Here is a 91,924-nt window from a genome sequence, read left to right on the forward strand (position 1 = left end):
CTTCACCTGCAGAAATGCAGCGGTATTTAAGCAAAATATCGGGACCGTTATTAGATCGTATAGATATTCATATTGAGGTAACTCCAGTACCGTTCGAAAAACTATCCGAAGAACGAAAAGGGGAAAGTAGTGTAGATATCAGAAAACGAGTTACAGTGGCTCGCGAAATTCAAACAAAGCGTTTTAATGAGCTGGAGAATGTACATTACAATGCTCAAATGAATACCAAACAAATTCGTGAATATTGTAAACTTGATGATAAATCTAAGGCATTATTGAAAAATGCCATGGAAAGGTTAAACTTATCGGCAAGAGCGTATGATAGGATTTTAAAGGTGGCAAGAACTATAGCCGACTTAGCCGGTGAGCAGGCATTGAACGGAAATCATATTTCAGAGGCCATTCAATACCGTTCACTCGACAGAGAGGGTTGGTTGGGGTAAAATTGTAAATGATAAAAATGTTTAGCTAAGAGTATAGCTCTTCATTATTTATGTCGTCCTTGTTCTTTTTTGGTGCAGTAAAAATATCCCTAAGGATATAACTTGTTACAATGGTAAGACCTAAGGTCAGCGTTGGTATCGAGTATTCCCAGTTTAGTAAGTGCATAAGACCACCGCATATAAGGGTTAACACGCCAATAACCATTACAAAATTCCAAATGATTTCTGTTATGCTATTTTTTGCGTCACCTTCTTTTGACATAAAATACGACGTGCCCTCCATGGCGAACCAAGCAATAAATGTAAAAGCTGTGCCAATTTGAAAAAATAGGGTATGGGTAAAATCTAAAATCGTTAAAAGACCGTTTGTTGTCCAAAAAAGAACTAAGGCCATTTTAATTAGATCCACTGACTTTTTTTCTTCCTTTTTAAAAAAGCGAAGGGCGTAAAGTATTAGAATGGCAGCAAAGGAAATAAATATTATTCCTTTTGAAAAGGGCCAGTGAAGTATGCGCATTACCATACCGATCAATAGGGAGGCTATTGCCGCCCTGATCGGATTTTTATATGCTTTTTTAGAATTTTCCATATTCCGTTTTTTTAATTGATCACTTTGATGTTGGCTTTTAGACCTTCCATTATTCCAATGATATTGTTTACGGTCTCACTTAGATAATACCTTACAACAATATGGGGAATTCTAATGGTTGTAAATCCATTTTTAAAGGAGTGCATTGCTTCTTCTAAATTGTTGATAGCTTCATGTTCGGTCAGCTTATCATATTCAGAATCAATTTCAATATTTAGTTTTACACGTGAGATGGCTATATCTATAGATTTTTTACCGTCCCACCATTCTAACATAGAGTTTACACCAGCTTCTTTTAAAGCATAATAAAGTTGTATGGCCTCTAAAGGTGTATTGTGTTTGTTGATTAGTAATTTAATACGTTCATGGTGCTTTGAGCAAAGCTCTACACCTGCGCTCTCCATGGCATTTTTATGATCTAAGTAACCAAGTTCTTTTTTACATTCTAAGCAAATCATTAATAGGTTAAGTTTAAGGTTTGGGGATAGCTATAACCCTGTTATTTTAGGATTATTATGTAAACTCGATGAAAGGCGCCCAAGTTTTAGACGAACTGCAATTTTTTAGATTAACGGTATTTTAAAATGTTAAAATTGTGGTGAAAATGATTTTAAGTATGGTGAGCAAAGTCAATTTTACCAATTATATTTACAGGAATGAAAAATTGACATATGTTTAAAAAATTAGGTCCAGGGGTTCTGGTAGCGGCTGCTTTTATTGGTCCAGGTACAGTTACGGCTTGTACCTTGGCAGGGGTAGATTTTGGTTTTAATTTGCTGTGGGCTATGCTGTTATCTATAATAGCAACCTTTATTTTGCAAGAAATGTCTGCCCGCTTAGGTATTGTAACTCAAAAAGGTTTGGCAGATGTCATTAAGCAAGAACTCCATAATCCAATTATTAGAAATAGTGTCATTGCCTTAATATTTTCAGCAATTATTATAGGTAATGCATCATATGAAGCAGGTAATATTGGGGGTGCAACTTTAGGAATGGAAGCCTTGTTTGGTACTAACTATAGTAGTTTATACCCTTTTGTTCTTGGTGGATTGGCTTTTGTACTATTGTATTTAGGTAGTTATAAAGCCCTGGAAAAAGTATTTATAGTGCTGGTATTGATCATGAGTTTATCATTTGTAATGACCGCAATTTTGACTAAGCCCAATATGTGGGAGCTGTTAAAAGGCTTATTGGTGCCTTCCGTTCCTAAAAACGGTATTCTTACCATCATTGCATTGGTCGGTACTACTGTTGTACCGTATAATCTTTTTTTACATGCAGCTCTGGTCAGTGAAAAATGGAAATCAAAAGATGATCTCAATTTAGCTAAAAGAGATACTATGGTCTCTATTATATTGGGCGGTCTTGTTTCAATTAGTATTATAATATCTGCCTCGGCCATTAATTCTTTAGAGGTTAATAACGTTATGGGTATGGCTAAAGCACTTGAGCCTTTATACGGTTCTGCTGCTTTGTATTTTTTAGGTATAGGTATGTTTGCTGCAGGTATTACTTCATCAATAACCGCACCTTTGGCTGCCGCATATGTTGCTAATAGTTGCTTTGGATGGAACGCTGGTCTTAAGGATTTTAAATTTAGAATGATTTGGATGGTGATTTTATACCTTGGAGTTTTCTTTCTATCTTTTGGAATTAAGCCCATTGAGATTATAAAATTTGCACAAATTACGAACGGACTTTTATTACCCATCATTGCAGTGTTTTTGTTGTGGGTAGTGAACAGAGTTGGTGTAATGGGGAAATATAAAAACACCTGGTCGCAAAATGTGTTTGGCTTACTTATTATTCTTCTTTCTGTTGTATTGGGTGCAAAAAGTATTTTAACGGTAATAGGTATAATGTAATATGAACAATACCATAGATATTAACTGTGATGTTGGTGAAGGTGTAGGTAATGAAAGTGAATTGTTTCCCCTTATTAGTTCTTGTAATATTTCTTGTGGAGCTCATGCGGGTTCTATAGATACCATTAAAAAGTGTCTAGATTTGTCTAAATCATATAACGTTAAGGTAGGTGCGCATCCTTCATATCCCGATAGAAAGAATTTTGGTCGTGTTTCATTGCAAATTTCAAGGGCAGATTTAATTGTAAGTATCAGATCTCAAATGGAGGTATTCAATAACGCCCGGGAACAGGTTGGTGTTGATTTGCATCACATAAAACCACACGGAGCTTTATATAATGATATAGCTAAAAATGAAACCTTGGCTGAAATTTTTTTAGAGGCTATTGCCGCTTTTAGGAACTCAACCTTTTTATATGTTCCTTACAATAGTGTGATTCAAAGGTTGGCTGAAAAAAATGGGTTTAGGGTGTTAATAGAAGCCTTTGCTGATAGAAATTATAATGATGATTTGAGCCTAGTAGCGAGGAAAGAAAAAAACGCCCTGTTGAATAATGGGGAAGAAGTACTGGCTCATATTCTATATATGCACAAAAATAAGAAAGTGAAAACTGTTTCAGGTAAAAGCTTGCCTATGTATGCAGATACCTTTTGTATTCATGGTGACACACCTTCTGCATTACAAATTTTAACGTATATTACAGAGCATTTATCAGAACATAATCTATAAGTAAAGCCGTGAATTCCCCTAAAATCGATATAAAACCTTTTGGTAAACATTCTTTATTAATTGAATGGCCAAATGAAGTTAGTGAGCTCATACTTGAAAAAATACTACAATTTCAAACATTTCTTAATAGTGAGGCTTTAAAGGAGATGGACTGGGAATTGGTGCCAGCTTACAATTCACTTTTGATATTGAATAGAAAGAAGGAAATAGACTTTGAAAAAATGTCTGTGGATATACACAATTGGTACGCCAATTTGAAGGAATCTGTTAAACCGGATAGATTTTTATGGAGACTGCCTGTAACCTACGATCTTGAGTTTGGTTTAGACTTGGAAGACGTTGCAGGGCAATTAAATAAAACCAAACGTGAAATAATAGACTTGCATACTGGTAGTACTTATACGGTATACGGTATTGGGTTTTTGCCTGGCTTCATGTATTTGGGAGGAATAAATAGTGAGCTTGAGCTACCCCGAAAGGCTATACCAAGACCAAAAGTTATTAAAGGAGCAGTTGGAGTTGCAGGTAAACAAGCTGGCATTTATCCGCAAGAATCACCAGGTGGGTGGAATATTATTGGTAATTGTCCAGTGCCAATTTTTGATGCATCAAAAGATAACCCATGTTTTGTGAGCGTTGGGGATAAAGTTGAATTTTTTGAGATATCCAAGGCAGAACATGAGCTTCATAAAATAGAAGTAGAGGTGGGTATTTATAAACCTGAAAAAATTAAATTGGATGCTTAAAGTTTTAAAAGCGGGTTTTTATACAACCATACAAGACTCAGGTAGATTTGGCTTAAGGGATAAGGGTGTGCCAGTGTCTGGTATAATGGATGATATGTCTGTGTTTAAGATAAATTCTTTATTGGAGAATAAAGCATCTGCAGCAGTGTTGGAAATTACGATGACAGGACCAACCCTTATTTTTGAAGAAGATACCTATATGGTTATCGGTGGTGCAGAAATGTCCGCCACTCTTAATAATTTGCCCATAAAAAATTATAAAGTCTACCAGATAGCTGTAGGGGATATTCTATCCTTTGGAAAACTGGAAAAAGGTTTTAGGTCTTATTTGGGAGTAAAGGAAGGTTTTTCTGTTAAAGAAGTTTTAGGTAGTAGATCGTTTTATAAGCCCCTTACAAAGTTCGCTAGATTAATAGATAATGACATTGTTCCTTTTAATGCCCAACAGTTGTTTGAGCCAAAAATATCAGAGATAAAAGTTGATTGCTTTTTGGATGTTGATGTTTTAGAAGTCACTAAAGGACCCGAGTTTGATATTTTGAACGATAGACAATTGGAAGAAATTTTTTCTAAAACCTTTACAGTGGCCCATGAGAACAATAGAATGGCTTATCAGTTAACAGAAACAATTACTCCACATGCTATATCCATGTTAACTTCTGCTACATTACCTGGTACGGTTCAGTTAACTCCTGCGGGTAAATTGATCGTGTTAATGAAAGATGGTCAAACAACGGGTGGTTATCCTAGAGTTATTCAGTTAACAGATAGATCTATTTGTATATTGGCACAAAAGAAAGGTGGAGATCGTATTAGTATTAAATTAGTTTAATTTAATACTTTTCATGCCTTTTTTGTTAAGCAGGTATTTATTGAAGTATTTTTTATTACTATTGTAATATGAATTTATTGAAATCAATTTTTGAAGTAGTCATCGTCATTCCTAAACAGGGATGATATAGCTTTTCATAATTTTAGAAAACCTGTATCAGATTTATTTGATGCAGGTTTTTTTTTGTGGTTTACTATGAATATGGAACAGTTTTAAAGTATTGAATATGATATATAATGATTGTTTAAATGCTTGATTATAAATTGTTTAAGTGGTTTTTTGTTAAAATGAATTTGTATTGACCATTATTGTTAAAAACTGAAATTTTTATAAACTTTTATCTTTGGTTTAACGGTATTAGAAAATCAAGATAAGCATACGAGATTTATATTATGGAATTAAATAAATACAGTAAAAACGTTACTCAAGATCCAACACAACCAGCAGCACAAGCAATGCTATATGCAATAGGTTTTAAAGATGAGGATTTTAATAAGCCATTAGTTGGTATTGCAAGTACAGGTTATGAAGGTAACCCTTGTAATATGCACTTAAATGATTTGGCAAAGTTGGTTAAAGAGGGAGTTAACTCTAAAGAAACTGTAGGTTTAATTTTTAATACTATTGGTGTTAGTGATGGTATTTCTATGGGTACACCAGGAATGCGTTTTTCATTACCGTCAAGGGATATTATCGCAGATTCTATGGAAACCGTTGTACAAGGCATGTCTTATGATGCATTGGTAACGGTTGTAGGTTGTGATAAGAACATGCCAGGTGCATTAATGGCAATGTTACGTTTAAACCGTCCTGCAATTTTAGTGTATGGGGGTACAATAGCATCTGGATGTCATGAGGATAGAAAGTTGGATATCGTTTCTGCGTTCGAGGCATGGGGAGAGAAAGTAGCTGGTACCATGGACGAGAAAAATTATAAATCCATCATTAAAAAATCCATACCGGGAGCTGGTGCTTGTGGTGGTATGTATACGGCAAATACAATGGCTTCCGCTATAGAAGCGCTAGGAATGTCTATGCCATATAATTCTTCTAACCCTGCAATCAGCAACAATAAAGAAGAAGAGTGTATTGCGGCAGGAAAACAAATGCGAATTCTCATTGAAAAAGATATTAAACCTCTGGATATTGTTACCCGTAAGTCATTGGAGAATGCTATACGTCTAGTAACCATAATGGGAGGTTCTACCAATGCAGTTTTACATTTCTTGGCTATTGCAAGAGCTGCAGACATAGATTTTACGCTAAAAGATTTTCAGCATATTAGTGATACTACACCATTTATTGCAGATTTAAAACCTAGTGGTAAGTATTTAATGGAAGATGTTCATAGAATAGGTGGTATACCAGCTGTATTAAAGTACTTATTGAAAAATGGTCTTTTACATGGAGATTGTTTAACGGTAACAGGAATGACTTTAGCGGAAAATTTAGAAAGTGTTCCAGATTTGGAAGAAGGTCAGGATGTTATTATGCCTTTAGATAAACCAATTAAAGCAACAGGGCATTTAAGAATGTTATATGGTAATTTGGCAGAGAATGGTTCTGTAGCAAAAATTACAGGAAAAGAAGGTTTGTTGTTTAAAGGAACTGCAAAAGTATTTAATAGTGAGTATGATGCCAATGATGCTATACGCGGAGGTAAAGTGGAAAAAGGGAATGTAGTCGTCATTAGATATGAAGGTCCTAAAGGAGGTCCAGGAATGCCTGAAATGTTAAAACCTACAGCAGCCATTATGGGTGCAGGCTTAGGTAAAGATGTGGCCTTAATTACAGACGGTCGTTTCTCAGGAGGTACACACGGTTTTGTAGTAGGGCATATTTCGCCAGAAGCACAAGAAGGTGGTACTATTGCCTTAGTTAAGGATGGAGATACAATTACGATAGACGCAGAAACAAATTCTATTAATTTAGAAGTGTCGGCTGAGGAATTGGCAAAGCGTAAAGAAGCATGGGTAGAGCCAGCTTTAAAGTTTAAAAAAGGAGTATTATACAAATATGCTCGTTCCGTATCCTCTGCTGCACAAGGTTGTGTAACCGATGAGTTTTAAAAAAAATATTGGCTAGAATTTAATGAGTTCTAGTAAGTACGTAATATCGGGTAATTGTGGCTGTAATGCGCATACTTGAATTTGATTATTAATTATGGAAACAGTAAAAGAGAAGAAAAAAGGTACAGGTTCCAAGAATACCATTAGAGTTTCTGGGGCAGAGGCAATAATCCATTGTTTATTAGCAGAAGGTGTTGAAACAATGTATGGTTACCCTGGTGGGGCTATTATGCCCGTCTATGATGAGTTATATAAATTTCAAGATAAGCTCGATCATATTTTAACAAGACATGAGCAAGGTGCTACACACGCTGCTCAAGGTTATGCTCGTGTTTCCGGTAAAGTAGGTGTTGCTATTGCCACCTCTGGTCCTGGAGCAACTAATTTGGTTACCGGTCTTGCAGATGCGCAGATAGATTCTACACCAATGGTATGTATCACTGGTCAGGTAACAAGACATTTATTGGGTACCGATGCTTTTCAAGAAACTGATATTATAGGTATTTCTACCCCTGTAACTAAATGGAACTATCAGGTGACCGAAGCTTCTGAAATTCCAGAAGTTATGGCTAAGGCTTTTTATATTGCCAAATCTGGCAGACCCGGTCCGGTTTTAGTAGATATTACAAAAAATGCTCAAATAGATGAGCTGGACTTCTCCTATGAGAAATGTGTTGGAGTAAGAAGTTATAAGCCAGTACCTAAGCCAAAAATGAGTGCAATTGAGGCAGCGGCAGAATTAATAAACAATGCTAAAAAACCATTTATAGTATGGGGGCAAGGTGTTATTCTTGGTAAAGCGGAAAACGAGTTGAAAACCTTGGTTGAGAAAACAGGGATTCCTGCCGCTTGGACCATTATGGGTGCCTCTGCATTAGATACTGCACATCCATTAAATGTGGGTATGGTTGGTATGCACGGTAATTATGGACCTAATTTACTGACCAATGAGTGCGATTTGTTAATTGCCATTGGTATGCGTTTTGACGATCGTGTAACGGGTAGATTAGAAGATTACGCCAAACAAGCAAAAGTTATTCACTTTGAAATTGATCCTGCAGAGGTAAACAAAAATGTACATGCAGATGTTGCAGTGTTGGGTAACTCAAAAGAGACTTTAGGCTTGATTTTGCCATTGCTTAATGAAAATAAGCATGAGGCTTGGCATAATATGTTTAAGGAGAAATACAAAATTGAGTTCGATACCATTATAAAAAATGACATTCATCCTACCAAAGAAGGGTTGACTATGGGTGAAGTTATAGAGGAAATTAATTTAGCTTCAAATAATAAGGCGGTGATAGTATCAGACGTAGGTCAGCATCAAATGATTGCGTGTAGATATGCTAAGTTTTCACAGTCTAAAAGTAATATTACTTCTGGTGGATTAGGTACCATGGGCTTTGCTTTACCGGCTGCAATTGGAGCTAAAATGGGTGCTATGGATAGGGAAGTAGTAGCTATTATTGGTGATGGTGGTTATCAAATGACCATTCAAGAATTAGGTGTTATATTTCAGCATAACCTTCCAGTTAAGATTGTAGTGCTTAATAATGAGCACTTAGGTATGGTACGTCAATGGCAAGAGTTATTTTTTGATAAGAGATATGCATCTACCGTAATGGTAAATCCAGATTTCGTTAAAATAGCCGAAGGATATAGTATTGAGGCAAAGCGCATATCTGAACGTATAGATTTAAAATCTACGATACAGGAAATGATGGCTTCGGATAAACCATACTTTTTAGAGGTAAAGGTAGAGCAAGAAGATAATGTTTTTCCAATGATTCCTTCTGGAGCTTCTGTGTCTGAAGTGCGTTTAAAGTAAATTAGAACAATCAATAACCTCATGAACGATAGCATCATACTTGATATTCCAAAAGTACATAGCTCTATTGTGCGTAAATCTGAAGAAATTGGATTTACAATGCCTTCTGATCTATATATAGGAAGTTTTCTTAAGACCTTGATTGCTTCAAAACCTAATGGTAGATTTTTAGAAATAGGAACTGGTATTGGGTTAAGCCTTTCTTGGATGATTGACGGTATGGATACTGATTCTTTTTTGATTTCTATAGATAATGATCAACAGTTGACAACCATTGCCGAAAATTACTTTGGTGATGACCAGAGAGTTGAACTTATTTGTGAAAATGGGACAGAGTGGATAAAAGGTTACACCGGTGAAAAATTCGATTTAATTTTTGCCGATGCCTGGCCAGGAAAGTATAGTGAGATAGATGAGGTTCTGGATTTGATCAAGGTTGGCGGGTTTTATATCGTGGATGATATGACCAAACAACCTAACTGGCCAGAAGGGCATGAGGAGAATGTAAAGTCATTGGTTGCGTATTTGGAGAAACGCGAAGACTTGACATTGACCAAATTAAATTGGTCAACAGGTGTAATAATGGCTGTAAAAAATTAGTAAAGATTAATAATAACAATACCATAAAATCCTTTTTTAAGGAGTAGGTAATGAAAGCTTATGGAAAATAAATGGTTTACAATCTCAGTATACTCAGAGAATAACGTTGGGTTGTTAAATAGAATATCGGGTATATTCTTAAAGAGACATATTAATATTGAGAGCTTAAATGTATCTAAATCGGAAATTGACGATGTTTCTAAATTTACTATTGTAGCACATACAACAGAAAAATGGGTTCACAATATTGTTGGACAGATCGAAAAACAAATCGAAGTTATTAAGGCGTATTATCATACGGATGACGAGACTATTTATCAGGAGTCTGCATTGTTCAAAATAGCATCGGGACTGTTGTTTGACGAGCGTCAAATTCAAAATATTATTAAGGATAATAATGCACAGATTGTCACGGTTTCAAGAGATTTCTTTGTCATTGCAAAAAGCGGGAGAAGAAATGAAATTGATCAAATGCATGACCAACTAAAACCATATGGCATTATGCAATTTGTACGCTCTGGGCGTATTTCAGTGACAAAAGATGAAATGAAGATTTCCGCTTTGCTAAAAGAGTTTAAATAAAAGAATTATAACATAAATCAAATAAAGTAAATATAAAATGGCCAATTATTTTAATACGCTATCATTAAGAGATCAGTTAACGCAACTTGGAAAATGTCGCTTCATGGATTCGTCTGAGTTCGCTGATGGTGTAAATGCTTTAAAAGGCAAAAAAATTGTTATCGTAGGTTGTGGTGCTCAGGGGCTTAACCAAGGGTTGAACATGAGAGATTCTGGTTTGGATATTGCTTATACACTACGTGATGCTGCAATAAAAGAGAAAAGACAATCTTTTATCAATGCAACTGAGAACGGTTTTACGGTAGGTACATATGAAGAATTGATTCCTACTGCTGACGTCGTTATAAACCTTACACCAGATAAGCAGCATACAGCTGTAGTAGGTGCGGTTATGCCATTAATGAAAAAAGGAGCTACCCTTTCTTATTCTCATGGTTTCAATATCGTGGAAGAAGGTACTCAAGTTCGTAAAGATTTAACCGTAATCATGGTAGCGCCAAAAAGTCCTGGTTCTGAAGTAAGGGAAGAGTATAAGAGAGGATTCGGTGTACCAACATTAATTGCGGTTCATCCAGAAAATGATCCGGAAGGTAAAGGTTTGGCACAGGCAAAAGCTTATGCTGCGGGTACTGGTGGACATAGAGCCGGTGTTCTGGAGTCTTCTTTTGTTGCTGAGGTAAAATCAGATTTAATGGGTGAGCAAACTATTCTTTGTGGTCTGCTACAAACTGGTTCTATACTTTGTTTTGATAAAATGGTTGAGAAAGGTATTGATGCCGGTTATGCATCTAAATTGATACAATTCGGTTGGGAAACTATTACCGAAGGTATGAAGTACGGCGGTATTACCCATATGATGGACCGTCTTTCAAATCCTGCTAAGATTAAGGCTTTTGAACTTTCAGAAGAATTGAAGGATATTATGCGTCCATTGTTCCAAAAACATATGGATGATATTATGACCGGTCATTTCTCTAAAACTATGATGGAAGACTGGGCAAATGATGATAAGAATTTATTGACTTGGAGAGCTGCAACTGGTGAAACTGCTTTTGAAAAAACTCCTGCAGGTAGTCAAGAGATTACAGAACAAGAATTTTATGATAACGGTGTACTAATGGTTGCTATGGTAAGAGCAGGTGTAGAGCTGGCTTTTGAGGCAATGACAGAGTCTGGTATTATTGCTGAGTCTGCTTATTATGAGTCTTTACATGAAACGCCATTAATTGCAAATACTATTGCACGTAAGAAATTGTTCGAGATGAACCGTGTTATTTCAGATACTGCAGAATATGGTTGTTACTTGTTCGATCATGCTTGTAAGCCATTGTTGACTGACTTTATGAAGAATATAGATACTGATGTTATCGGTAAAAATTTCTCTGCGGATATAGATAATGATGTAGATAACGCCCAATTGATTGCAGTGAACAAAGCATTGCGTGAGCATCCGGTAGAAATAGTTGGAGCACGTTTGCGTGAGTCTATGACAGCAATGAAGCCTATAGTTTAGGTATCAATAACTTAAGGTAATCTTACTGATTGTCCGGTTGGGTATGTTCAAATCTGCAAGCACTTTTGCTCTTGCAGATTTAATGGGCACTACTTAAGCGGACAATTTCGGTTTTATGCATTAATGATAAATTATTAATAGCAAAGAAAAAAATATGAAAGGGAACAAACCGGAGTATTTTCCAGTTTTAGAAGATGTTTTACAAGCGGCACAGATTATTTCTGAAATTTCAGAAATTACACCGTTAACAGATAGTATTAGATTGTCTAAAGAGTTTAATTGTCAAATTCGTTTAAAACGAGAAGATCTACAAAGGGTAAGGTCGTATAAAATTAGAGGAGCTTTTAATAAAATTAGTTCGTTAACAGAGGAAGAAAGGGGTAAAGGGGTTATATGTGCCAGTGCTGGCAATCATGCCCAAGGTGTAGCTTTTGCTTGTTGTCATTTAAAGATCAAGGGTACCATTTACATGCCATCGGTTACACCCAAACAAAAGGTGGAACAAACCAAACTTTTTGGTGGTGAATGGGTAGAAATAGTGTTGCAAGGTGATACGTTTGACGATTCATCATTGGCAGCTAAAATACATGGTGATCAAACCGGTAAAATATTTGTCCATCCTTTTGATGACCCTAAGATTATTGAAGGTCAGGCTACTGTTGGTTTAGAACTTATAGAGCAGGCAAAAAAGCCAATTGATTACCTGTTCGTATGTATAGGTGGTGGTGGATTGGCATCTGGTCTTATTAGTGTATTTAGTCAACTATCTCCTAATACCAAAATTATAGGGGTAGAACCCAAAGGGGCTCCTTCTATGAAATCGGCAATCGATTCTGGTGCAGTGATTACCGTAGATAATATTGATAAATTTATTGATGGGGCTGCTGTTAAAAGGGTTGGTGACCTCACATTTCCTATCTGTAATTATTATTTGGATGATATGATTACGGTTGATGAAGGTAAAGTTTGTCAGACTATTTTAGATCTGTATAATAGAGATGCTATTGTAGTAGAGCCTGCGGGGGCATTATCTATTGCCGCGTTGGTAAAATACAAAGAAGAAATAGTTGGCAAGAATGTGGTTTGCATTATTGGGGGTAGTAATAATGATATTACGAGAACAGCGGAGATTAAGGAGAGAGCCTTATTATATGCCAAGTTGAAGCATTATTTTATTATTAGATTTCCTCAAAGACCGGGAGCTTTAAAAGAATTTGTGGTAGATATTTTAGGGGAAACTGATGATATTACCCATTTTGAATACTCTAAAAAATCCAGCAGGGAGAATGCACCGGCAGTCGTAGGTATAGAATTAAAGCACCCAGATGATTTACAACCATTGATCGAGCGTATGAAAAATAACAATTTCTATGGCGATTATATAAATGATAAACCGGATTTGTTTGAGTATTTGGTTTAAACTACTTTTAATATGTTAGATTCGGTTTTCTGTAATTTTGGAGTGCCGTTTTATAATACATTTATCAATCATAGTGCAAAATATAAAAAGAAATGAGCGATATTAAAATTCCAGAAGAATTTCAAATTACATCAACTATAGATCAAAAACAATATTTGGTCAACGGAGAACTAAAAGAATGGAAAGGAGATACCACAAATGTATACTCTACAATCTCTTCAACTAAAGAATATAAGCCAACATTATTGGGCAGTATTCCAGACCTGCAAGAAGCGGAAGCGCTCGAAGCTTTAGACGGAGCTTTAAAGGCGTATGACAAAGGTCAAGGGGTTTGGCCCACCATGCATGTAAAAGATCGTATTGAATGTATGGAGGTTTTCGTTTCAAAGATGAAAACGAAAAGAGAAGAGGTAGTAAAACTTTTAATGTGGGAAATTGGTAAATCATTGCCAGATTCTCAAAAAGAGTTTGATAGAACGGTAGAGTATATTGAAGATACCATTGAAGATTATAAACAGTTAGATAGAGACGCAGCAAAGTTTACAAAGCATGATGGCGTGTATGCCCATATTAAGAGAGGACCTTTAGGGGTTGTTTTATGTTTGGGGCCTTATAATTATCCATTGAACGAAACATTTGCATTACTTATTCCTGCAATTATAATGGGCAATACCACCATTTTCAAACCTGCTAAACACGGTGTTCTGTTGATAACACCACTTTTAGAGGCTTTTCAAACAAGCTTTCCTAAAGGAGTAGTAAATGTATTGTTCGGTCGTGGTAGAACGGTTGCCGCGCCCATTATGCAAACCGGTAAGGTAGATGTACTAGCATTAATTGGTAATAGTAAATCTGCCAATGCTTTACAGGATCAGCATCCAAAAAGCAATAGATTACGATTAGTTCTTGGGTTAGAAGCAAAAAATCCTGCTATTATATTACCTGACGCTGATTTGGACCTAACTATTAATGAATGTTTAGCCGGAACATTGTCATTTAATGGGCAGCGTTGTACCGCTTTAAAAGTGGTTTATGTTCATGAAGATATCAGGGCAGATTTCAATAAAAACTTTGCAAAGAAAGTAGACGAGCTAAAGTTCGGAAATCCTTGGGAAGATGGTGTCAAACTTACTCCCTTGCCTGAACCTGATAAAGCAGCTTACATACAAGGACTTATTGATGATGCGCTTTCTAAAGGTGCTAAGATCATTAATAAAAAAGGCGGTCAACATTTTGATAATTACATTTGGCCAGCGGTGCTATATCCTGTGACCAAAGAAATGCGTGTATATCAAGAAGAGCAATTTGGTCCTATTATTCCTATAGTACCTTTTACGGATATTGAAGAACCTTTAGATGATATGGCAGAAAGTAATTATGGTCAACAAGTAAGCTTGTTCGGTAAAGATGTGTATGCACTTTCACCGCTGATAGATACCTTGGTGAACTTGGTATGTCGTGTCAACTTGAACAGCTCTTGCCAAAGGGGACCAGATGTTTATCCGTTTACCGGAAGAAAAGACTCGGCCCAGGCAACTTTAAGTGTGCATGATGCCTTACGCTCATTTTCAATAAGAACATTCGTTGCATTTAAGGATAACGAATTAAATACCGATATTATTGAAAATTTATTAGAGGCTAAACTGTCCAATTTTGTAAGTACAGACTATATCTTATAAGTTACCTTAATTGATTTATTTTAAGGAAAACCTCTTCTAATTTTTAGGAGAGGTTTCTTTTTTGCATTCTGTGGAAATGGCTTTTGCTCTTTCTAAACCAGAATATGGGTAGTAAGGTGTGGTTTGTTCTTCTGCTTCAAATAATGTGATGGCGCGTTCAATATCTTTACAAAATGGAATTGTTGATTTGCCAAAGAACTTAGCTGCGCCCATGTCCCATTCGGTTTTGCTTAAGACCACTCTTGGATTGTTTGGTGCAATACTTAAAGCTTTTTGATAAATTGCTGCATTCTCTCCAGACAAGGTCATGCCATACTTAGCACCGTCAAAAGCTATATATGCTGTATTTAAGAGCGCATAGGATATCATGATTTCTGGATTGTTTTCCGAAATTGCCGATGCTGTATCTAAAAACTCCTTAGCCCTTGTGAGTTTTGTGGTCAATACCGTTTCATCTTTTAGCCCAAAGCTACTTACAATTTCAATTAAACCTGCATAATATGGTGGCAACCAATTATCGGTTTCTGCAGCTGAAATTCTTTCAAAAAGTTGAGATGCTTCGGTATTCTTTTGTTGGTCCCATAAAGCAAAAGCTTTGTTCATACCTTTTTCGTATGACGTTTGTGCGGTAATGTTCATTGTGAAAATAAAGGTGATGACTAGTAGTAAGGTTCTCATGGTATAATTTTTATATGTTATTTATTGTTTTCAAATATCTTTCTATTTAAATGTTATTAATAAAATAGATGACCCAGTTGTAGGTTATGGGTATTGAGTTGTAAGTATTAAAGGTTGTCTAGCTGGTTGTAATTTTTATTTTTACTGATTGTCCAGAAGAAACCAATGAAAAAGAAGCGGTCTGCGGCGGGTGTAATTGTTCTTCGGTCGAATATACCATCAGTATTTGGCTGATCCGCATATTGGTAACCATTTATGTTTTTTGTTCCCAGTACATTACTAACGGATAAGTACAATATTTTCTGCGGACTTATCAAATAGGCGTAGTTGAAGTTTAGTGAGTTGAAACTTTTGGCTTGTTCCGTTAAAAAACGGCCTGTGCTTGGGTCTGTATAACTACGACCGGATGCATAGTTGTAGCTGAATCCGATCTGACTTTTCCAATCCTCAACCCATCGTTTTACCACTAATGATGCATTATGCTTGCTGGCAAAATCTGGTGTAGCTTTGGTTGGGTAATTTCGATAATTTCTTTTCGTATCTAAATAAGAATAAGACATCCAATATTCTGTATTTTTTAATGTTTTGTTGTCTCTCCAGAAAATGTCCAATCCTTTTGCAAAACCATTGCCAGTATTATCGTAGGTAGAAGTGGACAGTGTAAAAGCTGTATTGTATTTGACTAAATTATTATAGTCTTTATAATATGCTTCGGCTCTAAAAATCTGTTTGTTTTTTACAAATTGATAGTTGGCAATATAATGTGTGGTTTTTTCAGCCGTAAAATCGGTATTGAACTTTAGGTACTCATTTCTAGGGTTTTGAAAGAACTCTCCGTATGCCAGAGAAAATTGTGCATTTTGCCCAGCTTTATAGGCTAGAGAGAGTCTTGGAGATAGATTAAATTCTTGTAATAATTGTGAATATTCACCTCTAAGACCCACTTTTGTCGCTAGATTTTTTGAGAAGAAAATATCTGCCTCGGCAAAGCCGCCTAAAAGGTTGTTGTTAAATTTGTATTCATTTTCAATAGTATTCGCACTGTAATCTTCTTTGAAGTCGGTTATAAAATATTCAGCACCAAAGTTTAATTTGTAACTACTGGAAAAGTATTTCTTCAGTGCTAATTTAAAATGGGCAGAATTTTCGGTGTCCGTAATATCTGCTGTGTCTAACTTTAATTTCGTTTGATCGCTAGCAAAGCTTATTCCAGTTGAAATACTCCAATCCTTTTCCATAAAATCTTGATAAGAAGTATTTAGATAAAGGTTGTTATTGTTCAACCCAAATCTAACACCATTAACTTCATTGATGTCTTCTTGTGTTAAGTCAAAGTCAACAGCGCTGTAGGCACCATATACTTTTAGAAGTCCGTCATTATTGAATTTATATCTGTATACTGCTTCGCCTCCAAAAGATGCTACAGGTTTATGCCATTCATTGTTATCTGGATATAATTCCTGATACGGTGCAAGATTTATATAATTGGCATTGACGCTTAGCGAACTTTTATCCCATATTTGGGTATTTCCAAGTCCTAGGCCAACCGTCATTATTGAAATATCCGTTTTTTCTTCTTGTGGTTCGTTTACACTGTTCAATAGTAAAACACTTGATAGTGCTTGACCGTATTCTGCGGAATAACCTCCCGTTGAGAAGGTAATTCCTTTAAATAAGAAAGGAGATAACCGGCCCCTTGACGGTATGTTGTTTGCCGAAGGAGAATACGGAGTAAACACACGCATACCATCAACGAATATTTGAGTTTCCTCTGCATCGCCACCTCTAACGAATAATCTGCCATCCTCGGCAACATTAGAAGTACCGGGTAATGTCTGTAATGCGCCTACAAAGTCTCCTAAGGCTCCTGCTGTGGTTACAATATCAAGTGGTTTTAAAGCGGTAACCTTTGCATTGTCGCCTGCATTAAATGTACCGGCGTTAACGGTAACGGCATCCAATGTGTTTACATCATCTCTTAATTTGATGGTGATATTTTGAAAATGATTGATTTTGTCTGATTTTGAATAGGTTTCAAACGAAATGGATGAAGCAATTAAAGTATGTATTCCAGTAGCATCGGTTTCAAAGGAAAATACCCCTTGATCATTGGTTGCAGTACCATCATACGTTCCTTTTAAATATACATTTGCCCCAATAATTGGTAAGCCTTGTTGGTCAATTATCTTACCGGAGATAGTTGATTGCGCGTATGTATGCACGTAGAGTAGTGTAAGTAAAGCAATTAGTAGCGTCTTCATTATTGATTGTATTTTTTGATTGATGCCACAAATATGAATTGTTCGTAATGGTTTGAACAAAATGGTTTTCTCAATTGTAGATTTTCTGTACTGAATTGGGTCAATTTATAATTGTGAGGAATTACGTGGGGTTAATTTTTCACAGAAATATGGTAATTAATTTGAGTTGAAACCGACATATGCGTTCTAACTTTGCCTTTTTAATTGCTTGTGTTATATAGATTGATGCAGAAAGATTTAAAGTTTGAATTATGGAAAAATTAAAAACAAATAAAAAAGCATTATTTGCTTTAGCTATAGGAGGTTTTGGAATAGGGCTTACCGAGTTCGTTATCATGGGAATTTTAACGGAAGTATCTGGTTCTTTAGGAATAACAATTCCACAGGCAGGGCATTTTATTGCTGCTTATGCTTTAGGGGTAGTTGTGGGCGCGCCGTTGTTGACAGGTTTTGGGTCTAAGCTTAGTCCTAAAAAAATGTTGTTCTTGTTAATGATTTGGTTTACGGTTTTTAACACCCTGTCTGGTTTGGCAACTGGGTATACCAGTTTGTTATTTTTAAGATTTTTATCAGGAATACCACATGGTGCCTTTTTTGGTATTGGTGCGGTAGTGGCCACTAAGCTTGCGAAAAAAGGAAAAGGTGCTCAGGCTATTTCCATTATGTTCTCTGGCTTAACCGTAGCCAATGTAATAGGAGTGCCAATTGGTACGTATTTAGGTCAGCAATTTAGTTGGAGTGTTTCTTTTTACCTAGTGGGTCTTGTTGGTTTATTGGCACTTGGCAGTATTTATTTATGGATGCCGCAAATTAAGGTTGAAGAGCGGGAAGAAAAGGTTACGGTGTCCCAAGGTTTAAAAAATAGCGAACTATGGGCATTGATTGCGCTGACCACTATAGGTACAGGCGGATTTTTTGCATGGTACAGTTATGTTGCTCCTTTAATTACGGATGTAGCAGGTCTGCCAAATCATTTTGTTGGTTACGCTATGATGTTGGCCGGTTTGGGTATGGTTGCAGGAAATTTTTTAGGGGCTAAAATGGCAGAGTGGTTTTCTCCTTTAAAAGCGGTTATAATTAGTCTATCGGTAATGTGTGGTATTTTGTTATTGAATATGATGGTAGCGACCAACCCTTATCTGTTAATGGTACTTACTTTTGTAATTGGAGCAATATCATTTACTGTGGCAACGCCTATTCAAATGGCTATCATAAATACCTCTAAGGGTTCAGAAATGCTAGGTTCTTCCATGAACCAAAGTGCTTTTAATATGGGTAATGCATCTGGAGCGTATTTGGCTGGCTTACCAATTGCCTTTGGGTACGGTATTGTGTATTCTAGCTTAGTGGGTGCTATACTTGCTTTTTCTGGTGTAGCAATAGCTGTAGGTATTTTAATCGTAAGAAAAAGAAAGGAAAGTAAATATAGAAAAATGGCTATGGGCTGTTAATTAATTATTGTAATAAAATAGTAAAAAGCAACCTTGTTCAAGGTTGCTTTTTTTTGTTATTCTGTTTGGTTTATGGTTATATCAAAATGCTTGTAATCAATACCTTTTATTGTTAAATTTTTTATTTTGTGCAGTTCATCGGTAATTTTATACATTTTAACGCGTTATAAGGGTCTAAACCTACAATGCTTTGTCACGTACCAAACTATTCTTTGGAACCATAATTATGGTTCTCTTACTTTTTGTTCTAACGGCTTCATCTTTTAAGCCTGAACATTCAGAGGCAATTATTGCAAATCCTAACGCTGTTAAAACGCTTGCGGAGAAAAGGGAAATCAAACTGTATAATATACGGCAGAAAGCTTTGAACAAAGCATTATCGGAATATTTTGATAAGGCTATAAAATCTGGCGATATTGTAGGAGCAGGTGTAAGTATTGTAAATGGCGATTCTGTAATTCTTTCTAATGGATACGGAAAAAGAAGTTATAATGGTAAAGAGTCGGTAGATGCAGAAACATTGTTTAGACTAGGATCAATATCTAAGGGATTTACCGGTATATTGGCTGCAAGTTTGGAGAGTGATGGTAAGCTTCGTTTAGAAGATAAGGTTTCAAGTTATTTGCCCAATTTTCATTTTGGTAGTCAACAGAATACAGAGCGTATAAAACTTTCACATCTTCTTTCGCATACCTCTGGTACGCCATATCATAGTTATACAGATTTGGTTGAGGCTGGGTTATCTATGTCCTCTATAAGTGAAAAATTCAATAATGTGGATCCTATCAGTGAACCTGGTATACAATACAGTTATCAGAATGCCATGTTTTCTGTTTCACAGGAAGTAATGTTGAAAGCCACAGGAAAAGATATAAAGGCCTTATTGACCGATAGATTTTTTGACCCTCTTGGTATGAGTTCGGTTTCTATGGATCATGAGTCTTTAATGAATACAGATAATATTGCATTGCCTCATATTAAGAGGCGTAATGGGTGGAAACAGGTATTGCCTAGGGACAATTATTACAACGCAATTGCTGCAGGTGGTATAAACGCAAATTCATTGGATATGGCCAAGTGGATGCGATTTTTATTGGGACATAATCCAGAAGTGATGTCAAAAGATGAAATGGCACCGGCTTTTAAACCATTTATAGAATTAAAAGGTCATCGTAAATATTATCAAAAGTGGCCTGGTCATGTAAAATCATCGTACGGTTTTGGTTGGAGAATTCATACTTTAAAAGAGAATGAAAGTGGGGCAGAAGAAACCATTTGGCATCATGGTGGGAGTGTAAACAACTATAGAAATGAAATTGCACTTTTTCCTGAATCTGATTTAGGAATCTGTGTATTGATCAATGGACCATCAAAGTTGGTAAAAACCGTAATCCCGGATTTACGGGCAATAGTTAAAAGTATTTATGATAAGGATATTGCTGTTGCAACTAGTATTTAAAATTGAAATAGGAATTTAACTAAAAAGTCCCTTTAATCAGTGATTAAAGGGACTTTTTTATTTAAAAATTGGTCTAGATATTGTTAGCCAACCAATCTCCAACTTCACTGGTTTTATAGCTTTTGCCACCTTCGGATAAATCCTCTGTAACATAACCTTCGGCCAATGACTTATTAACTACTCGTCTAATTTCTTCAGCTTCTTCAGTTAAATCTAAATCTTCAAAAAGCATGGCTGCAGAAAGTACAGTTGCTAAAGGGTTTGCAATGTCCTTACCTGCCGCTTGCGGATAAGAACCATGTATAGGCTCGTATAAAGAGACATCACTACCAACAGATGAAGAAGGCATTAGTCCCATAGATCCTGCAATTACAGATGCTTCGTCTGTTAGAATATCACCAAATAGGTTTGCTGTAATGATTACATCATATCCTTTTGGCCACTGAATTAAACGCATTGCTACGGCATCTATAAACTCATATGTAACCTCTACTTCCGGATAATCTTTTTCCATGGCCTGTACGGTCTCTCTCCAAAGTCTAGATGATTCCAATACGTTGGCCTTGTCTACACAACATAATTTTTTAGAACGTTTCATAGCAAATTCAAAGCCTTTTTTAGCTAATCTTTCTATTTCAAAACGTTGGTAGGTCATGGTGTCAAATGCAGTATTTCCATCATCTTTTCTACCACGTTCCCCAAAATAAACCCCTCCTGTTAATTCTCTTAGAATAATTAAATCCGTTCCTTCTATACGATCTCTTTTCAAAGGAGATTTGTCTATCAATGAAGGAAATGTAAATGTTGGTCTAACGTTAGCAAATAAGCCTAATTTTTGTCTCATTTTCAACAATCCCTGTTCTGGACGAACTTTTGCTGACGGGTCATTGTCAAAACGGGGGTGACCTATAGCACCGAATAAAACAGCATCTGCATTTGCACAAATTTCATGTGTTTCGTCTGGGTAAGGCTCTCCAACGGCATCAATAGCTGCCGCACCGGTAAGCGCTGGCTGCCAAGTGATATGGTGCTCATATTTTTTAGCAATGGCATCACATACCTTTACTGCTTGATCAATAACTTCAGGACCGATACCATCACCGGCCAATAAGGCAATATTTAATTTCATGGTTAATCGCTTTTTCGCTTTTCGCTGTACGCTAAACGTTATACTTTAATCGTATATAGTTTAGGCTATTTATAATTATATCTTATTAATTAAACTATTTAAACTTCTTCTCACTTTATTTACTTTATCATGAATGCTTAAAAACTCTTTATTCATAATATAGTCAAGGTCTTTTGCTAATATTGTAAAATACTCTAATTCACTTGCCGAGCCTTGAGCTATAATTAAAAATCTTTTGAATTCAGCATCAGATTCCCTTCCGCACCCTTCAGCTATATTTGCTGGTATGGATGAAGAAGCTCTTCTCATTTGACTTGTTAATCCAAAATTTTCATCGTTTGGGAAGTTCTTGGTCAATTTATACGTTTCTAAAGTAATTTCATGACCTAATTCCCAAACTGTATATTTTTTATAATCCCTCATTTTTGGCATTTAGCGCTTAACGAACAGCGTCAAGCGCTTTGCGCTATATTATATTCAACATTTTCTCGGTAGCTTTAATAGCACTAACCGTTTGGTCTGAATCCAATCCTCTTGATGTGAATTCTTTTCCGTTCAATTCCCAAGTAATTACTGTTTCGCATAATGCATCAGAAGTACTACCAGGAGGAATTCTTACCGCATAATCCGTTAGTTTAGGTAAGGCAATTTTTTTGGCAATGTACACCTTTTTAAGGGCATTCATAAAAGCATCATACTGTCCGTCTCCTTGAGCATGCGCTTCAATTACTTTTCCATCGATTTCAACAGATAGGGTAGTAGAAGGCATTAATCCCTTGGCGTGTGTAAGTACGTAAGATTTTATAAAAACCTTTTGCTTATAATCTGCAGTATCTAAAACATCGGATATTATAAAAGGAAGGTCATCTTTGGTTACACGTTCTTTCTTGTCTCCTAATTCTATAATTCTGGCAGTAACTTTTTTTAATTCTTCATTATTTAGGGTTAATCCAAGCTCCTGTAGATTTTTCTGTATGTTGGCTTTGCCAGACATTTTTCCTAATGCATATTTGCGCTTTCTACCAAAACGTTCTGGCATTAAGTCACTGAAGTAGAGATTGTTTTTACTGTCTCCATCTGCGTGAATACCAGCGGTTTGGGTAAATACATTATCGCCTACTATAGGTTTATTCGCTGGTATGGTAAAACCTGTAAAAGCAGATACCAGTTTACTTACTTTATATAAAGAGGTTTCATTTACATTAATTTTTACTTCTGGTAAAAAGTCATTGATTACCGCAATGGCACTTGCCATTGGAGCATTACCAGCGCGTTCTCCCATACCATTTACGGTTAGGTGTAGACCATGACAACCGGCTTTTACGGCTTCCATAATATTGGCAACACCTAAATCGTAATCGTTATGCCCATGAAAATCAAAATGTAAATTCGGAAATTTTTGAATGATTTCAGTTAAATAAGCATAGGTTTCTGTGTGCGTAAGAATACCTAATGTATCTGGTAATAAAATCCTTTTTACATTTTGTGTTGAAAGGAATTCTAAAAATTCAAAAACATACTCTTTTGAATTTCGCATTCCATTACTCCAATCCTCTAAATAAATATTATTGATAATGCCTCTTTCTGTGGCTTGTTCAAAAATAGCTGCTATTTCATTGAAGTGTTGCTCAGGGATTTTCTTTAACTGATATTTTAAATGGTTAAGAGAGCCCTTGGTCAACAAATTTTGTGAAACGGCACCAGAAGTTTTCATCCAATCCAAAGAAACCCCACCGTCCACAAAAGTTAGAACCTCTACACGTTCTAAAAAACCATTTTCAGCGGCCCATTCGGTAATTTTTTGAACAGCTTCAAGCTCACCATCGGAAACTCGTGCCGAAGCTACTTCAATACGGTCTACTTTTAGCTCTTCTAAAAGTAGTTTCGCCAAGGTCAATTTTTCCGATGCAGAAAAGGATACGCCTGAGGTCTGTTCACCATCCCTAAGGGTGGTATCCATTATTTCTAACTTTCTTTTTTTCATGTGATCTAATTGCCGTTTCATCTTATATTAGGAAACGGCAAATGGTTAGTTAACGTAAATGATGTTGGTACTTTGAAAATTGAGTTTATAACGGAGTGTTTTCCGCAAATGTCTCAATATCCTTTTTGATGTTCAATAAGTAATCAATATCATCAAAACCGTTCAACATATTGTTTTTCTTGTAATCATTGATGTCAAAAGATTCACTTTCACCTGTAGCCAACAATGTTATTTTTTGCTCAGGAAGATTAATTTCCAATTCTGCAGAAGGGTCTGCCTCCACGGCATCAAAAATTTTCTGTAAAAACTCTGCACTTACCTGTACGGGTAAAACACCGATGTTTAAACAGTTGTTTCTGAAAATATCTGCAAAGAAACTAGAAACTACACATCTAAATCCGTAATCATAAACTGCCCATGCAGCGTGCTCACGGGATGAACCAGAACCAAAGTTTTTTCCACCTACTAAAATTTTTCCACTGAATTTATCTTGGTTTAAAACAAAATCTTCTTTCAGGGTGTTGTCCTGATTGTATCTCCAGTCTCTAAAAAGATTATCACCGAAACCTACACGCTCTGTTGCTTTTAAGAATCTAGCCGGTATTATTTGATCGGTATCTACATTTTCAATTGGCAACGGTACTGCCGTTGATGTCAATATATTGAATTTATCGTATGCCATTTTTTATAGCTTTTTGCCTCTGGTTATTGACCATTGGCCTGTATTATTATCATTGTTTTTTCACTAAAAGCCTTAGGCTAATAGTTAAGGACAAAATTGTTATACTAATTCTGCCATTAATTCCCTTGGGTCTGTTACTTTACCGGTTACGGCAGCCGCAGCAGCAACTAAAGGACTAGCCAACAAAGTTCTTGATCCAGGACCTTGTCTTCCTTCAAAGTTTCTGTTAGATGTACTTACGGCCAGTTTACCAGCAGGTATCTTATCATCGTTCATTGCTAAACAAGCAGAACAACCAGGCTCACGAAGTTCAAAACCGGCTTCGGTTAAAATATCCAATATGCCTTCTTCTTTAATGGCAGTTTCTACTTTGTGAGATCCAGGAACCAACCATGCGGTTACATTATCGGCTTTTTTCTTTCCTTTTACTATTGATGCAAAAGCACGGAAATCTTCTATACGACCATTGGTACAACTTCCAAGGAAAACAAAGTCAATAGGCTTGCCCATCATACTTTCACCTTCATTGAAATCCATATATTTCAATGATTTTTGATATGTTGATGCACCACCTTGAACGGCATTTGCCATAGGTATATCATTTGATATTCCCATTCCCATACCCGGGTTGGTACCGTAGGTAATCATTGGTTCTATTAACGAACCGTCAAAAGTCAATTCTTTATCGAAAATGGCATCTTCATCGGTATACAATGTTTCCCAATAAGCCATTGCCTTATCCCAGTCGGCACCTTTTGGTGTAAACTCACGACCTTTTATATATTCAAACGTTTTTTCATCTGGCGCGATCATACCACCACGGGCACCCATTTCAATACTCAGGTTACACACGGTCATACGACCTTCCATACTCATGTCCCTGAAAATTTCACCTGCATATTCTACAAAGTATCCAGTAGCACCAGAAGTAGTTAATTGAGAGATAATGAATAAGGCAACATCTTTAGGAGTAACACCTTTGCTCATTTTTCCGTTGATATTGATACGCATTCTCTTTGGTTTAGGCTGCATAATACATTGCGTAGCCAATACCATTTCAACTTCAGATGTTCCAATACCAAAGGCAATAGCACCAAATGCACCATGTGTAGAGGTGTGTGAATCTCCACATACTATAGTAGCACCAGGTTGTGTAATACCGTATTCAGGACCAACAACGTGTACAATACCATTTTTTGCGTGACCTAATCCCCAATAAGAAATACCATATTCATTAGCATTTTCCTCTAACATTTTTAATTGGTTCGCAGAAAGTGGATCGGCAACCGGCAAATGTTGGTTTATTGTAGGCGTATTATGGTCAGCCGTTGCAAAAGTTTTCTCCGGATGCATTACAGGAATATTTCTATTCTTAATACCAAGGAAAGCAACAGGACTGGTTACCTCATGTACCATGTGTCTGTCAATGAACAGTACATCTGGACCATCTTGTATTTTATGTACTACGTGGGAATCCCACACTTTGTCAAATAATGTTTTTGTTGCGCTCATATTCTATATAATCTAAGTTCACAAATCTATTAAAACCAAGGGTTTTTTCGAAATTAACACCCTTCTAAATTACGATGTTCAACGATAAAGTTGTTATATTTTAATGAATTCCTAAGTACAATATAAATTTATAAGAGTCACTTGGTTTATTGTTTAAAAATTTAGGAAAACACATATATTCTTTAGAAAAATTCAATTTTTTCCTTCCCATGAACACATTCTTAATTTTTTTGAACATTGTCTAGTTTATGTATAGTAGTTAATTCAATTGTTCTATTGTTTTCTATAAGTATAAATAGCAGTTCAATTTTATATGTGGTAATTTTTGGATGTTCTTTTAAGGTCTGTTTTTGATAGACTTATTGTTTGATTATCGGCACGTAGTTTAAAGATTGATAATGAAATATTGTCAAAGGTGTAGCGTCGTTAAATTCAAGGATAAAAATTACGATAATAATTTTAGGATACATGTTAGAAAAATCTACTAAAAAGCGTTACAACATATTGGCAATGGTATTTTTTACTGTTGTGATCAATTACTTAGATCGTAGTAATATTTCGGTTGCTGCGTTTGCTTTAAGTGATGAATTAGAATTAAGTACCGTACAAATGGGATATATTTTTTCGGCCTTTGCGTGGACCTATGCTATTTTGCAAATACCAGGGGGTATTATGGCCGATAAGATAAAAACAAGATTCTTATACCCTATTCTTATGGCATTTTGGTCAATTGCTACATTAATACAAGGTGTCGCCAATTCTTTTTTATTATTAATAGGGTTAAGGGCTAGCATTGGAATTTTTGAAGCACCATCTTATCCCATTAATAACTTAATAGTTACTCGTTGGTTTCCTGATAATGAAAGGGCTTCCGCAATTGCTGTTTATACCTCTGGACAATACTTGGGTTTGGCATTTTTAACTCCAGTCTTAACTTGGATACAATCTCAAATGGGGTGGAGGGGCTTGTTCATTGTAAGTGGTATTATTGGTTTGGTTTGGGCTTTGGTGTGGTATATTTTTTATCGAGATCCAAAAGAACACAAAAGCATAAGCCAAAATGAATTGAAACATATTGCCGATGGTGGCGGACTTATTGACTTAAAATCGAATGTAAAAGGGCAACCGAAAGAGAAATTTGAGATGTCAGATTTAATTCAGGTTTTCAAATATAGGAAGCTTTGGGGTATTTACATAGGTCAGTTCTGTTTAGGTGCTACAGCAATATTCTTTCTTACATGGTTTCCAACATATTTAGTGAAATATAGGGGGTTAGACTTTTTGCAATCTGGTTTTTTGGCGTCTATACCATTTTTGGCGGCATTCGCAGGTATTTTATTGTCTGGGTTTAGTTCAGATTATTTAGTAAAAAAAGGATATAGTAATGAAATTGCCAGAAAAGGACCTATTGTTATAGGTATGTTACTATCTACGGCAATCATTGGTGCCAATTATACAGATGACAATACTTTGGTTATTCTGTTTTTGGCAATTGCTTTCTTTGGTAATGGGCTGGCAAGTATAGCATGGGTTTTTGTTTCGCTTATGGCACCTAAGAACTTAATTGGCTTAACCGGAGGGGCCTTTAATTTTATTGGAGGCTTGTCTGCTGTGGTCGTACCAGTTATTATAGGGTATTTAGTAGAGGATGGAGATTTTAAACCAGCTTTGTTCTTTATTGGAGGAGTTGCCTTTCTAGGGTTCTTCTGCTACACCTTTGTTATTGGTAAGGTTAAAAGAATAGTGTCAAAATCTTAAATAAACTTATGAAATGAGAATTACGGATATTAAAACATTTCCTATTAACATAGGCAAAGGTATTCAGTTGGTGGTAAAAATAGAGACCGATGAGAATATTCATGGATGGGGAGCATCTGGTCTTTCAGGTAGAGAGTTAGCCGTAGTAGGTGCTATTCAACATTTTAAAATTTTCTTAATAGGTAGGGACCCAAGGCAAATTGGTGCACTTTGGCAAGAAATGTATCGTGGTCAATATTTTGAAGGAGGTCGTGTATTAACAGCCGCTATCTCTGCAATTGATATTGCCTTGCATGATGTTAAAAGTAAAGTTCTTGAAATTCCCATATATGATCTTTTAGGGGGTAAGCAACGAGATTATGTAGAGTGTTTTGCTTCCGTGCGTTTCACGACAAAAGAAGAGTTGTTGCATTATTCAAGAATTTTGGTAAAAGATGGATGGAATATGCTACGATTGGCTCCCGCAGAGTTTGAATCTCAGAAAGACCCGGGTGTTTTTGAGCCAAGAACTTCTATTGCACTTTTGGCAGATTGGGTTACGGAATTGCGCAAAGAAATTGGTTCTAAAATAACAATGGGCATAGATTATCATACTAGGCTGTCTATACCAGAAACTTATTCGTTCATACAAAGAATGCCTAAAGGAACTTTAGATTTTATTGAGGAACCTATTAGAGATGAAAACCCTGAAGCTTATAAAAGTTTGCGTCAAATGGTTGATGTGCCTTTTGCTATTGGTGAGGAATTTGCAAGTAAATGGCAGTTTATGCCTTTTATTGAACAGAATATAACTCAATTTGCACGCATAGACGTATGTAATGTGGGCGGTTTGACCGAGGCTAAAAAAGTAGCGGCAATGGCAGAAACACATTACATAGATTTAATGCCGCACAATCCATTAGGACCTATATGTACAGCAGCAACTATACAATTGGCGGCTTCTTGCCCAAATTTTAGTTGGTTAGAAGAAATAAATACACCTGCCCAATATATGGGTACAAATGCACCAGAGTTTTACCCAGAGCAACCCATTCTTGAAGGTCCCCGGTATAAAGTATCGGATTTGCCTGGTCTGGGTGTAGCGTTTAACGAGCAATTGGCGCTTTCTAAAGATTTCAAGCCTATTGAAATTCCTAGATTAAGAAAAAATGATGGATCATTAACAAATTGGTAATCAAATGAGCTTTGTAACTTTTGGAGAAATAATGTTGCGGTTAACGCCGAACGATCACGGACAGAAAATAAATTCTAGCAATACTTTTAATGTTAATTATGCTGGTTCAGAATCTAATGTGGCAAGTGCATTGGGCGTTTTGAACAATGATATTTCTTTTGTTACCAAATTACCGTCCAATCAGTTGGGTGATGCAGCTGTTAGAAACTTACAGGGGTTTGGTGTTCAAACTAATTTTGTGGTCCGTGGTGGCAGCAGAATTGGCACATACTTTATAGAGATAGGTGACTCCATTAGGCCATCAAGTGTTATTTATGATAGGGCAAATTCTGCAATTAGTACTATAAAAGAAGGTGAGTTTCCGTGGGAAGAAATCCTTAGAAATAAAAAATGGATCTTTCTTTCTGGTATTACACCTGTACTTAGTGAACAATGTGCCAAAGAGACTATAAATGTTGCAAAAATAGCCAAGGAATTAGGGGTTAAGGTTGCTTTTGATATGAATTATAGAAGGACCTTATGGAAATCCAATAAAGATGCACAGCTTATTTTTAACAAGATACTTGGTTATACTGATTTGCTTTTTGGTAATGCAGGTGTATTAAAAGATGTTTATGAGATGGATTTTGAAGGTGATTGTCCTGAAGAAAAGACTATAAACGCTGTTCTAAAGGCAAAGAAAAAGTTTGGCATTGAGCAACTGGCATTTACGATTAGAAAGCATAGCTCTGCCAGTGAGAATGAGCTATCTGGTGTGTTGCTGTCCAATAATAACTTATCGGTAGCAAAAATTATAAAGGTGAACATAACAGATCGTTTTGGCACAGGAGATGCCTTCGCCGCTGCTTGTTTACATAGTATTAATAAAGGTGATGCGGATCAAGAAATTATAGATTTTTCTACGGCGGCTTTTGCATTAAAGCACACTATAAAGGGAGATCAGCATACCAGTTCAGAAAATGAAATTAAATCAATAATGGAAGGTAATATCTCCGGACATGTTTTAAGATGAATAGAAAAGAAATAGTTGCTAGAATCAAAAATGAAAAAATTGTGGCCATTCTTCGTACAAAGAGTCAAAATGATGTGCCCCAGTTGGTGAAAATTGTCTTGGAAACCGGGGTAGATGTTCTTGAGATTACATCTAATACGCCTGGTTATTTAGAAGAAATTACGAATGCTCGTGCCTTGTATCCAAATAAAATTATTGGAGTTGGCACAGCTATTAATGTCAAAATTGCGGAGCAAGCCATAGCAGCTGGAGCACAGTTTCTGGTTACTCCAAATACTAATGTGGATGTCGTTGCACTGAGCCATAAATATGATGTGCCCGTTTTAATGGGCGCTATGACGCCTTCAGAGGTTTGTGTGGCTAGCGAAAATGGAGCAGATGTTGTAAAACTTTTTCCTGCCGGTGCAATGGGTCTTCAATATTTTAAAGCGTTAAAAGCACCTTTGGATCATATTGAATATTTTGCGGTGGGTGGTATTAATCCGAATTACGTTGGCGATTGGTTTAAAGCTGGTGCATCGGGTATAGGTTACGGTTGTGTGGTCAATGATGCCAAGACCGGTAAAATCGATTTTGAGGCCAGTAAAAAATTATCTGAAGATTTTGTAATTCAGGCAAAATCCAATTAACATGATTAAAAAAGTTCTATACCTACTAGTATTCATTGTTACAGCTTCCTGTAAAATGTCTAGGACTAAAGAAATATTGGGGGATGGATCCATAACATCAAACTTTTCAATTGAGATACTAGATGATGAAGCTTTACAGGTTTTAGACTCAAAAAGTACATTGAAAATAATAGCTAGTGGTTTTGATTGGGTAGAGGGACCATTGTGGATAGAAGATGGTCAATACCTTTTGTTTTCTGATATTCCTAAAAATAAAGTCTATAAACTGAATGCCCAGAATGATACGGTAACTTATTTAAACCCTTCTGGTTTTGATGTTGAAAATTATACAGGTTTTGGACCGGGTTCAAACGGTTTGCTGTTAAGTCCACAGGGGCAGCTGGTACTTATGCAGCATGGAGAGCGGCGTGTTGGGGTGATGAAATCAGATTTGGATAATCCAAGTCCTACGTATGCTTCTTTAATAAACAGCTTTGAAGGTAAAAGGCTGAATAGTCCCAACGACGGTGTTTTTGACAAAAATGGAAATTTGTATTTCACCGATCCACCATACGGACTTCGAAACTTAATGGAAGATGAGGATAAGGAATTGGATTTTCAGGGAGTTTATTGTCTTTTAAGATCTGGTGAACTAATTCTAATAGATAAAGAATTGAGTTTTCCGAACGGAATTACACTTTCTAGTGATAACAAATTACTTTATGTAGCAGTGTCAGATGATAAGGTTGGTGGTGCTTGGTTTCAATATAGTCTAGAAGCACCAGGTAAAGCTGTTGACAAGAAGTTATTTTATGATGTTAAGCACTTGTTGGGCAAACCTGATCAACAAGGACTTCCAGATGGTTTGAAAGCAAATAGTAAAGGCTATATTTTTGCCACGGGTCCAGGTGGGTTGTGGATTTTTAATAAAGAAGCTAAACCTATAGCTAGAGTATACACGGGTTTATTGACTTCTAACTGTGCCTTAACAACTAATGAAAAGCGATTATTTTTAACTGCAGATAGTTATATATTGGCTTTGGCTTTAAAATAAAACTAACTAATATACGTCCAGATATTCTTGTGTTTTACCAGCTGTGCATACATATGTCTAATAATTAGATTTTCTGGCTTGCTTAAAGATGGGTCTTCTTTTAGTAATTGTAGGGCATAGTAGCGAGCCGATTTTAAGATGTCGTTATCTTTAACTATATCCGCAATTTTGAGATTTAACAGACCACTTTGTTGGGTGCCCATAATGTCACCTGGCCCTCGGAGTTTTAGATCTACTTCTGCAATTTCAAAGCCGTCATTTGTGGCCACCATAGTTTCTAGTCTGGTTTTGGAGTCGTTAGATAGCTTATGGCCGGTCATTAAAATACAAAAACTTTGATCGGCACCACGGCCAACACGACCACGTAATTGGTGTAGTTGCGATAAGCCAAACCGTTCTGCGCTTTCAATGATCATAACCGATGCATTAGGCACGTTGACCCCAACTTCAATAACTGTAGTGGCTACCATTATTTGTGTTTCTCCCTTTACAAAGCGCACCATTTCAAAATCTTTGTCCGCCGGTTTCATTTGTCCATGAACTATGGAAATCTGATATTTTGGTTGTGGAAAATCGCGCACAATACTTTCATAGCCATCCATAAGATCTTTGTAATCCATGGCTTCAGATTCCTGTATTAATGGGTATACCACATAAACCTGGCGTCCTTTTTCAATTTCATCTCGTATAAAACGAAATACCTTTAATCTGTTACCGTCATAGCGATGCACTGTTTTAATGGGTTTTCTACCAGGTGGTAATTCATCTATTACAGAAATATCCAGATCACCATACAGGCTCATAGCCAATGTTCTTGGTATGGGTGTTGCTGTCATGACCAATATATGGGGCGGAAATTCATTTTTATGCCATAATTTAGAACGTTGCGCTACGCCAAACCGATGTTGCTCATCGATAATAGCCATTCCTAAATTCTTGTATTTAACCTTGTCCTCTAAAAGGGCATGGGTTCCTATAAGTATATTCAATTCCCCATTTTCCAATTGCTCATGTATAGGCTTTCTAGCCGATTTTTTTACTGAGCCCGTAAGTAACGCGCAGGTAATTTCAGTACCTGCCAGTAACTCTGATATGCCTTGAAAATGTTGGTTGGCCAGAATTTCCGTAGGCGCCATTAAACAGGCTTGAAATCCGTTGTCAATAGCCAACAACATGGTCATTACCGCAACTATGGTTTTTCCCGATCCTACATCACCCTGCAGCAATCTATTCATTTGTGCATTACTGCCAAGGTCTGCCCGTATTTCTTTTATAACCCTTTTTTGTGCTCCCGTTAATTCAAAGGGTAGTTTGTTGTTGTAGAAGTCTTTAAAATATTCACCAACTTCAAGAAATGGAAACCCTTTTATCTTTTTCTTCCGAGATACATTTTTTCCTATCAGTTGCAATTGTATATAAAAGAGCTCTTCAAATTTTAATCGCCACTGGGCTTTTGCAAGCAATTCTTGGTTTTTTGGAAAATGTATATTGAACATTGCCTCACTTTTGTCCAATAGCTTTAACTCGTACAGTAATTTGTCCGAAAGGCTTTCGGTGAACTTCCCGTTGATTTCCATGAAAAGCTGCTGCATCAATTTGCTTATGACCTTGTTGGTTATACCTTTATTACCTAATTTCTCCGTAGATGGGTACACGGGTTGCATGTACACTTTTGTGCCTTGCTCGTGCTCTTTTAATGGCTCCATCTCTGGGTGGGGCATTGAGAAAGTACCATTAAACCAATTGCATTTACCGAATATCACGTACGGTACGTTTAATTTTAGATTTTCACGAATCCATTTTTGACCTCTAAACCAGACTAATTCTATTTCTCCTGTGTCATCTTTAAAACGAGCTACCAACCGTGTACCTTTTTTTTGTTCAACGGTTTTAATATTGATGATTTTTCCAATAATCTGCACATCGGCATTGCTACGTTGCAATTGACCAATTTTATAATATTGGGTTTTATCAATGTAGCGGTTAGGAAAAAGGTTCAGCAAATCTTGGTAGGTGCTTACTCCTAATTCTGACTTTAAGGTTTCGGCCCTATTGGGACCAACACCTTTTAAGTATACTACGGGAGTTTGCAAGAAGTTTGCGTTCATGGTACTAAAATAGGGATAAGCCCCTTAATCCCCAAAGGGGATAATGTCATTACTGCTCTTGTAAATATGGTTCTAATGGTAACTGGCGAAATAAGTGTTGTTTAGCATCACATTCAATTCAGGTAAAGGTTAGGGAAGTGCTCCCCAAAACATTAAATTTGAAATGTTATTTGTTTGGTATGCTGTATGAAGAAATTAATTTTCACCCTTTTTTTATTCTTATCCCTCTATGCTTTTGGGCAACATCAAGATAAAGTAGATTTTATTAAAGCCAAGGTTTACTTAGGTTTTTTACCTAAAGAGAAAAAGATTAAAGGCGGAGTGATCTATCGTTTTCATGTGTTACAAAATGTTGATTCCGTATTTTTTGATGCAAAGAATATGGATTTTTCAAAAGTAGAACTGGATGGGGAAAATATAGACTTCACTGCCACAGAAAAGACAATTTCCATTACACAAAAATTCAAAGCGGGTGAATCACATAAACTGATGATCCAGTATATAGCCAAGCCTAAACAAACGGTTTATTTTATTGGTTGGGATGATGAATTAGAAGGTAATGAACAAATATGGACGCAAGGCCAAGGAAAGTATACCAGTTATTGGCTTCCTAGTTTTGATGACATGGAAGAAAAGGTAGAATTTGATCTTACCATTGAAGCCGATAAAAAATATCAAGTAATTGCAAATGGTAAACTACTTCTAAAAACTGATAATGATGAGGAAGATGCTATTTGGTTATTTGATATGAAAAAACCTATGAGCAGTTATTTGTTGGCATTCGCTATAGGTATATATCAAAAGCAGGTATTAACATCTGAAAGTGGGATAACTATCGAAAACTATTACTACCCAAATGATAGTCTAAAAGTGGAACCTACTTACAGGAACACTAAAGAGATATTTAATTTTTTAGAAAATGAATTAGGTGTGCCGTATCCATGGCAAGATTATAAACAGGTTCCTGTTCATGATTTTTTATATGCAGGCATGGAAAATCCGAGCGCTACTTTTTTCTCTGATGCATATGTTATTGATTCCACTTCGTTTATAGATAGAAATTATGTAAACATCAATGCGCATGAATTAGCGCACCAATGGTTTGGTAATTTGGTAACGGAAAAGAATAGTGAACACCACTGGTTACATGAAGGTTTTGCTACCTATTATGCCTATTTGGCCGAAAAGGAAATTTTTGGTGACGATTATTTCTATTGGAAGCTATTTGATACAGCTAAAACGCTAAGTGATATTTCTGAAAAAGGAGAGGGGCAGAGTTTATTGAACCCTAAGGCTAGTAGTCTTACCTTTTATGAAAAAGGGGCATGGGCTTTAGCTATTTTGAGAGAAGAAATTGGGGACTCCGCATTTAAAACAGGAATTAAAGCTTACTTAGATAAATATAAGTTTAAAAATGTGACTGTTACTGATTTTATTAATGAAATGGAGGAAGTAAGTAATCAAGATTTAGACAGTTTCCGGAGGAATTGGTTAGAAGCTGATTTATTCCTGATTGAAGAAGCAAAAGAGTACCTTATAAGAAATAGTGCTACCCATAAAAAATATTATGATTTAATTTCAGGTAATTCAAAAGAGTTTTCGCCTTCTGAAATTTTATCAAATCCTAAGTTTTCATTACAATTAAAGCTGGCCTTACTTAGCCTAAGAAATGACTTTTCTGCATTGGAATTACCTGTTTTGATTACGAGTGACAATGTAAAAGTTAGGCAATTTGCCGCTGAGAAAATGGGTAAAATACATGAGTCTCTTAAAGAGGATGCAGAAGCGCTATTATTAGATGATAGTTACGTAACCAACGAAATAATGTTATATAATTTGTGGTCTAGTTTTGAGCAGGATAGGGTTATGTATTTAGAAGAAACAAAGGATTTTGTTGGTTTGCCTAATAAAAGCTTTCGGCAACTTTGGTTGACATTGGCATTGTTTACACCCGAATATAAACCTACGGAGAAGGTATACTTTCACCGAGAACTTGTGGGATATACAAGCGCTGTATACAATCCGGAAGTAAGACAAACGGCCTTTCAATATCTGTCCGAAATTAATGCTCTAAATGATGAAGCCTTGGTCAATTTAATTAAAGCTACCAACCATCATTCTTGGCAATTTAGAAATTATGCCAGGCTATTGTTAGATAGGTTATGGGAAAACGACGAACAGAAAAAGGAAATTGAAAAGGTGGCAAATCAACTAAATTCAGCAGATTTGCGTTATCTTAAAACGAAATTAAAATAATAATGAAAGCATTGGTTATTTCTGGTGGTGGTAGTAAAGGTGCCTTTGCAGGTGGTGTTGCTCAATACCTTATTCAAGAAGAGGGTAGAAAATATGATATTTTCGTAGGTACTTCTACTGGTAGTCTTCTAATCTCTCATTTGGCATTAGGTAAGCTAGATAAGATTAAGGAAATCTATTCTAATGTGAATCAAAAGAGTATTTTTAACAACTGCCCTTTTCTAGTGAAGAACATTCGTGGTAATGAAGAAATTTCAATTAACCATTGGAATGTTTTACGAAATTTTCTAACCGGTAAAAAGACCTTTGGTGAGAGTGAAAATCTTAGAAAGCTTATTGAAAATAGTTTAACCATTGAAGAATTTGAAACTTTAAAAAATGGAGATTCTGATGTAGTTATAACAGTTTCTAACCTCTCATTAAATCAAGTGGAGTATAAGTCAATTAAAGATTGCACTTATGAAGATTATTGTGACTGGGTATGGATTTCGGCAAACTACACTCCCTTTATGAGTTTGGTGCGCAAAAACTATTGTGAATATGCAGATGGTGGTCTAGGTAGTATTGTGCCAATTGAGGAAGCAATAAAAAGAGGTGCTACTGAAGTAGATGTTGTTGTTTTACATACAGAAGTAAATTATATGAACAGGGTAGCTTCTCGAAATCCGTTTGAGTTAATTACTACGATGATGAGTTTTATTCTTGACCGTATTGAAAATCAGAATATAAGAATTGGAAAATTGGTCGCTAATCAAAAGAATGCCATTATAAACCTGTTTTATACCCCCACGATATTAACGACTAATTCTTTAATTTTTGATAAGGCAAAAATGACACTTTGGTGGAAAAGAGGATACTTGTATGCCAAAAATAAAAATGAAGAGACAAACCCCATAGAGCCAAACGAACACGAATAAAGATTGGTTATTTATCTATAGTTTTTTGGTTTTTTAATGCAAGAAATATTCCAACACAGCCATTACCCAAGCATAAAGGGGAAAAGAGCAAAGTGTCCATTTGAGCAAATTCAGTTGTGGTTACTTCTTTGAAAAAACCAACATATTTAAATTCTCCTATAGCTCTTATTAAAAATATGATAGGAATTATCCATTGCCCAAATTTAAAGAAGTACTTGAAAACTTTAAAGTTCAAATTGCTTGGGTTTTGCGTATAAACAATTGCGAATAAGAGCAAAACTACTCCCACAAGTATACAATCTACTGTAGTTGGGGCAAGTAAAATATTTCCGTTTTCATCGGCTGGTAATGAGCTGCTATAGCCAATTGACCCACCTGCACTCCAATAAAAGTGAATTATGGATAAGGCGAGAAATGTTGTTATCAAACAATATTTTAAAACATTCCTCATTTTCAAAAGATTACCATAAGTCACCAATCTCCTTTTTAACAAAGGATAGGGCAGTGGCAGATGGTGAAGTTTTATCCATGGTTTCGTTTAAGATGTCTTCTCGTAATTTATCTGCTGTCTCAGTATTGCTCATCGCAGCTTTTCTGATCATTTGAATTGTTGCGCTCTTAGCCGCTTTGATGACATTCCAACATTCATCTGTCATATATATTTGTTGGGAAAGGTTGTGGTCAAATTCGGTTTCTATGCTTTTGATCAATAAGTTTTCATAAGCATTTTTATCATCGGATTGTGGAGAAACACGAACAACCAAACTTGGTATGGCAATACGTTCTAAAAATAAGGCCATTCTTTCATAAGCCTGTAAACGTACTGGTAATGTATCTTTTTGAGAGTCTTTGTGCAATAGAAAACGTCGTCTTCCTTCTTCATTATTGGTGTGCATTCTAAAGAAATAGAAAGCAATTGCACCAGTTACTACTGATGGTATTAAATAAGCGAAAAGTTGAAAAATTTGGTCGGAGTTCATTTTTTAATCAGTTATTATTTACGAAACAAGAACGTCCAAATTTTTCAATTAGTATAGTACTTCATCGATGAAATACAAGTATTTTAATTTTTAACGTCTCCCTTGGCCATATCATAAAAAGCTTTATAATCTGGTTGAAACTTAATTTGTAACGATTCTCTTAGCCCTCCATCTTGGCCAACGGCAATAACTCGCTCTCCATTAACACCAAAATCTTTGATCAATATACTAGCGATAGCTGCGGCTTGTTGCAGCGCTATGTTCATTTCACCGGTAATATTTAAGCTTGCTACCGTTATGGTGCTTTTTGGGTTTGCATTGACAACCTTAGCTACATTTTCAAGCCAGCCTTTAGATTCGTTAGATGGATTTAAGCCTACACCATCGGCAAAGAAAAAATCTAATTTTTCTGAAATGATCACAGATCCATCTGTAACACCAACTTTAGCGTTTTCCCCTAAGACTTGCTTTGCATTCGTCAATACAACAACAGCGGTAGAGTCATTACTTGCCACAGCATCGGTAATTCCTTTTAATTGTTTTTCCTTACGTTCTAATGTTGCTAAGGTTTTGTTGATATTCTCTGAATTTTGGCTAGATAATGCAGCAAAACTATTGAGGTTCTTCATTAAGGTGGCATTGGCATCTTGCAGTTCTGTAACTTGAGACTGGTATTCGTCTGAGCGTTGATTTGCTAATTTCTCATTGCGTTGAGAGGTGCTTACCATTTTTGAAATGGAATCCAACTTAAATTTTAAATCTTGATTTTGTTCTATCAATTCACTTTTTTTCTGAGCTTGAATTGTACTTAATCCCAATAAGAATATAGCTGAACATATAAAAAATCGTTTCATAGTAATATGCATTGAATAGGTTAATCTAATTTTTGCCGCCAAGATACGAACAGTCTTTTAAATCTTGTACACAGGTAAAAGGTACTTTGGCTTTATTGTAACCATATGTAGAAGCCAAGCTCCTATTAAGGTCGTTATCATCTACATTTACCTGTACATCATCCATGGTAAATTGACTTGGGTGTTCATAGCCGGCAGCATGGGTAATTTCTAAAAATTCTTTTCTGAACGTGCTAAAATATTGTGCCAAACGATCAGATTTTAAAGGAATGTTTATTCCCTTCTGTAACCATTTACTTTGTGTTGCAATACCGGTTGGGCAAGTATTGTTATGGCAAGCTTGCGCTTGTATGCAGCCAATACTCATCATAGCCTCTCTTGCTACATTAATACAGTCTACACCCATTGCAAATGCCATTGCCGCTTTTGCCGGAAATCCTAATTTTCCTGAACCTATAAATACGATTCTATCGGTTAGGTTTCTGTTCAAGAAAACACGGTATAAACTAGAAAAGCCGTACACCCATGGTAATGAAACATGGTCTGCAAATGATGGGGGAGCGGCACCTGTACCACCTTCACCACCATCTACGGTAATAAAGTCAGGACCTTTTCCCGTCTCCAGCATTAAATCTGCCAACTCTTCCCATTGATCCAATTTTCCTATTGCTCCTTTGATACCTACAGGTAAACCAGTTTCATTTGCAATATCTTCAATTAGGGCCATAAGCTCTGTTACATTGGAAAATGCCTTGTGTGTTGCGGGTGATAAGACATCTTTGCCCACTTCCACACCTCTGATCTCTGCGAGTTCAGGAGTAATTTTTGCACCAGGTAATACTCCACCTTTTCCTGGTTTTGCGCCTTGTGACAGTTTTATCTCTATGGCTTTAATACACGGATTGTCTTCAACCAGTTTTTTCATTTTCTCCATAGAGAAATTACCATCTGGGGTTCTTACGCCAAAATATCCGGTACCAAAATGAAATACAATGTCCCCGCCATGTTTGTGGTATGGTGACAAACCACCTTCACCTGTGTTATGATATGCTCCCGCCTTTTTTACGCCTTTATTCATGGCCTCGACCGCTGCGGCAGATAAAGAGCCAAAACTCATAGCCGATACGTTTACAATACTACTGGGCCTAAAGGGTTTTCTACGATTATTATGTTGTCCCATAACTTTTGCACATGGTAAAAAGTAAGGGTCAATAGCATTTGGATGTCCTTCAGGAACCACAAAGCCCATCATTCTATTTTTCACGAAAATGTGCTGATGAGCGTAAAGGTCACGGTCAGAACCAAAGCCCTCATAATTATTCTCTTTTTTTGCCGATGCATAGATCCATCCTCTTTCAATTCTATTAAAAGGAAGTTCCTCTCTATTGTTAGCCACAAAATATTGCCTCATTTCAGGACCTATACTTTCTAACCAATAGCGTAAATGCCCTACTATAGGAAAGTTATGTTTAATAGTGTGCTTTTTTTGAATAAAAATATCATAGATAGCAACTATTAGAAGAAACAAAAAAATCCAAGTCCACCATGGTGGACTTGGAATTGAATTAAAAAAATCGTTCATCAAAATTATCCTTTTGGTTTAATATCTAAACGAGGCGTTTGATCACTATTTAGGTAATCCAAACTCATTTCGGTTAGTGTTCTAACCCCTAAAAGTAAGCCACTATCATCAATTAGAAAGTCTGGCGTATGATGTGGGTAAGATTCTGTCGTACCCGGTGTCATTCCTCCTAAGAAAAAGAAAAAGCCTGGAGCCTCACGTTGAAAATAAGAAAAATCTTCTGCTCCGGTTACCGCTTTTTGAAAAAGAACATTGTTTTCACCTGCAACCCTTTTCATGGTCGGTAGCATTTGTTCTACTAATTCTGGGTTGTTATACGTAATATCGGTAGCATCTGTAATTACACAAGTAGCTTCACCACCGTAGGCTTTGGCAATATCGCTCACCATTTCTACCATACGCTTGTTAAGCTTGTCTTTCATGTCATAGTCCAACGTTCTAATAGTACCGATCATTTCTGCAGATTCTGGTATAATATTAAAACGTACGCCACTCTTTATTTTACCTACGGTAATAACAGCGGCTTCATTGGTTAGTTCTGTCTCTCTACTGATTATTGTCTGTAGACCATCAATAATTTTTGCACTAATTAAAATAGGGTCTATTCCTGACCATGGCTGCGATCCGTGGGATTGTTTACCTTTTACATTGATCACAAATTGCTGTGCCGCGGCCATAGTACCACCAGATTTGTAGCGTATGGTACCCACAGGTGTTTGAGAATTGATGTGAAGTCCAAAAATGGCATCAACTTTAGGACTGTCCATTACGCCTTCTTTAACCATTAAAAGTGCACCACCTTCTTCACCCTGTGGCGGACCTTCTTCTGCAGGTTGAAAAATGAACTTTACGGTTCCTTTGATCTTATCTTTGTTCTTGGACATAACTTCCGCAACACCCATAAGAATTGCCGTATGTGTATCATGACCACAAGCATGCATTACGCCTACTTTTTCACCCATAAATTCTGTAGTAACGTTCGATTTGTATGGCAAATCATTTCTTTCTGTAACAGGTAAGGCATCAATGTCTGCTCTTAGTGCCACTACTTTTCCAGGTAAATCTCCTTTCAATAGACCTACAACACCGGTATGTGCCACTCCTGTTTGTACTTCTATGCCAAGTGATTTTAAATGTTTGGCTATTTTTTCGGCAGTCTTAAACTCACGGTTTCCCAATTCAGGATTTTGGTGAATTTCTCTTCTCCAATCAATTACTTTGCTTTCAATAGCTTTGTAATCCTTTTCAAGATTGGGACCTTGTGCTTGTACGGAAACCCCAAAAAGTACAATGGCCATTAACCATAATTTTCTCATAATGTATATTTAAAGTTAGTTAAAGTAGTCGTTCAACAAATATATTGATCAAACATACATAATACTAAGATTATGATAGTGATTTTGTATTTATTATCAATTTCAAAAAAATACCCGTATTTGTTTATAAAACTAGCGGACTTCACTTTTACTATCCCTCAATAATAGCTAAATTCACGGCTCTAAAAAAAAGAAAATTTGAGCTCATTTATAGATGAATTGAACGATGCCCAAAAAGCTCCTGTTTTGCATAAAGACGGACCTTTAATGGTTATTGCCGGGGCAGGGTCTGGAAAAACACGTGTATTAACGTATAGAATTGCGTATCTAATGGCGCAAGGTGTAGATTCCTTTAATATTTTGGCGTTAACCTTTACCAATAAAGCGGCACGTGAAATGAAAGAACGTATTGCGCATATTGTTGGTGCCAGTGAAGCTAAAAACTTATGGATGGGTACCTTTCACTCGGTTTTTGCAAAGTTATTGCGTATAGATGGAGACAAGTTGGGTTACCCAGCCAACTTTACAATTTATGACACACAAGATTCCCAAAGGCTAATTGCCTCTATCATCAAGGAAATGGGACTTGACAAGGATATCTACAAGTATAAGCAGATTCAAAATAGAATTTCATCATTTAAAAATAGTTTGATCACGGTTAAGGCCTACCGAAATGACCCAGATCTTGTTGAACAAGATGCTATGGCCAAAAAGCCAAGAACTGGAGATATTTATGAGAATTATGTTGACCGTTGCTTTAAGGCAGGGGCAATGGATTTTGATGATCTCTTATTACGAACCAATGAACTCTTGACACGTTACCCAGATGTGTTGATGAAATATCAGAATAGATTTAGATATATTTTGGTAGATGAGTATCAGGATACCAACCATTCACAGTACTTGATCGTAAAAGCATTGGCCGATCGTTTTCAGAATATATGTGTGGTAGGAGATGATGCTCAAAGTATATATTCTTTTAGAGGTGCGAACATCAGCAATATTCTGAACTTTCAAAAAGATTATGATAATGTAGGTATGTATCGCCTAGAGCAGAATTACCGTTCTACCAGAAATATCGTAAATGCGGCCAATTCCATCATCGGGAAAAACCAAAATCAAATTGAGAAAGTGGTTTGGACAGATAATGATGATGGGCCTTCAATTAAAATTCATAGAAGTACCACCGATGCTGAAGAAGGTAGATTTGTAGCAAATTCTATTTGGGAACATAGAATGCAGCAACAAATGACAAATGGTCAATTTTGTGTATTATATAGAACAAACTCCCAATCAAGGGCAATTGAAGATGCCTTGCGTAAAAGAGATATTCCATATCGTATTTATGGCGGACTGTCATTCTACCAACGTAAAGAGATCAAAGATGTTTTGTCATATCTACGTTTGGTCATCAACCCAAAAGATGAAGAAGCTTTAAAAAGGGTAATCAATTTTCCGGCAAGGGGTATTGGTGGTACAACATTGGATAAATTGGTGGTAGCCGCCAACCATTACAATCGTTCCATTTTTGAGGTCATGGAGAATATTGATAGAATTGATTTAAAAATTAATTCTGGTACCAAACGAAAGCTACAGGACTTTGTAACTATGATCAAAAGTTTTCAGGTAATGAACGAAACTACCGATGCTTTTGCGTTGTCTGAACATGTTGCCAAGAAAACAGGTATTCTTTTAGAGTTTAAAAAGGATGGAACTCCAGAGGGTATTGGTAAAATGGAGAACATTGAAGAACTTTTAAACGGTATTAAGGATTTTGTTGAAGGGCAACAGGAAATTGATGAAGCTACCGGTAATATTAGTGAATTTTTAGAAGATGTAGCTTTGGCTACTGATTTGGACAATGATACTGGTGATGATGATAGGGTTGCCTTAATGACTATTCACTTGGCAAAAGGATTGGAATTCCCTTACGTTTACATTGTTGGTATGGAAGAAGATCTTTTTCCTTCAGGAATGAGTATGAATACCAGAAGCGAATTAGAAGAAGAAAGAAGATTGTTCTATGTTGCTTTGACCAGGGCAGAGAAACAGGCGTATCTTACATATACACAAAATAGATATCGTTGGGGTAAGTTGATCGATGCCGAACCTAGTAGGTTTTTGGAAGAAATAGATGAAAAATATGTTGAGAACCTTACTCCTGTAGATGGTGGCTATCGTTATAAATCATTGATTAATGCAGATATTTTCGGTGAGGTAGATAAAAGTAAATTACGACAACAAAAACCGGTTAGGGGAACTCCACCATCTATAAGTCAACCAAATTCTGGTCAACTTAAAAAGCTGCGTAAAATTAAACCACAATTATCAGAACCAGTAGGTAATACCAATAAGATAGACCCTAATTTACAAGAAGGTTCTCTAATCAATCACACTCGTTTTGGGCGAGGTAAAGTGGTGAAGATTGAAGGCGCCGGAAACGATAGAAAGGCAGAGATAATGTTTGATAAAGGTGATATTAAGAAACTACTGCTTCGTTTCGCAAAGTTAGAAGTGATCGGATAGTTTTGGTATATTTAATATCAATATGGTTTAAAACCTAAAGCTATGGCAGAGTTCATCAGAATATACGAAGAGAATCCTAACCCCAAGGAAATAAAAAAGGTGGTGGATGTATTACGTAAAGGTGGTTTGGTCATTTACCCCACAGATACCGTATACGGTTTAGGTTGTGATATTACCAATACCAAAGCTTTGGAGAAAATAGCACGTATAAAAGGTATTAAACTGGCAAAAGCAAATTGGTCATTTATTTGTACAGATTTGAGTAACCTGTCAGATTACGTTAGACAAATAGATACCGCAACATTTAAAATTTTGAAAAGGGCATTGCCGGGTCCTTATACCTTTATTCTTCCTGGTAATAACAATCTACCTAAAGAATTTAAAAAAAAGAAAACCGTTGGTATTCGTGTTCCTGATAATAGTATTGTCAAAGCTTTGGTAGAAGAACTGGGCAATCCTATTGTCTCTACATCTATAAGAGATGATGATGATGTTTTGGAGTATACGACCGATCCTGAATTAATCTATGAAAAATGGGATAATCTTGTTGATGTCGTAATTGATGGTGGTTATGGGGGTAATGTAGGTTCTACTATAATAGATGTGTCTACCGGTTATCCAGAGGTAATAAGAGAAGGTAAGGGGAGTTTAGATATTATTTAAGTTAGATCCTTATTCCACAATTTCAATCATAAAAAAAGCGGCTCAATTGAGCCGCTTTAATTTTATATGTAACAATCAATTATTATTTGTTGATTGCAGGATCTTTCATTCCTTCTTCGATCATGCTGTAGAACTGATCAATTTTTGGAAGAACTACGATACGGGTTCTTCTGTTTTTAGATTTTTCAGTTGTAGATACCGGTACATATTCTGATCTACCAGCGGCAGTCATACGCTTAGGGTCTACATTGAAATCGTTCTGTAAAATACGAACAACAGCTGTAGCACGTTTAACACTTAAATCCCAGTTATCCAATAGAGAACCGTTACCTCTGTAAGGAACGTTGTCTGTATGACCTTCTACCATAAATTCAAAATCAGGCTTGTTATTTACAACTTTAGCTACTTTTCCTAAAACTTCTTTAGCTCTACTTGTAACATTATAGCTACCGCTGCTAAATAAAAGCTTGTCTGATATAGATACGAAAACAACACCTTTTTCTACGCTGATTTCAATATCCTCGTCATCCATGTTTCCTAACACACCTTTTAAGCTCTGTACCAATGAAAGGTTTACAGAATCTCTACGGGTAATAGCGTCATTTAACTTACGAATAGTTAAATCTTTTTCTTGTAAGCTTTCTAAAGACTTCTCTAAGTTCTCAGCACCTTTGGTAGTCAAAGTTGTTAGGTTGCCCATATTGTTGATCAACTCTTGGTTGTTTGCCTTTAAAAACGCATTTTGATCTTCTAAAGTTTGAAGTCTAGATGAAGCTGTTGCTTTCTCTTCTAAACAGTCATTTAACTTTACAGTTGCAGAGTTTAATAAATCTTGGGCATTTTTGTGTTTTGCTTCAAGATCGGCATACTTCTTTGATGATACACAAGAAGAAAGTAAAAGCGTTACTCCAAGACATCCTAATAATACTTTTTTCATAATTTGATTCTATTATAATAATTTAGTTATTTACTCAATTTCGCATCTAAGCGACTCCAAAATTATATAATTACAAAGTCACTTATATGTGTTGTTAGTTAATCTTTTACTAAAATGTTAAAATTACTTATTCTATGTACGAAGTAAGACCATACAATGGACTTCGTAACATAGTATTTTCTCAGGAATTGAGTTTTTTCCCGTTTTTTATACATTTTTCTAAATTGTCTGTAAAAGCTTAAATGTGCCCTAAAAATAGCGAAAAAGTGTTTGAATCTTAACTGAAAAAGAAATCGTATTGCTGCAATACCATCTAACAGTAATCTTAAGAAGATAATTATAAAGGCTTTTCGTCTGGGCAGGTTCTTTGTAATGGAGAATAGTGTATTTCTGAAATTTAAATACGTCTTTTTAGGATTCATGTTACTTAAGGTAGAACCTCCTAAATGAAATATATGCGATGTACCCACATATAATATTTTATACCCATGGTTTTTTGCTCTCCAACAGAGATCTACTTCTTCCTGGTGGGCAAAGTAATCTTCATCAAAACCATTGAGTTCATGAAAAACAGATTTCTTAATGAACATGCAGGCTCCGGTTGCCCAAAAAATTTCTCTAACATCATTATACTGCCCGTTGTCTTTTTCTAAAGTTTGAAAAAGCCTACCCCTACAAAAAGGATATCCTAATTGGTCTATAAAACCACCGGCTGCACCTGCATATTCAAAGTGGTCTTTTTTAAGAAGGTCCAGTATTTTTGGTTGTATAATGGCAGCGTCTGGCACATTATTGAAAGTTTCCTTAATAGGTATTAACCAGTTGGGCGATACTTCTACATCTGAGTTTAACAAGCAGAAAATATCGGCATCTACATGAACAAGTGCATCATTATACCCTTTTGTAAACCCTCCGTTAACGGCATTTTGAATGATTTTTACCGTAGGGTAATTTTCAGTGATAAATGCTACCGAACCATCTGTAGAAGCATTATCGGCAACATATATATCCGCTCCTTGAGAATATGAGATAACAGAAGGTAGGTACCTCTCTAAAAGCACTTCACCATTCCAGTTTAATATGACTACGGCTATCTTCAAAACGATCGCAAATTAACGGCTAAAATCAGGAATTTCCTGCATGAATTGATATTTTTCCGCAACAAAGTCCATTTGACAGTAATAATGTGCGAGTCCGTTAGTGACCATTAGGTAGTTGGCGTTAAGTTTAAAATTGTATTGTGCAATCTGATCAAATGTATTTTGGGAAATGGTAATTTCCGGTGCTTTACACTCTACAAGTATATCTAATTTTCCATCTGGCTTAAATACTACTATATCATATCTTTTTTTTAACCCGTTCAAGGTAATCTGCTTTTCAACGTTGATATGACTGATCGGATAATTTTTTTCTTGTATCAAGAATTTTACCACATGCTGCCTTACCCATTCTTCTGGAGTAAGTACTATAAATTTTTTACGTATTTCGTCAAATATTAAGGGTCTATTTTCGCTATTTTTGACCCTGAAAGTGTAGCTGGGAAAATTTAGTGGCTGCATTATACAAAGTTGATGAATTTTTCTGAATGGATGAAGCTGTACAAATAGTCAATGCGATCAAGAAAGGACAAATAAGTCCTATTTACTTCTTATATGGCGAAGAGGCGTATTTTATTGATAAAATATCAGATTTTATTGGTGCTAAAGTGTTGACGGAAGAAGAGAAAGGCTTTAACCAAATGGTACTTTATGGAAAAGATGTTTCTATAGACGATATTGTTGGTAACGCCAAGCGCTATCCAATGATGGCAGAAAGACAAGTGGTAATAGTAAAAGAAGCCCAACACCTTTCTAGAACTATAGAGGATCTATGTGCCTATGCAGAAAATCCGCAGCGAACAACCGTCCTTGTTATGTGCTATAAATATAAAAAGCTTGATAAGCGTAAAAAGTTACACAAGATCATTAAAAAGAACGGTGTAATCTTTGAGAGTAAAAAGTTATACGAAAATCAAGTGAGTGACTGGCTTAGAAAGCATCTTTTAGGGCATGGCTATACCATTTCCCATAAAGCTTCATTGTTATTGATAGAATATCTGGGTACGGATTTAGGGAAAATCAGTAAAGAATTAGAAAAACTAAAACTGGTTCTTCCTAAGGAGACAGAAATTAATCCTCAGCATATTGAAGAACATATAGGCATAAGTAAGGATTATAATAATTTTGAATTAAAACGGGCCATTGGTGATAGGGATATAGTAAAAGCTACTAAAATCATTAATTACTTTGCTCAAAATCCTAAGGATAACCCGTTTATATTGACAATAACCTTATTACATTCATTTTTTACCCAACTGTTACAATATCATGCGCTAAGTGATCATTCTCCTAAGAATGTAGCCAGTACATTGCGTATTAATCCATATTTTGTAAAGGAAATACAGACGGCAGCTAGAAATTACCCTATGAAAAAAGTAAGTGCTATTATTTCCAGTCTACGGGAAATGGATCTTAAGGGTAAAGGTGTAGGGGCAAGCCCAATGAAAGAGGCTGATCTGCTAAAAGAACTTCTTTATAAAATAGTTTAGCATCTATCTTTTATCGATACCAAATTTTCCTGGTCCCAATAAAGAAATGGTAATAAATGCAACCAGATAGAAAACAGCCTTTTCTTTTGTACTGAAATCATCTGCACCGTGAGCAACAAAAGCTGCTACCGCCATAGTAATGGCTGGTGGAATTGCCGCTAATCGTGTTTTAAAACCGATAATGATCAAAATAGGACAAACAAATTCACCAATAACGGCTAAAAATAATGAAGGCGTAGCTCCTATACCAAATGGGTCTGCAAATTGAAAATCTCCTGAAATTAATTTTTGGAATTTTGGAAGTCCATGAGTTAGCATCATTGCAGAAACAGCAATTCTAAAAAAAGCTAAACCAATATCTTTTAATAAGGTGTTTTTCATTAGTCGGAATTATTTCCTTTAAAAGTATCATTTTTTTTTTGTTTTTTGTTTATAGGTATGACGCAAGTATGTATTTACAGAATGTGTTTTGCCCAGTAATAGGCAGGCTGACCTTTATTATCAATAGATTAGATAGTTATAAATTTTTGTTAAAATAGATGGGCTTGATCCCTAGGAAGTTTACGTCTAAGAATAATGCAATGTTTTTATAAGTTTTTTCGTACCTAATAATACAATTGTTCCATACTTTTTTAAAGATTATATTTACTTAAATCATTAAAAAAGTATTCATCATGAAAAAAACAATCTTATTTATTATGCTGTGTTTGTTTTGTTTAACAAAACAGCACGCACAAGATTTTGAATTTAAATCTGATCAAATTGATCTAAAATACGAAAGGTTCATATTACCTAATGGTTTAACCTTGTTGGTGCATGAAGACCATAAGGCACCAATTGCTGCAGTGAACGTATGGTATCATGTAGGTTCTAAGAACGAGAAACCAGGTAAAAGTGGATTTGCACATTTATTTGAGCATTTAATGTTTAACGGTAGTGAGAATTATAACGATGATTATTTTCAAGCTTTGGAGAGAATAGGGGGTACCGATCTAAATGGAACAACAAATACTGACCGTACCAACTACTTTCAAAATGTACCGGTTGCGGCCTTAGATCAAGTACTGTTTTTAGAGTCTGATAGAATGGGACACCTTTTAGGGGCAATTGACCAAGAAAGGTTAGATGAACAACGTGGTGTTGTTCAAAATGAAAAAAGACAAGGAGAAAATCAACCCTATGGTAAGCAATGGGATCTTTTAACCAAGGCGATGTACCCTAAAGGGCATCCGTATTCATGGACCGTTATTGGTGAAATGGAAGATTTAAATGCAGCTTCGCTTGAAGATGTACAAGAGTGGTTCAAGTCTTATTACGGTGCGGCTAATGCCGTAGTAGCTGTTGCAGGAGATATTAATCCTCAAGAGGTGTATAATAAAGTGTTGAATTATTTTGGCGATATACCTTCTGGGCCAACAATAGCTAGACAAGAAGTGAATATTCCTTTAAAAAGTTCAGACACCTATCAAGTTTATGAAGACAGAGTGCCAGAAGCTAGAATTTTATTTAGTTGGAATACGCCAGAATTTGGCAATAAAGAAGACATTCATTTTGATCTAATCTCTTCTATATTGACAAGTGGTAAAAACTCTAGATTGTACAAAAGATTGGTATATGATGAGCAAGTTGCTAGTTCTGTGGTTTCTTTTCAAGCTTCAAATGAAATTGCAAGTGAATTTATCACTTGGGCAAATGTAAAGCCAGAGGGAGATATTGATAGGGTTCAACAGATTATGGAAGAAGAGTTAGCCAAATTAATTGAAGAAGGACCTACCGAAAGTGAACTTAAAAGGGTAAAAGCGGCTTATTTTTCAAGTTTTATAAAAGGTTTGGAGCGTATTGGCGGCTTTGGTGGAGTATCAGATATTCTAGCATCTAATCAAACTTATTTTGATGATGCAGCTTATTATAAAACCGTGTTGCAATATGTTGAAAATGCTACTGTACTGGATATTCAGAATACAACTAAAAAGTGGCTTACTAGGGGTAAACATATTCTACTTTGTAAACCATTTCCGGAATATACCATTACTAAAAGTACTGTAGATCGCAGCAAATTGCCAGAAGTAGGAGAAGCTAAAAGTTCTCAATTTCCAGCCTTACAAAGAGATAAATTATCTAACGGTCTTAATATAGTACTTGCAAAAAGAACCGGTGTACCTACCGTTGTCATGAATTTAATGTTTAATGCAGGATATAAAACCGATTATCTTTCAAGTCCGGGTACTGCTGCTTTGGCTATGGATTTATTGGATGAAGGAACTAAAGATTTAAATTCTTTAGAAATAAACGAGAAACTTCAATTATTAGGGGCAAGTCTTTACACGTACTCCAGTCAAGATAATTCTAATATTTATCTTAATACTCTGAAACCAAGTTTAGATGCTAGTATTGATTTATTTGCCGATGTTGTTTTGAATCCTGCTTTCCCAGAAAAGGAATTTGATCGTTTAAAGGATGAACAATTAAACAGAATACAGCAAGAGAAATCTCAACCTATTTCCATGGCACTGAGGGTGATGAACAAGTATTTATATGGTGAAGGTCATCCTTATAGTAATCCATACACAGGTACAGGTTATACGGAGACGGTTTCTAAGCTCTCAAAAGATGATGTGCAAAAGTTCTACGCTACGTGGATAAGACCTAACAATGCAACTTTGGTAGTTACTGGTGATATAGAAATGAAAGATTTAAAATTGAAGTTAGAAAAGGCTTTAGGAAAATGGAAAAAGGCAGATGTACCTAATATTACGTTTACCACACCAAAAGTAAATTCGAAAAATACACTTTATTTAATGGATAGGCCAGAGTCTGAGCAATCAGTGATTTTGGCAGGACATTTAACTGAAAAATACGGAGATGTCTCTCAAATTGCATTAGAGCAGATGGTCAGTATTCTGGGTGGTGATTTCACATCTAGAATTAATATGAATTTAAGGGAAGATAAACATTGGGCTTATGGAGCTAGTGGTTTTGTTATGGGCGCTAAAGCTGAAAGACCGTTTATAATGTACGCACCTGTGCAAACTGATAAATCTGCTGAATCCGTTACAGAATTGCGAAAAGAGATATCTGAGTTTATTTCTACACGACCGGTAACAAAGGAAGAATTGGAAAAAGTGAAGACCAATCAAATTTTAAGTCTGCCCGGTCAATGGGAGACTAATAGCTCTGTAAACCAGTCTATAACAAATTTGGTCAATTATGGTTTGCCAGATGATTATTATCAAAAATATGATGCCAATGTACGTAACCTTTCATTGCAAGAAGTGAGAGATGTGAGTAAAAAAGTGGTTAAACCAGAAGCTGTAAATTGGTTTATGGTAGGCGATAGGGCAAAAATTGCGGACAAATTAGATGAATTGGGTTTTGATGCCATTATTGAAATAGATGCCGATGGTAACCCTAAAAAACCAGCTATAAAGGAGGTGAAGCCTGAGATTAAAAATTAAAGTTGAACACATAAAATATAAATAGTCCCATTTTAAATGGGACTATTTTATTTTATGATCGTATTGATTTTATCTCAATTTAGGATAATCGTCTGGGTGGACTTCATGCATAATGCTATACACCTTTTCGAAAATATCTTCTCTATTGGGTTTGGAGAAATAATCCCCATCTGAACCATATGCAGGTCTATGAGCTTTTGCGCTTAAAGTTTGTGGTGCACTGTCCAAGTATTTAAATGCCCCTTGTCTTTCTATAATTTCATTTAGCAAGTAAGCAGAGCATCCTCCAGGAACATCTTCATCTATGACCAAAAGTCTATTCGTCTTTTTAACACTTTCTAAAACCTCCATTTCAATATCAAAAGGTAATAAGGTCTGCGCATCTATAACTTCTGCATCAATACCAACCTCTATTAATTCTTTTGCTGCTTTTTCAACAATTCGTAGTGTGGAACCGTACGATACCAGTGTTATGTCTTTTCCTTCCTTTAATGTTTCAACCTTACCGATCGGGGTACAGAATTCACCTAAGTTCTTTGGTTTCTTTTCTTTTAACCTATAGCCGTTAAGACTTTCAATGACTAAGGCAGGCTCATCACTTTTTAAAAGGGTATTGTAAAAACCGGCAGCTTGTGTCATGTTTCTAGGCGCTAAAATATACATGCCTCGTAACAAATGAATCAATCCGCCCATTTCTGATCCAGAATGCCATATCCCCTCTAATCGGTGACCTCTTGTTCTTATAATTAGCGGTGCTTTTTGTTTTCCGGCAGTTCTGTAAAGTAATGAAGCCAAATCATCTGTAAGCGTTGCCAGTGCATAAAATATATAATCTAAATACTGTATTTCTGCAATGGGTCTTAGTCCTCTAAGGGCCATTCCTATTCCTTGCCCAATAATGGTGGTTTCACGTATACCGGTATCTGCAACACGTATTTTGCCATACTTTTGCTGCATTCCTTCTAGCCCCTGGTTTACATCTCCAATTGCTCCAGTATCTTCACCAAAGATTAGTGTATTTGGGTATTTTTCAAATAATTTGTCAAAATTGTCACGTAAAATTACCCTGCCGTCAACTAGCTCTGAATCGTCATTGTAACTTGGGTTTATTGCGGTAATGTTACTTGCTTTACTATCATTTTCACTGTAAAGGTGAGAACTATACTTTTCTTGAGCTTCTGCCAAGAAATTGGTAGTCCAATTAATTAAATCTTGCTTTTCGGGTGTATTCTCACCAATTAAATAACGCAGGGATTTTCTTGCGGTAATGGCTAAGTCTTTACGAACAGGTTCTTCCGTGGCAATTAAATCGTTCTTTAATTTATTCAAGAAGTTTTTGTTCGGACTTGTAGCAGCAACTTTATCAATTAAATTGACCAATATTGTTTTATTGGAAAGCAAGGTTTTTAAATACTCGTCCCAAGCTTCTTTTTTTGCTTCACGAACAGTACGCTTAATTCTTTTTTCAATAGTTGCCAGTTCTTCTGTTGTGGCAATACCAGACTCTAAAATCCATTCTTTAAAGCGTTTGTTGCAATCATGGTCACGTTCCCATTCTAATCGCTCATTGTCTTTGTAACGTTCATGGGATCCAGATGTAGAGTGTCCCTGAGGTTGTGTTAATTCTTTTACGTGAATTAAAACAGGTACGTGCTCTTGTCTGGCAATATCGGCAGCATTTTCATAAGCATGCATAAGGGCGGTATAGTCCCAGCCATTAACTTTTAAAATTTCATAACCGCTATTGTCCTCTGTTCTTTGAAATCCTGAGAGTATTTCAGATATATCTTCTTTAGTAGTATGAAACTTTGCAGGTACTGATATACCGTATTCATCATCCCATATACTTATGACCATTGGTACTTGTAATACACCTGCAGCATTTATAGTTTCAAAGAACATGCCTTCGCTTGTACTTGCATTACCTATGGTACCCCAAGCTATCTCATTTCCATTAACGGAGAATTTTGCACTATCTAGTCCCTTTTGATTTCTATAAACTTTTGATGCTTGTGCCAAACCTAATAGACGTGGCATTTGTCCAGCGGTACAAGAGATATCTGCACTACTGTTTTTTTGTTTGGTCAAATCTTTCCAACTACCATCGGCATTTAAGCTGTGGGTAAGAAAGTGTCCGCCCATCTGCCTTCCCGCGCTCATAGGTTCTTTTTCTATATCGGTAGTGGCATAAAGGGCGTGAAAAAACTCCTTGGGATGTAAAAGACCCAACGCCATCATAAACGTTTGATCTCTATAATAACCACTTCTAAAATCTCCGTTTTTAAAAGATCTGGCCATGGCAAGTTGTGGAAGTTCTTTACCGTCACCAAAAATCCCGAATTTGGCTTTACCGGTAAGCACTTCCTTTCTTCCCAATAAACTACAGGTTCTGCTTAAAAAAGCAATTTCATAGTCATTGATAATTTGTTCTTTGAAATCTTCGAAAGAAATATCATTACTGGTTTTAGAAGAAACATCCATGTATTAAACGTGTTTATACAAAATTACCGAATCAAGTACTTTCTAGCAACGCTCTTACCAGTTAATTTATTCCATATTTTTCAACAAATTTGATATTTTTTTAAAAATATCTTAATTTATTGTAAAAATTCTACGGACCGTATTAGAAATTCTTAGTTTAAAACCATTTTCTTGTGAAAAGCCCTGTTAAGGTTTTTGGACTTACGGTAATGATGAATCTTATTTTTTCACCATAATTTGGTTGAGACACTTCCCATCCGTTGTTGGAGTATACTGGTAGGTAAAGTTCAAAGTAGTCGGTAACCAAATTTAATCTGACACCAGAATCATAAACGAATTTACCGTCAAAATCCCTGTTTTTTACTAAACCGGCATCACCATAAAGCTCAATCCATTTCCAAAGATTAAAGCTTCCGTTCATGGTTGCCATCCAATCATTTGAAAAACGGTATCGTTGATCTAAGAAAGATTTAAATCCCCCTTCTGCGATAATAATTTGCTGACTATAAATACCTGAGTCCTCTGATCTTCCTAAATATCCGTAATCAAACAAGTAATCTGTTGGGCGATCTAAGGCAAAACTGAAAAAGTCCGTTTGGGTTTTATTACTTAAAAATTTACCGGCAAAAAATCTAAGATTTAACTGTCTGTTATTCTCAAATAATTTTCGGTATTCATATTCAAATGATAGTTTACTGAAATTTCCTGCTAGCTGAAAATCTAAAAACCATGATTTGTAATCCAGTATTCCATTGTCCCTATTGATGTATCTAGCATTAAACACACTATAATCTGGGTTTTCTGGATCGTTGGCCAAATTCTGTAAAGAAGGGTCAAAGTCCCTTAAAATATTTACATACCTAAATGAAAGAAACTCTCTTTTGTTCGATAAGAGATCAGCTGGTCTAAATCCAAAACTTAAAGACGGAGTTATAGATGTGTATCTGGAATTTTCATTGAAATGGGAGGTAGATGCACCAATACCGTAGTTTGCTACATATAATCCACTTTTACTTAAGTACTTTCTGTAGTTGAATTTTCCATAGCCTACAAAGGCTTTTTCCCTAAAGGAATAAGACGGGGCAAAGTCATAGACAAAGGGTCTCTCAAGCAAGGTTTTGTTATAAAGTCGCATACCCGGTACCCAGCCATCATACACGTTAAAATTTAATATGGGAACATAGAATACCTGGTTGTAATATGGATTCTCAGCATCTTTAAAAAAGGTAAACTTTAGCTTTTTGTTGCTTGATAAAAAGCCTTTAAGTGATTTCCAATTATCTCGCTGGTTAAACTCAGGAATCTTTTGGTCATAATTAAGAACAAGTCTATCTTCTTGATTATTGGGTATGCTAAAGGTTTCTTCTAATTCTATATCTTTAAACCAATATTCTGATATTACGGAATCTTTCTTTAAACCAAAAACAGAAATAGGCACGTTGGTTCCTTCCTTGTTCTTAAGGGTAATATGTAGGGAGTCTGCTTCCTTTTTTACTTTCTTGATCTTGAAATCTATCTTACGATCTGTAGAAACATAATCATTAAAAAACCAATTGATATCAACGTCGGTTGATCGTTTTAAAATAGACTCAAAATCATGAACTTTGACGTTATTTAACTTAAAATACTTGAAGAAGGTTTTTATACTTTCATCAACATGTTCTTTGCCTATATAATCCGCTAAATATGCTAATCCTAGACCTGCCTTGTATTTATTGGCAATTTTTTGATTGAATTTTATTAAAGAATCATTAGAGGTTTCTAATGCCTGATCTAAATTTTTACGAGCAGTTAAATTATAAAGAAAAGAATATTGGTCGTTAAAATCCATTTTGGCCAGTTCAAAACTTCTAAAGCCCCATATTTTAGAAAGTTTGCCCATGAGCTTTTGGTCTGGGTAATATTGCTCTACAAAGGCAATCATTAAATAGTTGGCTATGGCGCTGTTCAACCACTGTTCTTTACGTGGGTTTAAGAACATAGTCTCTTTTAAAATACTATTGATGGCCGTTTTCAAGAATTTCATTTCAAATTGAAATTGTTCTTCATACGGTCTAATGAAAGAGGGGAGTTGGTTTATACCGTAAAGCGGATTTTTGTTATAATCCAGCTCGCTAACCAATATCTTTTCATGAGGGTAGTCACCAAGATTGTTATGTATAAAATTGGCAACCTTGTTAATGGATAGCCCTTGACCTATTGGACTGTATCTTGGTGCTCTAAAATCCGTTAGGAACGTCATGTATGGCGTTCTGTGTGTTATAAAGTTTTTTTGTGGGTTTAGAATGATTTCACCACCACGTTGCAGATTACCTTTTAATTGGGCAAATTGACCATTTGGAAAAGAGGATTCTGATGTTATATCAAAGTTTGAAGCTAAAAAAAGACTATCTGGAAATTTAAAATTTATGACCGTATTGGTCACGTCCATATATAAATCCTCAATGTTCTTATTTGAGTAAAGGTGCCATTTGCCATCATAAACCGCAGGTGTTAGGTACCAATCTTTTAGATAGTAATCTCCCTTATTATCATAACCATACGGAGTGTACTTATTTGGTGGTAACTTCACTTTATAAGTGATATGGATTTTGGTAGACTCGCCAGGTGGTAGAATATCTTTTAAGGTGACCTTTACTATATCTTTACCTTCCGTACGGCTCCATTCAAGTCCATTATAGGTTTCGTCGACTACACTTGTAATTGTAGTTTTACCGCGTTCATCTGCTTTTGCCAAATGAAGCGATTTTTTGAATTCTTGAGCAAACCTCTTTGCTAATGCTGTGTTTTTATCTGAATAGGCATTTGCCCAATCGTTGAAATATATAACACCTAAATTATAGTTAGATTTATTGAAATAGGTGAATTCTTGCTTAATATCCAACTCTTTGGTATACTCGTTTAAACTAACTGTAAGGTTAGTGTTATACTGAGCATAACCAATAGTAATGTTGGTTACTAAGAGAATAATACAGTAAAGGAAAAAGGATTGAAAGTTACGTACCAAGGCTTAGATTAAAAATTAGGACTCATGCTGTGCCCTTTGTAAAAGGAATCGATTATTTCAACTACTTCTTCTTCTGTATCTACTATTTTGATAAGGTTTAAATCTTCCGGACTTATATTGCCCATCTTCAACATGGTGCCTTTAACCCAGTCCATAAGACCTGTCCAGAATTCACTGCCAACCAATATGATCGGGAACTTACCAATTTTATGTGTTTGTATTAACGTTATTGCTTCAAAAAGCTCATCTAAAGTTCCAAAGCCACCTGGCATTACCACAAAACCTTGAGAATATTTTACGAACATTACTTTCCTTACGAAGAAGTAATCAAAATCCAAGCTTTTATCATTGTCGATATAGGGATTGTCATGCTGTTCAAAAGGAAGGTCTATGTTCAGACCCACAGAAGTTCCACCGGCAAGATTTGCACCTCTGTTACCCGCTTCCATAATACCAGGGCCACCACCAGTAATTACACCATAGCCAGCTTCTGCTATACTTTTTGCAATAGAAACCGCCAATTTGTAGTAAGGGTCTTCTTCTTTGGTTCTGGCAGAACCAAAAATAGATACACATGGGCCAATCTTGCTCATACGCTCAAAACCATTTACAAACTCTCCCATTATCTTAAAAATGGCCCAAGAGTCATTGGTTTTTATTTCATTCCAGCCTTTGTGATGTTTTTCTGATCTCATTCGTTTATATATTCTTTTAGATAATTTTTTTATCTATTTATTATTTTAATTCTCTCTTTAAAAATTTAGCCGTGTAGCTTTTCTTGTTTTTAGCTACTTGCTCTGGAGTACCTTTGGCAACCAATTGCCCTCCTGAGCGACCACCTTCGTAACCAATATCAATAATGTGGTCTACCATTTTAATTACGTCCATATTATGTTCAATAACTAACACAGTATTTCCTTTATTGGCTAATTTATTCAAAACTTCCATCAAAACCCTTATATCTTCAAAATGAAGTCCGGTTGTAGGTTCATCTAAAATATAGAAGGTATTACCGGTATCTCTTTTAGAAAGTTCGGTAGCCAATTTTATACGTTGTGCTTCTCCCCCGGATAGGGTGGTGGATTGTTGCCCCAACGATATATATCCCAATCCTACATCTTGGATGGTCTTTAACTTACGATGTATTTTTGGAATAAGTTCAAAAAATGATACGGCTTCGTTAATGGTCATTTCCAGAACGTCTGATATAGATTTGCCTTTATAGCGTATTTCCAAGGTTTCCCTATTGAATCTTTTGCCGTTGCAGGTTTCACATTCCACATAAACATCGGGCAAGAAATTCATTTCTATGACCCTTAGACCTCCACCTTGACAGGTTTCACATCTACCGCCTTTTACATTAAAACTGAATCTACCTGGTTTATACCCCCTTATAGATGCTTCGGTGGTTTTTGCGAACAAAGATCTTATTTCGCTGAACACACCGGTGTATGTTGCAGGGTTTGATCTTGGTGTTCTACCAATGGGAGATTGGTTAATGTCAATTACTTTATCTATATGCTCTAGACCGGTTATCTTTTTATAAGGCATTGGTTTTTTAACGCCATTAAAGTAATGTGCGTTCATTATAGGATAAAGCGTCTCATTGATCAAGGTAGATTTTCCACTACCTGAGACACCGGTTACCCCGATCATTTTCCCCAGTGGGAATTTTACGGTAATGTTCTTTAAGTTGTTACCTGTGCAGCCAGATAACACAATCTCATTACCGTTGCCTTCTCTTCTTTTTTTAGGAACTTCAATCTCCTTAACTCCCGTCATGTAATCCGCGGTCAAGGTATGTACATGTTTTAACTCTTCCGGTGTTCCTTGAGAAATTATTTCACCACCGTTCTTACCCGCTTTTGGACCTATGTCAATGACATGGTCTGCACGCTCAATCATATCACGGTCATGTTCCACTACTATGACAGAATTTCCTATATCCCTTAAAGATTCCAACGATTTTATTAATCTTTCGTTATCTCGTTGGTGTAGCCCAATACTAGGCTCATCAAGAATATAGAGTACGCCTACCAATTGTGAACCTATCTGTGTGGCCAATCTAATACGTTGTGCTTCACCACCTGAGAGCGATTTAGAACTTCTGTTCAATGAAAGGTAATCTAAACCTACATCTAATAAAAACTGTATTCTTGTGGTAATTTCCTTAATGATTTCTTCGGCTATTTTTAGCTGGTTACCACTAAGTTTTTTGTCTAACCCTTTAAAAAATGATGCAAGTTCAACAATGTCAAAATTTGCCAATTCGGCAATATTCTTCTCTTCAATTTTGAAATAAAGTGATTCCTTTTTTAGGCGAAAACCTGTACATGTAGGACATGTAATTTTGTCCATATACTCTTTTGCCCATCTTTTGATTGAAGTAGAAGCGGCCTCCTCGAACTGATTTTTTATAAAGTTTGATATACCTTCATAATCTATCTTATAGGTGCGTTTAACACCTAAGGTTTTTGAATCTACATCAAAACTTTCTTTGCCTCCGTTCAACAGAATCTCAATAGCTTCAGCAGGAATAGTGTCTATTGGGTCCGTGATTTTAAAACTATATCGTTCGGCAATAGTTTCTATTTGTTTAAAGGCCCATGACTTTTTGTAATCTCCCAAAGGAGCAATACCACCACCTTTAATGGATAATTTTTTGTTAGGGAATATTTTCTTTTCATTCACCTCATACACATGGCCTAATCCTTTACAATTGGGACACATACCCTTAGGGGAATTAAAAGAAAATGTATTGGGCTCAGGAGTAGGATAGGAGATGCCTGTGGTGGGGCACATTAAATCCCTACTGAAATACCTAGGTATATCGGTGCCTTCTTCAATCACCATTAAGACGTTGTCACCACTATACATGGCCGTATTGATACTTTCTGATAATCGTTTATGAAAGTCCTCACTTTCTGCAACCTTTAACCTGTCTATAACGATCTCTATATCATGGGTTTTGTAACGGTCCACTTTCATGCCCTTTACAATATCCTTTATTTCACCGTCAACTCTTACCTTTAAAAAACCTTGTTTGGCTATCTGCTCAAAAAGTTCACGGTAATGCCCTTTTCTTGACTTAATTACTGGTGCAAGAATGTTGATTTTCTTGTCTAAATAAGATTCAATGATCAAGTTTTTAATTTGCTCATCGCTATAGCTTACCATCTTTTCACCAGTATTGTAACTATGCGCATCTGCAGCACGGGCGTAAAGTAGCCTTAAGAAATCATAAATTTCGGTAATGGTACCAACGGTAGATCTTGGAGATTTTGAAGTGGTTTTTTGTTCTATGGCAATTACAGGAGACAAGCCATCTATCTTATCAACATCTGGGCGTTCTAAACCTCCCAAAAATTGTCTTGCATAGGCAGAAAACGTTTCAATATATCGTCTTTGTCCTTCTGCATAAATGGTATCGAATGCCAATGATGATTTGCCACTACCAGATAGACCGGTAATAACGACCAATTTATCTCTAGGTATGGTAACATCTATATTTTTAAGGTTATGAACGCGTGCGCCCTTGACCTCTATGTTTTCTTCAAAATTAATCATGTATTCACAGCAAAGTTGCAAAAGTACGATTTTGAGTGCGAATTACATACGTTACCTTTTAGTTTGAAATGCTATAATCTCTTTAATTTTTAATGCAATACGTATATGATGTTATTTATTCATGAAGAACGAGCAAGGGTACAGATGATTGATGGTTTAATTGTGATTTGGAAGGATTGAAAAATAATTGCTGGAACAGATTTATATTTTTTGCTGCCATGGTAAGCATTTCAACACTATTGTCAGTCAGATAGGTGGTAATGGTTTCTTTAATGTTCAATCCTTGAATTTCTTTGAAGCAATGAAAACCTGTAAACATTTCCTTTAAATAATCATGCAAGTAAGCTTTGTTGGCAATTTGGGTGTTTGAGAAGTTTGTTTTTGCCTGCGTAACATGAACCACGTCTAAGGTCGCATTTGATATTTGTAAAACTTCGGTCAAAGATTTAAGAATGGGGTAGGTGTAGAAAATGTTATAATCTGTTGGAAACCCAATTTTGCTTGGTTTTTTGATAGAAACTTTGTCTGATACCACCAATACATTGCATGGTACTTTTGTAATTACATTTACTGTATTGCGGCCAAAAATAGTGTGTTCATAATTTGAAGTGCCTTTTGCACCCATAATAATAAGGTCTATTTTTTTTTCGTCCACGGTTTTTTTAATGATGTCGGTAAAGTTGCCATAATCTCTTAAAGTGATAAACTGATGTAAAAAGTTAGACTTTAATTGTGCTAATTGATCAAAAAAGAGATTCAGTTTTTTATGTATGGGTAATGATGTACCTATACTATTTTTATTGACAGATTTGTCACTTAATTCTTCAACATATAGTACATAAAAGGTGCATTGGTCATAGCCATACAGGCATGCGGCATATTTTAGCGCATTCCAAGAATTTGCCGAGAAATCAGTAGGAATTAATATGTGTTTCATTCATAAGGCTTACTCGTCAAAAGTAATCCCATATTAAATGCTGGTAAATGATATTTATCAGATTTGAATTAATTTACATATTGTAAGGCCTTTAACTCTATAATTTGAATGTTTCTACCTTCAATAACAATGAGTCCTTCTTTTTTAAAACCAGATAATGTACGTATTAAACTCTCTGTAGCTATGCCGGCAACACTTGCCAAATCATTCCTAGAAATTCGTATGGGTTCATTGGGTTTGGTATTCATTAACTCGGCAAATTGGAGTAAGGTCTGCGCCGTTTTTCTTCGAACGGAGCTATAGGCCATTTGTAATAATTGGGCTTTGATCATCGAAATGTTTTCAGACAACAACTCCATTAATTCCATAGAGATGTTCTTGTTCTCATTCAGTATTGTTTTGAGGTTATCTTTAGAAATCCCTGCAAGTTCTACCGTTTCTAAAGCCGTGGCAGTCTCTTGGTACGGTACGTTATTTAAAAAAGAGGTGAAACCTAAGAAGTCATCTGCCTTAGACAATGAGGTAATCAACTCTTTACCGTCAGTATCCATACTATGGCACTTTACAAGACCTTTTAAGATGAGATAAATCTTGTTTGATCTGGCACCCTCATCATAAATTGATTCCCCTGCTTTAAAACTGGAAACCTCACCATTGTCGTCAAAGAAGTTTTTGAGTTCATGAACCGTACGTATTTCATTATCTGTGACACCATGTTCTTTGGTGCTCTCATCTTGCATACGTTTAATCAATTCTGCTTTTGCAAGTCTACTTTCAATAGCGCTGATAAGATCTTCTTCATCAAAAGGCTTGGTAAGGTAATCATCTGCACCTAGATCCATTCCTTTCCGTATTTCTTTGTGCTCAGTTTTAGCCGATAAAAAGATAAAAGGAATTTGTTTTGTTTTTTCGTTATTAGATAATTGTTGTAGCACTCCATAGCCATCCAATTCTGGCATCATAATGTCGCAAATAATAATGTCCGGCACATCTTCAATGGCTGCATCAACACCTATTTTTCCGTTGGGTGCGGTATTTACGCTATAACCAGCTAATTCTAAAAGTTCTTCCGTGTTTTCACGTAAGGCCTTGTCATCTTCGATCAATAGAATTTGTTTCATAATGTTAGCTGGTTTTTAAATTAGGTATACTTAGTGTAAACGTAGATCCAACACTTATTTTACTGGTGAATTCTAGACTTCCTCCTAAGTTTTCCATATGTTGTTTTGCGATATTAAGACCAATACCGGTACCTTGGGTTAGTAATGCGTTTTCTGCTCTAAAATAGCGATTAAAAATATGCTTCTGTTCTTCTTGGGGAATACCAATGCCTTGGTCAATTACGCTAATGATTATGTTAGTATCGTTCAATGTCACTTTAATGGTAATAGTAGTATCTTCAGGAGAGTACTTTATGGCGTTATGTATTAAATTAGATAAGGCCAACTCTAGTGTTTTTTCATCAAAATTGATGTTTAGCTCGTCAATATTTTCTGGGTAATGAATTTGTTGACCAGATTTTAAAAGCATATTACTATTGTATACTACTTCGTTTACAATTTTGCTTAACGGAAATTCTTCTACTTTGTAATTCACTTTGCCGGACTCTAAACGCTCTACAGATAAAAAATCGGTTAGTATGGTGTCTAAATATTTTACTTTACTTTTAATTGTTGCCACATGTTTGTCCCTCTTTGGTTGCTGATCGGTCTGAGTATATTTTCCTAGCAAGGTGATAGAGGTGAGTATACTACTTAAAGGCGTTTTAAATTCGTGCGATACCAATGATAAAAACCTGGTCTTTAATTCGTTGAGTTCTTTTTCTACGGCTAGAGCTTCCGTTAATTGCTGTGTGCGTTCCTCAACTTTTTTCTCTAGATTTTCGGTGTAATTTTTTCTTTCGGTTATATCTAGTATAAATGCTACGAAAACCTTCTTTTTTCCTAATTCGGACAACTGCAAATGAACTTCTACTGGGTAAGTAGAACCATCCTTTCTACCGTGTATCGTTTCAAATTTAACTTTGGGAATTTCATTATTAAGTAATGGGGAAATCAATTTTTTAAAGTTTTCTTCATTGAACTCCGGTTTAATGTCTACCGGGGTCATTTCATACATTTCCGTTATGGTATAACCAATGTTTCTTTGCGCTTCTTTATTGACATTCAAAAACTTGAAGGTTTCTGCATCAAACACAAAAATTTCGTTGAGGGATTCGTCAAAAATTCGTGCCCAATGACTTAGTTCTTCTTCTTTGTTCTTTCTTTCGGTAATATCGATCACCAAGGCCATAACATAAGTAGATCCGTAAAATTCAAACGGATTTAAGCCGGCCTCTACCGGAAATTCTTTGCCACTTTTAGTAATGCCGTAGAGATTTCTACCGTGTCCCATTTGTCGTTTATCACTATTGGCAATAAACTTGTTTACATTTTTACTATGGTTGGCAAGATATCTTTTAGGTATTAAGATATCCAACGGTTTTCCTAATAATTCCCCCTTTTCATACCCAAACATTTGTTCTGTAGACGTATTGGTGGCCACTACATTTTGTTGGGCATCAACAACAATAATACCTTCTGAAACTCCTTCTGAAAGCAAATTGAAGATATCACTGTTCTTTTGAAAATCTTGCATAGTATCAAATATATAGATTACGACTGATTTTTATCATATATAAAGTGGGTTCTGAGCTGTATTTTCATGGTAAATTCATAGAAAAATTATAAAATGGAAAATACTGCGAAAACAATGAACGGTCTTTATGAGAGCTTAGGAAAGCTTTTTTATGCCGTGGCTATGTGCGATGGTAGCGTACATAGTAACGAATGGGATAAAGTTAAGGAGTTGGTGAAAGAAGATTGGTTGTACGTAGATGATTTTACGGATCGGTATGGTACAGACGCCGCTAACCAAATTGAAATTGTATTTGATGTTCTTATGGAAACTTCAAAAGGGAGTAAGGAGTGCTTTGGAGAATTTGTGGAATTTTACAAGGAGCATCCACATGCTTTTTCAGATGAGATAAAAGCCTTGACCCAAAAAACGGCCAAGGCTATTGCAAATTCATTTTCAGGTAACAATAAATCTGAGCTAATACTTTTGGCCAAGATCAAATTGTTACTCAACTAATGCTATTTCATTAACTTTTTTATATCTGGGTCTGCGTATATTTTCTGCACCATTTCACTGTACAAACTGGAGAATGTCGTATTCTCTGCCAAGTTGCCAAATAAAGATTCTTGTTTTATAAAGGCAAGTGGGTCTTCATTGGTTTTACTGGCGGCTTGGTGCAGTTGGTCTTGCATGGCATCTATAATTTCTATGGATTCACCATTTTTATTTACGCCCTTATCACTATAATAACACCATGCAGCTATCACTAAAGTTGCATATTTAATACTGCCACCCTTAGCCAGATTATCTTGAATGGTGGCGATTAAAAATTTAGGAAGTTTTGCCGAACTCTCTGAGCAAATTCTACTAACACTATCCTTTATGTTTGGGTTGGCAAAACGTTCTTGTAGACTGTCCTTATATGTTGTAAGATCAATTCCTTCTAGCTTATCTAATACGGGTGTTGCTTCCTTATCCATAAAAGCTCTTAAATAGGTAACAAAAAGATCATCTTCCATACAGGCATTAATGGTTGGGTGACCATGCAATGCGCCTAAAATGCCTAGCACGGAATGCCCAGCGTTTAAAAGGCGCAGTTTCATTTTTTCGTACGGTTTTACATCTGGTACAAATTGTACACCTACTTTTTCAAACGCAGGTCTTCCGTTAGAAAAGTTATCTTCAATGACCCATTGTATAAAAGGCTCACAAGTTACGGGCCACTCATCTTTTAGGTTGTAAGTTTGTTCTAAATAGTCAATGTCGGCCTGTGTGGTTACAGGGGTAATGCGATCAACCATGCTGTTAGGAAAGCTCACCTCTTCTTCAATATATGAAGCTAACTCTTCATCTTGTTTGTTGGAAAAAGTTAGCAACATTTCTTTGGCAACATCTCCGTTGTGTTGAATATTGTCACATGACATTACGGTAAAGGCCGGTAAACCGTTCTCCTTTCTTTTTCTAATGGCAGCGGTCAAAAATCCATAAATGGTTTTTGGCTCTTCTGGGTTCGCTAATTCATGTTGCACATCTTTATTCTCAAAATCGAATTCACCTGTAGCCGGATTAAAATTATACCCACCTTCCGTGATGGTCAATGATACTATTTTTGTGTCAGGATGCGCCATTTGGTCAATCACGACATTGGGAGTGTCAAATCCCAATTTAAAATCTATGATAGCACCAATAACTTTAGAATCAATTTTTCCATCCGGATGTTTGATTATTAAGGTGTACATACCGTCTTGCTGTTGCAATACATCATGTATTTTTTGATCACCTTTTCGCAAGCCTATACCACAAATTCCCCATTCAGATGCATTTTCTTTTTCCTGTAATAAATGGGTGTAATATGCTTGGTGTGCTCTGTGGAACCCACCTACGCCAACATGTACAATTCCTGATTTAAGAGTATCTCTTTGATAAGATGGTGTAGGTAATTGTCTGCTTATTTCTGCTAAATTCTTCGAGTTCAACATCGTTTCTTTTGTCATTTTTTAGCTAATATTTTTAGATTTTCCGCGTAATAATGCCGCATAGGCAGTAACAAAGTAAACTACCGTGCATATAAACGCATAATAGTAAAAGGTTTCTCTATTTTCAATGTAAATATTTTCGCTTGCACTGCTAAACAATACAATGCCCGCCAAAATTAAGGTTATGATCAAAGCAATGAGCGATACTATCTTTAAAATTTTTGTGAGTAGCGTGGTGTCCTTCACTGGTTTAGTTTCGGTTAAACTTTTTTCTTCTTGGTAGGAAATGATTTTTTCATTTCTTAACCTCTCTTTTTCTTTTTCTTCCGGATATTTGTTTTTAGCACCAAATTTACCGGCAAGAACGGTGTAAATGATTATGGTGAAAATCCATGTAGGTATAAATAAATAGAAGAAAGACATTACGTTTAAGGCATTTAAACCAAACCCAAAAACTAATCCTAATCCCCATGAAGCAATGGCAGGTGTGCTAAAGGTTAGATTACGGTAGGCCGACCAATAACGGGTGTACCCTATTCTTGGGAAAATTTGGTGTTCGGCAAATACTATTGCGCCTACAGGTACAACCAATAGACCGGCATAGGTAAGTAAGGGCAGAATTTGAGAAAACACAAAAGGAAAACAAGCAATGGCAATGGTAATAAGACCAACGATAATGGTTGTTTTTTTACGAGAGTGTCTGTGGAATATGGCTTGTGCAGCCAACCCTGCCCTATATAAGTTAGTTATTGCAGTGGTCCATCCGGCAACGATAACAATGACAAATCCGGACCATCCCAAAGCATAGAAGGCTACATCTCCTGGATCTAATTCAACGATAGTTTTACCTATGATCACAGCTGCACCGGCACCCATAATACCAGCTGCGATCCATGCAACGAAATGACCGAACATCATACCCGTACTGGTTGCTAGCCCGTATGATTTCTTTTTGGCAAATCGTAACAACGCCATATCAATTAAACCAAAGTGGGTAATGGTATTGGCGGCCCATGCAAAGCCAATAACTTCCAATAATCCAATGCCAGGTTCCCCAGCACTGTTGATTCCGGTCCATATGGATTTATCGCCCAATGAAATCAATTCATTCCATCCGCTGGGTAAGGTAGTTCCTAAAACATCAAGGGATAATGCAGGTAATAAAACCATAGCACCGCTGGTAAACATTACAAATAACCATGGCGCACATATTCCAGAAAATTCGGATACTGCGTTAAAACCATATAAAGCAATGGATACAACCACCAGACCAACACAAAAAACAATGACCACAAACCACATATTGGTAGGGTACCAATTAAGTTGTGCCGGAATGTCAAAAGCAAAACGTACCGCAGTGGCAGATACGGTAATCATTGCTGCGGATATAACGGAGAAAATAATGACATTGGCCCAATTGTAAAGCTTGGTCATAGAATCCCCCGCAATCTTATTCAGGTAGGTATACAAGCTTAATCTTGTGTCTACGGCGATAGGAGAGGTAATGAACGTCCAGCTTAAGACCGCTAATATATTACCGATCAGAAGCCCTAAAATAATATCCATTGTTTTTGCTCCAAGGGCTACGAAAGTAGCTCCAATAACAAATTCAGTTGCTGCTACGTGCTCGGCGGCATATAGACCGGCAAAATGAGTCCAATCGTGTAATTTATGTTTTGCAACGGGTAATTGCTCTTCGTTTAATTTTTTTAATGCGGAATAATCTTGAGTAGTTGGCATTAGCTGAGTTGGTAGTTAAGTTTGTAATACAATTTATGTAGCATACTGTTCCAAGACTTCGTATGCTTACATCTGTTTGAACAGGGGTGCAATGTATTTAAATTATATACAAACCCCCATATTTTTTAACAGTTTTGTAATACAGTTTTGTAACAAATAGGTGCAAATATTTAATAAAATGCCAAAAACACAGTGCTATTTCTGAAAATCAATAAGTTTTAAACCATTATCAAACTTAATGTTGGTCCAATTTACCTTGATCCAAGGAGCATCCGTAACATCTGCATTCCATGTAGATTTTTTATATTGACGTTTGGTCGGAATAAGCATGTCATCTACTTTTTCATATTCCAATACCATTAAGTTAGGAGTTTCCATAGCTCCAAAATCCGCAACGGTAAATAAGAATTGGTCTACTAACATTGTATTCTTGTTGATATACAATTGATAGATGTCGGTCGGTTTGGAGTTACCAAAGTCGAATGATACCTTAACAATGTCATAGTTCTTATCATCCACAGTTTTCTCCCCTAAATATTCATAAGTTATCCCGGGATCTAATAATTTTTGAAACATGGTAAACCAATAGAAATTAGTAGGTCTATTGAAAGCGACTCTTTTTAGGGCTACAGAATCTTCGATGATATTTCCATTATGCTTTAGCCAATATACCTTTCCGTTATATCCTTGTTCAATGGGACCATCAAAATTACTTAAGGTTCTCTGGTGTTTTTCATATTTTCCATAAGATAATTCACCGTCAAAAATGTATTTTTCGGTTGTTATATCGGTTTTGCCATCGGGCGTTTGGTAGGTATATGTGTAAACTACATCCTTCTTATTTCTTAAAGTTTTGTAATCACCTACTTTTTCAATCATTTTAGAGACAAGTTCATGTCCTTTGTTTTTATAGGTAGACGTAACAGTTTCCTCATGCTGTACTTTTTTATCGTTTTTACAAGAGAAAGTTAGTATGCTAAGAAAAATTAGGCTTGAAATTTTATAATTCATGATGATAGGTATAGTTTCTTGTAATTTGTTTTTGATCATTTAAATGTAGCTATATAAATGTTTTAAGCTTATGGTAGGCTGATAAGTCTATCGGCAACCAGTTTCAAGTTTTGTTCATTTATTTCTGGGGTAGGGGAAAGTGGATACAATTGCGCACCTGGTCTACTAATGAATGCTCCTCTCCAGCCAGCCCATAATGCTCCAGAAATATCCCAACCATGGGCCGCTACCAATAAGCATTCCTCTGGTTTGATGTTCATTTTTCTGGCTGCCCAATTATATGCATCTACATGTGGTTTAAACTTGCCCATATCCTCAATGCTTAAACGTTGATCAAAATACTTGGTGAGTCCTGCATTTTTAAATTGTGTTTCAACACCTTTATTGGATGAGTTTGTGAATGAAACTAAAGTATAGCCGGCATCTTTTAAGCGCTGCAATGAAGAAGCAACTTCAGGGTGTGCGGGTAACAAACGGATAGGATCAACAATTGATTTTTTAGCTTCTTCATGAGTTAAGGTGATACCGTTATTTGCCGCAACCATTTGTAAGGCTGCGGCGCCAATAATGGCAAAATCATTGTATTGATTGGCAACTGTGGAAACCAAGGAGTACTGCAACATGGTTGTAAACCATAGCGGTAGCAGGTCGTTTCTGCCGTTAAGGGCTTTGGCTACGCTATCTTTCATGGCGGTTAAATCCAACAAGGTTTCATTGACATCAAAAAAAAGAACTTTGGGTCTATCGGTCTTTGGTTCTTTTTTATTAGCAAAGCCTATAGCAGGTATTGTTGCACCTGCCGCTCCTAAAATGGTTGATTTCTTAATAAAGTCTCTTCTGTTGTTTTTCATGATATATATAATTATAAAAACATTCTATGTGGTATGTTTTTAGGTAAAAAAATTATTGCTTTATTTGATTTAGGTACATAGATAGCCCATTTAGATATTCGTTGATTACTTCATCATCATTATAAAGTTTTCGAATTCCACGTATACCTTCAAAGGCGCTGATTAAATAAATAGCGGCCGCAGCACTTGAAATATCCTTTTTGATGGTATTTTCAGACTTTCCTCTATCAATTAATTCTACGAGTGCCCTTTTCCATTCCTCTATAATATTTTTTAGTGCTTTTTGATATACATTTTCATAATCCCCAATTTCATTGATGAGATTATTTGTGGGGCAACCGTGTTTCTTCTCATACATGGAGAAAGACTTTAGGCTGTTTAAAAAAGTATCTTCTAAAATAGCATATGCATTACCGTTTTGGTATAGAGGATATACCATTCTTTTTTGAACTCTGCGCTGTAATTTTTGTGTAATTACTTCAATGCCTAATTCTTTTTTATTTGCATAATGGTGATAGAAGGCTCCTTTAGTCATCGTAGTTGCCTTCATTATTTTATCAATGCTTGTCGTTTTAAAACCTTCTTCGTAAAACAACTTAAACGCTTCGTTAAGAATCAGTTGTTTAGAAAGCTCAGATTTTAATGCCTGTTTCATTTTGTAAAGTTCGAATAAAAAATACGGTATAGAATGTTTTTTAAGCTGATTTAACTAATTGTTAACTGTAAATGCTGTTAATAATATAAAATGGGAGGTTGGCTATTCATAGTTTTTCCACCAATCTGTATAATTGTTTACAGTATCTTTTACTATGATTTCTTGTCCAATTTCCGGTGAAATTATATTTAGGTTCAATTCTTTTGCCTTAGCCTTCACTCGTACAATGGGATCTGTCCATTCATGTAAAGCCAATTTAAAACCGGCCCAGTGTATGGGCATTACATTTTTAGCTTTAATATCTACGCCTGCCATAGCTGTTTCTTCAGGCATCATATGTATATCTGACCATTTTTCATTGTACTGGCCGCACTCCATTAAAGCCAGATCAAACGGACCATATGTATCTCCAATTTCTTTAAAATGGCTTGCATACCCACTGTCACCACTAAAAAATATATTATCTGTTGTTGTGGTAATCACCCAAGAGCTCCATAATGTACTTTGACCGTTATTCATTTTTCTGCCAGAAAAATGCTGTGCCGGAGTACATACTAATCTTATATCGTCCAGTGCCGTTTCTTGCCACCAGTCCATTTCTGTAATTTTCTCTTTTGGTATGTTCCAAGCACTCAAATGAACACCAACCCCAAGTGGTGTATAGAAGTGTTTGGTTTTATCCTTGATCTTCAAAACTGATTCATAATCTAAATGATCATAATGATCATGCGAATATATTACGGCATCTATGACAGGTAGCTGATCAATTTCTATGGGGAATTCTTTATTGAAACGGCTGCTGCCCAATAGCGGGTGAGGTGCAGGTACTTTGCCGAACATTGGATCTATGAGGATGTTTTTCCCATTTATCTGTAATAAAAAGGAAGAATGACCAAACCAGATCAATCTGGTATCACCTTTGTAATTTGAAACATTTACCTTTTTTAGATGTTGTGGAATAATATCTTTTGTAGGTCTTCCATTAGGTACTTTTGTGGTAAAGAACGTGTATACCAGGCTTAAGGTTTCACTTAAACTCATTTCTTTTGGTACATCATTACTATTTCTGAATTTACCATCTTTATAGTTACTGGATAGTTGATAGGTTTTTTGTTGCTCTTTTGAAACATCTCCGCCAAAGCTTGGGTAATAATTGGTGAATAATAAATAGATCACCACTAAAACTCCTATAATAGATACTATTGCTATCATTATTTTTTTTAAAATTTTCTTGAACATTTACTATTATTTGATGCACTGGTTGGTTTAGCGCTTTTGTAACGTATCGTTTTTAAAGCGTTTAAAAAGTGAATATACGTATTCGCACTTTGTGATTTAGGGATGCTTATTATTTTAAATATGACCTTCGCTTAAATTTGGGTTCAAAATTAAGCAGATACAATACCATATCCGTACACTATTTACCAATTATTGAACACATTTTCCCAATTAGTCCATAAGCAAACATTGATTATAAAAAAATTAGGGTCTAAGCTTAATGCTTAGACCCTAATTAACGGGTTATGTATTCTATTTGTTTATACCACAGAATAGCATATTAACCCCATAACTCTATACCGTTTGAGATGTAGTTTTTGAAAAGTATTTTTTCTTCAACCAAAAGGAAACCTTTACTAAAAAAATCAATGCAGGTACCTCAACCAAAGGACCAATAACTCCAGCAAATGCTTGACCGGAATTTAGACCGAATACGGCAATAGCAACTGCAATGGCCAATTCAAAATTGTTTCCGGCTGCCGTGAAGGCTACAGAGGCTGTTTTATCATATTCCGCTCCGGTTGCCTTGGTGAAAAAGAAACCTATGATAAACATTAATGTAAAATAGATCAGTAACGGTACTGCAATAATCAGCACATCCATTGGTATTTCTACAATCAGTTCACCTTTTAAGGAGAACATGATAACAATGGTAAATAATAGCGCTATCAAAGTCATAGGTGATATGGCGGGAATAAATTTGGTAGTGTACCATTCTTCGCCTTTTAATTTCACTAAAATCAATCTACTTAATATGCCCATTAAAAATGGTAAGCCTAAATAAATGGCTACACTTTCTGCAATGGTGCCAATTGATATATCTACTATGGCACCCTCAAAGCCGAAGTAGGGAGGAAGCACGGTGATAAATATCCAAGCATAAAAACTGTATGCAAATACTTGAAATATACTGTTCAATGCTACTAAACCTGCTCCATATTCACTGCTGCCATCGGCAAGATCGTTCCAAACCAATACCATGGCAATACAACGAGCCAAACCAATTAATATAAGACCTACCATATATTCTGGATAATCTGATAAAAAGGTTATTGCCAAGATGAACATTAATACAGGACCAATTATCCAATTTAGGATTAAGGAAATCGACAGAATTTTAGTGTTTCTAAATACTTTTGGTAGCAACGCATAGTTCACTTTTGCCAATGGTGGATACATCATTAATATGAGACCTATGGCAATAGGAATATTGGTTGTGCCACTGTTGAAGGTGTTTATGATGTCTGGAAAGCTTGGAAAAAAATAACCGATTCCTACGCCTAAAGCCATTGCGGCAAATATCCACCAAGCTAAATTCTTATCTAGAAAACTTAATTTTTTAGTTGCCATTTCTATTTATTGATTTGTGAGAATATGTAAAACAATTCTGTTGCAATTTGAATACTTCTTTCAGCGTATTTTTCAGCTTGTTGCGGTGTGTTGTCAAAAGCCTTTGGGTCTTCAAAAGTAATAGGAACCCTTTTTTCTGCACCAGCAATAAATGGGCAACCGCCATCTGCTTGGGAGCATGTCATCACCGCTGCAAATTCTGACGCAGGATTAAACGGATCTTCATATGATTTTGAAAAACCTATAACCGGATGCTCGTTCTCAGAAAATTTAATGGCATAAACCGGATTGCTGGTTTCTGAAAGTTTTTGAATCTGAAATCCTTGATTCTTTAAAGTCTCCGCAACCATTGGGAATAAGGCGGTAGCCTCCGTTCCACCAGAATAGCAATTCACATTTTTAATATTGAAATATGTTGCCATCGTCTGTGCCCATACTTGAGATAGATGACTTCTTCTTGAATTGTGGGTGCAAATAAAATTTATTCTAATAGCTGAATTAGCTGTTGTTTTCTGTTGAATAAAATTTATTAGCGGTTGTAAAACTTCTTTGCGTTCTTCTGTAATGGAATCAGTACTTAAAGAGCTGATGAATTGCGCTATTTCTGGTAACATAGTTGTTTCTTTAGTGATCATGTTATGGTGTATTATTAATGGTTAACAGCAGTTTCCGTCTGGTGAGCAACAAGGTTCATTATTGATTTCAGAAAGATTTAATTTTGGTTTTTCTGCCGGTATGCCACAGTTGTCTTTTGCCAAACAGTCCGTTTGCTTAGATGTTAGTCTAAAATTGGCACCGTCAAAATCTAATCCGAATTTCTCAATGGTATTGCCTTGGTACTCAACTTCTATTTCCAAATCTTCTATTCCCAATACCTTTTCAGAAAGTTCAATAATGTGTATTAATTTCTCTGGATGTAATCTATGGTCATAATCATCTGCATTCCATAATTGAAAGTTGACCACTTCTTCATTACGGACCGTGCCGCCACAATCAATAAAGTTTTTGGTTATTTTACCTACCTCGGTAACATGAAAGTGATTTGGTACCAATTCGCCATTCGGTAATTGAAAGGCGATAGTTTCAAGTGCTGCTAAGTGCTTTTTAATTTCTGATAGTTTCATAATGCTATGTTTTAAATTTTCGTATTTATATTAGTACATCGCAATAATGCGATAAAAGGATTCAAATTTTTTTAACAACAATTATTGTTAGAAATATCTTGATCTAGAAAGTGTGTCATAATATCTTTCATGCTCGCCCAATTTTCTTTGTCAATACAATAGCAAACACTGGTGCCTTCTACATTGCCTTTTATTAAACCTAAATTTTTAAGTTCTTTTAAATGCTGTGAAATAGTGGGTTGTGCTAAACCTATTTCATTGACCAAATCTCCACAGATACAAGTATCAATTTTAAATAGATGTTGTAAAATGGCTACACGGGCAGGGTGACCAAATGCTTTAGCGAACAAGGATATCTTGTTCTGCTCATCAGTAAACATTTCAGTTTTTGCTAAACCCATTCTTTAAATAATTGTTTCATTGCAATATTACGATATAATATAGAACAACTAAGATAATTGATCGTTAAATTTGTGTTATGTGAAAGCTATAAACATAAATTACACCCTATTTCGTAGGGAAAAATAATTCTTTCTGCCTCTTTCTAAAGGCTTTAGGGGTTTCGCCTACAGCTTTTTTAAATGTTTTTGTAAAGTATGAATTATCATAAAAATTGAAGAAATGGGCAATTTCTTCGCTACTCATATCGGTATATACTAGATACCTTTTTATTTCTATGATCAACTTTTCATTGATCAGTTCACTTACGCTCTTGCCCATAGCCTTTTTGGTAATGCGGTTAAGGTTTTGGGGTGTCATATATAATTGAGCGGCATAATCTACCACACTTCTATTGTTTTTAAACTGTTTGTTTATTAAAGATTCTAAGGTCATCATATGCTGGGTGTCAACACTTATTTTACTTTCTTTTGATGCTCGGTAAAGTCTTGATAGTTTTACGAGGACTTGGGTGAGTTGAGCTTCAAGCATTTCATACTTTAAAAAATCATCATTCACATATTCTGTGTCCATTTCATTTATAAGTCGTTGAAACATCAGTAAATCTTCTTCTGATAATTCAATAAAAGGCTCACTTAAAAATCTATTGAAAATGGGTAAGGATTGTAACCATTGTTGTGCTCCATGTCTTAATATAAAGTCTGCTTGAAAGAGTACGCCAATACCTTCTGTAAACTCACCGTTAATGGCGAATACTTGCCCGGGACCTCCAAAATAAACCGTGTTTTTTTTGGGTTTGTAACTATTGAAATCAATATTTAGTTCACTATTGCTTTCCACAAAAAATGAGATACCGTAGTTAACGTTTCTAAACGGATTGCCACTTATTATGTATTCGGGCATATTTTCAGGCTTCAGTAAAATAAATTTCGGCTGTGTGCTACTCTTTTGATTTGCGTAATCAGCATACAGTTCCGGTATTCCAATTTGTGGTATATCTTCCATAAAAAATGGTATTTATTTATTTAAAACTACCATTTTATGAGCTAAATAGTGCTTTTTTATGGTATAATGTTCTAATAATACCATAATAGGATATTTAATTACCATTTTTGCGATTAGATGCTACGTTAACTTTGCGCCTCAAAATAGATAATTCTAATATGATGCGTAAATCTGAATTTGGTATGAAGAAAAAATACCTGTGGTATCTACCAAAAAGTCTTTCAATTGTTTTTTTGGTGCTATTAACTATAAGCTGTGGTAACGAGGAAAAACCCAAGGTGAATAAAACCATTAAGGTGGAGGTTATCAACGTTGGTCTCAATACCAATAATTCTCAAGGTAAAGTAGCTTATAATGGTACAATAGAAGCAGATGTAGCTATAAAGTCTAGCTTTCAAGTATCTGGTAATGTAGTACATGTTCCTGTATCTATTGGCGACTTTGTAAAGAAGAACCAATTGATTGCACAAATTGATGCTACTATTTACTCTAGTCAATATGAACAACAACTTGCCCAGGTGCGTTTGGCAAAGGAAAATTACGAGCGTATCAATAATGTCTTCCAGAAAGGAAGTATTGCAGAGATAAGAATGTTAGAAGCTAGATCACAATATGAACAGGCACAGGCAGCTGCAAAAATGACCTATGAAAATGTACGCCATGCAAAACTTTATGCCTCAATGGACGGGTATGTAAGTGACAAAATGATGGATGTTGGAGATTTGGCGCAACCTGGTCAACCGGTAGTGGAGATCGTGAATATCAATGCTGTAAAAGCTGTATTTCCAATACCTGATGGAGAAATCAATTCCATAACAAATGGTGATTCTGCAAATGTAAGCCTTCCAACATTGGACAAATCAGTTATAGGAATTGTGGATGAAGTTTCCATACAATCCAATCAAGGCTCACCTGTGTATACGGCATATGTAAAATTGAACAATCCCGATAAACAGATAAAACCTGGTATGACCTGTAATGTGCGTTTACAGGATAAGGTAGACCAGAATAAAAATGTAAAAGAGGTTATCGTAATTCCTTCAGAAAGTATTGCGGTTACAGAAGATGGTAAACAATATGTATATATAGTTGACAATGGTATCGCGGAAAGAAAATATATAGAAACTGGCGAATTGTATGATAGTGGTATAGTGGTTAAAAAGGGACTTGCCAAAGGAGATCATCTTATTATATCTGGTTATCACAAACTAACACAGAGTACACCGGTAGAAATTGTTAATGACGCTAAGTAGTTTTTAAGATGAAGAAAAAAAGCGGAGCCATAGATTGGGCCTTTAAACATTCTACATTTCCTATAGTACTTGCGTTATGCTTGGTACTAATGGGTGCTTATGGGCTTTTTAACATGCCTAGAAACGAATTCCCCGACTTTACCATAAGACAAGGTCTTATTATTGGGTCGTATCCGGGTGCCTCTTCTGAAAAGGTAGAGCAAGAATTGACCTCAAAAGTAGAAGAGTTTTTATTTGGGTACAATGAGGTTGACAAGACCAAAACCTATTCGTATTCCAAAGATGGTCTAATGTACATCTATGTAGAGATATCGGACAAAATAGACCATAATGCTACTGAACAGTTTTGGAATAAGCTAAAGTCAGAGGTGTTGATCTTTCAACAGCTTGAGCTTCCTAGAGAAGTTCAGGGTGTTATGGTGAACAGTGATTTTGGTAGTACGGCTGCCTTAATACTTGGTGTACAATCAGATACCAGACCGTACAAAGATTTACAACGACATGTAGAGGATATAGAAGATGAGTTACGACAGATTGATAACATGGCAAAAATTTCGCATTCGGGCGGACTTACAGAGCAAATTGCCGTGTATGTGGATCAAGATAAATTGGCTAGTTATGGCATAACGCCTAGCAGTATTTCTAATAGTTTACAGAATCAAGGTGCCGTAGTGAGTGCGGGTACGTTAGAAAATTCAGAAAGGGAAAGACCTATCTATCTTGAAACTTCATTGAAGACCGAAGCTGATATTGCCAATCAGTCCATAAAAACGGAAGAAAACGGAAATATCATACGTGTACGAGATGTTGCCCGTGTTGTTCGTGAATATGATGACCCAGATTCTTATTTGACCATTAGCGGGTCTAAGGGTATGATCATTACTTTAGAAATGGCGAAGAAAGGCAACATTGTTCAATTCGGTGAAGAAATTGATGAGCGATTAGAAAAGGTGATCAGTGAATTGCCAAGTGATATTACCATTACAAAAATTGCGAATCAGCCAGAAGTGGTCGATCATTCTATAAGCCACTTTATGAAAGAGTTTGGTTATGCCTTGATCGGTGTAATCATCGTTACCCTAATATTGCTTCCGTTCAGGGTGGCATCGGTGGCGGCAGCTACCATACCTATTACCATTTCAGCAACACTTGCCATAATGTACTTTATGGGAATAGAACTGAATACGGTAACGTTAGCGGCTCTTATTGTGGTGCTGGGTATTGTAGTAGATGATCCTATTGTAATTATAGATAACTATGTAGAGAAACTTGATGAGGGTATGTCAATACCTGAAGCTGCCGTTAGTAGCGCCAAAGAGCTTTTTCCTTCTGTATTTACCGCAACATTGGCTATCTCGGCAACATTTTATCCGTTGTTGTTCTTCATGGAAGGTGTGGCATCAGATTTCATTAGCGCATTTCCATACGTTATAATTATTGCGCTTACATTATCCTTGATCATATCTATTTTATTGGTGCCTTTCATTAATTCACTTTTTATAAAAAAGGGATTACATGATAACCCTCAAGAAAAAGGACAAGATGATAAAAAATCTATGTTGGACAGACTGCAATCCTTTTTTGACAATGCGGTCAATAAAGCCATGGAGCGTTATAAATTGACCATTGGTTTAGGTATTGCGGCAGTAGTGGTTGGTGTATTGCTTTTTGGAGGCATTAGTCAGCAATTATTTCCAAAAGTGGAACGTAATCAATTCTCAATAGAGATCAATTTAAACCCAGGGAGTAGTCTAGATGAAACTACCAAGGTGGTAAACGGATTGGAGAAAGTATTAAAAGCCGATGAACGTGTAGCATTTTACACCAGTTTTATAGGTCAAAGTTCTCCTCGTTTCCATACGCTGTATGCACCAAACCTGCCAGCAAAAAACTATGCACAAATTTTGGTAACCACCATATCTGACGATGCTACGGTTGAGGTTTTAAACGAGTATGATGAAAAATATGCGGATATGTATCCAAATGCATATTTAAGGATGAAGCAATTGGATATGGCAGGTACCAACGCGCCTATAGAGGTAAGGTTGTATGGTACTGATGTTGATCAGCTTAAAAAGTATGGCGATACCATAATCAATATTGCACGTAATACACCAAAAACACTTTGGAGCAGAACTGACTTTGGCAGTATGAAAGAAGCTGTAAAAATGGATGTTAAGCAGAATGAAGCTGCAAGGCTAGGTCTAAACAACAGGGATATTGCCAATGCCGTTGCAGTAAACACTACGGGTTTAGAAGCTACAGAGGTTTGGGATGAGGAGTATACTATTGATGTAAAGATTAAAAGTGAGAATCAGCATCGCCAAAATGTATCGGATCTGCGTCAGCTATCTATAATTTCTGCTCAGAAACAAGCAAAGGTTCCTTTACGACAAGTAGCAGAGATTACTCCGCAATGGTCTCAAGAACAAATTACCAATAGAAATGGAAACCGTTGCCTTACCGTTCGTGTAGACATTACCAAAGATGCGGTTGCCAATGAGGTACTCGCAGAAATGATACCTCATATTGATGAAATCACCTTTCCGGAGGATATCAGAATAGAGTATGGTGGTGAGTATGAGCTACAAATAGAGAACAATAAACCAATGGGACTTTCCCTTATGCTTAGTGTGGTATTGATTTTCTTGATATTGCTATGGCACTTTAAAAACTTTATGCACGCACTTTTAAGTTTCATCACCATGCCATTGAGCATTTTTGGTGCGGCTTTAGGGTTGATATTGATGCAGTATCCTTTTGGATTTACCTCATTCCTTGGTCTTTTGGCGCTATGTGGTATTGTAGTAAGAAACGGAATTATATTAATTGATTATGCAGATGAGTTAAGGCATGAACATGGCTACAGTGTTAAAAAAGCCGCTATTCTAGCAGCGGAAAGACGTATGCGCCCTATTTTCTTGACATCTTCCGCAGCAGCTGTTGGGGTAATACCTATGATCGTTAGTCGCTCTAGCTTATGGGGACCGCTGGGTACCGTAATTGCATTCGGACTCATGTTCTCCATGGTACTTACTTTATTTGTTCTTCCTGTGTTGTACTGGTTGTTTTTTAGAAAAGAGGATAATGAGACTACCACGGAAGAAGTGTTCAACACTAATGTTTAATAGTAGAATTTAAGTAATGAAACATATTAATACCTATTTATTCAAGGTTGGTAAATCACGTAGCTTTTTAACGATATTATGTTCCGTAGCTATATTTGGGAATGTTTTTGCCCAACAAATTTCATTGGAAGAAAGTAAAGAAGCTGCTTTAAAGCATAGTAATGCCATTAAGAACGGTTTGCTGACCATAGAGAAGTCAGAAGCCTTTAAACGTGAAATGGTGGCAAACTATTTTCCTAATGTAGAGGCTAGTGCACTTGGGCTATATGCGCCTAATGATCTCATTGGTCCTATAGACGGTTTTCTTCCCAATGGTATAGATAACTTATATAATGCCAGTGCAACGGCAACCGAAGTAATTTATGCCGGCGGAAAAATTAGAAATTCCAATGCATTGGCAGATATACAATTAGAAACCTCTCAAATTAGGGCGGAACAAGCGGTAGATAGCGTTTTGTTGGTAACCGAAAATAAGTTTTGGCAATTGGTACAAATACAAGAGCAACAAAAAGTGGTAGAGACCAATGAGATTTATCTAGATGAACTTTTAAAGCAACAGCAGGACCTATTGGAAGCGGGTCTTATTGCAAAAAACCAATTGTTACAGGTAAAGGTCAACCGTAGCGAATTGCTTTTAAATAAAAGTAGATTGGAGAATATGCGCAAACTCGCATTGCTGGATTTTTCTCTTTATGTAGGCGTGGCATATTCACCCAACATGAAAGCCGCTGCAGATTTTGATCAAACGTTGGTTCCTGATTTTATGTATACCGAGCCAGATATGGATCTCACTGGTAATAGTAATTATGAACTGCTTGAAAAATCTATAACGGCAAGTAGCCTGCAGACTAAAATGGCAAAAGCAGATATGCTACCTTCTTTGGCGGTAGGGGTGAGTGCCGTGGAATTTGGTGCTTTTGATGATGATTTGGGTAGCCAGTTTACCGGCTTTGCCTTTGGTTCTTTAAGTATCCCCATTTCAGATTGGTGGGGTGGCGGTAAGCAAAGACTTAAGCAAGAAAGAATACAAGAAGAAATAGCCCAGAACAACCGAATGGATGGTATAGACCAATTAAAAGTGGCTATTACCCAAAGTTGGTATGATTTATTGAATGCACACGAGCAAATTCAATATGCATTGGAAAACAAGCAATTGGCAGAAGAAAACTTAAAAGTGAACAGAGACAATTATGATAACGGTTTAAGTAACATAACTGATTTATTAGATGCACAGGCCATGGCGCAGAATGCCCAATCTACATTGATAGACGCCTATACAAATTATGAAAATAAAGAAATCACCTATCTGTACAGAACGGATCAATTGGTAGTTCCAACTTTAGAGAGTTTAAAACAATAACCAAAGCTATAACCTAAACTTTATATTTCAGTAATTTCTAGATTGCCAGCATCAATAAGGAATATCAGGTCCGTATGAAAATGAAACAGATATTTAGAATGTTGACCCTGGCGGTAATGTGGCTAATTGCTATAATGGTATTTGACATAGTGCTGAATATAAAAATTTTTCAAAGTGAAGATTGGCTTGCTTATTTAGAATATACGTTTACCTCAATTTTACCATTTGTGCTGGTTTACTGTTTGTTAATTAGCGCAAGTGATGTTTTTTTGTTACGTAAAATGCTTAGGGATTATCCGTTTGCTAAAGTGGTATTCATAAAAGCCATTTTACAATTTGCGGTGATGTATTTTATACATTTTGTAGGTACATATATAATTTTTGAATTAATGCCACCAAGTTCTAATAAAGCGGTCAATGCACATTATGCCTATTTAGGGTCTTCACTAAATATATTCTATATCATATATTTTTTTGTAGTTAGTTTTCATTTCAGTTTATACGCACAGGTTTCTAGAAAATTTGGTTCTACAAATCTTTATGATATTATCATGGGTACATATTTTAAACCGAAAGAAGCTCAGCGTATTTTTATGTTTTTAGACCTTAATCAGTCTACGACAATAGCTGAAGAAATTGGGCACCTTAAATATAGCAGACTCATACAAGAATGCTTTAGCAAGTTAACCCATCATATTGAAAATTATGATGCTGAGGTGTACCAATATGTTGGGGATGAGGCGGTGCTTACTTGGCAAAAATCTAACAGTATTGCTGCACAACAATGCTTGGACCTATTTAAAGATTTTCAAGATAATTTAGATGCAGCGGCACATGAATTTAAAACTGAGTTTGGTTGGGTACCTAAGTTTAAATCTGGTGTATGTTATGGTACGGTAGCCATTGCTGAGGTAGGGGACTATAAAAGGGATATCGCTTTTCATGGCACCGTTTTAAATACGGGAGCCAGATTATGTCAATTATGCAAAGAAATCAATGAAGATATTCTTTTCTCGAATTCGTTCTTTTCTCTTTTGACCCATGGTGTAGACCGGTTAGATTATATAGGAGACTATATGCTTACAGGAAGAACGTCTAATGAAAAAGTGTATCGCTTATTAAGCTAGTATTCTGCCATACTTTTTATATAAAATATATGTTGACATGAAGTGATGTTAAATTACAGAAGAAAAATCTAACGTAAGAGATTTTATTAGTTTGACAATTTTAAGGTGTCTTTTTAACCGAATACATTAAATCAACAATTTCTTAACCTAAACTTTTGAAAATGAGTATTTTCTATGTTACTTTTATAATAGAATAAAATACTATAAAAATGGCACTGAAAAAACAACTAAAAGGAAAATATACATTAGTCACCTTTACCATAGCGGAGAATGAAGCACCTAGTACGTCTAACGTAATACTTTTGGGCGATTTTAATAATTGGCAGACAAACGATAGTTCTTTTCAAATGGAGAAGAAAGGTGGTAGCTATGAGAAGAGTGTAAAACTGGAAAATGGTAAAAAATATGAATTTAGGTATTTGAGTGATGATAAGGGATGGTTCAATGACCATGCTGCAGACGCATATGTACCTTCTCCATATTTTGGAATAGATAACAGTGTGGTTGATTTAAGTGCTTTACCGGAAAAAAAGAAGACTGTAAAGAAAGTTGCCGCTAAAAAGCCAGTAGCTAAAAAAACGGTTGCCAAAAAGCCTGTAGCGAAGAAAACAACGACCAAGGCCAAAAAAGATGATCTTAAGAAAATTGAAGGTATTGGTCCTAAAATTGCATCAATTTTGACCGATAACGGTTATGGTACTTTCAGTGCGCTTAGTAAGGCATCAGTAAAATCTTTAGAGGAAATTTTAAAAGCTGCTGGGCCTCGTTACACTATGCACAAACCAGGTACATGGCCAAAGCAAGCTAAATTGGCGGCTTCTGGTGACTGGGATAAATTAAAAACATTACAGGATAAATTAGATGGCGGTAAATAATTGCCAGCACTATACATAACAAAAAGCCCTGAGAGTAGATCTTAGGGCTTTTGTTGATTATAGTATTTCTTGCTTACAAGTTATTATTTCATTGCAGTTTGGTAATCTATAATAAATTTATTCATCATGTTTTGTAGTTCTGTTTTGTCTTTTTTGCTCACTTTAATAATATTGAGCCAAGCAGTTCCAATGTCTTTAGGTGCAAAAGATGAAAACTGCTTTTTTACTACCAAGCCTTTTTCTTTAGGATAGAATGTGAGTCCTTTTTTAGTAATTTTTATATTATCGGCATCTATTTTTAGAACAGGAAATGTCAGCTGCATTGCATGCTGAATTTCATTGTAGAAGTAAACGTTGCCTTGTGTAGCATTTATTTTTGCATAGTAATTTCTTTTATCCTCACTATGTTCTTCTATAAAGGCATTTATAGTTTCTACCTGAGTTTGTAATTCTTGGGCGTTACCGCTTTTAACAAATACAATAATTAGGAGGAGTGTAATAATTATTTTTTTAAGCATGATAATTTTGTTTTGAGCTTAAATAACGTATAACATGAACTAATATTGGCTGTTGGTTTTTTGTTTCCCTAAGAAATGAAAGCTTTTGTTCCAATATTTAATTTGATTTAATCACCATTATTAAATTGCTGTAGCGCATCTTGTTGAAATGCCCATATCTCAGAAATTGGTACAATTTTTCTTTTCAAGTCATCTATGTTCTTATGTTTTGTCCATAAAAAAGGATAAAATGAGATACCCTGATTTCCATTTATTTTGGCTATTTGCTTTTTCCAACCGGTCCATCGAGTATTGGAATAGAACAGAGATAAATCACTGGTAAATGTCCACCATAAAAAATCAGAATAACCTACCTCCATAGGTTCCCATTCTAAGGCATCTGGCGCGAAATAATATACATTGCCTAAATCATCGCCTAATGCACCACCATTTATTGCGAAAAATCCGCCGACTACATCATCGGCAACTAAGAATATAGCTGGTTTATCTCCATATTCCTTAAATGTTTTTCCTTTGTTCCACTCAGGTAAAGTTCTATTCAGCTTTTGGTTGCCAGAACCTAAAATTCTAATCCATCCATGGTCGATTAAAAGTCCGCCAGTTTCATAAATTATAGCTCCCATGGGAGAGCGAGTAGATACTTGAGTTTGATACAGTGCATTATCAGCTTCTTTCTTGTTTTTGGGTAGAACTTCAATTTTGTTGGTTGCATCATTTATCCATTCAGTAACTAATGCCCAGCCAGATTCATCAATATTTATTAATTCATTTATTGTTTTCATTCTGATTAGTGCAGATTAATTTATTCAAATGACTGATTTTTAATACGACTATTTACTCTTAAAATAGACTACTTCTTTTTCTTAAATAAAAATTTATTTATACGGTTTAATATGCTACCCAGAAAATTCCAGAATCTATGTAGAATTCCTTCAAAAAGTACGTCAACGAAAAAACTAACAATAACATCAAAAATCATCTTGTGAACTTATTATTTTAAAAGTAGTCTTTAATTAATAGGGCAGTACTCCTTTATTATTTTGTTACCGCCCAATCTTGCCCTTCATATTCAGCCCAAGAGCAGTCTGAAGGTTCTTCTAATACACTTTTTACCATTTCAATGAGTTTGGGGTCTTCATCTTTAAAAATAGATTCTCCGCCCATTATTAAAGCCCTACTTAGTTCGTCGTTCATTTTGTCTGTATTCTTGGTCAGGTAGTTTAATTGACCTAACCTAAGATGTAAAAACGGGTTGCCAATGGTATCCTTAAATTGCATTACAAAATTGAAATTTTCAAAAGCCTCGTCTTTCATACTTGCTGCAAAATATACTTCTGCTATATGTACAATAATATATCTACCCGCCTTGGTTCTTTTTTGATCATCGGTAAGAGATTCATATATTTTTAAAAGTTCATTGGTCTTAGTTTCAGCATCTTTTTCATTGTTAAGCACAATTGAATCTATTTCTAACATACGAGTTTCAATAGATTTTGGTACGTTTATGTATTTCTTGACTTTTTGTACATCTACCTTTTTATTCAATGCAAGTTGATTAAACTGTTGTTTACTATTATTTTTCTTGAATAAATTGAATAATCCCATATGTTATATTTTAAATATTGATCAAAGGTTTGTTGGGTCTCTAAAAATCAGGAAATTTTTCGGCTTTTGTTATATTCCAGTCCTCTTTTATAATGCTGTAATACACATCATTTCTACTGTCGCCATTGGGCGTTATGTAATTGTTTCTAAATAGACCTTCTTTTTTTGCTCCTAACTTTTCAATGGCTCTTTGTGATCTTAGGTTGTCTTCATCAGCACTGAATTGTATTCTTCTAAATCCGATACTTTCAAATCCGAATTTTAGCAATTCATACTTGCAAGCATGGTTAAGTCCTGTGCCTTGAAATTGAGTACCATACCAAGTCCATCCAATTTCACATTTTTGACTTGTTGTATTAAGGTAGCCATATCTGGTACTTCCGGCTACTTGATCTGTTCGTTTATCTATAATAAGAAACGGGTAGCATACGCCCATATCTTGGTCGTTCAGAGTATTTTTTATATAATTTTCAAATTCGAGCTCGTTATTCATGGTCATACCCATATAAGTCCAAATATCTGTATCAAAAATTATGTTTTTTAATTCTTTGTTCCTCTTGCTTTTAAAAGGAAGTAAAAGCACTCTGTCATTTTCTAATTGTAAAGTAGTGTTTAAAAGTTCTATGTTCATACTCAATGCATTTTTGTATGTAAGCTGACAATTTAGCCTGTGTAAATGCTATAAAGACTAATTGTAGGCACTAAAAAAATAGATATCCTCAAAGATTATTTTACAAATATCAAAAACTTAATTTATTAGAAAAGATCAACAACTTTTGAGTTCAATGTGATAGATAAAAGTCAATACTCTAAAGCCCCATAAAGTCATAGTTTGTACTGCTTTTATTTTATCATTTTCATCATGCACAACAAGTTTATCTTTAAATGATTTTATATGCTTGGTCCATAAACTACCAGTGGTATCTTCCAGTAAAAAATAAAATCCACTTTCTCCAATTCTTTTTCCTAGCGATTGTAAAACTAATTCACCGTTACTGCCTACACTTGGCTCTAGAATAACGGTTGCATTTCCGTTTGGCAATGGAAACATCGCCTTAATACAGCTTTTTCCATTTGGTATTATACAAGTTTCGTATACCCCGGAATACACTACTTGATTGCTTTTTGCAAATGTTCTTAACCAAACTGTTCTTTTTAAATCTTTGCTTTTTTTGTCTACTAAGTGGATAATGTCACTTTTTAAATTTTTGGCATCTGTATTGTTTTTCATGGGAAGATTTAATTGTTCAATTCTATTGCTGAACAATATTTTTAGCAAAAAACCAAAAGCTTTGAAAAAAGGATTCCATTTTACGGTAAGGTCAAAATCGTAGTTACTTGTATTTTCATAAAAATCTATTACGTTTTTAGATAAACGCTCCAGTTCTTGTGATATAAGCCCTAGTTGGTCAATAGATTGTATAAGTCCCTTGTTAATTTGGTTTGATTCTATTTCCAATTGCTCCCTAACAGCTAATTGCTGAATGAATTTTTGACCAATACCTTTTGTGTTTCCAAACGGACCAACTAACCATTCATAGTCTTTGCGAATTATTTTTTTACCAAAAAGTATAACCCATTGCTGCGTTATCCAATCTTGAAAATTTTGTTTTAATGAAGCTATTTCCATCAAGTTGTATGCATTTCAAAGTATGGAATATAGGTGTCTTTTTCCTGCCATGTACCAAATTCTGAAATGGGCTTAAACCTTAAAGTTACAAACTCCAAATGAAAACTTTTTCTCTCTCTTTCTTTCATGGCATTTGCATGTCTTTTGGGTTGAGCCATTTTACTATGACCGTGGACCATATTGGTCATTTCTTTTTCTGTTTTCCAGATAGAGAAAGTTGAAATGGTATTGGGAAATTTAAATGATGCCATTGATAATAGGGTGCCGTTGTGATCACGGACCAATTTTTCAACAGGTCTGCCCCAACGTAAGAACCTGGGAATTGCCCATGGTTTCATTCGTGCTATGGTCACGGCAACTACTGGTGAGGAAGCTAATTCTAATGTTGCCTTATGTTCCGGTATTTTGAATTTACTGGTTTTTCCCCATTGTCGCATAAATGCCAGTCGTACATGCCAACCATTGTTTAGTTGAGCACCAAATTTCTCTTTTTGCAAATAGTCATCAAGTGCTTTTTCATTTTCCCATTGTGCAAATACTGCCATCTGTCTTGTTAAAAATCTTGATGGGGAAAAGATAGGGGCACCTAATTTCATCGCTGTCATATACTCAGCATGTACAAGACCAGGTGTTTCTTTGTCTAGAGGGTTTACAAACAAACTTTTCACTGCATATGAAATTGATATTTCTACGAGGTGATAAGTAAATATATTCATAAACGTATTTGTGGAATTTGACCTTACTAAGAGTACTAAAATACGAAGAAGGTTTAATTATCTTTTATTGTATGAGATTATCTTTTTTCAGGTAACGGGTGGCACTTAATGTGATGCTAAATAAGAATTTAGAGGTAGCTTTAGTTCTTTAGATATAATGTTTTGTATTTAATGAGTTAAAATAAGAGGGTATTGTAAATGCTTAGTTGATTAAAAGTGCTTATTCCGTGAAAATAACATAAGTTCCTGTTTCAGTATTCAATTCAAATTCGGAATTGAGGACCATGATTTCATTGTAATTCGTATAAGAACAACAGTCTTCTATTTTTCTTTCAGCATCTACATAAAAGTCAAAAATGTGATTATCGGCTATACGAATCTTTAAATTTACCGTTTCTGTTTCCCAGCCAATTGAATTTATATGAATTATGTTGATGTCATTTTCCGAAATAAAGGAAAAATCTATAGGTTCATCATTATTCAAGTTATCGGTTATTATAATTTCATTGGAGTTAAACGTCCCATTTGTGAATAAATTTTCTCCGCTTGTTTTGTCAACAATTTCAAAACTGAAACTTTGGGGTGGAGTAAAACATTCTCCACAATTGTCGTCATTACAACTTTGGAAAATTATTAGGATAATACGAGTTTCAATTTAAGTATTCTCATTTCCTTGTTATTATAACTTATGATCATACAGATGCCGGTGGCCATGCCCAAAGCACGGACCACATATAGGATGCGGAGCAAGTTATATATGGTGTTGAAGTATTGACAACCAAGCATTATGCTGGAAAGGGTTGCCAACAATCCAACACCCCAAAATCAACATTATGGACCAATAAAAAATAAAATATTAACTTTAGAGAACTGGACTAGGGCTTTTCATAGGATACATTGTTGTAAAACGTTTTTCATCCAATTTGCCACCATTTCCTTTTTTTGCTTTTAATCAATCGCTTTGTCGGGAAAGTTTTGGTTTTACCGTTCGTTTTTTCAAATTCCATTTGTCTTAATATTGAAGAGCTTACAAAATCCCAATTTGATGTATATCCAAATCCAATTTCAGATTTTTTAGGGTTGTATTTTTTTTGGATTTCAAATTTACCAATGGATTCGTAAATATCGTTTTTAAAATTGTCAGGTAAATACCAAGACCAAGCTGTGCTCTTTTGCCAATCTCCAAAGTCATTAATTAAGATTTCACTTTTTTCAACATCTTCTAATGTTGGTTTTGTTGATTGATTTAACCTTGTAGTTACAATTAAATTATATCCATATCCAGTCTCTAAATCTGAACTCAAAACTATTGCACTTCCATAGTTTCCATTAGCCAATTTAAAAACAAGGCAAGTTCCAGTTTCAAAAACCGGTTGTTTGTTTTTCTTTCTTTTTCGTGCTTTTGGTTTTGCTTTTTCTGTTTCTAATTTTGCTAAAAACTTATCAAGGACAACTTTTCTTTTTTTTATGTCCGATTCACTTGCATCAAGTTCTTTCCATAATTTTAAATCAGATTCACTTTTTACGATTCCACGAATTTTTTCCAAAATTTCATTCGGTAAACTTTTTGTTTCCCAGAGAGCCAAAGCCAAAGCAAACCAAAAATCATTTGTTCCGTTTGGGTTTTCAGAAATCAGTTCGTTTTTGATTTCTTTAGGCTCTTTTCCTTCGTTGTATAAATCAAAATAATCAGCATAAGTATCTGCTGAAGTGTCATTACTTTTTATAGCTGTTCCCCAAGTTCCCAATTCAGTTCTTGATTTTTTTTTAAATGTTTTACAACGGTTGGGCTAAGGTTCGTTGCTGTGATTTGTCCGAAGGACAATCCAGCCGAACCTAAAGATAGCTTTTTTGCGCGTGATTTCCGTTTAGGAAATCCGCAAGCAATGAATTTTAGCCATTGTTGTCATTAGTTTTATTGCGCTAAAACTCCTATTGATATGTTAGTCCCAAAGACCTTTCCATAATCGTTTTGAGTTTCAACGAATCCACTAAAGAAGTTTTTTTCTTCGGTCAATTTGCGTTCAAGGATGAAAGCTCCATTTTCCATTTGAAGAGTGTCCTTGTATTTAGTCCCTTTTTCTTGGGATTCATTAAACATAACTCTGCTTTTTCCATCATCATTATATGCGATAAATACAATTTCGTTTCTGGATATTGAATTGAACTTATCCGTATTCTTATAGCTAGGAATTGTTCTTACTGCAACATTATCGAACACATACTTTTCCTTTATTCCATTCACAATGTTCACGAGCGAATCATTCCGTTTTTTTAATCCCTCGATTTCCGTCTCTAACTTTGCTGTCCGTTCGTTATTTTGACAGTTAATAAAAAGTAACGGCAAAACGATAATAGCGATTAGTTTTTTCATTTTTTATAAATTAATGACAACGGACTTGTGTATGGAACGTAGCGTGCAAAAAGACACTAACTTTTCGGATTAACACAGAGTCGAATTTTTATATTTTGTTTTAATTTATCTCTTTTTAAAAGCCAAATTAAAAATTTGGCGGACTTTGAAAATAAGCATTTACCTTTTGGTTTAGCACTTGTTAGCTATGTTTTATACACGTCTTAAGTTTGATTCTCAGTAAATTGTTGATATAACTAGAAAGAACAAAAGAGAGAATTAAGGTTACTATATACGGTGAAGCTTTAGACTTCGACAACATTGATAATCCTCTCTCTTTTACTACTTAGATCACGTTCAGTTCTGTGAGACCTTAGATCTCGTTTTCAAGTTGTTGTGAGCAGAAGTAGCCGGTTCTTTCGTAAAACATATCTTATGAATAAATATAAAGAAACTTTTGGAGTCGACATCAGTAAAGATGTCTTTGATGTACATGGTAGTAACAAAGGTCACGACCAGTATAAGAACGATGAAACTGGATTTAAGAAATTCCTTAAGGAACTGCCCAAATGTTCATTGGTCGTTATGGAAGCTACCGGTTATTATCATTATAGACTTGCCCAGTTTCTTTACAAAAATGGGGTAATAGTTTCAGTAGTAAACCCATTATCCGTAAAACGTTTCATTCAAATGAAACTGGCTAAAGTAAAAACGGATAAGAGCGATGCCAAGGCTATATGTGAATATGCACTGGTCAACGAGGTACCTATTTACAATGCCTTGACGGATATCCAGAGCGAATGCTTACAGTTGTTCCGGTTATTGGATATCTATTTAAAACAACGTACCGCGACCAAGAACAAGATACACGGAGAAGCTGTTCTGGGCATACCTTCAAAGTTTGTTTATCGTTCCTTGATACGTAATAAGAAACTGCTCAATAAAGAGGTAGCCGCTATCGAATCAAAGATTCTGTCATTGGTAAAAGAGGACCAACAGGAGCAATTGACTTTATTGATGTCAATACCCGGTATAGGTCAAAAGACTGCATTGTTCCTAATAGTGGTCACCGATGGGTTCAATAAGTTCGAAAATGCGGCACAGCTTTGTAGCTATGTAGGTATAACCCCAACGATACGGGAATCGGGGAGCAGTGTGAGAGGTCGTGCGCGAATAAGTAAGGTCGGCAATAGAAAACTTCGCAACCTATTATTTCTATGTTCTTTTAACGCTTGTAAGCACAATAGGGCATGCAGAGAGGTTTATGAGCGGATCGTGAACAGGGGAAAGAGCAAGAAACTGGCACTGATAGCCGTTGCCAACAAACTTTTAAAGCAGTCTTTTGCCATTGCAAAATCTGGCAGGCCATATGATGAAACTTACGTTTCAATATTGCCTAGATAAATAGAAGCTAGATCGAATAAAAAAAGCTCAAAGAATCAAGTTATTGAATCTATGAGCCTGAAATAATATTGTCTCGGATTAAAGAAGAATTTGTTTGTTTTTTATCTCAGTTCTTTGTT

78 protein-coding genes (1 of these 78 running past the window's edge) are annotated in these 91,924 nt (G+C 35.7%); 32 read left to right on the forward strand and 46 right to left on the reverse strand.

The window, feature by feature from the left end:
• Nucleotides 1-443 carry the 3' end of a YifB family Mg chelatase-like AAA ATPase gene (locus tag I600_RS17365; RefSeq protein WP_058105842.1) on the forward strand. Its footprint begins 1,093 nt before the window's first position, so the window shows 443 of its 1,536 coding nt (coding positions 1,094-1,536); the start codon falls outside the window, past its left edge; its stop codon occupies nucleotides 441-443.
• 25 nt (nucleotides 444-468) lie between these two features.
• Here I600_RS17365 and I600_RS17370 read toward each other — a convergent pair whose 3' ends face one another.
• Nucleotides 469-1,032, reverse strand: a complete 564-nt coding sequence (locus I600_RS17370; RefSeq protein ID WP_058105843.1) for a hypothetical protein — start codon at nucleotides 1,030-1,032, stop codon at nucleotides 469-471.
• 11 nt (nucleotides 1,033-1,043) lie between these two features.
• A complete protein-coding gene (locus I600_RS17375) occupies nucleotides 1,044-1,490 on the reverse strand; it encodes a hypothetical protein (protein WP_058105844.1) in 447 nt (148 codons plus the stop codon).
• Nucleotides 1,491-1,703: 213 nt separating this feature from the next.
• On the opposite strand from I600_RS17375, the gene I600_RS17380 reads away from it, so the two are divergent.
• The 11 genes from I600_RS17380 to I600_RS17430 all read left to right on the forward strand — a co-directional run bounded on the left by I600_RS17380 (nucleotide 1,704) and on the right by I600_RS17430 (nucleotide 14,896).
• Nucleotides 1,704-2,897 (forward strand): Nramp family divalent metal transporter, encoded by a 1,194-nt coding sequence (locus tag I600_RS17380; protein WP_058105845.1) that lies wholly within the window; start codon nucleotides 1,704-1,706, stop codon nucleotides 2,895-2,897.
• Nucleotide 2,898: 1 nt separating this feature from the next.
• On the forward strand, nucleotides 2,899-3,627 hold the full coding sequence (gene pxpA / locus I600_RS17385; RefSeq protein ID WP_058105846.1) for a 5-oxoprolinase subunit PxpA: 729 nt from the start codon (nucleotides 2,899-2,901) through the stop codon (nucleotides 3,625-3,627).
• Between the two features lie 8 nt (nucleotides 3,628-3,635).
• Nucleotides 3,636-4,373: a 5-oxoprolinase subunit PxpB gene (gene pxpB / locus I600_RS17390; protein WP_058105847.1), complete on the forward strand. Its 738-nt coding sequence runs from the start codon at nucleotides 3,636-3,638 to the stop codon at nucleotides 4,371-4,373.
• The gene (locus I600_RS17395; protein ID WP_058105848.1) at nucleotides 4,366-5,205 is read left to right on the forward strand and encodes a 5-oxoprolinase subunit C family protein; all 840 of its coding nucleotides are present in this window, start codon (nucleotides 4,366-4,368) and stop codon (nucleotides 5,203-5,205) included. The genes pxpB and I600_RS17395 overlap by 8 nt, the downstream gene beginning before the upstream one ends.
• 392 nt (nucleotides 5,206-5,597) lie before the next feature.
• Nucleotides 5,598-7,274, forward strand: coding sequence for a dihydroxy-acid dehydratase (gene ilvD, locus I600_RS17400; protein ID WP_058105849.1), 1,677 nt, complete (start codon nucleotides 5,598-5,600; stop codon nucleotides 7,272-7,274).
• 94 nt (nucleotides 7,275-7,368) lie between these two features.
• Nucleotides 7,369-9,102 carry a biosynthetic-type acetolactate synthase large subunit gene (gene ilvB / locus I600_RS17405; protein WP_058105850.1) on the forward strand — a complete coding sequence of 578 codons (1,734 nt, stop codon included), beginning with the start codon at nucleotides 7,369-7,371 and terminating at the stop codon, nucleotides 9,100-9,102.
• Between the two features lie 21 nt (nucleotides 9,103-9,123).
• Entirely contained in the window at nucleotides 9,124-9,702 is a 579-nt protein-coding gene (locus I600_RS17410; protein WP_058105851.1) for an O-methyltransferase, read from the forward strand.
• 60 nt (nucleotides 9,703-9,762) lie between these two features.
• Complete coding sequence (gene ilvN, locus I600_RS17415; protein ID WP_058105852.1) at nucleotides 9,763-10,284, forward strand: acetolactate synthase small subunit; 522 nt, start codon at nucleotides 9,763-9,765, stop codon at nucleotides 10,282-10,284.
• A 37-nt stretch (nucleotides 10,285-10,321) separates the two neighbouring features.
• On the forward strand, nucleotides 10,322-11,797 hold the full coding sequence (gene ilvC / locus I600_RS17420) for a ketol-acid reductoisomerase (RefSeq protein WP_058105853.1): 1,476 nt from the start codon (nucleotides 10,322-10,324) through the stop codon (nucleotides 11,795-11,797).
• 154 nt (nucleotides 11,798-11,951) lie between these two features.
• Entirely contained in the window at nucleotides 11,952-13,217 is a 1,266-nt protein-coding gene (ilvA, locus tag I600_RS17425; protein ID WP_058105854.1) for a threonine ammonia-lyase, read from the forward strand.
• Between the two features lie 92 nt (nucleotides 13,218-13,309).
• The gene (locus tag I600_RS17430; RefSeq protein WP_058105855.1) at nucleotides 13,310-14,896 is read left to right on the forward strand and encodes an NADP-dependent glyceraldehyde-3-phosphate dehydrogenase; all 1,587 of its coding nucleotides are present in this window, start codon (nucleotides 13,310-13,312) and stop codon (nucleotides 14,894-14,896) included.
• Between the two features lie 36 nt (nucleotides 14,897-14,932).
• Here the strand turns inward: I600_RS17430 and I600_RS17435 are convergent, their stop codons facing one another.
• Nucleotides 14,933-15,574 carry a tetratricopeptide repeat protein gene (locus I600_RS17435; RefSeq protein WP_058105856.1) on the reverse strand — a complete coding sequence of 214 codons (642 nt, stop codon included), beginning with the start codon at nucleotides 15,572-15,574 and terminating at the stop codon, nucleotides 14,933-14,935.
• A gap of 107 nt (nucleotides 15,575-15,681) precedes the next feature.
• Nucleotides 15,682-17,835, reverse strand: a complete 2,154-nt coding sequence (locus tag I600_RS17440) for a TonB-dependent receptor (RefSeq protein ID WP_058105857.1) — start codon at nucleotides 17,833-17,835, stop codon at nucleotides 15,682-15,684.
• Between the two features lie 251 nt (nucleotides 17,836-18,086).
• On the opposite strand from I600_RS17440, the gene I600_RS17445 reads away from it, so the two are divergent.
• Together I600_RS17445 and I600_RS17450 are read left to right on the forward strand one after the other, a co-directional pair.
• Nucleotides 18,087-19,286 (forward strand): MFS transporter, encoded by a 1,200-nt coding sequence (locus I600_RS17445; protein ID WP_058105858.1) that lies wholly within the window; start codon nucleotides 18,087-18,089, stop codon nucleotides 19,284-19,286.
• Nucleotides 19,287-19,476: 190 nt separating this feature from the next.
• Nucleotides 19,477-20,745 carry a serine hydrolase domain-containing protein gene (locus tag I600_RS17450; RefSeq protein ID WP_245188915.1) on the forward strand — a complete coding sequence of 423 codons (1,269 nt, stop codon included), beginning with the start codon at nucleotides 19,477-19,479 and terminating at the stop codon, nucleotides 20,743-20,745.
• Nucleotides 20,746-20,818: 73 nt separating this feature from the next.
• Here the strand turns inward: I600_RS17450 and leuB are convergent, their stop codons facing one another.
• The 5 genes from leuB to leuC all read right to left on the reverse strand — a co-directional run bounded on the left by leuB (nucleotide 20,819) and on the right by leuC (nucleotide 26,052).
• Nucleotides 20,819-21,874 carry a 3-isopropylmalate dehydrogenase gene (leuB, locus tag I600_RS17455; RefSeq protein WP_058105860.1) on the reverse strand — a complete coding sequence of 352 codons (1,056 nt, stop codon included), beginning with the start codon at nucleotides 21,872-21,874 and terminating at the stop codon, nucleotides 20,819-20,821.
• A gap of 75 nt (nucleotides 21,875-21,949) precedes the next feature.
• Nucleotides 21,950-22,297: a four helix bundle protein gene (locus tag I600_RS17460; protein ID WP_058105916.1), complete on the reverse strand. Its 348-nt coding sequence runs from the start codon at nucleotides 22,295-22,297 to the stop codon at nucleotides 21,950-21,952.
• A gap of 43 nt (nucleotides 22,298-22,340) precedes the next feature.
• Complete coding sequence (locus I600_RS17465) at nucleotides 22,341-23,858, reverse strand: alpha-isopropylmalate synthase regulatory domain-containing protein (protein ID WP_058105917.1); 1,518 nt, start codon at nucleotides 23,856-23,858, stop codon at nucleotides 22,341-22,343.
• Between the two features lie 85 nt (nucleotides 23,859-23,943).
• A complete protein-coding gene (gene leuD, locus I600_RS17470; protein WP_058105861.1) occupies nucleotides 23,944-24,540 on the reverse strand; it encodes a 3-isopropylmalate dehydratase small subunit in 597 nt (198 codons plus the stop codon).
• A gap of 99 nt (nucleotides 24,541-24,639) precedes the next feature.
• On the reverse strand, nucleotides 24,640-26,052 hold the full coding sequence (leuC, locus tag I600_RS17475; protein WP_058105862.1) for a 3-isopropylmalate dehydratase large subunit: 1,413 nt from the start codon (nucleotides 26,050-26,052) through the stop codon (nucleotides 24,640-24,642).
• A gap of 468 nt (nucleotides 26,053-26,520) precedes the next feature.
• On the opposite strand from leuC, the gene I600_RS17480 reads away from it, so the two are divergent.
• The 5 genes from I600_RS17480 to I600_RS17500 are packed head-to-tail and all read left to right on the forward strand — an operon-like array spanning nucleotide 26,521 to nucleotide 31,658.
• A complete protein-coding gene (locus I600_RS17480) occupies nucleotides 26,521-27,810 on the forward strand; it encodes an MFS transporter (protein ID WP_058105863.1) in 1,290 nt (429 codons plus the stop codon).
• 13 nt (nucleotides 27,811-27,823) lie between these two features.
• Nucleotides 27,824-28,984 carry a mandelate racemase/muconate lactonizing enzyme family protein gene (locus I600_RS17485; protein WP_058105864.1) on the forward strand — a complete coding sequence of 387 codons (1,161 nt, stop codon included), beginning with the start codon at nucleotides 27,824-27,826 and terminating at the stop codon, nucleotides 28,982-28,984.
• 4 nt (nucleotides 28,985-28,988) lie between these two features.
• The gene (locus tag I600_RS17490; RefSeq protein ID WP_058105865.1) at nucleotides 28,989-29,996 is read left to right on the forward strand and encodes a sugar kinase; all 1,008 of its coding nucleotides are present in this window, start codon (nucleotides 28,989-28,991) and stop codon (nucleotides 29,994-29,996) included.
• Nucleotides 29,993-30,625, forward strand: a complete 633-nt coding sequence (locus I600_RS17495) for a bifunctional 4-hydroxy-2-oxoglutarate aldolase/2-dehydro-3-deoxy-phosphogluconate aldolase (RefSeq protein ID WP_058105866.1) — start codon at nucleotides 29,993-29,995, stop codon at nucleotides 30,623-30,625. Before I600_RS17490 ends, I600_RS17495 begins: the two co-directional genes overlap by 4 nt.
• Nucleotide 30,626: 1 nt before the next feature.
• Nucleotides 30,627-31,658, forward strand: coding sequence for an SMP-30/gluconolactonase/LRE family protein (locus I600_RS17500; protein ID WP_058105867.1), 1,032 nt, complete (start codon nucleotides 30,627-30,629; stop codon nucleotides 31,656-31,658).
• Nucleotides 31,659-31,660: 2 nt separating this feature from the next.
• On the opposite strand, the gene recG is transcribed toward I600_RS17500, so the two are convergent.
• Complete coding sequence (gene recG, locus I600_RS17505) at nucleotides 31,661-33,766, reverse strand: ATP-dependent DNA helicase RecG (protein ID WP_058105868.1); 2,106 nt, start codon at nucleotides 33,764-33,766, stop codon at nucleotides 31,661-31,663.
• A 186-nt stretch (nucleotides 33,767-33,952) separates the two neighbouring features.
• Between recG and I600_RS17510 the strand changes: the two genes are divergently transcribed.
• Nucleotides 33,953-36,022, forward strand: a complete 2,070-nt coding sequence (locus tag I600_RS17510; RefSeq protein WP_058105869.1) for a M1 family metallopeptidase — start codon at nucleotides 33,953-33,955, stop codon at nucleotides 36,020-36,022.
• Between the two features lie 2 nt (nucleotides 36,023-36,024).
• Nucleotides 36,025-36,939, forward strand: coding sequence for a patatin-like phospholipase family protein (locus I600_RS17515; protein ID WP_058105870.1), 915 nt, complete (start codon nucleotides 36,025-36,027; stop codon nucleotides 36,937-36,939).
• A gap of 7 nt (nucleotides 36,940-36,946) precedes the next feature.
• Here the strand turns inward: I600_RS17515 and I600_RS17520 are convergent, their stop codons facing one another.
• The 5 genes from I600_RS17520 to I600_RS17540 all read right to left on the reverse strand — a co-directional run bounded on the left by I600_RS17520 (nucleotide 36,947) and on the right by I600_RS17540 (nucleotide 41,671).
• Nucleotides 36,947-37,366, reverse strand: a complete 420-nt coding sequence (locus I600_RS17520; RefSeq protein ID WP_245188916.1) for a DUF3995 domain-containing protein — start codon at nucleotides 37,364-37,366, stop codon at nucleotides 36,947-36,949.
• A 34-nt stretch (nucleotides 37,367-37,400) separates the two neighbouring features.
• Nucleotides 37,401-37,919 (reverse strand): DUF7935 family protein, encoded by a 519-nt coding sequence (locus I600_RS17525; protein ID WP_058105872.1) that lies wholly within the window; start codon nucleotides 37,917-37,919, stop codon nucleotides 37,401-37,403.
• Nucleotides 37,920-38,002: 83 nt separating this feature from the next.
• Nucleotides 38,003-38,773, reverse strand: a complete 771-nt coding sequence (locus I600_RS17530; RefSeq protein ID WP_157490930.1) for a hypothetical protein — start codon at nucleotides 38,771-38,773, stop codon at nucleotides 38,003-38,005.
• Nucleotides 38,774-38,798: 25 nt separating this feature from the next.
• Nucleotides 38,799-40,355 carry an FMN-binding glutamate synthase family protein gene (locus tag I600_RS17535; protein WP_058105874.1) on the reverse strand — a complete coding sequence of 519 codons (1,557 nt, stop codon included), beginning with the start codon at nucleotides 40,353-40,355 and terminating at the stop codon, nucleotides 38,799-38,801.
• Between the two features lie 5 nt (nucleotides 40,356-40,360).
• Entirely contained in the window at nucleotides 40,361-41,671 is a 1,311-nt protein-coding gene (locus tag I600_RS17540) for an amidohydrolase (protein WP_058105875.1), read from the reverse strand.
• A 198-nt stretch (nucleotides 41,672-41,869) separates the two neighbouring features.
• Here I600_RS17540 and I600_RS17545 point away from each other — a divergent pair, with 198 nt between their 5' ends.
• Together I600_RS17545 and I600_RS17550 are read left to right on the forward strand one after the other, a co-directional pair.
• Nucleotides 41,870-44,197, forward strand: coding sequence for an ATP-dependent helicase (locus I600_RS17545; RefSeq protein WP_058105876.1), 2,328 nt, complete (start codon nucleotides 41,870-41,872; stop codon nucleotides 44,195-44,197).
• A 42-nt stretch (nucleotides 44,198-44,239) separates the two neighbouring features.
• Complete coding sequence (locus I600_RS17550; protein WP_058105877.1) at nucleotides 44,240-44,860, forward strand: L-threonylcarbamoyladenylate synthase; 621 nt, start codon at nucleotides 44,240-44,242, stop codon at nucleotides 44,858-44,860.
• An 82-nt stretch (nucleotides 44,861-44,942) separates the two neighbouring features.
• On the opposite strand, the gene I600_RS17555 is transcribed toward I600_RS17550, so the two are convergent.
• From I600_RS17555 to I600_RS17565, 3 genes are all read right to left on the reverse strand, one after another.
• A complete protein-coding gene (locus I600_RS17555; protein ID WP_058105878.1) occupies nucleotides 44,943-45,797 on the reverse strand; it encodes an OmpA family protein in 855 nt (284 codons plus the stop codon).
• Nucleotides 45,798-45,895: 98 nt separating this feature from the next.
• Nucleotides 45,896-46,897 (reverse strand): glycosyltransferase family 2 protein, encoded by a 1,002-nt coding sequence (locus tag I600_RS17560; RefSeq protein WP_058105879.1) that lies wholly within the window; start codon nucleotides 46,895-46,897, stop codon nucleotides 45,896-45,898.
• Nucleotides 46,898-46,909: 12 nt separating this feature from the next.
• Complete coding sequence (locus tag I600_RS17565) at nucleotides 46,910-47,356, reverse strand: type I restriction enzyme HsdR N-terminal domain-containing protein (RefSeq protein ID WP_058105880.1); 447 nt, start codon at nucleotides 47,354-47,356, stop codon at nucleotides 46,910-46,912.
• Nucleotides 47,357-47,382: 26 nt separating this feature from the next.
• On the opposite strand from I600_RS17565, the gene holA reads away from it, so the two are divergent.
• Entirely contained in the window at nucleotides 47,383-48,384 is a 1,002-nt protein-coding gene (holA, locus tag I600_RS17570; RefSeq protein ID WP_058105881.1) for a DNA polymerase III subunit delta, read from the forward strand.
• A gap of 3 nt (nucleotides 48,385-48,387) precedes the next feature.
• Here the strand turns inward: holA and I600_RS17575 are convergent, their stop codons facing one another.
• Nucleotides 48,388-48,765 carry a DoxX family protein gene (locus tag I600_RS17575; RefSeq protein ID WP_058105882.1) on the reverse strand — a complete coding sequence of 126 codons (378 nt, stop codon included), beginning with the start codon at nucleotides 48,763-48,765 and terminating at the stop codon, nucleotides 48,388-48,390.
• A 293-nt stretch (nucleotides 48,766-49,058) separates the two neighbouring features.
• On the opposite strand from I600_RS17575, the gene I600_RS17580 reads away from it, so the two are divergent.
• Nucleotides 49,059-51,839 carry a M16 family metallopeptidase gene (locus I600_RS17580; protein WP_058105883.1) on the forward strand — a complete coding sequence of 927 codons (2,781 nt, stop codon included), beginning with the start codon at nucleotides 49,059-49,061 and terminating at the stop codon, nucleotides 51,837-51,839.
• Between the two features lie 69 nt (nucleotides 51,840-51,908).
• On the opposite strand, the gene I600_RS17585 is transcribed toward I600_RS17580, so the two are convergent.
• The 7 genes from I600_RS17585 to I600_RS17615 form a co-directional block, all read right to left on the reverse strand.
• Nucleotides 51,909-54,320 (reverse strand): alpha-ketoacid dehydrogenase subunit alpha/beta, encoded by a 2,412-nt coding sequence (locus I600_RS17585; protein ID WP_058105884.1) that lies wholly within the window; start codon nucleotides 54,318-54,320, stop codon nucleotides 51,909-51,911.
• Nucleotides 54,321-54,477: 157 nt separating this feature from the next.
• Complete coding sequence (locus I600_RS17590; RefSeq protein WP_082643023.1) at nucleotides 54,478-57,327, reverse strand: M1 family aminopeptidase; 2,850 nt, start codon at nucleotides 57,325-57,327, stop codon at nucleotides 54,478-54,480.
• Between the two features lie 8 nt (nucleotides 57,328-57,335).
• A complete protein-coding gene (locus tag I600_RS17595; RefSeq protein WP_058105885.1) occupies nucleotides 57,336-58,022 on the reverse strand; it encodes an LOG family protein in 687 nt (228 codons plus the stop codon).
• Nucleotides 58,023-58,062: 40 nt separating this feature from the next.
• Nucleotides 58,063-60,894, reverse strand: a complete 2,832-nt coding sequence (uvrA, locus tag I600_RS17600) for an excinuclease ABC subunit UvrA (RefSeq protein WP_058105886.1) — start codon at nucleotides 60,892-60,894, stop codon at nucleotides 58,063-58,065.
• Nucleotides 60,895-61,009: 115 nt separating this feature from the next.
• Nucleotides 61,010-61,831 (reverse strand): universal stress protein, encoded by an 822-nt coding sequence (locus I600_RS17605; protein WP_058105887.1) that lies wholly within the window; start codon nucleotides 61,829-61,831, stop codon nucleotides 61,010-61,012.
• A gap of 68 nt (nucleotides 61,832-61,899) precedes the next feature.
• The gene (locus I600_RS17610) at nucleotides 61,900-62,952 is read right to left on the reverse strand and encodes a response regulator (protein ID WP_058105888.1); all 1,053 of its coding nucleotides are present in this window, start codon (nucleotides 62,950-62,952) and stop codon (nucleotides 61,900-61,902) included.
• A gap of 4 nt (nucleotides 62,953-62,956) precedes the next feature.
• Nucleotides 62,957-64,468, reverse strand: coding sequence for a sensor histidine kinase (locus I600_RS17615; protein WP_058105889.1), 1,512 nt, complete (start codon nucleotides 64,466-64,468; stop codon nucleotides 62,957-62,959).
• A 93-nt stretch (nucleotides 64,469-64,561) separates the two neighbouring features.
• Between I600_RS17615 and I600_RS17620 the strand changes: the two genes are divergently transcribed.
• On the forward strand, nucleotides 64,562-64,963 hold the full coding sequence (locus tag I600_RS17620; RefSeq protein WP_058105890.1) for a hypothetical protein: 402 nt from the start codon (nucleotides 64,562-64,564) through the stop codon (nucleotides 64,961-64,963).
• A gap of 2 nt (nucleotides 64,964-64,965) precedes the next feature.
• Here the strand turns inward: I600_RS17620 and I600_RS17625 are convergent, their stop codons facing one another.
• The 11 genes from I600_RS17625 to I600_RS17675 all read right to left on the reverse strand — a co-directional run bounded on the left by I600_RS17625 (nucleotide 64,966) and on the right by I600_RS17675 (nucleotide 75,836).
• A complete protein-coding gene (locus I600_RS17625) occupies nucleotides 64,966-66,441 on the reverse strand; it encodes a mannitol dehydrogenase family protein (RefSeq protein WP_058105891.1) in 1,476 nt (491 codons plus the stop codon).
• Between the two features lie 3 nt (nucleotides 66,442-66,444).
• The gene (locus tag I600_RS17630; protein WP_058105892.1) at nucleotides 66,445-68,163 is read right to left on the reverse strand and encodes a purine-cytosine permease family protein; all 1,719 of its coding nucleotides are present in this window, start codon (nucleotides 68,161-68,163) and stop codon (nucleotides 66,445-66,447) included.
• 195 nt (nucleotides 68,164-68,358) lie between these two features.
• Nucleotides 68,359-69,174: a DUF6503 family protein gene (locus I600_RS17635; RefSeq protein WP_058105919.1), complete on the reverse strand. Its 816-nt coding sequence runs from the start codon at nucleotides 69,172-69,174 to the stop codon at nucleotides 68,359-68,361.
• A gap of 68 nt (nucleotides 69,175-69,242) precedes the next feature.
• Nucleotides 69,243-70,025: a haloacid dehalogenase type II gene (locus tag I600_RS17640; protein WP_058105893.1), complete on the reverse strand. Its 783-nt coding sequence runs from the start codon at nucleotides 70,023-70,025 to the stop codon at nucleotides 69,243-69,245.
• Between the two features lie 52 nt (nucleotides 70,026-70,077).
• Nucleotides 70,078-70,680 (reverse strand): TetR/AcrR family transcriptional regulator, encoded by a 603-nt coding sequence (locus I600_RS17645; RefSeq protein WP_058105894.1) that lies wholly within the window; start codon nucleotides 70,678-70,680, stop codon nucleotides 70,078-70,080.
• 102 nt (nucleotides 70,681-70,782) lie between these two features.
• Nucleotides 70,783-71,892, reverse strand: coding sequence for an MBL fold metallo-hydrolase (locus I600_RS17650; protein ID WP_058105895.1), 1,110 nt, complete (start codon nucleotides 71,890-71,892; stop codon nucleotides 70,783-70,785).
• A gap of 360 nt (nucleotides 71,893-72,252) precedes the next feature.
• The gene (arsB, locus tag I600_RS17655; RefSeq protein WP_058105896.1) at nucleotides 72,253-73,308 is read right to left on the reverse strand and encodes an ACR3 family arsenite efflux transporter; all 1,056 of its coding nucleotides are present in this window, start codon (nucleotides 73,306-73,308) and stop codon (nucleotides 72,253-72,255) included.
• 2 nt (nucleotides 73,309-73,310) lie between these two features.
• A complete protein-coding gene (locus I600_RS17660) occupies nucleotides 73,311-73,943 on the reverse strand; it encodes an arsenate-mycothiol transferase ArsC (RefSeq protein WP_058105897.1) in 633 nt (210 codons plus the stop codon).
• Nucleotides 73,944-73,964: 21 nt separating this feature from the next.
• Entirely contained in the window at nucleotides 73,965-74,432 is a 468-nt protein-coding gene (locus I600_RS17665) for a DUF6428 family protein (protein ID WP_058105898.1), read from the reverse strand.
• A gap of 71 nt (nucleotides 74,433-74,503) precedes the next feature.
• A complete protein-coding gene (locus I600_RS17670; protein WP_058105899.1) occupies nucleotides 74,504-74,833 on the reverse strand; it encodes an ArsR/SmtB family transcription factor in 330 nt (109 codons plus the stop codon).
• A gap of 106 nt (nucleotides 74,834-74,939) precedes the next feature.
• A complete protein-coding gene (locus tag I600_RS17675; RefSeq protein ID WP_058105900.1) occupies nucleotides 74,940-75,836 on the reverse strand; it encodes an AraC family transcriptional regulator in 897 nt (298 codons plus the stop codon).
• Between the two features lie 182 nt (nucleotides 75,837-76,018).
• Between I600_RS17675 and I600_RS17680 the strand changes: the two genes are divergently transcribed.
• From I600_RS17680 to I600_RS17700, 5 genes are all read left to right on the forward strand, one after another.
• Nucleotides 76,019-77,089 (forward strand): efflux RND transporter periplasmic adaptor subunit, encoded by a 1,071-nt coding sequence (locus I600_RS17680; protein WP_209439211.1) that lies wholly within the window; start codon nucleotides 76,019-76,021, stop codon nucleotides 77,087-77,089.
• An 8-nt stretch (nucleotides 77,090-77,097) separates the two neighbouring features.
• A complete protein-coding gene (locus I600_RS17685; RefSeq protein ID WP_058105902.1) occupies nucleotides 77,098-80,217 on the forward strand; it encodes an efflux RND transporter permease subunit in 3,120 nt (1,039 codons plus the stop codon).
• Between the two features lie 16 nt (nucleotides 80,218-80,233).
• Complete coding sequence (locus I600_RS17690; protein WP_082643024.1) at nucleotides 80,234-81,577, forward strand: TolC family protein; 1,344 nt, start codon at nucleotides 80,234-80,236, stop codon at nucleotides 81,575-81,577.
• Between the two features lie 80 nt (nucleotides 81,578-81,657).
• Complete coding sequence (locus I600_RS17695) at nucleotides 81,658-82,704, forward strand: adenylate/guanylate cyclase domain-containing protein (protein ID WP_058105903.1); 1,047 nt, start codon at nucleotides 81,658-81,660, stop codon at nucleotides 82,702-82,704.
• A 209-nt stretch (nucleotides 82,705-82,913) separates the two neighbouring features.
• Entirely contained in the window at nucleotides 82,914-83,579 is a 666-nt protein-coding gene (locus I600_RS17700; protein ID WP_058105904.1) for a helix-hairpin-helix domain-containing protein, read from the forward strand.
• Between the two features lie 83 nt (nucleotides 83,580-83,662).
• On the opposite strand, the gene I600_RS17705 is transcribed toward I600_RS17700, so the two are convergent.
• The 9 genes from I600_RS17705 to I600_RS17745 all read right to left on the reverse strand — a co-directional run bounded on the left by I600_RS17705 (nucleotide 83,663) and on the right by I600_RS17745 (nucleotide 90,302).
• Nucleotides 83,663-84,097: a hypothetical protein gene (locus I600_RS17705; RefSeq protein WP_058105905.1), complete on the reverse strand. Its 435-nt coding sequence runs from the start codon at nucleotides 84,095-84,097 to the stop codon at nucleotides 83,663-83,665.
• 107 nt (nucleotides 84,098-84,204) lie between these two features.
• The gene (locus I600_RS17710) at nucleotides 84,205-84,879 is read right to left on the reverse strand and encodes a DUF2625 domain-containing protein (protein WP_058105906.1); all 675 of its coding nucleotides are present in this window, start codon (nucleotides 84,877-84,879) and stop codon (nucleotides 84,205-84,207) included.
• Nucleotides 84,880-85,132: 253 nt separating this feature from the next.
• The gene (locus I600_RS17715) at nucleotides 85,133-85,702 is read right to left on the reverse strand and encodes a hypothetical protein (RefSeq protein WP_058105907.1); all 570 of its coding nucleotides are present in this window, start codon (nucleotides 85,700-85,702) and stop codon (nucleotides 85,133-85,135) included.
• A 40-nt stretch (nucleotides 85,703-85,742) separates the two neighbouring features.
• Nucleotides 85,743-86,333, reverse strand: coding sequence for a GNAT family N-acetyltransferase (locus I600_RS17720; protein WP_058105908.1), 591 nt, complete (start codon nucleotides 86,331-86,333; stop codon nucleotides 85,743-85,745).
• Nucleotides 86,334-86,468: 135 nt separating this feature from the next.
• On the reverse strand, nucleotides 86,469-87,332 hold the full coding sequence (locus tag I600_RS17725) for a hypothetical protein (protein ID WP_058105909.1): 864 nt from the start codon (nucleotides 87,330-87,332) through the stop codon (nucleotides 86,469-86,471).
• Nucleotides 87,332-88,048 carry a hypothetical protein gene (locus I600_RS17730; RefSeq protein ID WP_058105910.1) on the reverse strand — a complete coding sequence of 239 codons (717 nt, stop codon included), beginning with the start codon at nucleotides 88,046-88,048 and terminating at the stop codon, nucleotides 87,332-87,334. Before I600_RS17730 ends, I600_RS17725 begins: the two co-directional genes overlap by 1 nt.
• A gap of 220 nt (nucleotides 88,049-88,268) precedes the next feature.
• Complete coding sequence (locus I600_RS17735) at nucleotides 88,269-88,532, reverse strand: hypothetical protein (RefSeq protein ID WP_058105911.1); 264 nt, start codon at nucleotides 88,530-88,532, stop codon at nucleotides 88,269-88,271.
• 430 nt (nucleotides 88,533-88,962) lie between these two features.
• Nucleotides 88,963-89,796 (reverse strand): hypothetical protein, encoded by an 834-nt coding sequence (locus I600_RS17740; protein WP_058105912.1) that lies wholly within the window; start codon nucleotides 89,794-89,796, stop codon nucleotides 88,963-88,965.
• 167 nt (nucleotides 89,797-89,963) lie between these two features.
• On the reverse strand, nucleotides 89,964-90,302 hold the full coding sequence (locus I600_RS17745) for a hypothetical protein (protein WP_157490931.1): 339 nt from the start codon (nucleotides 90,300-90,302) through the stop codon (nucleotides 89,964-89,966).
• A gap of 534 nt (nucleotides 90,303-90,836) precedes the next feature.
• Between I600_RS17745 and I600_RS17750 the strand changes: the two genes are divergently transcribed.
• Nucleotides 90,837-91,805, forward strand: a complete 969-nt coding sequence (locus I600_RS17750) for an IS110 family transposase (protein ID WP_058105098.1) — start codon at nucleotides 90,837-90,839, stop codon at nucleotides 91,803-91,805.
• The last annotated feature ends 119 nt before the right edge of the window (nucleotides 91,806-91,924 follow it).

The organism is Maribacter dokdonensis DSW-8 (genome assembly GCF_001447995.1).
Classification (GTDB): Bacteria; Bacteroidota; Bacteroidia; order Flavobacteriales; family Flavobacteriaceae; genus Maribacter; species Maribacter dokdonensis.

Coding starts and splice junctions, on each gene's coding strand:
- I600_RS17370 (WP_058105843.1), bottom strand. CDS start 1,032: ATGGAAAATTCTAAAAAAGCATATAAAAATCCGATCAGGGCGGCAATA.
- I600_RS17375 (WP_058105844.1), bottom strand. CDS start 1,490: ATGATTTGCTTAGAATGTAAAAAAGAACTTGGTTACTTAGATCATAAA.
- I600_RS17380 (WP_058105845.1), top strand. CDS start 1,704: ATGTTTAAAAAATTAGGTCCAGGGGTTCTGGTAGCGGCTGCTTTTATT.
- pxpA (WP_058105846.1), top strand. CDS start 2,899: ATGAACAATACCATAGATATTAACTGTGATGTTGGTGAAGGTGTAGGT.
- I600_RS17395 (WP_058105848.1), top strand. CDS start 4,366: ATGCTTAAAGTTTTAAAAGCGGGTTTTTATACAACCATACAAGACTCA.
- ilvD (WP_058105849.1), top strand. CDS start 5,598: ATGGAATTAAATAAATACAGTAAAAACGTTACTCAAGATCCAACACAA.
- ilvB (WP_058105850.1), top strand. CDS start 7,369: ATGGAAACAGTAAAAGAGAAGAAAAAAGGTACAGGTTCCAAGAATACC.
- I600_RS17410 (WP_058105851.1), top strand. CDS start 9,124: ATGAACGATAGCATCATACTTGATATTCCAAAAGTACATAGCTCTATT.
- ilvN (WP_058105852.1), top strand. CDS start 9,763: ATGGAAAATAAATGGTTTACAATCTCAGTATACTCAGAGAATAACGTT.
- ilvC (WP_058105853.1), top strand. CDS start 10,322: ATGGCCAATTATTTTAATACGCTATCATTAAGAGATCAGTTAACGCAA.
- ilvA (WP_058105854.1), top strand. CDS start 11,952: ATGAAAGGGAACAAACCGGAGTATTTTCCAGTTTTAGAAGATGTTTTA.
- I600_RS17430 (WP_058105855.1), top strand. CDS start 13,310: ATGAGCGATATTAAAATTCCAGAAGAATTTCAAATTACATCAACTATA.
- I600_RS17435 (WP_058105856.1), bottom strand. CDS start 15,574: ATGAGAACCTTACTACTAGTCATCACCTTTATTTTCACAATGAACATT.
- I600_RS17440 (WP_058105857.1), bottom strand. CDS start 17,835: ATGAAGACGCTACTAATTGCTTTACTTACACTACTCTACGTGCATACA.
- I600_RS17445 (WP_058105858.1), top strand. CDS start 18,087: ATGGAAAAATTAAAAACAAATAAAAAAGCATTATTTGCTTTAGCTATA.
- leuB (WP_058105860.1), bottom strand. CDS start 21,874: ATGAAATTAAATATTGCCTTATTGGCCGGTGATGGTATCGGTCCTGAA.
- I600_RS17460 (WP_058105916.1), bottom strand. CDS start 22,297: ATGAGGGATTATAAAAAATATACAGTTTGGGAATTAGGTCATGAAATT.
- I600_RS17465 (WP_058105917.1), bottom strand. CDS start 23,858: ATGAAAAAAAGAAAGTTAGAAATAATGGATACCACCCTTAGGGATGGT.
- leuD (WP_058105861.1), bottom strand. CDS start 24,540: ATGGCATACGATAAATTCAATATATTGACATCAACGGCAGTACCGTTG.
- leuC (WP_058105862.1), bottom strand. CDS start 26,052: ATGAGCGCAACAAAAACATTATTTGACAAAGTGTGGGATTCCCACGTA.
- I600_RS17480 (WP_058105863.1), top strand. CDS start 26,521: ATGTTAGAAAAATCTACTAAAAAGCGTTACAACATATTGGCAATGGTA.
- I600_RS17485 (WP_058105864.1), top strand. CDS start 27,824: ATGAGAATTACGGATATTAAAACATTTCCTATTAACATAGGCAAAGGT.
- I600_RS17490 (WP_058105865.1), top strand. CDS start 28,989: ATGAGCTTTGTAACTTTTGGAGAAATAATGTTGCGGTTAACGCCGAAC.
- I600_RS17495 (WP_058105866.1), top strand. CDS start 29,993: ATGAATAGAAAAGAAATAGTTGCTAGAATCAAAAATGAAAAAATTGTG.
- I600_RS17500 (WP_058105867.1), top strand. CDS start 30,627: ATGATTAAAAAAGTTCTATACCTACTAGTATTCATTGTTACAGCTTCC.
- recG (WP_058105868.1), bottom strand. CDS start 33,766: ATGAACGCAAACTTCTTGCAAACTCCCGTAGTATACTTAAAAGGTGTT.
- I600_RS17510 (WP_058105869.1), top strand. CDS start 33,953: ATGAAGAAATTAATTTTCACCCTTTTTTTATTCTTATCCCTCTATGCT.
- I600_RS17515 (WP_058105870.1), top strand. CDS start 36,025: ATGAAAGCATTGGTTATTTCTGGTGGTGGTAGTAAAGGTGCCTTTGCA.
- I600_RS17525 (WP_058105872.1), bottom strand. CDS start 37,919: ATGAACTCCGACCAAATTTTTCAACTTTTCGCTTATTTAATACCATCA.
- I600_RS17530 (WP_157490930.1), bottom strand. CDS start 38,773: ATGAAACGATTTTTTATATGTTCAGCTATATTCTTATTGGGATTAAGT.
- I600_RS17535 (WP_058105874.1), bottom strand. CDS start 40,355: ATGAACGATTTTTTTAATTCAATTCCAAGTCCACCATGGTGGACTTGG.
- I600_RS17540 (WP_058105875.1), bottom strand. CDS start 41,671: ATGAGAAAATTATGGTTAATGGCCATTGTACTTTTTGGGGTTTCCGTA.
- I600_RS17550 (WP_058105877.1), top strand. CDS start 44,240: ATGGCAGAGTTCATCAGAATATACGAAGAGAATCCTAACCCCAAGGAA.
- I600_RS17555 (WP_058105878.1), bottom strand. CDS start 45,797: ATGAAAAAAGTATTATTAGGATGTCTTGGAGTAACGCTTTTACTTTCT.
- I600_RS17565 (WP_058105880.1), bottom strand. CDS start 47,356: ATGCAGCCACTAAATTTTCCCAGCTACACTTTCAGGGTCAAAAATAGC.
- holA (WP_058105881.1), top strand. CDS start 47,383: ATGGATGAAGCTGTACAAATAGTCAATGCGATCAAGAAAGGACAAATA.
- I600_RS17575 (WP_058105882.1), bottom strand. CDS start 48,765: ATGAAAAACACCTTATTAAAAGATATTGGTTTAGCTTTTTTTAGAATT.
- I600_RS17580 (WP_058105883.1), top strand. CDS start 49,059: ATGAAAAAAACAATCTTATTTATTATGCTGTGTTTGTTTTGTTTAACA.
- I600_RS17585 (WP_058105884.1), bottom strand. CDS start 54,320: ATGGATGTTTCTTCTAAAACCAGTAATGATATTTCTTTCGAAGATTTC.
- I600_RS17595 (WP_058105885.1), bottom strand. CDS start 58,022: ATGAGATCAGAAAAACATCACAAAGGCTGGAATGAAATAAAAACCAAT.
- uvrA (WP_058105886.1), bottom strand. CDS start 60,894: ATGATTAATTTTGAAGAAAACATAGAGGTCAAGGGCGCACGCGTTCAT.
- I600_RS17605 (WP_058105887.1), bottom strand. CDS start 61,831: ATGAAACACATATTAATTCCTACTGATTTCTCGGCAAATTCTTGGAAT.
- I600_RS17610 (WP_058105888.1), bottom strand. CDS start 62,952: ATGAAACAAATTCTATTGATCGAAGATGACAAGGCCTTACGTGAAAAC.
- I600_RS17615 (WP_058105889.1), bottom strand. CDS start 64,468: ATGCAAGATTTTCAAAAGAACAGTGATATCTTCAATTTGCTTTCAGAA.
- I600_RS17620 (WP_058105890.1), top strand. CDS start 64,562: ATGGAAAATACTGCGAAAACAATGAACGGTCTTTATGAGAGCTTAGGA.
- I600_RS17625 (WP_058105891.1), bottom strand. CDS start 66,441: ATGACAAAAGAAACGATGTTGAACTCGAAGAATTTAGCAGAAATAAGC.
- I600_RS17630 (WP_058105892.1), bottom strand. CDS start 68,163: ATGCCAACTACTCAAGATTATTCCGCATTAAAAAAATTAAACGAAGAG.
- I600_RS17635 (WP_058105919.1), bottom strand. CDS start 69,174: ATGAATTATAAAATTTCAAGCCTAATTTTTCTTAGCATACTAACTTTC.
- I600_RS17640 (WP_058105893.1), bottom strand. CDS start 70,025: ATGAAAAACAACAGAAGAGACTTTATTAAGAAATCAACCATTTTAGGA.
- I600_RS17645 (WP_058105894.1), bottom strand. CDS start 70,680: ATGAAACAGGCATTAAAATCTGAGCTTTCTAAACAACTGATTCTTAAC.
- I600_RS17650 (WP_058105895.1), bottom strand. CDS start 71,892: ATGATAGCAATAGTATCTATTATAGGAGTTTTAGTGGTGATCTATTTA.
- arsB (WP_058105896.1), bottom strand. CDS start 73,308: ATGGCAACTAAAAAATTAAGTTTTCTAGATAAGAATTTAGCTTGGTGG.
- I600_RS17660 (WP_058105897.1), bottom strand. CDS start 73,943: ATGATCACTAAAGAAACAACTATGTTACCAGAAATAGCGCAATTCATC.
- I600_RS17665 (WP_058105898.1), bottom strand. CDS start 74,432: ATGAAACTATCAGAAATTAAAAAGCACTTAGCAGCACTTGAAACTATC.
- I600_RS17670 (WP_058105899.1), bottom strand. CDS start 74,833: ATGGGTTTAGCAAAAACTGAAATGTTTACTGATGAGCAGAACAAGATA.
- I600_RS17675 (WP_058105900.1), bottom strand. CDS start 75,836: ATGGAAGATATACCACAAATTGGAATACCGGAACTGTATGCTGATTAC.
- I600_RS17680 (WP_209439211.1), top strand. CDS start 76,019: ATGAAGAAAAAATACCTGTGGTATCTACCAAAAAGTCTTTCAATTGTT.
- I600_RS17685 (WP_058105902.1), top strand. CDS start 77,098: ATGAAGAAAAAAAGCGGAGCCATAGATTGGGCCTTTAAACATTCTACA.
- I600_RS17690 (WP_082643024.1), top strand. CDS start 80,234: ATGAAACATATTAATACCTATTTATTCAAGGTTGGTAAATCACGTAGC.
- I600_RS17695 (WP_058105903.1), top strand. CDS start 81,658: ATGAAACAGATATTTAGAATGTTGACCCTGGCGGTAATGTGGCTAATT.
- I600_RS17700 (WP_058105904.1), top strand. CDS start 82,914: ATGGCACTGAAAAAACAACTAAAAGGAAAATATACATTAGTCACCTTT.
- I600_RS17705 (WP_058105905.1), bottom strand. CDS start 84,097: ATGCTTAAAAAAATAATTATTACACTCCTCCTAATTATTGTATTTGTT.
- I600_RS17710 (WP_058105906.1), bottom strand. CDS start 84,879: ATGAAAACAATAAATGAATTAATAAATATTGATGAATCTGGCTGGGCA.
- I600_RS17715 (WP_058105907.1), bottom strand. CDS start 85,702: ATGGGATTATTCAATTTATTCAAGAAAAATAATAGTAAACAACAGTTT.
- I600_RS17720 (WP_058105908.1), bottom strand. CDS start 86,333: ATGAACATAGAACTTTTAAACACTACTTTACAATTAGAAAATGACAGA.
- I600_RS17725 (WP_058105909.1), bottom strand. CDS start 87,332: ATGGAAATAGCTTCATTAAAACAAAATTTTCAAGATTGGATAACGCAG.
- I600_RS17730 (WP_058105910.1), bottom strand. CDS start 88,048: ATGAATATATTTACTTATCACCTCGTAGAAATATCAATTTCATATGCA.
- I600_RS17750 (WP_058105098.1), top strand. CDS start 90,837: ATGAATAAATATAAAGAAACTTTTGGAGTCGACATCAGTAAAGATGTC.